A 115,343-nucleotide genomic window follows, 5' to 3' on the forward strand; every position below is an offset into this window, starting at 1 on the left:
GGCCATCGTGGCTTCTGTCGACGTGCGCCGCGACGGCGAAGGCTATGTCGTCTACACCGCGGGCGGAGCGGACGCCGCAGAACTCACGCTGGACGAATGGGTCGCACACGCCACCGCGCTCGGTGTGGGTGAGATCCTCGTGACGAACATCGATCAGGAGGGCACCCGCGACGGCATCGATCTCGATGCCGTGCGCATCGTTTCCGCGGCGGCCGAAGTTCCCGTGATCGCACACGGCGGTGCGGGAGCGCGTACCGACCTCGTGGCGCCCATCGAAAGCGCCGGCGCCTCCGCCGTCGCTGCGGGTTCCGCATTCGTGATGCAGTCCGGTCGGGAGAGCGTCCTGATCAACTACCCCACGCGCCCGCAGATCGACGACCTCTTCGGGCATCTGTTCGACGGACGCGGCGAGATCCGCACGGCTGTGACGGTCGAACGAGATGCCGACCTGCAGGCGGCAGAGGAGTTCCTGCGGTCAGGGCGTGTCTGCGCACGCTGTCTGATCACCGATGACGTCCCGGGCGCCGCCTTCGATCAGGATGGTGTCTGCTACTACTGCCATCTGCACGATTCGCTCGACAAGCAGTACCCGATCGGCCCCGAGAGCGAGGCTGCACTCGACCGTTTCGTGGCGGAGCTCAAGGAGGCGGGACGCGGCCGGAAGTACGACTGCATCATGGGCGTGAGCGGCGGCACCGACTCGTCGTACCTCGCCCATCTGCTCGTGTCGAAGGGCGTGCGGCCTCTCGCCGTGCACTTCGACAACACGTGGAACTCCCCCACGGCGACGTCCAACATCTTCGCCGTCCTCGACAAGCTCGGTGTCGACCTCGAGACCTACGTCGTCGACAACGCCGAGTACGACGACATCTATCACTCCTTCATGCTCGCGGGCGTGAAGGACATCGAGGCCCCGACCGACATCGGCTTCATGGGCGTGCTCTACCGCGCCGCCGAGAAGCACGGCATCCGACACATCGTCGAGGGACACTCGTTCCGCACCGAGGGCGTCTCTCCCATGGGCTGGCTCTACATGGACGGCGGGTACATCAAGGGCGTGCATGAGCGTTTCGGGCGCCTGCCGATGAAGACCTACCCGAACCTCGATTTCAAGAACTTCGTCAAGTGGTCGGCGTTCAGCCGGATTCAGCGCACACGCCCGCTGTACTGGATCGACTACAACAAGGAGGCTGCGAAGCGCTTCCTCGCGGACGAGTTCGGATGGCAGTGGTACGGCGGCCACCACCTGGAGAATCGCTTCACGGCGTTCTATCACACCTACTTCCTGCCGACACGGTTCGGCATCAACTTCCGCCAGATCGAACTGTCCGCTCTCGTGCGATCGGGGCAGATGGATCGCACCGTCGCCGCCGCGCAGTTCATCGAGCCGCGACATGGCGATCCCGAACTCATCGCGATGGTGAAGAAGCGCCTGGGCTTCGACGACGCCGGGTTCGAGCACGTCATGACGATGCCGAAGAAGGAATACACCGACTACCCGACCTACAAGCGCCGATTCGAGCTCCTCCGCCCCTTCTTCTGGCTGATGTGGAAACTCGACCGCGTGCCGAAGAGCTTCTACGTGAAGTTCTGCACTCCTCGGAAGAAGTAGATGAGCGACGCGTCGACGGTGGTCTTCCAGCGGCAGAAGCTCATTCTGCGCCTCTGCTTCTGGCTGTTCCGCCCCTTCGCCTGGCTGACTCCGCGGCTCGACTGGGTGGTCGGGCCTGAGGACATCGCGCTCATGACGACCCACATCGCCGGAGCGCTCCCGCGCAGCTATACGGCGCTGCACACCAGGAACGTGTTCTATCAGGTGCCCTACGATGCGGTCATCGAATCCGATTCAACGGCCCTCGGCGGCCGCTGGGCGGTGTGGCGACGGCTCTACGGCGGAGCGTTCCTCCTTGCCTGGCTGGCAGCGCGCTCGCGCGGATTCATCTACGTCGGCGGACTCGGATTCCTGCAGAGCCACCATGACGAGCGCGAGTTCGAGTTCGCCTTCCTCCGCGCGCACGGAAAGCGCGTCGTCTGCTACTTCACCGGCAATGACATCCGCTCACCGCGCCTTTCGCTGGAGCGCGCGGCGATGACGGGCAAGCCCAACATCGGATCGATCCTGACGACAATCGACCCGGTCTTCGCAACGCCCGAGTACGACGCAGCCCGCAGACGTCGCGCCGAAGTCGCTGAGCGTCATGCCGAGGCGATCTTCACCGCACGCGTCGACCAGATCGGCTACCTCGACGGGCCCACCCACCCTTTCCTGTACTTCTACCCCGATGAGCAGTTCGTCGATGAGACGACGAAGTTCGATGCTCCGGAGCGGATCGTCGTCGTGCATGCGCCGTCGAACCCGTTGCTGAAGGGGACGGACGCCGTCCGCGAAGCGATGGCGCGGATCACCGTCGAGCACCCGACGGTCGAGTACCGCGAGCTGATCGGCGTCCCTCACGAGCAGGTGCTCGCTGCTCTCGACAGCGCGCACATCGCCCTCAACGAGTTCTATGCCTCGGTTCCCGGAGTCTTCGGGGTCGAGGCCATGGCGCGCCAGTGCGTGCTCGTCACAAGCGCCGACGTCGCAGATGAGCCGGACCTCGGCGAGGACGCTCGAGGCGCGTGGGTCGTGGCCGGCGTCGATACCCTCTACACGGCGATCTCCGGGGTCCTCGCCGACCAGTCGGGCATGCGTGCCCAGGCGCAGCGCGGGGCGGAGTGGGCGCGACGACACGCCTCCGAGACAGCGAGCCGTCGCATCATCGCAGACGTCCTCGGGTGATTCAGTAGTTCTCCGCAGGACTGTGTTCGAACCACCAGATCGGATGCGTGAGCACATGCAGGAGGGGTTCGCGCCCCACCCAGACGCGGAAGTGCCCTTCCCGCCATGACCCGCTGCTGTCGCTGAGGTACTTCATCGACGGCGCCATGAACCGGTCTTGGTACGCGTGGTACTCGACATCCTCCCAGCGCGCGAGAAGCCGATCGGCAAAGGGGATTCCGCCCATGCGCGCCGGTTCATGGATGCTGAAACCGCTGATGCCCCGTCCCACAGCCGCCTCGAAGATCGCGCGCTGGCGATCGGTCCAGGAGTTCTCATCCCCGCCGAGCAGCCGACCGAATCCCCCTTCCAGGTGCAACTGCACCTCGTGCCCGAGATCCTCGATCTCGCGGATCATCATGAGCGAGGGAAGGCTGAGCAGGTTGTATCCGCGCGCATGCGCTCGAAGGAAGAAGGATGAGGTGCAGCCGGCGTCGGCATCGGCGCGCGCCACGCGCATCGCCTGCTCCAGAATCCGGACTTGCTGGGTTCGCTCACCGCGACCATTCGCATACTCCCGAGGTACGAGGACGACCCTCCCCCGGCCGTCTACTCCCCGCCAGGATATCGACACTCCGCAGATAGGCTGGGAGGATGCCGCTCTCGATCACGTGCACGGTTCGCACATGGTGAATCGCAACCGACTGCCGCGCTGGGTCAACGCGCTGATCGACGCGATCGCCGATGCCCCGATGAGCCCGATCGGCCGGCTCGCCGCGCGGCGGATGGGCACACCGGCTCCCGCGGGGACCATCCCGGCGATCACTTTCCCAGAGCGACCGATCCGCGTGCTCATCGCACCCGTCAACTACTCCGGACAGGCGCGGGCGTGGGCGCAGGCGCTCGAAGCCTCCTCCCCCGAGATCTCCGCACGCAACACCGCCATGGATGTGCCGGGCGGGTTCTCCTTCGATGCCGATCTGATCGTGCCCGTTGCGACGTTCCACAACGACGCCGACTGGCAGCGTCGGCAGTTCGATGCGGCCGCGCACGCCACCCATGTTCTGATCGAGGCGGCGGAGCCGCCGTTCGGCCGAATGCTCGGGCGATCGGTCGAGGCGCAGGTGGAAGCCCTGCGCGCGCGAGGGGTCGACATCGCCTATCTCGCGCATGGCACCGAGATCCGCATGCCCTCGCGCGATCTCCGGGACAATCCCTGGTCGCACTATGCCGATCCCGAGATCTACGCTCCCCGCGATGAGACGCTCGCCCGGCGCAACATCGCGCTGCTCCGTCGCAGCGGGCGTCCGCTCTTCGTCTCCACGCCCGACCTGCTGCTCGACCTCCCCGAAGCACACTGGTGCCCGGTCGTCGTCGATCTGTCGCGATGGGAACCCGCTGCGCCGCGGACGGAGCGCCCCGCCGGCGCTCCGCTTCGTGTCGCCCATGCTCCTTCCGTGTCGACCATCAAGGGCACCCATCTGATCCTGCCGACGCTCCGGGCACTGGAGGCGGAGGGGACGATCGAGCTTCAGCTCATCACCGGCGTCCCCTCGGCGCAGATGCCCGCCAAGTTCGCCGAAGCCGACGTCGTCATCGATCAGATGCGCATCGGCTCATACGGCGTCGCGGCTGCGGAGGCGATGGCCGCCGGATGTGTCGTCGTGGGTCACATCGCCCCTCGGGTTCGGGAGATCGTGGAGGATGCCACGGGCTCGCCCCCACCGATCGTGGAGGCGACTGTCGATACGATCGAACAGGTGCTGCGCGAGCTCGCCGCCGGCGATCTCCGCACGCTCCGCACCCGAAGCCGGGAGTTCGTGACGCAGGTGCACGACGGCACACGCTCGGCTGCGACGCTTCGCACACACTGGATCGACGCCGGCGCTCGGCCGGACACAGAAGGAACCTCCGATGCATCCCCTCGCTGAACGCGCCTGGCACCTCGTCCCGAAGCGCCTGCAGGACGCCATCGCCAGTGGCGTCGACAGGGCGAAGGGCGTCGTGCCCCCCGCCCCTCCCCTTCCCGACATGACGGCCCCCATCCGGCTCCTGATCGGGCCGGTGAACTATGCAGGCCAGGGCTACCGCTGGGCACGCGCCGCCGAATCCAGCGGCCGCGTCTCCGCGCGCAACTATGTGCACCTCGGCAACAACCCGTTCGGCTACGACGCCGATCACCTGGTCACCTGGCGCCAGTCCGAGCACTCCCGGGCCTGGCAGAACGCCATGCTCGCCAGCATTCGCGAGAACTACACCCACGTTCTCATCGAGGCATGCTTCCCGATCCTCGGTGGGATGTTCCGCGGCGACGTGCGCCGACAGGTCGCGCTGATTCAGGAGGCCGGCGTCAAGGTGGCTGTGGTGGGTCACGGCACGGACGTCCGTCTGCCATCGACGCATCTGCGTCTCACCGCGCACTCGCACTTCGGAGAGGGCGCCGAAGACTGGGCCCCCGTCGACATGATCGAGGCCACCGTCGCCGAGAACCTGGCGCTGATCCGCGACCTCGACGTGCCCGTGTTCGTGTCGACGGCCGGACTCCTGGCCGATCTTCCCGGCGCGCATCTGCTGGGCGTCGTGATCGACCCTGACGTCTGGCGTGCCTCCGCCCCCGCGCTGGAGCGCACCCGTCCCAAGATCGTGCACGCCCCGACCCAGATGCACGTCAAGGGCACCTACTTCCTGCGGCCCATCCTGCGCAGGCTGCACGACGAGGGACTCATCGAATACGTCGAGCTCGAGGGCGTCCAGCACGCCGATATGCCCGGGGTCTTCGCGGACGCCGATGTCATCGTCGATCAGTTCCGGATCGGCGACTACGGCGTGGGTGCGTGCGAGGCGATGGCCTCTTCGCGCCTGGTCCTCACGTACCTCCACGAGGATGTGCGCGCCGAGGTCGAGCGTCAGGCGGGCATGCCGATCCCGATCCCTGCGGTGACGCTCGACACCGTGGAGGACGTGCTGCGAGACATCGTCGCGCGCCGCGAGCACTATCGAGCGATGGCGGACCAGGGACCGGAATTCGTCCACCGTCTGCACGACGGGCGCTTCTCGCGCGACGTGCTGTTGAGAGAGTTCCTGGAAGGCTGACGTGCGCGTAACGATCGTCTCGCGGATCTACCGCCCCGAGCCCTCCGCGGCATCGCTGTATCTCGGCGCCGTGGCTGATGAGCTTCTCGCGGAGGGGCACGAGGTCGACGTGCTGACCGCGGCTCCGCCCAAGGGCTCACCGCCGGTGACCTCGGGTGAGCGAGTGCGCACCTTCCCTGTGCTGCGCGATGCCAAGGGCTACGTGCGTGGCTATCTGCCGTACATGAGCTTCGACATTCCCCTGGCGTTCCGCCTGCTGTTCAGCCGACGTCCCGATGTCGTGTTCATGGAGCCGCCCCCCACCACGGGTGTCGTGGTTCGCGTGGTGTGTGCGCTCCGGCGCATCCCCTACGTCTACGACGCGGCCGACATCTGGTCGGATGCCTCGCAGCTCGAGCCCGTCTCGCCCCTGGTCATCCGCGTCCTGAGGGCCTTCGAGAAGTTCGGACTGCGCGGAGCCGCCCACATCGTCACGGTGTCGCAGGGCGTCGTCGACCGCCTGCGCGCACTCGGCGTCACCAACCCGGTGACCGTCACGGGATTCGGCGCAGATACCTCGGAGTTCCCCTTCGCAGAGCCGGCCGACGAGAAGCTCTTCGTCTATGCCGGCAGCTACTCGTCCTTCCACGGTGCCGACGTCCTCGTCGACGCCTTCGCGCAGTTCCTTCGCACCCACCCGGGATACACGTTGCGATTCATCGGCAACGGCGCCGAGCAGCCTCGTGTTCAGGAGCGCGCAGCCGCGCTCGGAATCACAGATCGGATCGAGTATCTCGAGCCGATTCCGCCGACCGCGCTCGGTCCGCATCTCGGGGCGGCCGTGGCCAGTCTCGCGACCATCAAGCCGCACACGATCTACGAATACGCCTATGCGTCGAAGGTCTTCTCCTCGCTCTCGGCGGGGTGCCCGGTGCTCTTCGCCGGCCCCGGTCCCACCAACGACCTGCTGCACAGCGCGAACGAGAGCGTCCGTGCGGGTGAGGTCAGCGTCTACGGTCCCGCCGAGATCGCCGACGCGATGCGACGTCTGGCAGACGCCCCCGCGACCCGTGACGAACGTCTCGCATTGAGCACGTTCACCGCGCGCACTCATTCCATGGCCGCTGTCGCGCGTCGCGTCGCCGCCATCCTCCACGACACGGCTCGGCGAGGCTGACATGGGACGCCTTGCAGCCCGGACGACCGAGTGGCTCATGCGACGGCGCGCATCGCTGCCCGCATGGATGAACGACGCCATGGCGTCGGTCGCACGCAACCCCGATGGCGTCCTCGGGCGCCTGGCGGGGCGCCTGCTGCGTACCGCGGATCCGACGCCGACCACGGTCCCGGATGCGCAGATCCGGCTGTACATCGCCCCGACGAACTACTCCGGACAGGGCTATGCCTGGGCGCGAGCCGTCGAACGCGCCGATCCCGAGATCAGCGCCCGCAACGTCGAGGTCGTGCTCCCGGGGAGCTTCGGATTCGCCGCCGACACTCACGTGGCGATCGCCACAGTCAACTCGTCGACGGAGTGGGCCGCAGCGGAGTGGGCGGCAGCCTCGCAGTTCACGCACGTCCTGGTCGAGGCCGAGCGCTCGATGTTCGGACGGCAGTTCGGGCGCGACCTGCGACGAGAGATCGCCGCTCTGGAGGCATCCGGGGTGTCCGTCGCCTACATCAGCCACGGTACGGACATCCGCGACCCCGCAGCGCATGCCCAGCGCACCCCCTGGTCGCCGTATCCAGAGGATCCCCGCACCGACGTGCTGCACGCCGACGCCGTCGAGAACCTCGCGCTGATGAGCACGCTGCGGCGACCGACGTTCGTGTCGACGCCGGACCTCATCGACGATGTGCCCTGGGCTGTGTGGTGCCCGGTCGTGATCGCCCCCGAGGCCTTCCGTGCCGAGACGACGCCGTTCTCCGGCGGCCCCGTGCGCATCGTCCACGTGTCGAGCTCGCCCGTTCAGAAGGGCTCGCATCTGATCGAGCCGGCACTCGCGCCTCTGATCGAATCCGGGGCCGTGGAGTATCGGCTTGTCACGGGCGCCCCTGCCGCCGAGATGCCGGCGATCTTCGCCTCAGCCGACATCGTCATCGATCAGTTCCGCATCGGCTCATACGGTGTGGCGGCGTGCGAAGCCATGGCCGCCGGACGGGTGGTCATCGGACACGTGCTGCCCTCTGTCCGCGACCGCGTCGAAGACACGTATGGCATCCCGCTGCCGATCGTCGAGGCCACCCCCGACACACTGCGCAGCGTCATCTCGTCGATCGTCGATGACCCCACCTCGGCCCGAGCTTCGGCGGCTGCCGGTCCCGAGTTCGTTTCCCGCGTGCACGATGGAACCGCCAGCGGTCGCGCACTCATCGAGGAGTGGATCCGCGCGTCAGCCTGAGACGGAGGCTTCCTGTTTGACGGCGACCCGCGCGTGATCGCGACGGTCCTTCCAACGGCGCATGCGCTTCTCTGCCGGCCTCTCGACAAAGCTGTGCAGCGCCCACGCAGCGACCAGGTCGACGGCCAGGAGACCGGCGAACCAGAGCAGGTTCCACCACGAGGGCTCCTGGTAGCCGAAGATGCGCAGCGCGAGATAGATGAACGTCGCGTGCACCAGGTAGAACGCGAACGACCATTCACCGAGTTTGACCTGCGTTGCGGACTCGAAGCGCGATGGTCGCTTGCCGCGCAGTGAAGCACTCGCGAGTGCGATGATCGCGAGGCCGCAGGCGATCGTGAACAGCTCGTTCGAGAAAGCAGGGATGTAGGTGAACAGCGAACCGGCGGGTGCGCGCGTGCAGAGCAGCACGACCGCGATCACTGCGCCCATCGAACCGATTCCGACGAAGGGATGGATACGCGGCCGCCAGCCCGAGCGCATCGCCCAGGCCAGTCCCATGCCCAGGATGAACTCGGGCACGCGCATCACCGGGAGCGGCACGAGTGCCAGCGCCGACTCCGGCCAGACGATGACACCTGCACGGTAGGCGAATGCGGCTGCCACAGCACCGACCGCCAGGATGAGCGCCCCGCGCTTGGCGAGCGGAATGAGGACCTTGGAGATCCACGGGTGCAGTGCGTAGAAGAGCGCTTCGCAGGTCAGCGTCCATGCCGCGGGGTTGCCCGAGTAGAGAATCGCGGGATTCGCCCACCAGGCCTGGATCAGCACGACCGACAGCAGGATGATGCCGAGATCGAAAGGCTTGAGGAAGCTGCCTTCAGGGACCGCCGCGAGCGTGTAGAACACGGGAATCGCCAGCACCAGCGCCACCATGTGAGCAGGCCAGATGCGCGCGAACCGCCGCCAGTAGAAGGTCGAGGTCGGCACGTTGGGTCTGGCTGACCAGGTCAGCACGAATCCTGAGAGCACGAAGAAGAAGGTGACGCCGAAGTAGCCGTAGTCGAAGACCTGCGTGATCGGGCCCGGCAGCGGCGCGAAGACGCGCATGTGGAACAGAAAAACGACGAATGCCGCCCACCAGCGGAGGCCGGTCAGGGCGTCGAGACGCGGTGTCGCGCGCGCGAGGGTGGCAGAGGTGTGCAGTGTGGATTCCCAACGTGGATGGCGGTGGCGCCTGCCATTCTACGCGTTCGCTATAGTTCGCTACTGTGCGCGCATTCGATGCTGATGTGATCATCCCCATCCACACCGACTCGCGCCCGCTGGAGCGCACCGTCTCCTCGGTCCTGGACCACACGATCGCGCCGTCGTCGATGCCGTGCGGAGCTCAGCTCCCGCCCCCGACGCCATCCATGCCCTGCTCTCACGCCGCTGGCAGCCCTCGGCACGAACGCTGTTGCCGAGGAACCCGATGAGGGCGCTGCACTCCCAGGGCCCCCTGCGCACTCTGCTCGGAACAGCGGTGTGAACCCTGGGACAACCATCCCCACTCCGGGAGCGCACGGCTCACTCCGATAGGATCAGCGGGCTATGTCTGAGCCTCAAGTCGACGTCACGATCGCCGTACACTCCGCCACCCGTCCGATCGCCCGCGCGGTCGCATCGATCGTGGATCACACGCGTGCCGAGGTGCGTGTCAACGTCGTGGCACACAACATCGACCCAGACATCATCCGCACGAACCTCGGCGCGTACGCAGAACATCCGCAGGTCCGTCTGCTGCCGTTCGCCGATGGGATCCCCTCCCCCGCGGGCCCCATGAATCACGGCCTTTCGAAATCCACGGCACCTTTCGTCTGCGTGCTGGGTTCCGATGACGAGTTCGCCCCCGGAGCCCTGGACTCCTGGCTCGCTCTGCAGCGCGAGACAGGTGCCACGACCGTCATCGCGAAGATCCGGATCGGCGAAAGAGGCCACGATCCCTACCCGCCGGTACGTGCCGGTCGCCGTCAGCGTGACCTCGACGCCGTCCGCGACCGCCTGGCCTACCGCAGCGCTCCGCTGGGCCTGGTCGACCGCTCGCGTTTCGGCGATCTCCGCTTCACGGAAGGCTTGCCCTCCGGAGAGGATCTCGCCTACTCCAGTGCCCTCTGGTTCACCGGCAGCGCGATCGCCTATGACCTCTTCGGTCCTCCCTACATCGTGAACGAGGGCGCAGAAGACCGTGTCACGTCGGCTGCGCGCAGCGTGGATGCCGACTTCGCCTTTCTCGATGCGATCGAGTCGACCGAGTGGTTCCCCTCTCTGCGCGCCCGCGCGCGGACCGCGCTCGCGGTCAAGATCCTCCGCGTTCACTTCTTCGATGCCGCCTTGGCCCGATTGAAGAGCCCCGAAGGCCTCGCCGCACATCGTGACGCTCTCGAACGTGTGATCCAGCGGCTCTCCGGCTGGTCACCCCAGGCCGTGTCGCTGCTCTCTCGCGCTGACCGCGATGTCATCGACGAGGTGCTCGCCGATGCCCCCGATCCGGAACGCGTGCTCCACCTCCTCGACACCCGGTGGAACTATCGCAGTCCGGCCGCGTTGCTGACACGCAACCCGTTCCTGGCGCTACATCCGCAGGCTCCGTTCCGCACCCTGTATGCGGGCCTGCGCGCCATGAACGCGGGCTGAGCGAGCGCCTCGAGGACGCCCGCTCCACGCCGGATCGGCGTCAGATGCTCTTCGCGCCGGAAAGGCCTGCGAGCAGCACCTGCTCGGCGAACTCCGGAAGCGATGCCGCGACCTCGGAGAAGGTTCCGGATGCCTTGATCACGCCTTCATCCACGTAGCAGATCCGGTCGTAGTCCTTGATCGTCGACAGGCGGTGCGCGACCGAGATCAACGTGACCTCGCCCTGCAGCTGGCGAATCGACTTGGTGACCTCATCTTCGGTCTTCGTGTCGAGCGAGCTCGTCGCCTCATCCAGCACGAGAACCAGTGGATCGGCGTACAGCGCTCGCGCGATGCCGAGACGCTGCTGCTGACCGCCGGACAGAGACACGCCACGCTCGCCGATGCGCTCGTGGATACCGCCCGCACGGGTGTCGACGAGGGAGCTCAGCTGCGCGCGCTTCAGCGCGTGCATGACGCGCTCCTCGTCGACCTCGTCGGTCCAGGTGAGCGCGACGTTCTGCGCGATGGTCCCGTCGAACAGCGCCACGCGCTGCGGAACATAACCCACGCGTCCGCGCCACTGGCGCAGAACGGATTTGAGCGGGTTCCCATCGATCGTGATGGCCCCCTCCGACGCCTGGCTCAAACCGAGCAGCAGGTCGATGAGCGTCGACTTGCCTGCCCCGGACGGGCCGACGATGCCGAGGGAGCTCCCCAGCGGGATCTCCAGCGACATGCCACGAATGACGTCTTCCTCGGCCTTGGGATAGCGGAAGCGCACGTCCGTGAGTCGCAGTTCGCGCGGGTTCTCCGCAAGCTCTGCGGTGTCGGCGGGCGCCTGCGACACTCTCATGTCCTCTTCCGCCGCGGTGAGGTCGCCGATCACGTCACGTGCCGAGGGAATCGTCGCCACGGCCTGGACGATACCGCCCTGGATGCCGTTGATGGCGGGAATGAGTCGGAAGCCCGTCGCCGCGAACAACGCCACGGAGGAGAGCGCGCCGGCGAGGCCACCCTGCACGAAGGCGACACCGCCGATGAGGATGACACCACCGATGAGAGCGGATTCGAAGACGAAACCGGGAACGACACCCAGGAAGGAGCCGTTCGCACGCGCGCGCACCGACTTGTGCCGGTTCGTCGTCACGAGCTCGGAGACCTCACTGAGCCGGTTGCGCAGGCTGAGCTCCTTGAGAGCCTCGATCATCTCTGTCATCAGGATCGCCACGCGGTAGCTGTAGGTGAGATTCACCTGCGCAGCCTCGAGGGCACGCTTGGTGACGATGAAGTGCACGATGACGGCGATGAGGGTGAGGTAGACGAGCGCGATGATCGATGTCATCGGGTCGGCGACGAAGAGCACCACGATGATGAGCACGAACGTGAAGATCGAGCTCGGCACGCGCATGAGAGGCAGAATGAAGCCCGCCATGGTGTTGGCGATACCGCCGTCGGCGATACGGGTGATCTCGGCGACCGAGCGCTTCGAGCGCTCTTCCCAGCTCGAGTTGATGTACGCCTTGAACATGCGGTCACCGATCTCGAGCTCGTACTTGGCGAAGCGCCGGGTAGCGAACCAGTGGACGACGATGGTGAGCGCCGACTTGAGGATGATGAGCACACAGGCGCCGAGGGCGACGAGGGCGATGTCCTCCTGCTTGACCGTGCCGATGATCGGCAGGGTGAGCGAGCCGCCGGACAGTGCCGGAGCGATCAGCAGGGCGAGCAGCGACATCGCGATCACATCGAGTGCGGTGATCAGCGTCGTCACGATCATGTAGCCGACGAAGTACCGCTGCGCGCCCTTAGGCAGCAACGGCAAAAGGCCACGAAGAATAGGCCAGATGCCCTTCATATGGGTTTGTCCTCTATCTAGAACGCGATCGAGCGGCCGGTGCCAGCCGACTCCAGCGCGCCCTCGACGACGGTGAGGGTGCGCAGGCCCTGCTCCATCGTCACGACGTCGCTGGGCTTGCCGAGAACGGCGTCGCGGAAGGCCTCGTGCTCGACACGCAGCGGCTCACGCTTCGCGAAGGAATAGCGCGTGATGTCACCCTCGGAGACACCGCGGAACGTGGAGATCGACTCCCACTCCAGCGGAATGGTGCCATTGGCGTAGAAAGTCAGGTCTCCGGTGGAGGTGTCTGCGATGAAGGTGCCGCGGTCGCCCGTCACGACGGTGAGACGCTCCTTCATCGGAGAAAGCCAGTTCACGAGGTGGTTGACGATCACGCCGTTCGCAAGACGACCGGTCACGGTGATCATGTCTTCGTACTCGCGGCCGCTCTTGTGTGCGGTCTGTGCGAAGACGGTGGTGTACTCGCTCTGCGCGACCCAGCTCGTCAGGTCGATGTCATGAGACGCGAGGTCCTTCGCGACACCGACGTCGGCGATGCGTGCGGGGAATGTGCTCTGGCGGCGCGTGGCGATCTGATAGACCTCACCCAGCTCGCCCGCTTCGAGGCGGCGACGCATCTCCTGAAGGGCCGGGTTGAACCGCTCCACGTGCCCGACCGCGCCGACCAGCCCGGCAGACGCGAACGCATCCACCATCCGCTGCCCCGCCTCCAGGGTGTGCGCGATCGGCTTCTCCACCAGCGTGTGCACACCGGCCGCCGCCAGCTTCAGCGCCGCATCCTCATGGAACCGCGTCGGCACCGCGACAACAGCCATATCGATGCCCGCACCGATCAGCGACTCGATATCCGGAAGAACACCCAGATCCCCACCGACACCATGCGGGTCGCCACCGGGATCCGCGATCGCGACCAGCTCAACGCCCTCGACCTCACGGATCACGCGGGCATGATGACGACCCATCATGCCCACGCCCAGCAGACCGACCCGCAGTGACGTCATCAGGCGCCAGCCCCCGCGACCGCATTCACGGCAGCGACGATCCGCTCCAGGTCATCCTGGCTCAGGGACGGGTGAACGGGCAGCGAGACGACCTCGCTAGCCGCGCGCTCCGTCTCCGGCAGCTCGAGTCCCGGCGCGTAGGGCGCCAGCGAGGGCAGGCGGTGGTTCGGGATCGGGTAGTAGACGCCCGCGCCCACGTTGTGCTCCTGCTTGAGAGCCGCGACGAAGCCATCGCGGTCGTCCTGCACTCGCACCGTGTACTGGTGATACACGTGCACCGCACCGTCGAGCACCGGAGGCACGATGACCCCCTGCAGGTGTGCGTCGAGGAATGCCGCGTTCGCCTGGCGCTGCGCCGTCCACGCGTCGACCTTCGTCAGCTGCACCCGACCGATGGCCGCGTGGATGTCCGTCATGCGGGTGTTGAAGCCGATGACCTCATTCTCGTACTGACGCTCCATGCCCTGGTTGCGCAGCAGCTTGACGCGACGCGCCAGCTCTGCGGTCGCGGTGGTGACCATGCCGCCCTCGCCGCTGGTCATGTTCTTCGTCGGGTACAGGCTGAACATCGCGAACTCGCCGAAGGAGCCGACCGGACGACCGTCCAGCGACGCGCCGTGCGCCTGCGCGGCGTCTTCGTACAGTGCGACGCCGTGCTCGGCGGCGATCGCCTCGAGCTCACGCATGCGCGCCGGGTGCCCGTAGAGGTGCACAGGCATGATCGCCTTGGTCTTCGGCGTGATCGCCGCGGCAACGGCCGCCGGATCCAGCGTGAACGTCTCCGGCTCGATGTCGACGAACACCGGAGTGCCACCCGCGAGCGCGACGGAGTTGCCGGTCGCCGCGAAGGTGAACGACGGCACGATGACCTCGTCGCCCTCGCCGACGCCGGCGGCCAGAAGACCGAGGTGCAGACCGGAGGTGCCCGAGTTCACTGCCACCGAGGGACGACCCGGCACGAAGTGCGCCGAGAACTCCTCTTCGAAGGTGGCCACTTCCGGGCCCTGCGCGATCATGCCGCTGCGCATCACACGGTCAACCGCCGCGCGCTCTTCGTCACCAATGATCGGCTTCGCCGGGGGAATGAACTCGCTCACATCGACTCCTTACTCAAAAGACCATCAGATTCCGAGTACCGATCTCCGGTATTCGGGCACACCCAAGAACCCGCCTCGTCGCCCGCGACCAGCGGAACGCCGGCCTCGCCGACCCACGCGAGGCGTCGCGCGGGAACACCGGCGACGAGCGCGTACGGCGGAACATCCTTCACCACGACGGCTCCGGCCGCGACCGTCGCCCAGGCGCCGATCGTCACGGGAGCGACGCAGGTCGCGCGCGCACCGATGGCGGCGCCGCGCTCGATCGTGACTCCCACGGGCTCCCAGTCGTGGGCGCTCTTCTGCGAGCCATCAGCGTTGATCGCTCGGGGATACGTGTCATTGGTCAGGACGACCGCCGGACCGATGAAGACACCGTCGCCGAGGATGGCCGGCTCGTAGACGAGGGCGTAGTTCTGTACCTTGCAGTTATCGCCCATCACGACGCCGGTGCCGATGTAGGCACCACGGCCGACGATGCAGTTCTCGCCCAGCCGGGCCTGCTCACGCACCTGCGCCAGATGCCAGATGGAACTGCCCGACCCGATGACAGCATCAGGGGACACGTCGGCGGAATCAACGATTCGCACGCCAGACGATGAGGTCATGCGGGTCTCTCCTCGCACTGAGAAATGGGATTCGAGGATTCATCTTATCTGTTCGCTCCTGAATCCCTGCGAAGATAGGGGGGTGATTACCCCTGCTACCCCCGATACTCGCACGTGGGTCGTCGTCCCCCTGTACAACGAGGCATCCGTCATCACCGACGTGATCCACGGGTTGCTCCCGTCATTCCCCAACGTCGTGTGCATCGATGACGGCTCTACTGATGGCTCCGCTGCGGCAGCACGCGCCGCGGGAGCACATCTGGTCGAGCACCCCATCAACCTCGGTCAGGGCGCCGCACTGCAGACGGGGATCGAATACGCGCTCTCTGATCCTGCCTGTGAATTCATCGTGACTTTCGACGCCGACGGTCAGCACCGTGTCGTCGATGCCACCGGAATGGTCGCCACCGCCCGCGACGAGGATGTCGCGATCGTTTTCGGCTCGCGCTTTCTCGACGACCGTACGAAGCCGGGGTGGATCAAGCGAGTCATCCTCAAGACGGCCGTCTGGGTCACCAATCTCACGACCAGCGTCAAGCTCACCGATGCCCACAACGGTCTCCGCGTCATCCGTCGCGACGCCGCCGAGCGCATCCACCTCAAGCAGGACCGCATGGCGCACGCGACCGAGATCGTCCTTCAGCTCGGCGACACCGGCCTGCCCTGGACCGAGTACCCCGTCGAGCTGCTCTATACCGACTATTCCAAGGCGAAGGGGCAGTCTGTGCTCAACTCCGTGAACATCCTCGTCGACCTGATCGTCCGGTGACCGGCATGTGGATTCAGATCGTCCTGATCGTCGGCGTTGTCGCCATCGGCGCCGTGTTCATGCGCCGCACAGGCGCAGACAGCCACCTGGCGATTCGCCGCATGCTCTACGGCGTTTTCGTGCTCGTCGCGGTGCTGTCGATCCTCTTCCCGCAGTGGCTCACCTGGGTCGCGAACCTCGTGGGCGTCGGACGAGGCACCGATCTCCTGCTCTACGCGCTCGTGCTGATGTTCCTCGTGTTCGTCTACACGCAGTCGCGTCGCAACGCCGCCCAGCAGCGCAGCATCACGCTGCTGGCGCGCAAGCTCGCCCTGCTGCAGGCAGAGCAGGCGGGCACGCAGAGCGCGGATGCTGCCTCCGGCACCCCCTCGGATAAGGCCTAGCCCGCTCCGATCGAGGGACCGCCCGCGTCATTCGCAGGCGGTGATCTCCCAGAGACTCGCATCCCCGCGGCGTTCGACCAGTTCGAATCCCGGCTGTCGTTCGAAGTCGGTCATGCCTGGCATGACGTACTGCCCTGGCCCTGTGCTCCCGGGACCGAAGTCGAGTACATGGGTCGGGGAACCGTAGGCGGCCAGTGCCTCGCAGACGGCAGGGTCTGTGCCGGCGTCGCGCATGTTCAGCGCGAGCTCGTCCCACGCCTGCGACACAGGCGGGGACCACGTGCGCGGAATCACATCTCGTTGTCCGAGCACGTAGGCGAAGCCGATCCCCGTCGAGGGGTTGCCGATCAGCAGCGCATCCTCGGGCACGAGCTCCGGAAGCGCGCGCAGCAAGGTGTACTCGTCGGTGGACAGATAGGTGTCATCCGTCATTGCGTAGCGCGAGTAGCGGTCGGTCTCGGCAGCCACGCGGAGCAGGGAGACGGGAGCGATGGCGACCGTTGCCGCGCCCAGGAGCGCGACGAGTGCGAGAGCACCCCAGGAGAGCCGGTCCTCGGCCGTGGTGCCGCGCAGGCGCGCCGCAGCCGCACGCACCAGCACGGCCAGTCCGAGCGCGGCAAGAGGGATGACCACGAGCGGAACGATCGAGGCGAGCCGGAAGGAGTCTCCGTACCAGGGACCGGTCAGAACGCGCTTGAGAACACGGATGTCGGTCGCGACGCTGAACACGTAGAGGAACGAGACCACTCCCCAGGCCACCGCAAGCCACCGCCATGCCTGTTGCCGCGCCGCCGCGAAGAGCCCCACCACCATGAGGGCCGACAGCGCGAGGGCCGGGGGCACCTGGGAGTGGCTGTTCAGCAGGACGTCGAGTCCGGCACCGACGATGCTGCGGTAGGGCTTCCACAGCACAGGACCGGCCAGATAGGCCAGCACAGCCCAGACCCCCGCGAAGAGCGCCCAGCCTGCGCCAAGTACCCCCACGAGCAGACCGCGACGACGGTGTCCGCTGCGCCACACTGCGATCGCTTCACCACTGAGCCAGAGCAGGAGGAGGAGCCCCCAGACGAGAACCGACGAGGGCTGCGCGAGCAGGATACCCACGACGATCACAAGCGCCGTGATCGTCGCCGTCCACGCCCCGGCACGCGGCGAAGGCGTGTCATCCTCGACACGGAAGTACGGCAGGATTCCCTGGCGTACGGCACGGATCGCGAGCGCGAGAGCCGCAGGCACGAGTGCCAGCGACAGCGCGTAAGGATAGAGCACTCCCCACTCGATCATCAGCTGCGGGAACACGAGCAACCCGGCCGAGAGCGCAGCGGCAAGTGCCGTCACCAGCGCGTCGCCTCGGGACAGCTCGCGGGCGAGAAGCGCGATGCCCAACGGCCAGATCAGCGCCACGATCACGAGCGCGACGAGATTCGCGGCTACGGGGATGAGCGACTCCGAGACCGCGACCAGCGAGGCCACGGCGTGCCACGCGGCCGGATAGAACGAGGAGGCACCGAGCATCGAGGTGAGATCGAGCGAGGACGCGGACCCGGTCTCGGCGATCCAGCGCAGTGCGTTGAGGTGGAAGACGGCGTCGTTGGTCTGTGAGATCGCCGTCGGAAGGCCGACATAGGTCATGAGTCTCGCGGCGTTGAGCGCGGCTCCCACGACGAGACCAACGACGAGCAGGAGCAGCGAACGCCCGGGGGACGCGGTCGCGTCCGGTGCGATGCCGTCGCGGGGGCGCATCCTTCCGATCAGCACCCGCAGACCCAGCACAACAGCGGCGACGATCGCGACGCCGAGGCCCGCGCTCACCCCGTTCCAGGCAACGCCGATGAGCGGATACGCGATCGCCAGGACCGCGAGCAGCGCGACAGAGATGCCGGGCGCCGCTGCCGCGAGCACGAGCCCACGCAACCGCAGGCTGAGACCGACGAGCGCACCGGGGACGAACAGGACGGCAACGGCCAGCAGGAAGAGGGGCGCCTGCGCGAGCCAATCGCCGATCATGCGTCGACCAGTGCGATGGCTCCTTCGACGGGGCCGTTGTAGACGACTTCGCCCTTGTCGATCACCACGCCGCGCGTGCAGAGCTGACGCACCATCTCCATGTCGTGACTCACCACGAGCAGAGTCTTCTTCGCGGCGATGAGCTCTTCAAACTTGAGTCGGCACTTCTCACGGAACGGCGCATCGCCCACAGAGAGGATCTCGTCGACGAGCATGACGTCGAGCTCGACGTGGATCGCGACAGAGAACGCCAGGCGCATGAACATGCCCGACGAGTAGTGCTTGACCTCCTGGTCGATGAACTCCTCGATCTCGCTGAACGCGACGATCTCGTCGTAACGCGCCTCGATCTCTTTGCGCTTCATACCGAGAATCGCGGCGTTGAGGAAGACGTTCTCACGGCCCGAAAGCTCAGGGTGGAAGCCGGCGCCGACCTCGATGAGACCAGCGACACGTCCGCGGGTGAGCACTTCGCCGGCGTCGGGTTCCATGACGCCGGAGATGAGCTTGAGCAGTGTCGACTTGCCCGAGCCGTTGCGGCCCAGGATCGCGACGGACTCCCCCTCGTTGATGACGAGGTCGACGCCTTTGAGCGCGTCGAAGGTCGAACTCGTCTTCCGCCCGCGCACGAGCGAGACCATGGTGTCTTTCAGCGACAGGGCGTGGTTGAGCGTGAACGTCTTGCGGACGTCGTCGATGATGATGCTGGGGCGAAGGCCGCCGACGGGCGGCTCGATTGCGGTGCTCATAGGTCCTGGGCAAACCTTCCCTCAAGGCGGCGGAACACCATCTGGCCGATCAGCAGCGTGCCGACCGCGATCAGGAACGTCCACAGGGTGTTCCAGGCGAGTTCAGGCGGCAGATCCATCATCGCAAGGCCGTCGTACCCCGGTGCAGAGACGAGCCCCTCGGTCGCGGGACGCCACATCGCATAGTGGAAGAGCTCGACCCCCTGCGTGATGGGATTCAGCATGTAGAGATCCACGAGCCAACCGGGCCAATGCAGCTTGTCGACGATGGCCATCTGCACGGCCGTCCAGGAGTACAGCACCGGCGAAGCCCACGTCGCGAGCAGCAGCAGCAGCTCGACGATGTTCTCCGCGTCGCGGAAACGGACGTTGATCGCGCCGAAGAAGATGCCGGTTCCCAGTGAGAACAGCATCACGATCACGATGCCGGCGAGGAGCGCGAGGATGCCGAGGATCGTCATGTGCTGGAACCAGCCGAGCAGGATGCACACGATGAACAGCAGCGCGAGCTGAGGCAGGAAGTGCACGAAGGAGACGATGACCGCCGACACCGCGAAGAGCTGTCGCGGCAGGAAGACCTTGCGGACGAGCGGTGCGTTGTTGACGATCGAGATCGTGGCGTTCTTGAATCCCTCGGAGAAGAGGTTGATCACGACGATCCCCGAGAACAGATACACGGCGTAGTTCGGGATGCCGCGGTCGAGGTTCATGAAGATCCCGAGGACGACCCAGAACACCAGGAACTGGGCGGCCGGGCGCACATACGACCAGGTCCATCCCAGAACGGAGTTGCGGTAGCGGGTCGTGACGCCCGTGCGCACCAGCAGGTGCAGCAGGTAGCGCCACCGAATGACGTCGCTCAGACCACGGCTGCGGCCGGGGGTCTCGAAATCAGAACGGGGCACGTTCTCGAAGTAGTTCGTGGTGCTGCTCACTGGCTCTCTCACACGGTCAATCTGCGCGTCCCGGGATGGACGCGCAGATCATTGCCGTCATTCTATGGGTGCGGGCTGACCGTGGCCGTTCAGGTGAGCGGCCACGGCGCCGCATCATCCGAGGTCTACGAAGCCCTGCCAGCCCCAGCCGATGCGGTTGCTGGCGCCCCAGCTGCCCGCGCCGTTGCCCCGATAGAGGTACAGGTCACCGCCGGGAGTGCGTGCCAGGACATCGACTGTGCCGTTGCCGTCGAAGTCGCCGGGACCGATCAGACTGCTGAACATCCCCCAGCCGTTGCCGATCTGTCGCGCGTTCCCCCAACTCCCTGAACCGGTCGTCGGGAAGAGCCACAGTGCACCCGCGGGGGTACGAGCGAGCAGGTCCGAACGACCGTCGCCGTCGAAGTCGCCGACATTGAAGGCAGCGTCGAAGCCGCTCCAGCCGTATCCGATGACGACAGCGCCGCTCTTCCATCCGCCCTTGCCGTTGCCGGGGTACATCGTAAGCTCTCCCGAGCTGGTACGCGCGAGGACGTCAGGGATGCGATCGCCGTCGAAGTCGATACCCGAAATCAGCAGACCGAGCGTGTGCCAGCCGTTGCCGATCTTGACCGGTGCTCCCAGCTTCTTGTCCGCGGTTCCGGGATAGAGGTAGAAATCTCCCGACGGCGTCACGCGGCCGAGGTCCCGGAACCCGTCTCCGTTGAAGTCACCCATGGGCAGGAGATTGTCCGCCGCGCTCCAACCGGAGCCCAGCGGGAGAGTCCCCCGCCAGCTCCCCGCGCCGTCGCCGCGGTAGAGGGTGACCGAGCCGTCTCCGGCGAGAGCCGTGACGTCCACAGCGCCGTCCAGGTCCATGTCACCGGTGCCCGGCTGCAGCGGGCGGACCACGCCAGCGGCAGGCCCCGCTCCGCCGTTCGACCGCATCGAGGTCCATCCGGTCCCCACTCGCACGGGTCCGGTGAGACCGATCCAGCTCTGTCCGTAGTAGTGCAGGAGGTTGCCCGCCGTATCCGTGGCGAGCAGATCCGCCCAGCCATCGCCGTCGAAGTCGCCGGCGCTGAAGATCGAGGTGAAGTTCCCCCAGCCGGTGCCGATGAGCTTTGAACCCACCCATCCGCCACGACTGTTGCCGTAGTACACCCACAGGCGCCCGGCGCTGTCGCGGGCGACCAGGTCGAGGTTGCCATCTCCGGACATGTCGATGTTGCCGATGAGCGTCGTCATGCCGCCCCAGCCCCAGCCCACGACAATCGGAGGCAGGAAGCCGCCGCGGTTGTCTCCGCGCCAGAGGTGCAGCGTGCCGGCCTTGTCGGTCGTGAGCACGTCCGGAACGCCGTCGCCGGACATGTCTCCCGCTGCTGTCGCCAGGACGACATTGGACCAGTCGACCGCAAGGGGCTTCGCGTTCGTCAGGCCACCCGGGGAGCCGTACATGACCATCACCGACGCACCATTGCGCATGAGCGCGTCCCGGGTGCCGTCGCCGTCGAGATCCCCGACCATCATGACCGTCGCCCCGCCGACGCCCGTCGCGAGCTTGGATCGCGCCGCAGACGCACCTGGGCCGACCGGATAGGCCCAGACGTCGCCGGCGCTGTCCACGGTCGTGATGTAGCTGGAGGTGTTCGGGGAGCGCAGCGATCCCGAACCCGAGGTGTCCTGCGTGGAGCCGAACCAGTCCGTGAAGTAGTTGTAGAAGTTGCGGTTGCCGTAGCTCGAGCAGCTGTCGCCTTCGCCGTAGCCGGCGCGGAGAGCAGCGGCGTTGGGCTGATACGGCGTGTAGTAGTAGAGCGCCGAGGTGGCGGCGTTCTCCATGTAGACCGGGCCCGTGCCGCATCCGCGGTTGGGGTGGTACTGCACCTGCCAGGTGTAACCCGGCGCGAAGTAGGTGAACCAGTAGCCCTCGGTGTAGATGTTCATCTGCCGGGCGGCACCGTAGATCTGGTAGAAGAATCCGGCGAACTGGGGATCACAGGGCGCGTCGTCGGGGCATCCCTGTCCCAGCGCCATGTCGTATCGCCACTGGCTGGGCCACGTGTGGGTGATGAGTCCCTGCTCCTTCTGGAGCATGACGAGCAGAACCTGCGGGTTGATGCCGCAGGACTGGGACGCCTTGTAGATGATCCGCGCGGCGGACTCGTTCGCCGCGCCCGCGTAGCCGTCGCAGTAGCTGTCCGCGGGACGGGTCGGCGTGCTCATCCGGAAGTCCTTGAGACAGGTGTACCCGGACGTGCAGCTGGCCACCTTGCTCCGAATGAAGGCGTCGATCTCCGCCTCGGTCATCGAGCGGTTGTTGAAGAAGACGTCATCGGAGATGATGTTTCCCGGAGTGAACCCCTCCAGCCCCATCGGGCGCACCGCGCTGTCGACCGCACTCGCGACGGCCGCCGTCTTCACGGCGTCGACAGGCGAGGCAGGAGCGGCGGATGCGCTCTGAGGTACGAGGAAAGCCGCGACAACGGCAGCGACGGCCAGCAGCGACGCGAATCGTCGTCGGGGCGCGAAGGCTCGTCGTGGACGTGGGGAGGGTCCAGTCATACCCAACAGTCTGTCTGATGATCAGCGCTCGACCGGGCGGGACACGCGCCTATGACGCGCAAGTTCGGAGGCATTCTGCTGCCTCGCATTCCCCTCAGTCGCGATGCACGGCGCCGTCACCGGAGGGTGGCGACGCATATCCGTGCGGATTCTTCGACTGCCAGCGCCACGCATCGGCGGCCATCTCATCGATCGAGCGCGTCGCACGCCAGTCGAGTTCGCGCTCTGCGAGGGCCGTGCTCGCCCACACGCGCGCGAGATCGCCGGGACGTCGGCCGGTCATGCGGCGTGGGATCTGCCGACCGGTCGCGCGTTCGAACGCCGCGATGAGCTGCAGGACCGAGGTCGGTGTGCCCGTGCCGAGGTTCCAGGCGCGGATGCCGGGACTCTGCGTGATCGCGCGCAGGGCGGCGACATGGCCTTCGGCCAGATCCATCACGTGAACGTAGTCGCGCTCGCCGGTGCCGTCGGCGGTGTCATAGTCGTCGCCGAAGATGCTGACCTCAGGAAGCTGACCGATCGCGACGCGGGTGATGAAAGGAGCGATGTTGTTCGGAATCCCGCTCGGGTCTTCGCCGATCAGTCCGCTGGGGTGGGCGCCGATGGGGTTGAAGTAGCGCAGCAGCGCCACGCTCATGCTCGGGTCTGCGCGCGCGACGTCGACGAGAATGCGCTCCTGCATGACCTTCGACTGCCCGTAGGGATTCGTCGCCTCCAGCAGTCCCCCGCTCTCGGTGTAGGGCGACGGCTGGTTGTCGCCGTACACCGTTGCCGACGACGAGAACACGAGGCGTCCGACGCCGTGCCGCTGCATGACGCGCAGCACGGAGAAGATCGCATCGATGTTGTGGGAGTAGTACTCAAGAGGATTCGCGACGCTCTCGCCGACGGCCTTCAGCCCCGCGAAGTGGATGACCGCGTCGGGCACCGCTTCCGCGAACACCCGGTCGAGCTCGTCTTCATCCCGGACGTCGAACCCGTAGAACGCCGGACGAACACCCGTGATCGTGTGGATCCGCTCCACGACATCGGGCGCGCTGTTGACCAGGCTGTCGACGATCACGACCTCGTTGCCCTGCTCGATGAGACTGACCGCGGTGTGCGAGCCGATGAATCCGGCACCGCCGGTAATGAGCACCCGCATCGGGGCTCCTCTCCTTCAGAAATCGTGTTCAGGCTACCCGGGCAGCCGCTGTGCGTTCGGAATTGTCTACAGCTCGGCGTGAAGCGCCCACACGCGTTCGGCCGCTCCCTGCCAGGAGAACGCCCGGCCGCGATCGGCGGCGAGCACACGAGCGCGTTGCGCGCCGTCGCCGACCGCATCGATCAGTGCGTCTGCGAGTTCATCGACGCCCACGAGGGCGGCGCCGTCAGCGAGCACATCCGCGTGCACGTCAGACGCGACGGCGACAACCGGCACCCCGAGTGCCAGCGCCTCGATCGCCCGCCACGGCCACGCGAAACCATCTCCCGCGACGAGGAGCGCCTCGGCGCCTCCGATCACGGATGCGCGGTCGCGCACTTCTCCTCGTCCTCGTGCGTGCACAGCACGTTCGGAGAGCCCCGCGGCTGCACCGCGCGCGACGACTTCCGGCTCGGCTCCCTCGGCGACGTCGAGGACGACCGCCTCCAGTCCCGCTGCAGCCGCGGCGGCGAAGCCGTCGCCGAGCTGATCGCCCCGTCCGACGATCACGACATAGCGGTCCGGGATGAGCAGGTCTTCGCGGCGCTGCGTCGCGTCTGCGGGGACAGCGAACCCCGTCGGTGCGGCCCCGGCGATCACACGGACGCGGTCCCCGAATGCGGCGTGCTCCCCCAGTCGAGCGGCGATGGCGTGCGAAGGCACGACGACGGCGTCCGCGTGTCTGACTGCGCGACGCAGCATCGCCCGCTGCCAGGCAGCGGTCGACGTGGGCAGTCCCGCGGTGTTCTCCCACGCACAGAGGTCCCAGATCGTGACGACGGTCTGGTCGTGGTTGTGCACGCGGTCGTGGCGCACCAGCGGTGCGAGGAGAGAGGGAGCGTGAATCATGCCGGCGCCGACGCCGGCAGGCACGCCGAACTGCCAGGCTGCGGCGAGCTCGCGGCGTCCGAGCCGCATCCGATGCACCTCGGAGACGCCCGGGATCATGGTGTCCTCCGCACCGTTCGGGACGATCGCGGCGACATCACAACCCGCGGGCGCCGTCTCGACGAGACCACGCGCCAACGATCGCGCCACCCAGGCGTCGTCTCCCGCTGTGGGAGATCCGGTCTGATCGAGAACGACGCGGAGCTGAACCATGATTCGAGAGTAGCCGCGGCCAGCCGTGAGACCGCTGAGGCGTCCCGGCGTCGCCGATGCTTCCTGTTGCAGGTGCCGGGCACCGTGCTTGAATGCTCCCATGAGCGATGGCCGGCTTCCGCGAAAGCGACCGCACTGGGTGGTCACGACGCTCCTCCTGCTCGGGCTGCTCCTTGCGGTGGCGGTGGGCTGGGTCGTCGTGCGGGGTATCGGCGCCACTAACGATCTGCGCCAGGTCGCCGCCGAAGGCGCGGCGCTGAAGACCGCGATCACGGATGCGGAGCTCACTCGGGCCGGCAACATCGCGACGAGGATCGCAGACCATGCCGATTCCGCGCGTGCGCTGACCTCGGACCCGGTGTGGCGCGGCTTCGAGATCCTCCCCTGGCTCGGAGCGAACTTCACGGCCGTCCGCGAGGTCGCGGAAGTGGCGGACGATGTGGCATCCGACGCCCTGAAACCCGTTGTGGACGTGGCAGCCGACATCGATCTGTCCAGCGTCGGCCTCATCGACGGCGCGATCGATCTCGCCCCCTTCGCCGACATCGAGCCTCCGCTCCGCGCGGCGACCGCCTCACTCTCGAATGCGGCAGCACGCGCGGATCGCATCGACGCGGATGCCACGATCGAGCCACTCGCCGAGGCGATCCACGAGCTCCGTGAGGCCGTGACCGAAGCATCCACCGTCGTCGGCGCGCTGCACGGCGCGAGCGCACTGCTGCCGACGATGCTCGGGGGCGACGCACCGCGGACGTATGTCGTCGCTATGCAGAACAATGCCGAGCTGCGTTCCTCCGGCGGCATCGTCGGGGCCCTGGCGCTCATCCGTGCAGACCAAGGCGCGATCACCCTCGTGCGCAACGCGTCGACGCTGGGCTTTCCTGTGCGCGAATCATCGCTCGACCTCTCTGCGCCGGTGCGCGCTCTCTTCGACGAACAACCGGGACGCTTCATCCAGAACACGACGAGTGTGCCCGACTTCACCGAGGCCGCCCCGCTGATCGCCGAGATGTGGCAGAGCTCGTTCGGCGAGACGGTCGACGGTGTCCTCGCCGTCGACACCGTCGTCGCTGCGCATCTGCTTGAGGCCACGGGGCCGGTGACGGCCGGAGCGCTGAGCCTTGACAGTGAGAACGTCGTCGATGTGCTCCTCTCGGAGGTCTACCTCACGATCCCGGATCAGGCCACACAGGACGCGGTCTTCGCGAACGCGAGCGCTGCTCTGTTCGGAGCGGCGCTGACCGCTCCTCCCCGTGAGCTCATCGGCGCCCTCGCAGAGTCCGCTGATGAGAACCGGATCCGCATCTGGAGTGCGCACCCCGAGGAGCAGGAGCTCCTCGGGGCATCCAGCCTGGGCGGCGCCCTGCCGCAGGACCCTCCGGATGCCGCCACGGTCGGGGTGCTGATCAATGACATCACCGGCGGAAAGATGGACTACTACGCCGACGCGGACTTCACCCTCGCCGTCGGAGAGTGCCGTGGCGAGCCGATCACCCGGGTCACGGTCACCTGGAGCAATGGCGCCCCCGCGGACGCCGCCGCCCTGCCCCCTCTCGTGACGGGCAATGGCTGGTACGGGGTGCCAGCGGGCGAGACGCGCACGCTCATCGCCGTCTACGGTCCGAGCGGATCAGAACTCGCCGCCGACAGCAGAGACGGCTCAGAGGAGCCGGTGCAGAGCACGACGCTGGATGGGCGCCCGGTCGTCCAGCACACCGTCCAGTTGGCTCCCGGAGCCGACAGTACGATCACGGTCGATTTCCGCGGCTCGGGAGCCGGCCACGCCCTCACCGAGCTGCGTCACACGCCACTCATCGAGACCTTCGAGATCACTCCAGAAAAACTCGTCTGCGAGTAGTGACGCAGCGCGCGCCCGTGGGGTATGCTCGTTCCACATCTGGGGATACTGGATTCCGACCACCGTGGGGGTGCAAGGGGTCCGACGACTGAGCAACGCTGGGGAGTGACGCTCAGGCGGTTCCGCGTGAATCTCACTGGGGGAGAAACATGCTCAAGCAAGTTGCAGTAACTGGGGTTGCCGTAGGGCTGCTGCTTCTCGCAGCGCCTGCCGCCTCGTACGCGGCCGATCCGTATGTGACGGATCCACGCACAACGGTCGATGACCCTGTCATCGAGCCGTGCGAAGTGTCGACATTCCGCTTCGGCGCAGGATTCTTCCTCGCCGGCGAAGATGTCGCCGTCTCTGTCTCTGGGCTCAACGGAGAGAGTGCCCCGATCTCGGGCACTGTCGCAGCCGACGATGGCAGCCTCGTCGTGTCGATCGGCGTCCCTCCGGGCGGAGACGGTGACTATGCCGTCACGTTCACCGGGGCGCAGCGTTCGCACCTCGGCAGCTTCACCGTCGTCAATGGCGGGAACGCGCCGGGGAGCTGCAGCGACGCCGTCGCCGCTCCGGCGGGAACCGAGCTCCCGCTGAGTAGTGGCACAGGGATAGAACTCGCACTCACGGGAGGCTCCGTGTCTCCGTGGTTGATCGGCGCCGGCGCACTCGCCGTCGTAGCCGGTGGCGCGCTAGTGGCGACTGGGGTAGTTCGCCGCTCTCGCGTCTGACGGGCGGCTCGCTCAGCGACCGCCCGACGGGCGGCGGTGGTTCCCCCTCCCCTCAGGGCCACCGCCGTTCCGGCATGAGCATGGGTCTGCGTTTTCCGGCGCATCGACCCATGCTCGTGTCCTTTGTCACGCTCGCTACACCGAACCTGCGGGCGGCGTCCGTCAGCCTTCGGGGGTCGGCGTCGGTGTCGGTGGGTGCAACGTCTGCTGCACGAGCTGCTGAATGTAGGCGTAGTCCGGATTGAACTCGTCGATGCCACCGTCGGGCGTGAGCTCGATCGTCGTGACCTCCTGCTCCTTCGCCTTCAACATGAGATCGAAGAACTCGGGAAGCTTCGCCTGCGGGAGATCGGTCTCGATGATGGCTGTCCCGGCCTCCGCCACTTCGGTGAAGCGTGTGAGCACGTTCTGGGGGGTGAACTGAGCGAGGATGGCCCGCTGCAGCTCGCGCTGACGGAGCATGCGGTCGAAGTCACTCGTCGTGTATCGCGAGCGGGCGTACCACTGCGCGGTGTCGCCGTCCATTCCCTGCGTTCCGGGCTCGATCCATCCGATCGCCCACTCGTTGACGTCATCGCCGTCCCAACCCTCGGGCGGGCCGCCGATGGGCAGACGCTCGTTCACTGTCACGGTCACGCCGCCAAGAGCGTCGATGAGCGCCGCGAAGCCGTACATGTCGATGAAGACGTAGTAGGGGATCTCGATGCCGAGGATGCCCTCGACGGCGTCTTTCGTCGCCTCGACGCCCGGCTCCGAGCCGAGCGCGACCGCATCCGGGTAGAGATTCTCGCCGTTGTACTCGTTGCGACACACCTCAACCTCGGTGCGCAGCTGGTTGATACCGCTCCCCCAGCCGCACTCCTCGTCATCGTGGCTCTCGTGCCCGTCCGGGTACAGATCCTGCATCGGTCCGGGTGCGAACGGGAACCCGGGCATGTCACGAGGGATGCCCGTGATCGTCATCGCGCCGGTCTCCGCGTTGACAGACACCACCGAGATGCTGTCGAAGCGCATCGAGTCGCGCCCTTCGCCGCTGTCGGCACCCAGCAGGAGGATGTTGTAGTAGCCATCGCTGGGCGGCAGACTCGGACCGCTCTGACTGAACACCGTGCTGATCGTGCCGCGGGCGGCGCCGACGATCGTCGCACCGTAGGCGGCACCGGAGCTCAGAAGTCCGACGACCAGAACGGCGACCAGCGGAATCGCGACGCGCGCCGCAGGGGCGACCTTCACGAGCCGGACGAGGCGGATCGTGTCCAGAGTGAGCACGATCCAGAGCAGGGCATATCCGATGAGGCCGATCTGAGCGATCGTCTGCACCAGCCAGGACACCCAGCCTCCGCCGACCGTCAGCCACAGCACGCCTTGACGCCAGAACAGCGCCGCCGCCGCGGTGACGAGCACGACGGCCCAGAGCGTGAGCGTCGCGCCGAGGCCGAACCGGCCGAGCCGCCGGTTGCCCGCGAGCACCTGCGCGGAGCCCGGGAGAAGGATGTTGAGGGCGACCAACCACCATCCGCGCTTCGTCATCGTCGCCGGTGACGTCGTGTCGGGGTTGCGCAACGGTGCGGTCTCGACGAGACGCCTGCGGCCCGTGCGCGCAGACGTGGCCGGCTCACGAAGCAGCGTCATAGAGAGTCCTTCAGGCGCTGATTCTTCGCCTCGACCTGTCCCTCCAGTTCGCGCGCGTACGTCTCAACGCGATCCGCCAGTGCAGCGTCGGACGTGCCGAGGATGCGCGCGGCGAGGAGGCCTGCGTTCTTTGCGCCACCGATCGAGACGGTGGCGACAGGGATGCCGGCGGGCATCTGAACGATCGACAGGAGCGAGTCCATGCCGTCGAGGTAGGCGAGCGGGACCGGAACACCGATCACGGGCAGTGCCGTCGTCGAGGCGATCATTCCCGGCAGGTGAGCGGCTCCGCCTGCACCCGCGATGATCACGCGGATGCCTCGGGCCCGCGCCTCGCGGCCGTACCGCACCAGCTTGTCGACGGTGCGGTGCGCGGAGACCACTTCGACCTCGTGCGGAATTCCGAAGTCGCTCAGCGCCTGCGAGGCATCCGCCATCACACGCCAATCGGAATCGGAACCCATGATGACGCCGACGAGTGGCGCGGAGGAGGAATGCAGTGGCCCAGTCACCCGATAAGGCTATTGGTCAGGGCTGAGAGTTCGCCTCTGCGCACGCGGTGTGGCGAGGCGAATCCCACGCTCACTCGAAGCAGGCGGCTGCGGAACGCGCCTCGTAGACGGCGTCATCGAGGTCATCGCCGGTCACGTTGATGTGGCCGACCTTGCGCCCGGGCCGGGGGTCCTTGCCGTAGGTGTGCACCTTGGCGGACGGATGCTTCTGCATGACCGTGTCGAGACGCTCCCCCATCGTGGCGTTCTGCGGTCCGCCGAGGATGTTGACCATCACTGCCCATGGTGCGCGCAGCGAGGTGTCGCCGAGCGGGAGGTCGGCGACCGCGCGCAGGTGCTGTTCGAACTGTCCGGTGATCGCACCGTCCTGGCTCCAGTGCCCGCTGTTGTGCGGGCGCATGGCGAGCTCGTTCACGAGGATGCGCTCGTCGTCCGTCTCGAAGAGCTCGACCGCGAGCATGCCCGTGACGCCCAGCCCCTCGGCGATCTCCCGGCCGATGCGTGCGGCGACCTCGATGAGCTTCTCGCTTGCGCCGGGCGCCGGCGAGAGAACCTCAGCACAGACACCGCCGCGCTGCACGGTCTCGACGACCGGGTAGACGACGCTCTCACCGGAGGGGCGGCGGGCCACCTGCTGAGCGAGCTCGCGCACGAAGGGAACAAGCTCTTCGACGAGGAGGGCATCTCCGGACTCCAGGCGATCGAACCACTCCGCGGCATCCTGTGCGTTGTCGACGACACGCACACCCTTGCCGTCATATCCACCACGCGGGGTCTTCACGACGCCGCGCCCGCCGTGGGCGTCGAGAAAGCTCTGCAGCGCTTCGGGGCTCTCGACGCGCGCCCAGTCGGGCTGCGGAACCCCCAGGTCGGCGAGCCGGGCGCGCATCTCGAGCTTGTCCTGCGCGAATCGCAGCGCATCGGGTCCGGGATGCACGGCGATGCCGTCGGCGACGAGTGCGCGCAGCACCTCCTGCGGGACGTGCTCATGATCGAAGGTGACGACGTCGACCTCGGCGGCGAAGCGACGCACCGTCTCGACGTCGCGGTAATCGCCGACGGCGGTGGCGGCGAGCTGCGCCGACATCCCCTCGTCTTCGGCGAGGACACGGATGTCGAGCCCCAGCTCGACCGCAGGGGCAATCATCATGCGTGCAAGCTGCCCTGCACCAATCACGCCAATGCGCAACGCCATCAGGTCCTCCTCGGTAACGGTCTTCTCTATTGTTCCGCACCCGTGAGCGCGCTCGTACCGGATATCCGCGTGCGGTCAGAAGCCGGGCGTGGTCGTCGCGGACTGCGCGTTGCGGTGCGCGAGGATCTGGCCGACCTCGATCTGGTCGGCGAGAGTCTCGTGCACGAGCGACACGGTCGAGATGTCGACCAGGCGCAGCGGCGCATCCACGCCGTTGGTCAAGGTGACCGTGCCTGCACCCCACATCCGCTGGAACAACCCGCGGCGCACCGTGATCGTGTACCCCCGCGCGTGGGACATCTCCTGGCTGCGGCGAGCGCCGATGCCGTTGTGCGCGATGATCCGACGTGTCGTCACGGAATAGCTGTGCGAGAGCCAGATCAGAAAGGGCACGACGACGGCGATCAGGACGATGAGGCCGGCGGCCGCCAGCAGCATGCCGTTGGTGAACGGTGCAGGCAGATTGTCATAGAAGTAGGCCGTGGCGCCGCTGACGACGATGAGCACGAGCGCCGACCAGAACAGGTGGCGGGCGTTGCGGTGGAATCGGGCGATGAGCCGCTCTTCCGTGGGCGCGCCGGGTGGCGGCATGAGGGGCCGCCCTCCGAGTCCCACGGGCTGTGTCATGACTTCATTCTGTCGTGTCGGGATGACACGCAACGGCGCTCACCCTCGGTGTGTCGGGGATGCATCAGGAGGCGGGGCGCAGATGCACGATGTCCCCGGCGGCGACGGATGCCTCGCCGTCCTCCGTCTGCAGCACCAGCTGCCCATCCGCAGCGAGTCGCACGGCCTCTCCGCGAAGCTCTCCCCCGCCAGGCAGGTGCGCGGTGACCGGCTGTCCGATGGTGAGGCAGCGAGCGCTGACAGCACGACGCAGCCCGCTCGCGATCGCAGTTCCGTGCTCCGCAAGATCCGTGAGGTGTGCATCCAGGCGAGCGAGGTACCCCGCCAACAGGAGATCGACGTCGCAGGTCACCCCGCGCAGACGGAAGGAGGTGGCTGTCGGCACCGGCAGCTGCTCTGCGGTCATCTCCGTGTTCACCCCCGCGCCGATCACGATGACGCCAGTGCCCGCCGCCTCCGCGAGAATGCCACAGATCTTCTGTCCGTCGACGAGCACGTCATTGGGCCATTTGACCCCGACCCGCGCATCGGGGAGCTGCGCGGCGACCGCCTCGGCCATCGCCGCGCCGGCGGCCAGCGGAATCCATCCGCGCTGATCCGGCGCGATCTCCAGATCGCGCAGCAGCACCGACACGGCCACCGCACTACCGGCCGGCGCCGTCCACTCTCGATCCAGGCGTCCGCGACCGGCACGCTGGTCATCCGTCACACGAACGGAGAAGTGCGGGAACGCCGCAGCATCCGACGCGTCTGCCAGCAGGTCCGCGTTCGTCGATCCCGTCGCCTCGGCGATGTCGAGACGGGCGGCTGCGGCCGAGGTGTGCGGAAGGTTCATGGAGCCACACTATTGCGCGGTGGGGTGCGCACGCAGGGCAGAACCGCGAGAATCGACAGAGGATCAGCAAGGTCGTTGTGCGAAGCATCCAACGGCTGCGTGCGAGGCGACGCTAGTGTGGAATCCGTGACGGATCAGCCCGACCTCTTTACCACTGCCGGCAAGATCGCCGACCTCCGCGCTCGCTACAGCGAAGCCGTCGTCGACGCAGAAGCGAAGGCGAAGGAGAAGCAACACGCCAAGGGCAAGATGACTGCCCGCGAGCGCATCGAGCTCCTCGTCGACAACGGCAGCTTCGTCGAGTTCGACGAGTACGTGCGCCACCGCACGACCGCCTTCGGCATGGACAAGTCCCGCCCCTATGGCGACTCCGTCGTCACCGGCGTCGCGACGATCCACGGCCGTCCCGTCGCGGTGTACTCGCAGGACTTCTCGACGTTCGGCGGCTCGCTCGGCGAGGTCGCCGGCGAGAAGATCATCAAGGTCATGGAGTACGCCCTCGCAGGCGGCATGCCGTGCATCGGCATCCTGGACTCGGGCGGCGCTCGCATCCAGGAGGGCGTCGTCGCGCTCGGCAAGTACGGCGAGATCTTCCGACTGAACACGCGTGCATCGGGTGTCATCCCGCAGATCTCGATCATCATGGGCCCGGCTGCCGGAGGAGCGGTGTACTCCCCCGCGCTGACCGACTTCGTCATCATGGTCGACAAGACCAGCCAGATGTTCGTGACCGGCCCCGACGTCATCAAGACCGTGACCGGCGAGGACGTCGGCATGGAGGAGCTCGGCGGCGCCTACACGCACAACACCCGCTCGGGCGTCGCGCACTACCTCGCCGAAGACGAGGATGACGCGCTCGACTACGCGCGCACGCTGCTCAGCTTCCTGCCTGACAACAACATGGCAGAGATCCCCAGCTACGACGCCGCCTTCGAGTTCGAGACGACGGATGCCGACCGCGGCCTCAACACGATCATCCCGGACTCCCCGAACCAGCCGTACGACATGCACGAGGTCATCGCACGCGTCGTCGACGACGGCGACTTCCTCGAGGTGCAGCCGCTGTTCGCTCCGAACATCGTGATCGGCTTCGGTCGCGTCGAAGGACGCTCGGTCGGCATCATCGCCAACCAGCCCTCGCAGATGGCCGGGACGCTCAACATCGAGGCGGGCGAGAAGGCCAGCCGCTTCGTGCGCTTCTGCGATGCGTTCTCGATTCCGATCGTCACGCTCGTGGACGTGCCCGGCTACCTGCCCGGCACCGACCAGGAGTGGACCGGCGTCATCCGTCGTGGCGCGAAGCTGCTGTACGCCTACGCCGAGGCCACGGTGCCTCTGGTCACCGTCATCCTGCGCAAGGCCTACGGCGGCGCGTACATCGTGATGGGCTCCAAGCAGCTCGGCGCCGATGTGAACCTTGCCTGGCCGACCGCCGAGATCGCCGTCATGGGTGGTCAGGGCGCCGTGAACATCCTCTACCGCGGAGAGATCAAGCGGGCGGAGGAAGCCGGCGAGGATGTCGCGGCCGTGCGCACACGACTCGCGAACGAGTACACGTACAACGTCGCCTCCCCGTTCCTCGCCGCCGAACGCGGTGAGCTGGACGGCATCATCGAGCCCGCGAACACCCGCGTCGCGATCGCGAAGGCGTTGCGTTCACTGCGTGGGAAGCGTGCCGAGCTTCCGCCCAAGAAGCACGGGAACATCCCGCTGTGAGTCACGACGCCCCTCAGGAGACTCCGGGCGACGGCGACCTCGTCGCCCTGCAGATCGTGCGCGGTGACGCCACAGAGGAAGAGCTCGCCGCCCTCATCGCCGTGCTGTCCGACGCGCACGCCGCCGAAACGGCAGCCGCCGTCGCGGAACCCGCTCGGGTCTCGGCGTGGGCGCGCACGCAGCGTCCGCTGCGCACGCCCCTGCGACGCGACATCCCCTGGGGGCGTTTCTCAGGCTGAGGCTCAGTGCAGCCGGGGCGCGACGAATCGCAGAGTCACGAGCTGGAACGGCCGCAGCGACAGCTGCAGCAGTGTGCCCTCGCTGCCGGTGATCGCGATGGCGGGCGCGGTCGTCTCGTGCAGGTCGGTCTCGCGCACCTCGCTGAAGTCGAAGGCCGTGGAGAGCGTGGCATCCGCTCGCCCTCCCCACGCTTCGTAGAGTCGCACGATCACATCCCCGCTGCGGTCCTCTGCGAGCTTCACGGCCTCGACCACGACGGCAGGATGGTCGAGCGTGAGCAGCCTCGGCACCGGGGCTGCACCCTCGATGCGGCGTGCCGGGACGTTCAGTCGGTACCCCTCGACGACCGCGTCGGCGATCTGTGCTCCTGGTCGCACACTCACGCGGAAGACGTGCTCGCCCTGATCGGCCGCAGGATCCGGATACGTGGGCGCCCGCAGCAGCGACAATCGCACCGACGTCGCCCGCCCGCCGCCCGCACGCGGCACCGCCGAGATGTCGTGTCCGTAGGTCGCATCGTTCGCCACCGCGACGCCGTAGCCCGGCTCCGCCACATGCACCCACCGGTGCGCCACGGTCTCGAAGCGAGCAGCATCCCACGATGTGTTCGCATGGGTCGCGCGATGCACGTGACCGAACTGGATCTCCGATGTCGCCGCATCCGCGTGCACATCGAAGTCGAAACCGAGTTTGAGCAGCTTCTGCCGCTCACGCCAGTCGACCTTGGTCTCGATCTGCAGAGCATGGTCGCCCGGCTCCAGGCGCAGGGTCTGCGTGATGCGCGTGGCCCCCCACTCGCGCACCACGCAGACGTCAGATGCCGCCACGACCTCGACCGAGATCGCGTCCCTCAGTTCGTCGACCGAGCGCCGATAGTGCTCGTCAATATCCCAGGCATCCCACTGCGTCGGGGTGTCGCGATGCACCGACAGGAGGTTTCCCCGCCCCCCGGGTGCGATCGCGTCCCGTCCGCCGTCGCGGGTGACGAGCGAGGTGATGAGTCCCGCCTCATCGAGCTCGACTACGAGGTGATCGTTCTCGAGTCGGAACCCGTTCGCCGTCCGCGACGCGGTGGCGGATCCTCCGGTGCTGACGAGCGCCGCGGAGATCCCCAACCCCGCGGCACCGTACTGCGTATAAGGACCCGCATTCGCGACAAGCTTTGTCGTCCCCGTACCGGCGACGACCCCCAGTGCCTGCGCGATGATCCGCTCCAACGAGTCCCTCACTTCGTCGTAGCGGCGTTCTGCCTCCTGATGCACCCACGCGATCGAGGTGCCCGGAAGGATGTCGTGGAACTGCTGCAGGAGAACGGTCTCCCACGCAGCGTCGAGTTCGTCGTAGGGGTACGCCGCCCCCTGCAGCGTCGCGTGCACGGCCCAGAGCTCCGCCTCACGCAGCAGATGCTCGCTTCGACGATTGCCGCGCTTCATCCGCGCCTGGGACGTGTACGTTCCTCGGTGGAACTCCAGGTACATCTCGCCCTGCCACTGCGGCGGATCCGCGTACTCGGTCTCCGCCTGGGTGAAGAAGCGCGCGGGGCTTGAGAGAGTCACGGCAGGCGACCCCTCCAGCGAACGCTGCCGCAGCGCCGCTGCGAGCATCTCCCGCGTGGGCCCGCCACCACCGTCGCCGTACCCGAACGGGACGAGCGACGAGTTGGACTGCGCCTTCTCACTGTGCTGCCGCTCGGCGCGTGCCAGCTCGGCGGCGGACATCTCGGCACTGTAGGTGTCGACGGGCGGGAAGTGCGTGAAGATCCGTGAGCCGTCGTGTCCCTCCCACAGGAACGTGTGGTGGGGCATTCGATTCGTCTCGTTCCACGACATCTTCTGCGTGAGCATCCACCGCGCACCGGCCGCGCGAGCGATCTGCGGAAGACCCGCCGAGTACCCGAAGGAGTCCGGCAGCCATACCTCACGGGGCTGGACCCCGAACTCCTCCACGAAGAAGCGCGTGCCCCGCACGAACTGCCGGGCGAGCGCCTCTCCGCCCGGCATGTTCGTGTCGCTCTCGACCCACATGCCGCCGACGGGTGCGATGTTGCCGCTCGCGACGGCGTCACGGACGCGTTCGAACAGTTCGGGCTGGGCGTTCTTGAGCCACAGGAACTGCTGGGCGGAAGACGCGGCGAAGGTCAGATCGGGGTAGTCGTCGAGCAGCGCGAGGACGTTCGCGAACGTTCTCGCGACCTTGCGCTGAGTCTCACGCACGGGCCAGAGCCACGCCGAATCAATATGCGCGTTCCCCACCGCATGAATGCGATGTGCGGACGCCGCGACCGGGCGCGTGAGCACCTCATGCAGCGCCGCGCGTCCGGCACCGACTGTGCCGACGATGTCGTCGGGATCCATGAGGTCGACCATGCGGTCGAGGGCGTGGAGGATCTCAGCATGCCTCGAGCTCGAGGGATCGAGCTCCGTCGTGAGATCGAGCAGCACCCGAGCGTCCTGCAGCAGCTCCCAGACCGCGTCTTCTCGCACGGCGACGTCGGCCTGCCGAAACGTGTACTGAGGTGCGTCTCCTGCGGTCGCGCGATCGCCAAGAACCGTGGGACGAAAGCGGAACCCCTCAGCGACATCAGGGTTCGCGGCGGCCTCAAGGTAATACTCCAGCGCCTCCCCCGGCGCGGCGTGCACCGGCACCGCACGATTGCGGGGCTCGACGGCCTTCACGATCGTGCCGTCCGGCCGGTAGACGGTCCCCTCCGCCTGGAACCCCGGCTGTGCCTCGGTGAAGCCGAGATCGATGACGAGCTCCGCGCGCTGTCCCTCCCTCAGATCTGGCGCGGTGCCCGTCATCCGTACCCACATGGTGCTCCACGGCGCGCCCCACGGCGTGCCCGTTGCAAACGGCGTGAACTCGTGCCTCGTCGCTTCCGCGAACGGCAGTGGCTCCCCCGCCAGTACCGTCGCCGTGAGCGTGAGCGCGCGAGCATCTGAGTAGACCGCTGCGTTCAGGCGCTCTTCGATGAAGCGCTGAACTCGCGCTGCAGTGAGAGTGGCTGAGCCGTGCATGTATCGTGCTCCGATGCGGGACAATTCTGAATACTACATCGCTTGTAGTTATTCAGACAAGAGTCATCCTGAACCTCGAAATCGCGCGCGACGGCAGCGTCAGGCTTCGGGGCTGCTCAGATACAGACTCGACGTGTGCGGCGAATGCACGGCGTCCAGAACGGCACATGCGGCGCCGATCGCCGCGACATCGTCGCCCGCCACCGTCCCCGCCACAGGAAGGCGACGGATCGCGCGCGTCGCGCTCTGCTCCTGCAGCCGCTGCGGCACGACACGCAGGTAGGTGTCGGCAAGACGGGACCAGTACGGCCCGCCGAAGACGACCCGGTCGATGTCGAGCATGTTGGTGAGCGCAGAGATGGCCACACTGAGCTGCTCAGCGTTGCGGTCCAGCAGCCGCTGCGCAGCGGAATCCCCCGCTGCTGCGCGACGACAGAGCTCGTCGAAGCGCGCATCCACGCTCTCCGGGTCGCTGCCCAGTCGGGTGTCCTCGAGAACACCCGCATGCTCCGCCCGTTCGACAAGCGCCTGCGGAGTGCACACGACTCCGAGGCATCCGCGAAGGCCACAGCCGCAGAGCGGACCATCCGGATCGACGATGATGTGCCCCACTTCACCCGCGTTGCCCGAAGAGCCCCGCACGATCTCGTGCCGACGCACAAGGCCCACGCCGATTCCGGTGCCGAGATACACGAACAGGAAGGACGGCACATCCTGATCGCTGCCGCGCCAGAGCTCAGCCACGGCCGCTGCGGTTGTGTCCTTCTCCAGCAGCAGCGGCAGGCCGGTCGCTGCGCTGATGGCCTCACGCAGCGGCACACGATGCCAGCCGGCGAGTTTCGGCGGATCGATCACGGTGCCACCCGTGACATCGAGCGGCCCGGGGGATGCGACGCCGACGCCGACGATGAGCGTCCGATCCACCCCGGAGCGGACGATGAGCTCCTCGATCGCGCGCACGATCGCGTCGATGATGCGACGCGGTGTTCCCGTCGGAGTGCGCTCGGTCGCCTGGGCGATGACCTCGCCGGCGAGGTCCAAGAGCACGAACGTCATGACGGCGGGATCCAGGTGCACGCCGATCGCGAGCTGCCGCGTGGGGTCGAGGCGCAGCATGGTTCGCGGCTTGCCCGGGCCGCGAATCGTGCGCCCCGCCTCGACGACGAGGCCCTGCTCCAGCAGACGGCGCGTGATGTTCGTGACCGCCTGCGCTGACAGGCCCGTGCCTTCGGCGAGCTCCACACGGCTCAGCCCCTGCGGTGCACGCCGAATGGCCTCCAGCACGACCGACTGATTGAAGTCGCCCATACGCGGCTGATTCGTGCCGCGCCGCAGCGCGGCATCATCCGTCATCATCACTCCATCATCCCAAAAGGCGAGTTCTGACGTGTCCCCCAAAATACCTACAGACACAAGGGTTCCGCCCGCGCACAATTGATCTTGCAACGCTTCGCGTTCGGCCGGTTCTCTGTCCAGGGTAGACAGACGAATCCCGGCCATAAGCGGACGATTTTCGGGTAATCGTTCCGCACTGGTGAGGGGCGAGCGGTTCCGCCGCCCCTCACCCATCTTCTACTCTCGTGCGGCCGCTGTCACGGATGGCACCGCTTCGCTGCTGCGAGTTCAGCTGTCGATCGGCACGTCACGGCGGATCTCATGCCAGAGCTCCACCGAATCCTCGTCCGCCAGCGCCGAGCGTCCTACGACCGTCACTGCGAGCTGCGCATCGCGCGGCGCGCGGATGATGATGCGCGCGGATGACGCCGCCTGCATCACCTGAGCGAGTTCGGTGCGCACACGCTCGCGCTGCACCTCGTCCAGGTCTTCCAGACCGCCCTCATCGAAGACCGTGACCGTGGCGCCGTGCCTGCGCAACCGCTCGATCGCCGCTCGCGCCTGCTCGTTGAGCAGGTTCGAACCGCGGATCTCATCCCGCAGACGCCCCTCCGCCACGCGCGCCTCGACCCGCTCCTCGGGAAGCAGATCACCCCGTGTCTCGATGACGCGGGCCAAGCTGGGTCCGGCGACGGCGAGCGCATACTGCACTCGGAGGCGGCGCTCACGCTGACGGACCTGCTGCGTCGCGTGCCAGGCGGACGAGGCCTGTTGGATGCCCGCGAGGCGCTCGGTGTCCTGCACCGCGCGCGCCCAGAAGGTGACGAGCAGGTGCGCGATCACCATCCAGACGATCGAGCCGACGAGTCCGAGCGACAGGGCGTCAGCGAAACCGAGCCACAGCCCCGCAGACAGAGTCAAGAGCCCCAGCGCCACCCATGCCGCGATGAGACGCTGGCGCACCGCGATGACGACGCAGAGAATGCCCACCCCGCCGATGTACCAGGTCGCGAAAGGCGCACGAAGGGCCTCGGCCGGCAGAGCCAGATTCACCATGTTCGGAATCAGCGCGGAGGCGGCCACGACCACCAGGGTCGCGGGAAGCGGAAGGCGACGGCTGCGTCGCACGTCGATGGCCACCGCGAACACCACCACGGCAAGGAAGAGCAGGATCGCCGCAATCAGCAGCACGGGCTCGGTCGGTGGGATCGTCCACCAGAGTGCACGCGAGGCGAAGTACACCGCGAAGCCCAGCGCGAGCAGCGTGACGACAGTGCGAACCGTGAGTCTCATCGTGCCGACCACCCCAGCGTCACCGTCGTGCCGTCCGCCCCGGACTCGATCGCTGCGGTGCCGCCCACAGCAGCCATACGCGCCAGGATCGATCCGCGGATGCCCAGGCGGTCGGCCGGCACCTCATCCGGATCGAAGCCGTCTCCGCGGTCACTCACCTTCACCGTCAGCCCGGTGTCCCCATGGCCTTCGACGATGACCTCGAGACCGCGCGCCTGCGCATGCTCCGCGGCGTTGCCGATCGCCTGACGCGCGGCGAGAGCGATCGCTCGCGCCACACGATCGGGCACGATCCCGGTTCCGAACTGCTCCACCACCGGCGCGACGCCCTGCTCCGCCAGGGCGCTGCAGAGGTCATCAACGATGCGTTCGATCTGGACGGGCGTGTCGTTGCCCTCGTGCAGAGTGGATGCTTCGGCGTTCGCCAGGCGCGTCAGCGCCTCCCTGGCCATGCCGACAGCGAGATCTCGCTCACGGTCGCTGTGTGCACGCTCGGCGGAGATCAGCGCCGCGAGCACACTGTCGTGCATGAGCGCCGCCACCGCGACGCGCTCTTCTTCGAGCGCCGCGGCGGAGGCCGCATCTGCATAGGAGGCGACCGCACGTCCGCGCGCATCGTCAACACCGGCGGCCACCGAGCGGAACATCCATCCGAGGGCGACGAGGACCCCACCCAGGATCAGCGTGAACGACACATCGAACGCGGTCGTGATCCAGAACTCCGGCTGAAAACCACCCTGGATCAGCCGAACCGCTCCGTACAGCAGAGGTCCGACGAACACCCACGCGACCTGGAGCGCGAGCGGGAAGGCGACCACGGTGGCCGTTCCGGCGACGTTCACGAGGTAGAAGATCCACGGCTGATCCGCCGGGTCGGCTCCTGCGCGGATCGCCACGAAAGGCCAGAGGAGCAGGACGATCAGGTACGTCGAAGCGAAGACTCCCGCAGCCACGCGCATGCCTCGACCGATCACGCAGGTGATGAGCATCAGAGCCCACGGCACGAAGACCAACATGATCACGAGGTACTGCGAGAACGTGGCGTTCTGCATCCCGCCGAGCGCCGCCAGCAGCGCCTGCACGCCGAGAGCGAGCGACCCCACCCCGACGACGATCGCGATGATGCGATCCATGCGCCGCCCGGCGAAGCGCTCGAGTTCACTGCCCACCTCTCCTGGCGAGGGAATCTGCCCCCAGGCCAGGCGAATGGACGCGTCCGCGGACACGCGGTCAGTTCCCCGCGGAGGGCGCAGCGTCAGCGGCATCCGCCACGACGTCGAGCGGCACGGTGTCGAGCGACACAGAGTCCTTGGGTGCGGTGAGGATGCCGTCTTCCATCGCTCGCCGGAGCAGGTCGACCTTGGTCGGCGCCGGACGCCCCACATCGACATACTTCACCCGAATGCGGGTGATGTTCTCTTTCGCCGTCGAGTAGGCCACGCCGAGACGCTCCGCGACGACCTTGAGAGGAAGACCCGTGGCGTACAGGCGCAGCACCTCACGCTCACGCCCCGACAGCTGCGCATCCGCGAACGCGCGGTCACCCTCGACGGCACTCGCCCACTCGACGTTGTTCAGAGCCTCGCCGCGAGCCACGGTCTTCACCGCGGCGAGGACGTCATCCAGCGGCGACGACTTGCTGATCACACCGGCAGCACCCGCGGCCAGCGCCTCGCGCACGGCCGCTGGGCGGTCCGCGACGCTGTGGATCACGACGCTCGAACCGTCGACGACAAGACGGGTCACGTTCTCCGTCACGGTCGTGCCGTCACCGAGCGTCAGGTCGAGCAGCACGACATCGGCGGGCGTCGGCACCGTGCGCCGACGCGCAGCCAGATACTCACCCACACCGGCGCCCGAGAAGACCACGGTGAAGCCTGCACTCTCCAGCGCCGCGGCGAGGCCGAGGCGCACGGATTCGTGATCGTCGATCAGGGCGATGCAGCTCATGGAGTCAGCCTAGTGGCGCGGACTCGTTTCGCCCGGAAGCGTCTCCACAACCCGCGAACTCAGCGCGAGAGCACCGCGACGGCTTCGACGTGGTGCGAATGCGGGAACAGGTCGTACGCCGTCACCTGACGGAGACGGTACCCCGCCTCGCCGAAGGTCGCGACATCACGCGCCAGCGCGACGGGGTCGCAGGCGACATAGACGATGCCGTCCGGCTGCAGCCGGGCGAGAGACCGCACGACCTCGGCGCCGGCGCCGGAGCGCGGCGGGTCGAGAACGACCGTGCCGCGGCGCAGGCGTGCGCGCTCCAGAGGGCTCGCATCCGCGAGCAGTCGTGCGAGGTAGCGGTCGACACGGGAGGTCTCGGCGCGGGCGCCGATCCACTCGGCGAGGTTCTCGCCGGCGTGCTCGGTCGCGCGCGCATCCGCCTCGACGCTCGTGACGCGCGTGCCAGATCCGCCGATGTCACCCAGTGCCGCGGCGAGAAGCCCCACGCCCCCATAGAGGTCGAGATTGGCGGCTTCCGGGTCGAAGTCGAGCGTCGCCACCGCATCGGTGACGGCCCGCGTGAGCGTGGCCGGTGCGAGCCGGTGCACCTGCCAGAACCCGCCGGCATCGAGCGAGAACTCGCGGTCACCTACGCGCTCGATGATCGTCGAGAACAGCTGCGGATCGACCGGACGCGGGGCGGGACGCTCGGAGCGTGCCGCTGCGCCGCGTCCGCGACGGCGACGGTCGCCGCGCGCGGCGTCTTTCGCGCGGCTCTGCCCGGCGGGACCACGGCGGCCTGCGGGCTCAGGACGCGAGAGGACGCGCACCATGCCGTCGGAGGCCTGGACGAGATCGACGCGTCCAGGCTCCAGGCCGTCCAGCGTGAGGGCGACGGACTCGATTCCCGACGCCGCGAGAGGGTGAGATCCGACCTCGATCACGGAGTGGCTGCGCGCAGCGTAGGGGCCGACCCGGCCCGCTTCGTCGACGTGCAGGCTCAGGCGGGTGCGCCACCCTGTCCCATCCGCGCTCTCTTCGCCCTCGCCGCCCGCGGCGACGATCGTCGGGTTCGTCTCGACCTTGCCCATGCGCTGCAGTGACTCCCGCAGCACGGTCTGCTTCAGCGTGCGCTGGTGGGCCAGGGCGATGTGACCGAACTCGGCTCCCCCCGGTCGCTGCTCGGGCGCGACCGCAACGTCTGCCTCAGGCCAGATGTGCGCGACACGGTGCGCGGAGGCATCCAGCACTTCCACCGTCTCTGCACGCCAGAACGACGCCTTCGAGTCGTCGCTGACGCGCGCGTGCACGCGCTCGCCAGGAATCGCGTCTGAGACGAAGACGACGCGTCCGTCGTGGCGGGCGACGCCGACGCCGCCATGGGCGATGCCGGTCACCTCAAGCTCGATCACGGGCGCGGATGCGGCAGAAGAAGTCATCCCTCCAGAATCCCACACTTCCCGCACCTGAACCTGTGCGCGCTCACGCAGTAGCGTGGGTGCATGCGCGTCTGCCTGGCCTCGACCTCCCCCGCCCGACTCGCCCTGCTCCGGCAGAGCGGCATCGAGCCGATCACGATGGCTCCCGAAGTGGATGAGGATGCCGTCGCGGATGCCGCGGAAGCCGAACGCGGCGCGCCCCTGTCCCCGGAGGAGGTCGTCCTCCTCCTCGGTCGCGCCAAGGCCGCCGACGTCGTCGGGCGACTGCGGACGGACCAGCCGGATTTCGACGGCATCGTGATCGGCGGCGACTCGATGTTCGCGCTCGGCGGCCGCGTCTACGGAAAGCCGCACACGGCAGCGGAGGCGACCCGGCGGTGGACCGAGATGCGCGGGCGCACCGGAGTGCTGCACTCCGGGCACAGCGTCTACCGAGTGCGCCCCGGAGAGCCGGCCGTCGAAGCGCACGCGATTGCGGAGGCATCCGTGTCGTTCTCGCCTGACGTCAGCGACGCGGAGATCGCCGCGTACGTCGCCAGCGGCGAACCGCTGTTCGTCGCCGGGGCCTTCACGATCGACAGTCTGGGCGGCGCTTTCATCGACCGAGTCGACGGCGATCCGTCCACGGTCGTCGGGATGTCGCTGTCGACGCTGCGGCGGCTCACGGGCGAACTCGGTGTGACCTGGACTGATCTGTGGAACCGCTCGCAGGGCTGACCACATCGCGCGTCTGCCAGCGCTCGTAGGGTTTAGAACACGACTTCGCTCATTTCTTGTGGGGAGTCGTCAAAACGATCGCCCCGCACGTCGCTAGGCTGACATTCATGCCTGAAATCGCCAAGGTGCTCATCGCCAACCGCGGCGAAATCGCCGTCCGCATCATCCGTGCCGCCCGCGACTCCGGACTCGCGTCCGTCGCCGTCTACGCCGACCAGGACCGCGACGCCATGCACGCGCGTCTGGCCGACGAGGCCTATGCCCTCGGCGGCGCGACGAGCGCCGACACCTACCTGCAGATCGACAAGATCCTCTCGGTCGCCCGCCGCTCCGGTGCGGACGCCGTGCACCCCGGTTACGGATTCCTCGCTGAGAACGCCGACTTCGCCCGCGCCGTGATCGGTGCTGGCATGATCTGGATCGGCCCCTCGCCAGAGGCGATCGAGGCGCTCGGCGACAAGGTCACCGCACGCCACGTCGCCGAGAAGGTGGGCGCGCCCCTCGCTCCCGGAACCCCCGGCCCCGTCTCGGGCGCCGACGAGGTCATCGCCTTCGCGCAGGAGGTCGGCCTGCCCATCGCCATCAAGGCGGCCTACGGCGGGGGCGGCCGCGGCCTCAAGGTCGCCCGCGAACTCGAGGAGGTCGCCGAGCTCTTCGAGTCCGCCACCCGCGAGGCGATCAGCGCCTTCGGCCGTGGCGAGTGCTTCGTCGAGAAGTACCTCGACAAGCCGCGCCACGTCGAGACCCAGTGCCTCGCGGACTCCGCGGGCAACGTCGTCGTCATCTCGACGCGCGACTGCTCGCTGCAGCGCCGTCACCAGAAGCTCGTCGAAGAGGCGCCCGCGCCGTTCCTGAGCGACGAGCAGAACCGCGTCCTCTACGAGGCCTCCAAGGCGATTCTGCGAGAGGTCGGCTACGTCGGTGCGGGCACCTGCGAGTTCCTCATCGGCGCCGACGGCACGATCTCCTTCCTCGAGGTCAACACCCGTCTGCAGGTCGAGCACCCCGTCTCGGAGGAGATCACGGGCATCGACCTCGTGCGCGAGCAGTTCCGCATCGCCGCAGGCGGCCTCATCGACTACGAGGACCCGACACCGCAGGGCCATTCCTTCGAGTTCCGCATTAACGGCGAAGACCCCGGCCGCGGATTCCTTCCCCAGCCGGGCCCGATCCACGTCTTCAAGACCTTCGGCGGCCCCGGCATCCGTCTGGACTCCGGCGTCACCGCCGGCGACGCCGTCTCCGGCGCCTTCGACTCGCTGCTGGCGAAGATCATCGTCACGGGCAAGGACCGCGACGAGGCACTGGAGCGCGCGCGCCGCGCCCTCGACGAGTTCGAGGTCGCCGGCCTTCCGACCGTGATCCCCTTCCACCGCAAGGTCGTCCGCGACCCCGCCTTCGTGGGCGACGGCGAGAAGTTCGACGTCTTCACGCGCTGGATCGAGACCGAGTTCGTCAACGACATCCCTGCGTGGGACGGCGAGCTGGAAGACCCTGCCGTCGCCTCCGGGCGTCACACGGTCGTCGTCGAGGTCAGCGGAAAGCGCCTTGAGGTCTCGCTCCCCGATCGCGTCGCCGTGGCCGCGGGGACCGCGGGTCGTCCCGCAGCCGTGCCGCCCTCGCGTCGCAGCCACGCCACCACCGCATCCGCCGGCGCCTCGGGTGACGCCGTCAAGTCGCCCATGCAGGCGACGGTCGTCAAGCTCGCCGTCGAAGAGGGCCAGCAGGTCGTCAAGGGCGACCTCGTCGTGGTACTCGAGGCCATGAAGATGGAGCAGCCGCTGCAGGCGCACAAGGACGGCGTCATCGGCAACGTGAACGCCACCGCCGGCGAGACCGTATCCGCCGGGCACCAGCTTCTGACGATCTCCTGATCGACGCAGAAAGGCGCTTCCGCGGATGCGGAAGCGCCTTTCTCGTGCCCGCTGGGCTCAGGAGATGTTGAACAGATGCATCGCCCGCGTCGCATCCGTGATGCTGCCCGACAGCGACGGGTAGGCCGCGAAGACACGGGAGACCTGATCGACCGTCAGACGTCGCTCGACGGCGACGGCGATCGGGTAGATGAGCTCGGATGCCTTGGGCGCGACGATCACACCGCCGATGACCGTCCCGGAGCCCTTGCGCGCGACGATCTTCACGAAGCCGTCCTTGATGCCCATCATCTTCGCTCGCGGGTTGGCCGAGAGGGGCAGCTTGTAGACGATGCCGTCGGCGACGCCCGCCTCGACATCCGCCTCGCCCCAGCCGACCGTCGCGATCTCGGGTGCGGTGAAGATGTTCGAGGTGATCTTGCGCTGCTCCAGCGGGATCACGATGTCGCCGAGCGCGTGGAACACGGCGGTGCGTCCCTGCATCGAGGCGACGGATGCGAGCGGGAAGAAGTTCGTGCAGTCGCCGACCGCGTAGATGTTCGGCACCGACGTGCGAGCGACCTTGTTGACGCGCACGTGGCCGGACTCGGTGAGCTCGACGCCCGCCTCCTCGAGGCCGATTCCGCGGGTGTTCGGGATCGATCCGACCGCCATGAGGCAGTGGCTGCCCTCGACGGTCCGTCCGTCGGAGAGCGTCACGACGACGCCCTCGCCCTGGCGCTCGACCTTGTCGGCGCGGGACTTCGCGAGCACCTGCATCCCGCCGCGCTTGAAGACCTTCTCGAGCACGTGCGCAGCGTCCTCGTCCTCGCCGGGGAGAACCTGGTCCCGACTGGAGATCAGCGTGACCTTCGCGCCGAGGTTCATGTATGCGGAGGCGAACTCGGCACCGGTGACACCCGATCCGACGACGATGAGGTGCTCGGGAAGCGCCTTCATGTCGTAGAGCTGGGTCCAGGTGAGGATGCGCTCGCCATCGGGCTTGGCGGAGTCGAGCTCACGCGGCGACGCACCCACCGACACGACGAGCGTGTCGGCCTCGATCCGATCGAAATCGGTTCCTCCAGGGCCGGTCGAGACGACGACCGCGTTGGGGCCCTCGACGCGACCGTGACCGGAGATGAGGCGCACTCCCGCTTCGATCAGCGTGGCGCGCATGTCATCCGACTGCTGACGGGCGAGGGCCAGCAGACGCTTGTTGACGGCGGCGAGGTTGATGGCGACCTGAGGCTTGAGCGGCTTGCCGTCGCCGCCCTTTGCATAGAACTGCACGCCGAGATCGGATGCCTCGGAGATCGCGACCGCCGCATCTGCCGTCGCGATCAGGCTCTTCGACGGAACGACATCGGTCAGCACCGCGGAGCCGCCGACCCCCACACGTTCGACGAGCGTGACCTCTGCACCGAGCTGGGCTGCGGCGAGCGCCGCCTCATATCCACCGGGACCGCCGCCGAGCACGGCAACACGCTGAGTACGCTCGAAAGGAGAAGACGCCATGGGTCCATTGTCCCACCCCGCACTCGGACACGCCGACCGCGCGCGGGCACGAGGCAGCGGAGACGCTCATGCGCGCGCGACCTGCCGGAAATGCGCTCGGGCGTCTTAGGGTGTATCTCATGACTGAATGGCACAACCCTCTCGATGACCCCGCCGCACTCCCCCAGGAGATCGCCGCGCAGGCAGCAGCGGACATCGCGCGCCTGACCGGCGTCGAGAGCCACGACATCGCCGTCACGCTCGGAAGCGGCTGGGGCAAGGCCGCCGATCTCCTCGGCGAGACGGTCGCGACGATCCCCGCGACGGAGGTCGCCGGATTCACCGCGGCCGCGGTCGTCGGACACTCGGGCACGCTGCGCTCGATCCTCACCCCCTCCGGGAAGCGCGTCCTCGTGATCGGCGCACGCACGCACTACTACGAGCAGCACGGTGTCCGCCGCGTCGTGCACAGTGTGCGCACGGCCGCCGCGACCGGCGCCCGCACGATGGTGCTGACCAACGGCGCCGGCGGCATCAAGGAGACGTGGAAGCCGGGCACTCCCGTACTCATCAGCGACCACATCAACCTCACGGCCGACTCGCCGCTCGAGGGTGCCAACTTCGTGGACCTCACCGACCTGTACTCGTCCCGACTGCGCGACATCGCGCGCAGCATCGATCCTTCTCTCGATGAGGGCGTGTACTGCCAGTTCCGCGGCCCGCACTACGAGACGCCCGCCGAGGTGCAGATGGCGAAGATCATCGGCGGACACATCGTGGGCATGTCCACGGCGCTCGAGGCCATCGCCGCGCGCGAGGCGGGCATGGAAGTGCTCGGGATGTCGCTCATCACGAATCTGGCCGCAGGCATCCAGACCACGCCCCTCAGCCACGAAGAGGTGATCGCCGCGGGCCGCGAGGCCGAGCCCGTCATCTCGTCGCTGCTCGCGCAGATCATCGAGGCGCTGTGAGCGCCGCCGGTCACGAACGCATCGCGCAGGCACGGGCCTGGATGCGCCAGGACCCCGACCCGGAGACGCGCGACGAACTCGCGGGCATCATCACGCGCGCGGCGAGTGGTGATGCGACAGCACTCGCTGACCTCGACGACCGCTTCGGTGCACGACTGGAGTTCGGCACCGCGGGTCTGCGTGGCGCGCTCGCGGCGGGCAGCAACCGTATGAACCGTGTGCTCGTCGCCCAGGCCGCCGCCGGTTTCGCAGCGTTCCTCGTGGAGCGCGCCGGTGCCGGGCGCCGCCCGACGGTCGTGATCGGCTACGACGGCCGCAAGAACTCCCGCACCTTCGCCACGGACTCGGCGGAGCTCTTCGCCGGCGCCGGGCTGCGCACGATCCTCCTGCCGCGACTGCTGCCCACACCGGTGCTCGCCTTCGCTGTGCGTCACCTCGGTGCGGATGCCGGAGTCATGGTCACTGCGAGTCACAACCCGCCGAACGACAACGGCTACAAGGTCTATCTCGGCGGAGCCGACGAGGGCGCGCAGATCGTCTCGCCCTCGGATGCCGAGATCGCGGCGCACATCGAACGCGTGGCCGCGCTCGGTGACATCACCGCGCTCCCGCGCTCCGCAGAGTTCGAGACGGCGGACGAGTCCGTCGTCGACGCGTACATCCGCGCGACGGCGGCTGTTGCGCCTGCCCCCGAGGCTGCGGCGGGCCTGCGCTGGGTCTACACCGCCATGCACGGTGTCGGCTGGGAGACGTTCTCGCGTGTCGTCGCGCACGCCGGCTACCCGGCACCGCGCACGGTGGACGCCCAGCTCCTGCCCGACCCGTCCTTCCGCACCGTCGCGTTCCCCAACCCGGAGGAGCCCGGAGCGATGGAGCTCTCCTTCGCCCGCGCGCGTGCCGTCGGCGCGCAGCTCATCATCGCCAATGACCCGGATGCGGATCGCCTGGCCGTCGCGATTCCCGACCAGATGGCCACCGGCGGCTGGCGTCGCCTGACCGGAAACGAGATCGGACTGCTGCTCGGCTGGCGCGCCGCCCGCGCCGCGCAGGGCACACCCGGAGCATCCCTCGCCTGCTCGCTCGTCTCCTCCCCCGGGCTCGGCGCGATCGCCGAGGCCTACGGGCTCGACTTCCATGAGACGCTCACCGGCTTCAAATGGATCTCCCGCGCCCCCGGCATCGTCTACGGCTACGAAGAGGCGCTCGGCTACCTCGTGAACCCGGAGACCGTGCGCGACAAGGACGGCATCTCGTCGGCCGTGGCGCTGCTCGGAATGGCGGCGGATGCCCGCTCCCGCGGAGTGACGATCGCCGATCTGCTCGACGAGCTGACTGCCGAGATCGGTGCGTTCGCGAGCGGTCAGGTCTCGATCCGGGTCGAGGATGTCTCCCTCATCGGTCGCATCATGGCGGCGCTGCGCCAGTCTCCTCCGGCCGCAGTCGGGGACACGCCGATCGATTCGGCGGAGGACCTGCTCCAGGCGGCTCCGGGAAGCCCGAGGGGTGATGTCCTGCGTTACCGACTTTCGGACGGCTCCCGCGTGATCGTTCGCCCCAGCGGCACCGAGCCCAAGCTCAAGGTCTACATCGATGCACGCGCGGTCACGACGGCGGATGCTCAGCGTCAGGTCGCCGCGCTCGAGACGGGCGTGCGCGCCCTGCTCGACGCGCTTTCCTGAGCACCGGTGACCCTCGCCCTCGTCGGCGTCGCGGCACTGATCGCGGCGCTGATCCAGCGCATCACCGGGCTCGCCTTCGTGCTCGTCCTGATCGGCCCGATCGTCCTCGCGTACGGGCCGATCGAGGGCGTCACGCTCGCCGTCTTCCTCGCCGTGATCGCCTCGATCATCGCCGTGCCCTCCGCATGGCGCGACGTCGACTGGCGGCGCACGCTGTGGTTGCTCGGCGCCGGCGTGCTCGCGGCTCCCTTCGGCGCGCTCGTGACCCGGTTGCTCCCGGAGCCTGCCCTGCTCTTCCTCATCGGAGCGATGGCGGTCCTGGCGCTGACTGCGAGCCGCCTCTCGTCCGTGTCACAGGTCTTGCGGGGCCGCAACGGCGCTGCCGTCTCCGGCGCGGTCGCGGGCTTCATGCACGCCGCGAGCGGGCTCTCCGGTCCCGCGCTCGCCGCCTTCGCGATCGGCGATCGCTGGGACCAGCGCCGATTCGCCGCGAGCGCGCAGGTGATCTTCCTCGGCTTCGGAATCGCCTCGGTCCTCCTCCGCGGAATGCCCGTGTCGCCTCCCCTCGATGTGGCGGTGCTGGCTGCTGCCACCGCGCTCGGGATCATCGGCGGCGCGTTCCTGGTGCGCGTCGTTCCCCCGCACATCGCCCGCCATGCCATGCTGTTCTTCGCCTGGGCGGGAGCGATCGTCGTCCTCGTACGGGCGAGCATCGCGCTCTTCGGTTAATTACCGCTAACATCAGAGACACTTCCCGCGGGAAGCATCCCGGCACCCGAACCGGGAGCACGACGACGTGCAGGAGACGTATGAGCACCTACGCCATCATCGGCGCCGGCCCCTCGGGCCTGGCAGCCGCCCGCGCGCTGCAGAAGGCCGGCGTCGCCTTCGACGGATTCGAGGCCTCGCACGACGTCGGCGGCCTCTGGGACATCACGAATCCGCGCAGCACGATGTATGAATCGGCGCACCTCATCTCCTCACGCACGACGACCGAGTTCGCTGAGTTCCCGATGCGCAGCCGCGTCGACTACCCCGGACACCGGGTCCTGCAGGGCTACTTCGGCGACTACGCCGACCACTTCCGACTGCGCGAGCGATTCCGCTTCGACACGCGCGTCACGCACCTCGAGCCCCGCGACGGGGGCTGGGATCTCACGGCAGAGGACGCCTCCGGCTCGAGCACGCAGTGGTACGACGGCGTCATCCTCGCCAACGGCACGCTCGCGGAGCCGAATGTGCCGACCTTCCGCGGCGCCTTCGACGGAGAGATCCTGCATACGAGCGCCTACAAGGACGCATCCCTGCTCACCGGAAAGCGTGTGCTGCTGATCGGCGCCGGCAACTCCGGATGCGACATCGCCGTGGACGCCGTGCACCATGCGGCATCGATCGACATGAGTGTGCGGCGCGGCTACTACTTCGTCCCCCGCTACCTGTTCGGTCGTCCGAGCGACACACTCAACCAGGGCAAGCCCCTGCCCGCGAAGATCAAGCAGTTCATCGACACGCGCATTCTGCGCGCCTTCACGGGCGACCCCGTGCGCTTCGGGTTCCCGAAGCCGGACTACAAGATCTACGAGTCACATCCGATCGTCAACACGCTGATCCTGAACCATCTCGGTCAGGGCGACCTGCGCATCCGTCCCGACATCGACCGGTTCGAGGGACACACGGTGCATTTCCGCGACGGATCCAGCGATGAGTACGACCTCGTCCTCCTCGCCACCGGCTACACGCTCGACTACCCCTTCGTCGCGAAAGAGCATCTCGCCTGGCGCGGAGCCTCGCCACGACTGTTCCTGAACATGTTCCCGGCGTCGTTCAACGGGCTGTTCGTCGTCGGGATGATCGAAGCATCCGGCATCGGCTGGCAGGGCAGATACGAGCAGGCCGAGCTCCTCGCCGCCTATCTCCGCGCAGTCGCCACCGCTCCGGATGCCGCCTCGCGGTTCCGCGCCCGCGTCGCGAATGAGGCCTGGCCGGATGTGACCGGCGGCTACAACTACCTGGGCCTTGACCGCATGTCGTACTACGTGAACAAAGACGCCTACCGTGGCGCGATGCGCGCCGAGAAGAAGAAGCTGGAGGACGCATGAACGTCGATGACGTGGTGCTGAACTTCACTCCCGGCACCCTGATGATCCTCAACGTCGTGCTCGGGCTGATCATGCTCGGCATCGCCCTGGACACGGCGCCGCGCGACTTCCGGGTCGTCGCGAAGCATCCGAAGCCCTTCGCGATCGCGATCGGCGCCCAGCTGGTCCTGCTGCCGGCGGTGACGTTCCTGCTCACCCTTGTGCTGCCGGTGACGCCGTCGATGGCCCTCGGGATGATCCTGGTGGCGTGCTGTCCTCCCGGCAACATCTCGCAGGTGCTGACGCATCGCTCGGGGGGCAACGTGGCCCTGTCGGTGTCGATGACCGCCGTCGGCAATCTGCTGTACATCGTGGCGATGCCTCTCAGCATCGCGTTCTGGGGATCGCTGCATCCGACGGCGCGCCTCCTGCTGCACGAGGTCGCCCTCAACCCCTGGACGATGCTGCTCGAGATCTTCCTGATCATCGGCCTGCCGTTCGCCGTCGGGCTGTTGCTGCGCGCGAAGTTCCCGCGCTTCGCCGCGCGCGTGCAGCCGTTCGTGAAGTGGTTCAGCCTCATCGCCCTGGTCGGATTCATCGTGGGCGCGCTCGTGGGCAACTGGGCGGTGTTCCTCAGCGTGATCGGCGTCGTGCTCGCGGTCGTCGCTCTGCACGACGCCGTCGCCCTCGCTCTGGGATATGGGACGGCCGTGCTCGGCGGACTCGGCACCCGCGAGCGCAAGGCGATCACCTTCGAGGTCGGCATCCGCAACGCAGGTCTCGGCCTCGGTCTCGTCTTCGCCTTCTTCGGCGGTCTGGGTGGCATGGCCGTCGTCGCCGGATGGTGGGGAATCTGGGACATCGTCGCCGGTCTCATCCTCGCGGGGCTCTGGGCCCGGCACACGAAGCGCCGCACCGGCAGCGTCACGGGCGACGCGACCCCGCACGCGCACAGGACCACAGGCACGACCGCGTCCGAGGCGCGCCCGTGACGCGGATCCTCATCACCGGCGGAGGCGGGTTCCTCGGTTCGCATGTGGCCCGGCAGCTGGCTGCGCGCGACGACGTGGACCTCGTGGTCTCGGGTGACGTCCGCATCGGCGCGGACGCGCGTCCCGGAGTCATCGACGTCGTCGCAGACGTCACAGACGCGACGGCGCTCGCTCCGCTCCTGCGCCGCTACGACATCGACACCGTCGTGCATCTCGCCGCGATCGTGAATCCCGGAAGAGACGTCGATCTCGAATACCGGGTGGACGTCGAGGGTTCAGCGCACGTTCTCGCCGCCTGCGCGGAAGCGGGCGTGCGTCGCATCGTCGTTTCGAGCTCAGGTGCGGCCTACGGGTATCACGCCGACAACCCCACCTGGATCACGGAGGACGCGCCGATCCGCGGCAATGACGAGTTCCCGTACTCACGTCACAAGCGGCTCGTCGAGGAGATGCTGGCCGGCTACCGTGTCTCGCATCCGGAGCTCTCACAGGTGATCTTCCGCATCGGCACGATTCTCGGTCCCTCCGTGCAGAACCAGATCACGGCGCTCTGGGACGGGCCACGCATCCTTCGCATCGCGGGTTCCGACTCCCCCTTTGTCTTCGTCTGGGTGGACGATGTGGCGGCGGCGATGGTGCACGCGGCGACGGACGGTCCCGCGGGGATCTTCAACGTCGCGGGCGACGGCGCCCTGAGCGTGACCGAGATCGCTGCGCGCCTCCGCAAACCGCTCCTCACGGTTCCGGCGGGCGCGCTGTCGCTCGCGCTGCGGGTCGGTCGGATGCTGCGCCTGACCGTGCACGGCCCGGAGAAGGTGCGCTTCCTGCGCTATCGTCCGGTGCTGGACAACACGCGCCTGAAGCGCGACTTCGGCTTCACTCCTGCACGGACGTCGAGCGAGGCGTTCGACGAGTATCTCGCCACGCACCCGGGCGTCGCCCGCCGATAGCGTGCGCGGGCGGATGCCGGGCACGCGCTCCCCTCGCGCGCTCCCGGCATCCGCCCGGTCGCTCTACCCCTTCACCGAGCCCGACATGAGCCCGCCGACGAAGTACTTCCCCAGCAGGATGTACACGAGTAGCGGCGGCAGTGATGCGAGCAGAGCACCGGCCATCGAGATGCCGTAGTCCTGCAGCAGCGCGCCGTTGGCGAGGTTGTTCAGCGCCAGCGTCACGGGGCCGTTCTGACTGGAGGAGAAGAACACGGCGAACAGGAAGTCGTTCCACGCGTTCGTGAACTGCCAGATCAGCACGACGACGAAGCTCGGGATCGAGATCGGCAGCACGACCGACCAGTAGGTGCGCAGCATCCCGGCGCCATCCACACGCCCGGCTTCGATGAGCTCCTTCGGCACCGTCTGGTAGTAGTTGCGGAAGATGAGCGTCGTGATCGGGATGCCGTAGATGACGTGCAGCAGGATGAGTGCCGGCACACCGCTGGGCACCCCCGCCCCCAGCATGAGCTGCAGGAGGGGGATCATCACAGCCTGGTACGGGATGAACATGCCGAACAAGATCAGGGTGAACACGAGGTTCGCACCTCGGAACGTCCAGAGCGACAGCACGTAGCCGTTCATCGAGCCGAGCATCGCCGAGATGAGCGCTGCCGGGATCACGATGAGGAACGAGCGCCCGATCGAGGGAGCGAGCGCGTTCCATGCCCCGACCCAGTTGTCGAGCGTCCAGATCTCCGGCAGGTTCCAGGCCCGAACCGGGGAGGCGTCGCCCGCCCCCTTGAAACTCGTCACAAGCAGCACGTAGACCGGCGTCAGCACGATCAGGACGAACAGGATCATGACCGCGTACTTGATCGTGCGCGAGAGCGTGAACCGCTCACGGGGCTTCCGGACCTTCTTGTCCCGGACGATGAGCGCTTCTGTCGCCGTCGCGGCGGGTGCGGTGGTCATCGCTTCTCCTGACGGTTGGTGGCGATCAGATAGGGGACGATGATGACCGCGACGATCACCAACAGGATGGTGCCGACGGCTGCGGCGTTCGCGTAGTCGAAGCTCGACTTGAAGACGTACATGTCGACCGCGGGAACCTTGGTCTGGTAGTTCGCCGGCTTCGAGATCGACATGATGAGGTCGAACGACTTCAGCGACATGTGCCCGATGATGATGAGCGCCGAAAGCGCGACCGGCGACAGCTGCGGGAAGAGCACGTAGCGGTACAGCTTCCATTCGCTCGCGCCATCCATGCGGGCGGCTTCGCGCAGCTCATCCGGGATGCCCCGGAAGCCCGCGAGGAACAGCGCCATCACGTAACCGGCGAGCTGCCAGATCGCAGGAAGGGCGATCGCGATGATCCCGAAAGTGACGTCGTTCCACCACGGGTTCTGCAGAAAGTCGAGGCCGAGGTTCTGGAACAGACGGTTGAGTCCGCTCGCGTTCTCGCCCTGATTGGAGTTCAGCAGCCAGCGCCAGACGACACCGGATGCCACGAACGAGACGGCCATCGGGAAGAGATAGATCGCGCGGAAGAACCCCTCCCCCTTGCTGGGCTTGTCCATGAGCCAGGCCCAGCAGAAGCCGATGACCATCGTGCCGACGAGGAACACGACGGTGAACAGCAGAAGGTTCATGAGCGAGTGCTGGAAGGCACTGCTCTGCAGGAGCTCGACGTAGTTGTCGAACCACACGAGCACGGTGGGCTTGCGGCCTGTCGCCTGTGCTGCCGTGTGGTTGTCGGTGATCGAGGTCTGGAAGTTCGCGTACAGCAGGCCGTACACGAACACGGCCAGCAGGATCAGTGAGGGGGCGAGCAGCAGCAGCGGCGGCCCCGCCTTCTTCAGGCGTTTCAGCATGGTGTTCCTTCCGGAGAGCTGCCGCCCGGCGAGGCGCCGGGCGGCAGCGGGTGCATCAGCCGACGGCGGCTGCGAGCTCGGACTGGAAGGTCGCGAGGTCGGATGCTCCGGTGGTGAACTTGCTCGTGGCGTCGGAGACCTTGTTCAAGGTCGCCACGGGCGCTGCCGCACCGTGCGCCAGCGACGAGACGATCGTGTCTGCGGCGAACGACTCGATCGCGGTCTTCTGGTACGGGCTGAAGTCGCTCGTGTCGGCGTCGGTGCGGGCCGGGATGGATCCCTTGGCCTTGTTGAACGCGGCCTGGCCTTCGGCCGATCCGACGGTCTCCAGCCATGCCTTCGCACCGTCCGGGTGCGGGGCGCCCACAGGAAGCGTGAACGAGTCGGCGAGGAAGTCGAACACACCGTCCGTCCCGGGAACCGGGAAGTAGATGTAGTCCGCCGGAGAGGAGAGACCAGCCTCAGCGAACGCGGCTTCCGCCCAGTCGCCCATCACGTTGAACGCCGCCGTGCCGTCGATGACCTGCTGGGTGGCGTCGGGCCAGTCCAGACCGTCACGGTCGGTGTTGGTGTAGCTCATGAGCTTCTCGAAGTCCTTGAGCGCGTCGGTGACTTCGGCGCCCTTCCAGTCGGTCGATCCGTCCCAGAGGCCCGTGTAGCCGTCGGCGCCGAGGCTCGACAGAAGCACGGTCTCGAGCAGGTGCACCTGGGTCCAGGTCGTCGCGACCGAGAGCGGAGTCTTGCCGGCGGCCTTGACGGCGTCGAGCGCGGTGAACCACGAGTCGAGGTCGGCGTACTCGGCGGCCGGGTCGAGGCCTGCCTCGGTCAGCACCGCCGGGTTCGCCCAGACGACGTTCGCGCGGTGGATGTTGGAGGGGATCGAGTAGATCGCGCCGTCCACGGTGAGCCGATCGACGAGGTCCTTCGGGAAGGCGTCGCGCAGACCGAACTCGTCATAGAGGCTGGAGACGTCTTCGACCTGACCTGCGTCGATGTAGTCCTGCAGCTCCGCGCCCGCGTGCGCCTGGAAGGTGTCGGGCGGGTCGCCCGCCTGCAGACGGGACTGCAGCAGGTCCTTGGCCGCAGATCCCGCACCGCCGGCGACGGCGCCGTTGATGAACTCCACATCGGGGTGCTGCTCGTTGAAGACGCCGACGAGGGCGTCGAGTCCTGCCTTCTCACTGCCCGCGGCCCACCAGGTGAAGACCTCGACCTCGGATGCGGCGCCGTCTCCTCCGGAGTCTCCCCCCGTGTCACCGGATCCACCGCTCGTGCAGCCTGCCAGGCCGAGGGCGAGAGCCGCCGCTCCGGCCGTGGCCATGATCACTTTCTGCCTACGCATTTTCATCGCCTTCTCTGCCGATTCGATCGCACATCAGTGTGCGGAGAGCGTCGGGCGCTCTCGCTGTCGCCATTCAACGACTCCCCACGCCTTGATGTCAAGAAGTAAATTCAAGACAGCGCAGAAAGTGACACTTGCGTTATCTTCTGAACTCAGCGGGATTGCCGGTATCGTGCAGAGTGTGCGCCAGACACAAGCGATGCCGGGGTCGCAGACGTCGTTGCGTGAGGCCAACAGGGCCCGCATCGTTCGTGCTGTGCAGCAGCATGGCGCCCTGACGCAGGTCGAGCTCGCCGGCATCACCGGCCTCTCCCCCGCCAGCGTCTCGAACATCGTCACCGAGCTCTCCGACGCCGGCGTTCTCGACACGAGTCCCTCCATCCGGTCCGGTCGTCGCGCACGCCTGGTCACCCTCGCACGCGCGTCCGGACTCGTCGTCGGGATCGATGTCGGCGCCCGCACGATGCGCGTCGCCCTCGCCGATGTCTCGCTGCAGATCCTGGCGACCGAGACACTCCCGCTCGCCCCGGATCACCGCGCCGACATGAGCCTGCAGCGGGCCGGGATGCTGGTCGCGGAGATGATCGAGGCCGTGGACGCCTCCCCGGATGAGCTGCTCGCGATCGGCGTGGGTGTCCCCGCTCCCGTCGACGTCCGCACCGGCACCGTGATCTCGACCGCTCTCCTGCGCGGCTGGGACGGCGCGGTCGTCGAACAGCTTCTCGGAGGCGTGCTCGGCGTCCCGGTCGCCGTGGACAACGATGCCAACCTCGGTGCACTCGCCGAGGCGCGCTATGGCAGCGGTGTCGGCCGGGAATCGGTCTTCTACGTACACGCTTCACACACGATCGGCGCCGGCATCGTCCTGAACGGACACCTCCTGCACGGTCGTCAGGGTGGCGCCGGCGAACTCGGCCACACGATCGTCGACCCCGACGGCGCCGTCTGCCGCTGCGGCAGTCGTGGCTGTCTCGAGACGATCGCCGGATCCGCGGCGATCCTCGCGATGCTGCGCACAAGTCACGGCCCGCTCACCCTCGACGACGTGATCACGCGCGCCCGCGACGGGGACCTCGGATGCCGCCGCGCGCTCGCTGACACCGGTCGCGCGCTCGGAGCCGCCGTCGCCAACGCGTGCACACTGCTCGACCCGGACGCTGTCATCATCGGCGGCACGCTCGCGGACGCGGGCGCGGTGTTCCTGGATGCGGTCCGCAGTACCGTCGACGCACTGGTGCTGCCCTCCGCGGGTGGTCCGCCCGACGTGGTCGCCTCGGAGTTCGGCGAGGAGTCCGAGCTGCGCGGCGCGCTCACCGCGGCGCTCGATCTCGCCCGGGAGCGGGGATCGCTGGGGGTGCTCACGTGATCCGTCGTACCGCGATCGCCGCGCTGCTCGCCGCCGCGCTCGTTCTCTCGGCGTGCGCATCCACCCCGGACGCCACAGGCGACGAACCCCGCGGAGGCACGATCGCGCTGCTCCTTCCCGACACCGACACCGCACGGTACGAGAGCACGGACCGTCCGATGTTCGAGCGCGTCGCCGCGCAGCGCTGCCCGGAGTGCCGCCTGTTGTACGCGAATGCCGGATCGGATGCTGCACGCCAGCAGGAGCAGGCCGAGACCATGCTCGCCCGCGGTGCGAAAGTGCTCGTTCTCGACGCCGTCGACACGGTCGCTGCGGCCAGCATCGTCGCCGCGGCCACCCGCAACGACGCCCTGGTGATCGCGTACGACCGCTTCATCGATGCGCCGGGGGTCACCGCATACGTGTCGTTCGATTCCACGCTGATCGGCCGCCAGCAGGCCACCGCCGTCCGCGAGGCGATCGAGGGCACGGGGACCGCGGATCCTGGAGTTCTCCTCCTCAACGGCTCCGCGACCGACCCGAACGCCGCGGCGCTGCGCACCGGCGCGCTGCAGGCACTGAAGGGCAGCGGCATCGAGGTGCTCGCCGAGCTGGACACGCCGGGCTGGAGCTCCGCACGGGCGCAGGAGTGGACGACGGCGCAGATCGCCCGCTTCCCCGGACGCATCGACGGCGTCATCGCGGCGAATGATGCACTCGCAGGCGGTGCCATCGCGGCACTCAACGCCGCAGGCATCCATCCGCTTCCTCCCGTGTCCGGGCAGGACGCCGAACTGTCAGCGGTGCAGCGGATCGTGGCCGGCGAGCAGCTCATGACGGTCGCGAAAGCCGCAGATGATCAGGCTCGGACGGCCGCAGAAGTGGCCGTCCGACTGGTCCGCGGCGAGCATCCGCTGGCCCCCACCCGCATTCGCGGTGTGGCCAGCTTCGTCCTGGCCCCCACCGTCGCGTTCCGTGACGACCTCGCCCGCGTGGTCGTACAGGGGCGCATGCACGATGTGCACGACATCTGCACGGCGTCGTATGCCGCTGCATGTATCGATCTCGGCCTCATCGAGGAGGACTCCGAATGACCGCCCCCATTGCTCTGCACGGTGTCAGCGTCAGCTTCGGCGCGCTGCACGCCCTCGTGCACGTCGATCTGGAGGTGCGTGCCGGTGAGGTCCTCGCACTGATGGGAGACAACGGCGCAGGAAAATCCACGCTGATCGGTGTGATGTCGGGGGCGATCGCGCCGGCCGCCGGTCGCGTCCTGATCGACGGAAGCGCTGTCGCGCTGCGATCCCCCGCCGAGGCACGACGGTTCGGCATCGCCGCGTGTCCGCAATCGCTCGCGCTCTGCGGCAACCTCGACGTGGTCGAGAACCTGTATCTCGGCCATGAGGTGACCCGCGGCGGATTCCTCGACGAAGTCGAGATGGAGCACGAGGCGCGCATTCGACTGGAGAGCCTCGGTGCGCGGATCCCCGATGTCCGCGTCCCCGTCGACGCGCTCTCCGGAGGGCAGCAGCGCAGCGTGGCCATCGCCCGCACCCTGCTCAGCGATCCGCGAGTGATTCTGCTCGACGAGCCGACGACGGGCCTGGGCGTGCGCCAGACCGCCCAGATCCTCACCCTCATCGGGCGACTTCGCGCCCAGGGCCACGCGGTCGTCATCGCCAGCCACGCGATCACCGACGTTCTCGCCGTCGCCGACCGGATCGCCGTGCTGCGGCTGGGGCACCTCGTCGATGTCTTCGACTCCGCACAAACGAGCAGCGAAGAGCTGCTCGGAGCGATCACCGGTGCCACAGCCCCTGCCGACTCCCGCCTCGGAAGGAACCTCCGATGACGCTCAGCGCGCTGTGGCAGCAGTTCCGCGACGGGGAACGCCCGATCGCTCCCGTGCTCGTCGCCCTCGCCGTCGTCTGGCTCGCGCTGGGCGCTGCCGCCCCGACGTTCTGGAGTCCCGAGAACCTCGTCAACCTCGCTCTGCAGTCGGTGTCGACCGGCATCATCGCCCTCGGCATCGTGGTCGTGCTGCTCGTCGGGCAGATCGATCTCTCGGTGGGATCCGTCAGCGGGCTCGCCGCTGCAACGGTGGCGGTGGGCGTCATGCAGTGGGAGTGGCCGCTCACCCTCGCCGTTCTCGTCGCCCTCGCCGCCGGCGCACTGACGGGGCTCATCTACGGCGTTCTCGTCGCCTACGTCGGACTGCCCGGATTCGTCCTGACACTCTCGGGGCTGCTGGTGATCGCCGGGATCCAGTGGCAGCTGCTGGGCCGCGCCGGATCCGTGAACCTGCCGCTGGACTCATGGCTTGTGCGCTTCAGTCAGACGGCATTCGTTCCCGCCTGGCTCGTGTGGACGGCGATCGGTCTCGTCGTCGTCGCCACGGCCACCGCCCGCCTCATCGCTCGCCGCCGCCGCATCGCCCGCGACCTTCCCGTCGCCCCGCTCGGCATGGACGTGCTCCGTGTGGTGCTGCTCGCCGCCGTCTTCGCCGTGCCGGCCCTCTACCTGCAGCAGGACCGCGGCATCGGCTGGAGCGTCGCCCTCTTCATCGCTCTCGTCGCCGCCGTCGGGCTCCTGCTGCGCCGCACACGCTGGGGACGCAGCATCCGCGCCGTCGGCGGCGACACCCAAGCCGCACGCCTCGCGGGCGTGCCGATCCGTCCCGTCGTGCTCAGCGCCTTCGTCGTGTGCTCGACCCTGGCCGCGCTCGGCGGTGTGCTCGCCGCCGGGCGACTCGCCGCCGCGAATCAGGACACGGGCGGCGGCGAGCTCTTCCTCATGGCGATCGCCGCCGCGGTCGTCGGCGGCACGAGCCTGTACGGCGGGCGAGGCAGTGCGTGGTCAGCGCTCGCGGGCGTCCTGGTGATCCAGTCCATCGCGAACGGCTTGACCCTGCTCGATCTGGACGCCTCCGCCCGCAACATCGCCACGGGTGTGGTCCTCGTCGTCGCTATCAGCGTCGACACATTGCTCAGGCGTCGAAGCCCTCAGCGATGATCTCGACGAGCTCCTCGCGCTCCTCCACCGGCAGGAACGCACCGGCGGCCGCGTTGAACTGGAACGCCTCGAGGTCGTCCAGGTCGTAGCCGAAGGCGTCGACGAGGAGCGAGAGCTCGCTCGTGAGCGATGTCGCGCTCATCGTGCGGTTGTCGACGTTCACCGTGACCGAGAATCCGAGCTGGTAGAGCAGATCGAAGGGATGATCGACCATCTCGGTGCCCCACGCGGCGATCGCGCCGGTCTGCAGGTTTGACGACGGCGAGAGCTCGAGCGGGATCTCCCGATCGCGCACCCAGCGCGCCAGGTCGCCGAACTGCACCTGCACCTCGTCACCCTCGCGGTTCACGAGTTCGAGGTCCTCGGCGATGCGCACACCGTGGCCGAGACGCAGCGCACGCCCGTCGATCAGAGCGGAGCGGATGGAGGCCACGCCGTCTGCCTCACCGGCGTGCACGGTCACCGGGAACATCTTCTCGGCGAGGAAGTCGAAGGCCGCACGGTGGTTCGATGCGGGGAAGCCCGCCTCGGGACCGGCGATGTCGAAGCCCACTGCACCGCGACCACGGAAGTCGACAGCGAGCTTCGCGATCTCCAGCGAGCGATCGGTGTGCCGCATCGCGGTGATGAGCTGGCCGACACGGATGCTGCGCCCTGCGCGGTCCGCCGCGTCCTCTCCCTCTTCGATGCCCCGCTGCACGGCCTCGACGGTCTCTTCGAGCGTCAGGCCGCGCGCCAGGTGCTGCTCAGGCGCCCAGCGCACCTCACCGTAGATGACTCCGTCATCGGCCAGGTCTTCGACGAATTCACGGGCCACACGAGTGAGGCCCTCCTTCGTCTGCATGACCGCCGTGGTCAGGTCGAAAGTCTTCAGGTACTCGACGAGCGAACCGGAGTTGCTCTGCGTCGCGAACCATTCACCGAGCGCGGCCGGATTCGTCTCCGGGACATCCAATCCGATCTCATCCGCGAGCTCGACGATCGTCGCGGGGCGCAACGCACCGTCGAGGTGGTCGTGCAGCGAGACCTTGGGCAGGTCGCGGAGTGACTTTCCCTGTACGGCGCGGTCGCCGGTGGGATCGATCGACATGGTGTGTCCTCTCGGGTGGGGTCTCGTCGGGCACGAGCGACCGCTGAAGCGCCGGTCGCCCTTCAGCCTATGCGGTGATTCTCTCGCGGACGAGAGGTGTTGCGGCGGGAGCGGTGTCACCGATCGTCCAGGCACCCTCCAGCGCCTCGATCGCCCTCGGGAAGCGCGCTGCGTCATCCGCGGACAGGGTGAACAGCGCCTGTCCTGCACGCACCGCGTCACCGGGCTTCACATGCAGGTCGACACCCGCGGCATGCACGACCGCGTCCTCCGCGCGGGCACGGCCCGCACCCAGACGCCACGCCGCGACACCGAAGGGCAGCGCGTCCATCGCGGTCACGAAGCCGTCAGCTGTCGCCGTGATCGTGTGCGTCTCACGGGGCGTCGGCAGCGCCGCATCCGGATCCCCGTCCTGCGCACGGATCATCGCGTTCCAGACGTCCATGGCACGGCCGTTGTCGAGGGCGCCCTCGACGTCCGCGTCCGGCATGCCGCTCAGCGCGAGCATCTCGCGGGCGAGGGCCACCGTCAGCTCGCGCACATCGGAGGGACCGCCACCGGCGAGGATCTCGACCGATTCGCGCACCTCGTTCGCGTTGCCGATCGCGAGTCCCAGCGGAACCGACATGTCCGTGAGCAGTGCGGTCGTCGCAACACCGGAGTCCGTGCCGAGCGCGACCATCGTGCGAGCCAGCTCACGTGCGCGGTCGATGTCCTTCATGAACGCACCGGACCCGAACTTCACGTCGAGCACAAGCGCATCCGTGCCCTCGGCGATCTTCTTCGACATGATGCTCGACGCGATCAGCGGAATCGCCTCGACCGTGCCTGTGACGTCGCGCAGGGCGTAGAGCTTCTTGTCTGCGGGCGCAAGGCCCGAGCCCGCGGCGCAGATCACTGCGCCGACATCGCCCCGCATCTGCGCGAACATCTCCTCGTTGCTGAGTGCCGCACGCCATCCGGGAATCGCCTCGAGTTTGTCGAGCGTGCCGCCCGTGTGACCGAGACCCCGGCCGGAGAGCTGCGGCACCGCGACGCCGAAAGACGCCACGAGCGGCGCGAGGGGCAGGGTGATCTTGTCACCCACACCCCCGGTCGAGTGCTTGTCGACGGTCTTCTTGCCGAGGTCGGCGAAGCTCATCCGCTCCCCCGACGCGATCATCGCGTCCGTCAGCACCCGGATCTCGTCGCGCTCCATGCCGCGCTGGAAGATCGCCATCGCGAACGAGGCCATCTGCGCATCCGACACATATCCGCGCGTGTACGCGTCGACCATCCAGCGCAGTGCCGGCTCCGGCACAACGCCGCCATCGCGCTTGGCGTGAATGACGTCTACGGCGTCAAACGGTTCGATACTCATCGTGCGTCCTCCAGGTCGCGTGGGCCGAATGCATCCGGCAGCACCTCATCGATCGTGCGGATCCCCGACACGGTCTCCAGCAGCATCCCCGGCATGGCGTGCTCGAAGAGCAGCTGACGGCAGCGGCCGCACGGCATGATCGTCTCGCCGTCGTTGTTGACGCACACGAAGGCGACCAGCTGGCCGCCGCCCGACATGTGCAGGTCGCCGACGAGCGCGCACTCCGCGCACAGCGTCACCCCATACGAGGCGTTCTCGACGTTGCATCCGGCGACGATCCTGCCGTCGCCCACGAGCGCGGCGGCTCCCACCTTGTAGCGGGAGTACGGCGCGTACGCCCGTTTCATGGCGTCCGTCGCCACCTGGCGAAGCTCATCCCAATCGATATCGGTCACTGCGTCTCCTACGACTTGATGTACGGAATGCCGGATGCTGCAGGCGGACGAGACCGGCCCACGAGACCGGCGACCGCGAAGATCGTGACGATGTACGGCAGCATCAGCATGAACTGGCTCGGCACGGGAGAGCCGATGACCGAGAGCACACCCTGCAGGTTCGTCGCGAAGCCGAACAGCAGAGCGGCGAGTGTGGCCTTGATCGGATCCCACTTGCCGAAGATCACCGCGGCCAGGGCGATGAAGCCCGCGCCCGCCGTCATCTCGGGGTTGAAGCGCGGCACCGACACGAGCGTGTAGAACGCACCACCCATACCGGCGATCGCGCCCGCGATCAGCACGTTCATGTACCGCGTGCGTGCGACCTTGATGCCGACGGTGTCCGCCGCCTGCGGGTGCTCGCCGACCGCGCGCATGCGCAGACCCCACCGGGTGCGGTACATCCCGAACCACACCACGAAGACCACGATGTACATGAGGTACACGACGATCGTCTGGCGGAACAGGATCGGCCCGAGGATCGGGATCTCGCTCAGCAGCGGGATCGGAATCGCCTTGAACGGGGTGACGGTGTTCAGCGTCTCCTGGTTCGGTGCGAGAACCTGCCGGAAGAGGAAGGTCGTGAGGCCGATCACCAGCACGTTCAGCACGACACCGACGATGACCTGGTTCACGTAGTACGTGATCGCGAAGACCGCCAGCACGAGGGACACGAGAACGCCCGCCGCCATCGCGGCGATGAGTCCGGCCCACGGCGAGTTCGTGAGTGAGCCCACGAGCGCCGCGGTGAAGGCGCCCGCCAGAAGCTGGGCTTCGATCGCGATGTTGACGACGCCGGCACGTTCGCCGATGACACCGCCCAGAGCACCGAAGATCAGCGGCGTCGCCAGGGCGAGTGCACCACCGAGCAGACCGACGACCGGCAGTGTGCCGGAGCTGCCGGCGGCCGCCCAGGCGAGGAAGCCGAACACGAGAGCGATGATGTACACCGCGGTCAGCCACATCGGAACACGGATGCGACGCGCCGAGAGCACGAAGGCGACGGCCGTGAGCGCCGCGGCGATCGCGACGGCGATCCACGCGGTCGCCGTGCCGGGAACCACCAGGTTCGGCAGTGCGAAGAGCTCGCCGCCGCCGGAGAGACGGAAGGTCGCATCCCCGGGGCGAGGCACCAGCAGCGGAAGCAGCGCGAACAGCACCGTCATGACGGCGAGAATGATGGGCGTCTTCCACGAGACCACCGCGACCGTGCGCGGCTGAGCGTCGAGAGTCAGGGTGCTGCTCATGCCGCCACCTCCTTCTTCGCGGCGCGACGCTGTCGGCGCGAGGGCTTACCCGGCTGAGGCAGACCGAACATCGCCCGCACCAGCGGCGGTGCGGCGATGAACAGCACGATCAGCGACTGCACGACGAGCACGATCTCGATCGGAACTCCCTGCGACGCCTGCATCGTGAAGCCACCGGTCTTGAACGCACCGAACAGGAGTCCGGCGCCGAGGATGCCCAGCGGGCTGGAGCGTCCGAGAAGCGCGACCGTGATCGCGTCGAATCCGATTCCGGCGTCGATGCCTCCACTGAAGCCCTTGGGCTCCGTGCCGAGCACCTGGCTGACGCCTGCGAGACCGACGAGAGCACCGGCGATGACCATCACCAGGAAGTACATCCAGCCGACCGAGATGCCGGCGGTGCGGGCCGCCGCAGGGTTCAGTCCCACAGCGCGGAAGCGGAATCCGAGGCTGGAGCGCTCCAGAAGCCACCACGTGATCGCGACGGCGATGAGCGCGAAGATGAACCCGAGGTGCAGCTTGTACATCGGGCCGAGGATCTGCGGCATGACCGCGGTCTCTGCCATCGGCGCCGTCTTCGGGTTGCTGGATCCCGGTGCCTGCAGCACGCCCTGTGTCGCCAGCATCCACGCGAGGAGATACACGGCGATGTGGTTGAGCATGATCGTGACGATCACCTCATGCGCGCCGGTTCGGGCTTTCAGGAGGCCCGCGATACCGGCCCAGATGGCACCGGCGAGGATACCCGCGATGATCGCGGCGGCCATGTGCAGCGGGAAGGGCAGATCCCAGGATGTCGCGACGTAGCCTGCAGCGGCGGCCGCCATGAGCATCTGCCCCTGGCCGCCGATGTTGAACAGACCCGCACGGAAGGCGAGACCCACGCCGAGACCTGCCGCGATCAGCGGGGTCGCGAACTTGAGCGTCTCGGTCAGCGGGCGGATGCCTACGGCGAAGCTGTCGGCGTTGAAGTTGTAGATCGCGCCACGGAACAGCGCCGCATACGCGCCGCCCACTGCGCTGCCGATCGCGGCGAAGGTGTCACCAGGACGCTGGAAGAAGTATCCCGCTGCCTTCTGCACGGACTCATCGGTCGCGGCGATCATGATCGATCCGACCAGCACGGCGGCGACGACGGCCAGCACCGAGATGATGGCATTGCCCGAGACGACGCGGTGCATGGCCTCGCGCCAACGGGACACCTCCGGGGCGTCGGTCATCGGCGTCGGTGACGGCGGGGGCGACTGCGTGTCTGCCACGGTCATGCCTGTGCTCCTTCGTTCACGGCGCCGGCCATCATGAGGCCGAGCTGCTCGCGGGGGGTGTCTCCGGGGACGATGCCCACGATCTTGCCGCGGTACATCACGAGGATGCGGTCGGCGAGGGCGGTGACCTCATCGAGCTCCGTCGAGATCACGATCACGGGCACGCCCGCGTCGCGGGTCTCGACGATGCGCTTGTGGATGAACTCGATCGAGCCGACGTCGACACCGCGGGTCGGCTGCGCCGCGATGAAGAGCGAGAGGTCGCGGCTGAGCTCACGCGCCAGCACGACCTTCTGCTGATTGCCACCGGACAGCTTGCCGGCGGGCTGAGAGGCACCCTGCGTGCGGATGTCGAACTCCGTGATCTTCTCGCGCGCGAAAGTGTCGAGCGCGCGCAGCTGGAGCGCACCGGCCTTGACGAAGGGGGCACCGCTGGAGCGGTCGAGCATGAGGTTCTCGGCGATGGAGAACTCCTTGACGAGTCCGTCGACGCCGCGGTCTTCCGGGACGAAGCCGACGCCGGCGTCGAGCACCTCGCGCACGGAGCATCCGCGCAGCTCATCGCCGTTGAGGCGGATGCTGCCGCGCACACGCTCCTGCAGACCGACGAGCGCCTCGGTGAGCTCCGTCTGCCCGTTGCCTTGCACACCGGCGATGGCGAGGATCTCTCCCCCGCGCACCTCGAAGGAAGCGTCGTCGACGAGGACGGTGCCCGCGACATCCGTGACCGTGAGATTCTCGACCACGAGGGCATTCTCGGTCAGCACCGGGGCGTTCTTGTGAACGGTGAGCTCGACGGCGCGTCCGACCATCAGCGCGGCGAGCTCGGCGTTGGAGGCGGTCGGCGATGCTTCGCCGACGACCTTGCCGAGACGGATCACCGTGATGCGGTCGGCCACCTCGCGGACCTCACGAAGCTTGTGCGTGATGAAGACGATCGCCGTGCCCTGCTCCTTGAGCAGGCGCATCGTGGCCATGAGCTCGTCGGTCTCCTGCGGCGTGAGGACGGCCGTCGGCTCGTCGAAGACGAGGATGTTCGCCTCGCGCGAGAGTGCCTTGATGATCTCCACACGCTGCTGCACACCCACGGGAAGGTCGCCGACGAGCGCATCCGGATCGACGTCGAAGCCGAATCGGTCGGAGATCTCCTTCACGCGCCGTCGCGCAGCGGCGAGGTCGAGACGCCCGCCGAACGTGGTCTCCTCGTGGCCGAGCATGACGTTCTCTGCCACCGTGAAGACCGGGATCAGCATGAAGTGCTGATGCACCATGCCGATGCCCGCGGCCATCGCGTCACCGGGGCCTGCGAAGTGCTGCACGACGTCATTGATGAGAATCTGCCCCTCGTCGGCCTGGTACAGGCCGTAGAGCACGTTCATCAGCGTCGATTTGCCGGCGCCGTTCTCACCGAGGAGGCAGTGGATTTCGCCCGGCTCGACGGTGAGATCGATGTGATCGTTCGCCGTCAGCGGGCCAAACCTCTTCGTTATGCCACGCAGTTCAAGCTTCATGTGTTGATCCTATTCATGACATGTCGCTCCGCCCAGGGATCACCTGAGCAGACGACAACGGGGAGGCCGCGCGTGCGGCCTCCCCACTGTGGTTCCTCTTACTTGCTGAGGTAGGACGTGACGGTGATCTTGCCGCCGATGATGTCCTGCTTGATCTGCTCGACCTTCTCCATGAGCGCGGGGTCGACCTTGCCCTCGAAGTTGTGCAGCGGCGCGATGCCGACGCCCTCGTTCTCGAGCGTTCCGACGTACGGCTCGCCCGAGAAGGTGCCGTCAGCGCTGGAGAGCACGGCTTCCTTGACCGAGACGTCCATGGCCTTCAGGACCGAGGTGAGCACGACGTCCTGCGTGGTCGGGTCGGTGTTGAAGAGGTCAGCGTCGACGCCGACGAGCGCAACCTCTGCACCCGACTCCGTGATCGCCTGCAGCGCCGACTGGTAGATCGGACCGCCGACGGGCATGATCACGTCGACACCCTGGTCGAGGATGTTCTTGGCGACCGTCTTGGCCTCCTGGTTGGCCTCGAAGCCACCGGTGAACGAGCCGGTCGTGCCGTCCCAGCCGATGACCTGAACCGAAGCGCTGTTCTCCTTGTTGTAGAAGTCAACGCCCTGCTTGAAGCCGTCCATGAAGATCGTCACGGTCGGGAACTCCATGCCGCCGTAGGTGCCGACCTTGCCGGACTTGGAGTAGCCCGCCGACAGGTAGCCCGCCATGAAGGCAGCCTCAGCCGTGTTGTAGAGCAGCGGCTTAACGTTCTCGGCGTCCTGCTTGCCGTCGAAGTCGTTGTCGGCTGCGTCGTCAACGAGGATGAAGTTCGTGTCGGGGTTTGCGTTCGCAGCGTCGACGGTCGCCTGCGACAGCGCGAAGCCCACGGAGACGATGGCGTTGCAGCCCTCGGAGACCATGTTGTCGATGTTCGGGCCGTACTCGGTCTCGGCGTTCGACTCCGCCTTCTTGACCTCGACGCCGAGCTCATCAGCGGCGGCGACGACGCCCTCGTAGGAGAGCTGGTTGAACGACTTGTCGTCGAAACCGCCCGCGTCGGAGACGATGCACGGAAGGAAGCTCGAGGCCTCGCCGCCGTCGGAGCCGGCGCCGCCTTCGGTGGGTGCCTGGCCACAGCCGGTCAGAGCGAGGATGACGCCGGCGGCGAGCGTAATGCCGGCCAGCTTCTTGGTGGTAGAGATGGTCACTCTTGCCTCCCCTAAGAATCGCCCGCGGCCATCGCGGGTCGATCTAAGTTACTCACTGTTTCGCTCCGCGTGCATATCGGAGAAAGACCCGCTAGCGAAAGGTTACAAACCTGCAATGATCAGGGCGGTTTCCCAATGTCGGATGCCTCCTAGAGCACGTCTCCGCGGCCGGTGAGCTTGAGCGACTCCACGACGCCCTTGACGCGCTGCGCGTGCTCGGTCGTCGTGACCAGCAGCGCATCCGGAGTGTCGACGACGACGATGTCCTTCACGCCGACGAGACTGATCACCCGCTCGGTCTGACTCACCAGGATTCCGCTCGCGGCATCCGACAGCACGCGGGCCTTGGGCCCCAGCACCGCAAGATCGTTCTTGCGACCGTTGGAGATGAGCTTGGTGAGCGAGGCGAAGTCGCCCACGTCGTCCCAGTCGAAATGACCGGGCACGACCGCGAGGCGCCCACGCTCGGCGGCGGGCTCCGCGACGGCGTAGTCGATAGCGATCTTAGGAAGCCGCGGCCAGATGCGGTCGACGGCAGGTCCGCGCAGCTCGCGATCATCCCAGGCCTCGGCGAGCTCCAGGAGGCCTTCGTGCAGGACCGGCTGATGCAGGGCCAGCTCTTCGAGCAGCACGCTCGCCTTCGCGATGAACATGCCGGCGTTCCACAGGTAGGAGCGGTCGGCGATGTAGCTGCGCGCCGTCTCGAGGTCAGGCTTTTCCACGAAGCGCTCGACGAGCGCGGCCTCACGAGCGCCGTCGATGACGAGCTCCGTGCCCTGTTTGATGTACCCGAATCCGACGGCGGGCTCGGTCGGCGAGATCCCGATGGTGCAGATGTATCCCTGACGTGCGACCTCGACGGCGTCGCGCACGGCGAACTCGAAGACGCGCGTGCCGCGGATCACATGGTCGGCGCTGAACGAGCCGATGATCACGTCAGGGTCGCGACGATGCAGGATCGCCGCCGCCAGCCCGATCGCCGCCGCCGACTCGCGGGGCTCGGACTCGAGGATCACGTTGCGATCGTGGATGCCAGGCAGCTGCTCCTCCACGGCGGCGCGGTGCGCCCGCCCGGTGACGACGGCGATGCTGTCGGCCCCGGTCAGCGGAACGAGGCGATCCCAGGTGTCGCGCAGCAGCGACTGACCCGATCCGGTGAGGTCATGCAGGAACTTCGGCGCGTCGGCGCGAGACAGCGGCCACAGGCGACTGCCGATGCCCCCCGCGGGGATGACGCCGTAGAAGTTCGGGATGGGCTGGCTCATGCTCCCCAGGCTAGTGCGAGCCTCTTGCTAACAATATGAACGCAAGCCGAGCTAAGGTCGCCCTTCGTCGCTCCCAGCGTTTGAACAGGAATAGGATGGGTGAGATCGGATGCGCCCTCGCGCGCTCTCCAGACCTCGCAACGATCAGGGAGGATGACCGTGTCCGCAAGCACTCGCTTGACACCGTCGATTTCGGAAACCACATCCAAGACGCCTCGCGGAACCCTCTATCGGGGTCGAGAAGGCATGTGGTCATGGGTGCTTCACCGCATCACGGGAGTCGCGATCTTCTTCTTCCTCCTGGTGCACGTGCTCGACACCGCGCTGATTCGCGTCAGCCCGGAGGCGTACAACGCCGTGCTCAGCACCTACCAGACGCCGCTCATGGGGCTTGGTGAGGTCGTCCTCGTCGGAGGCATCGCCTTCCACGCCTTCAACGGCCTGCGCATCATCCTCGTCGACTTCTGGTCCAAGGGCGCGCAGTTGCAGCGTCAGCTGTTCTGGATCGTCCTCGGGTTGTGGGCGGTGACGATGATCGGGTTCACCGCGCGTCACCTTCCGAACGTCTTCGCCAGCACGGGAGGGTCCCACTGATGTCCGCAACGACCACTGTCGCCCCCGCTCGTCGCAGCCGTGGCTTCAACCTGGAGAAGTGGGGCTGGATCTTCATGCGCGCCTCGGGCGTGCTGCTGATCGTCCTGATCTTCGGCCACCTCTTCGTCAACCTCATGGTCGGCGAAGGCATCCACGCCCTGAACTTCGCGTTCGTCGCGGGCAAGTTCGCCTCGCCGTTCTGGCAGTGGTGGGATGTCCTGATGCTCTGGCTCGCCCTCATCCACGGCACCAACGGCATGCGCACGATCGTCAACGACTACGTGAACAACGACAAGGTGCGCACGGTGCTCAACTGGGCGCTCGGCCTCTCGGCTGCGCTCCTCATCGTTCTCGGCACCCTCGTGGTGTTCACGTTCGACCCGTGCGCGGGCGTCTTCGAAGACGGCGCGATGTGGGAAACCTGCCAGGCACTGGGCAAGTAGACAAAGAAGGCATACGAGAGTGACTACGCAGACTCAGGATTCCGTCGTTCGTGACGGCGTGCACTACCACCAGTTCGACATCGTCATCGTGGGCGCCGGCGGCGCCGGCATGCGTGCGGCGATCGAAGCCGGCCCCGGCGCGAAGACAGCCGTGATCTCCAAGCTGTACCCGACCCGCTCGCACACCGGTGCGGCGCAGGGCGGTATGGCTGCGGCCCTCGCGAACGTCGAGGAAGACAGCTGGGAGTGGCACACCTTCGACACCGTCAAGGGCGGCGACTACCTCGTCGACCAGGACGCTGCCGAGATCCTCGCGAAAGAGGCGATCGACGCGGTCATCGACCTCGAGAACATGGGTCTGCCGTTCAACCGCACGCCCGAGGGCAAGATCGACCAGCGCCGCTTCGGCGGCCACACGGCCGAGCATGGCAAGACGCCGGTGCGTCGCGCCTGCTACGCTGCCGACCGCACGGGTCACATGATTCTGCAGACGCTGTTCCAGAACTGCGTCAAGCTGGGCATCAACTTCTTCAACGAGTTCTACGTGCTCGACCTGCTGACCGCGAAGGATGACTCGGGCAAGACCGTCATCTCGGGCGTCGTGGCCTACGACCTGTCCACGGGCGAGCTGCACGTCTTCCAGGCCAAGGCCGTGATCTTCGCGACCGGCGGCTTCGGCAAGATCTTCAAGACGACCTCGAACGCACACACCCTCACGGGTGACGGCGTCGGCATCATCTGGCGCAAGGGTCTTCCCCTGGAAGACCTCGAGTTCTTCCAGTTCCACCCGACAGGCCTCGCCGGCCTCGGCATTCTCCTCACCGAAGGTGCGCGAGGAGAGGGAGCGATCCTGCGCAACGCCTCGGGTGAGCGGTTCATGGAGCGCTACGCCCCCACGATCAAGGACCTCGCCCCGCGTGACATCGTCGCGCGCTGCATGGTGCAGGAGGTCGCCGAGGGTCGCGGAGCGGGCCCGCACAAGGACTACGTGCTGCTGGACTGCACGCACCTGGGCGCGGAGGTGCTCGAGACCAAGCTCCCCGACATCACCGAGTTCGCGCGCACGTACCTGGGCGTCGACCCGGTCGTCGAGCCCGTTCCCGTCATGCCGACCGCGCACTACGCCATGGGCGGCATCCCGACCAACAACGACGGTGAGGTCCTCGCAGACAACACGACCGTCGTCCCCGGACTGTACGCCGCCGGCGAGTGTGCCTGCGTCTCGGTGCACGGCGCCAACCGCCTCGGCACCAACTCGCTGCTCGACATCAACGTCTTCGGCAAGCGCGCCGGCCGCAACGCGGTCGAGTACGTCAAGACCGCCGAGTTCGTGCCGCTGCCCGAGAACCCGGTCGGCTTCGTTCAGGACATGATCGAGGGCCTGCGCAACAACCAGGGCACCGAGCGCATCGCGGTTCTGCGCAAGACGCTGCAGGACGAGATGGACAAGGGCGCACAGGTGTTCCGCACCGAGGAGTCGCTGACGCACGTCCTCGGCGTCATCGCCGAACTGCGCGAGCGCTACAAGAACGTGCACGTCGACGACAAGGGCAAGCGCTTCAACACCGACCTGCTCGAGGCCGTCGAGCTGGGCTTCCTGCTCGACATCGCCGAGGTCGTCGTCTACGCGGCCCGCAACCGCCGGGAGAGCCGCGGCGGTCACATGCGCGACGACTTCCCGAAGCGCGACGACGAGACCTACATGAAGCACACGATGGCGTATCTCACCGGAGACGCGCACTCGGCTGACGCATCCGACCACATCACGCTCGACTGGAAGCCGGTCGTCGTGACCAACTACCAGCCGATGGAGAGGAAGTACTGAGCATGTCGAACGGCGTTATGGAGGCCGTTGAGGCCGACACCACGAACGACAGCGGAGTTCAGTCGTTCCTGGTGACGTTCAACATCCGTCGCTTCGACCCTGAGGTCGACGCGGAGCCGCGCTGGGTGGACTACGACGTCGAGCTCTATGCGACCGACCGCGTGCTCGATGCTCTGCACAAGATCAAGTGGGAGGTCGACGGTTCGCTGAGCTTCCGCCGCTCCTGCGCGCACGGCATCTGCGGCTCGGATGCGATGCGCATCAACGGCCGCAACCGCCTGGCCTGCAAGACGCTGATCAAGGACCTCGACATCTCGAAGCCGATCTATGTCGAGGCCATCAAGGGTCTGCCGCTCGAGAAGGACCTCATCGTCGACATGGAGCCGTTCTTCGCCTCCTACCGCGAGGTCCAGCCGTTCCTGGTCGCCAGCTCCACCCCTGAGAAGGGCAAGGAGCGCGTGCAGTCGATCACCGACCGCGCGATCTTCGACGACACCACCAAGTGCATCCTGTGTGCCGCGTGCACCTCGTCGTGCCCCGTGTTCTGGACGGACGGACAGTACTTCGGCCCGGCCGCGATCGTCAACGCGCACCGCTTCATCTTCGACTCGCGCGACGACAACGCCGACGTGCGCCTCGACATCCTCAACGACAAAGAGGGCGTGTGGCGCTGCCGCACGACCTTCAACTGCTCGGAGGCGTGCCCCCGTGGCATCGAGGTGACCAAGGCGATCGCCGAGGTCAAGCAGGCCATCCTGCGTGGCGGCCGCTGAGTCGTCCGCTCTGCAGTGAGCCCGCGTCCTTCTGGACGCGGGCTCACTGCTTTTCACGGATCGCGCATGCGTCTCGCGGATGCTGCGGACCTCACCGCCCGCACGGATGGGCGCACGCGGGCTAGGGTGGTGGCGTGTCCGCGTCTCCCCCACCCGTCGACGACGCCCCGCAGCGTTCGCTGAGTGCAGCTGTCGCGCGCGCCAGCGAACTGACCGAGCGCACTCTTGCCGCGTTCCCCGTACGCGTCTGGCGGCATTTCCTGCAGAACAACGGCTTCCTGCTGGCCGCCGGGGTGAGCTACCAGGCGCTGTTCGCGATCTTCGCGGCGATCTACCTGGTCTTCGCGATCGTGGGGCTGTGGCTCGGCGGAAACTCCGATGCGGTCGACGCGCTCATCGCGGTGGTCAACGGTTACATTCCCGGGCTCATCGCCGAGGAGAGCGGCATCGCCACCCCAGAACAAGTGAAGGCGATCGCGGAGAGCACGACGGGCGTGCTGAGCGTCACGGGCGCCATCGCACTGGGCGCGGTGGTCTGGACGGCCATCGGCTGGGTCACGTTCTCGCGTCGTGCGGTCCGAGATATCTTCGGGCTGCCTCCGGATCGCCGCAGCTACATCCTGCTCAAGGCGCGGGACCTGCTGGCGGCTCTGATCTTCGGCATCGCGCTCCTCGCCGGATCCATGCTCAGCTCGACCAGCGCCGCACTGATGTCATGGGCCCTGGAGATGCTCGGATGGGACGGCGGATCGAGCGGGGTCAATCTCAGCATCCGCATCGGATCGGTCGTCGTGTCCTTCGCGCTGCTCACCGGTGCGCTGGCCGCTCTCGTCCGTTTCCTCACCGGCACGACGCTGACCGCCCGGATCATCTGGCCGGGTGCCCTTCTGGGTGGCGCAGCGATGACCGTACTGCAGTTCGGCGCGGGCTTCCTGCTCAGCTACACCCCGTCCAACCCCCTGCTGGCGACGTTCGCGATCTTCGTGGGACTTCTGCTCTGGTTCCGCGTGAACGGGGTGGTGATGCTCGTCGCCGCAGCGTGGATCGCCGTCGCGGCAGCAGACCGAGATCAGCCCCTGCAGCAGTTGACCGAAGCAGAACGCCGGGCGGCCGAGCATCGCGCCCTCGTCGTCGCCGCCCGGGTGCGGCTACGTGAGGCCCGCGCTGCTCGTGAGGACGCGACCTGGTGGGAACGCTGGCCGAGGGAGCGCGCCGTGCGCGCCGCGGAGGCGGAACTCGACGCTCTGGAACGCATCGCGGTCGAGGACGCTCCCCCGACACCGTCGCTGTTCCGGCCACGTGCGGCCGCGCTGCCGCCGGCGGATCTCGATGTCGGAGGCACTCGTTAGGCTGGGGTGATGCCTCACCTTCGCGTCGCCACGGTCAATGTCAACGGCATCCGCGCCTCTGTGCGCAACGGAATGCACACCTGGCTCGATGCCGCCGACGTCGACGTTCTGACGCTGCAGGAAGTGCGGGGCCAGGACGAGCACCTCGCCGAAGCCTTCCCCGGGTGGTCGATCGTGCACGATCCGGCCACCGCGAAGGGCCGTGCCGGTGTCGCCATCGTCAGCCGGGTTCCGGCACTCGCCACGCGCACGGCGTTCGGCGATGACGACTTCGACTCTGCGGGACGCTGGCTTGAAGGCGACTTCCTGCTGGGCGATGTTCCGCTCACGGTCGTCAGCGCCTACGTGCACTCGGGGGAAGCGGAGACGCCGAAGCAGGACGAGAAGTGGAAGTTCCTCGAAGCCATGGGCCCGCGCCTGAGCGCCCTCGCGATGGACGATGCTCTCGCCGTCGTCACGGGCGACCTCAACGTCGGGCACCGTGAGCTCGACATCAAGAACTGGCGCGGCAATCGCAAGAAGGCCGGCTTCCTTCCGCGCGAGCGCGGATACTTCGACCGCTTCCTCGGCGCGCACGGGCAAGAGATCAGTGCAGTCGACGGCACCGCGGGCACCGGACTCGGGTGGGTCGATGTCGGGCGTCACGTCCACGGCGAGGTCGAGGGACCGTATACCTGGTGGTCCAACCGCGGCCAGGCCTTCGACAACGACACCGGTTGGCGCATCGACTACCACCTCGCCTCCCCCGCGCTCGCTCCGCGCATCGGCGCGTACCACGTGGCCCGCGCCGCGACGTACGCCGAACGCTGGAGCGACCACGCTCCCGTCGTCGTCGACTACACGTACTGACTCATCCACACCGGATGCTGCGCGAACGCGGCAGCATCCGCCTCCGCTTTAGGATTGACCCGTGACCGCACCTCGCCTTTACTCCGGAATGCAGCCCTCCGCCGACTCCCTCCAGGCCGGCAACTACATCGGGGCGCTCCTGCAGTGGCGCGAGCTGCAGAGCTCCTACGACGCGTTCTTCTCTGTCGTCGATCTGCATGCCATCACCGTGGCGCAGAACCCCGCCGAGCTGCGTGAGAAGACGCGCCGCACGGCCGCGCAGTACATCGCTGCAGGCATCGAGCCTTCGCAGTCGACGCTGTACGTGCAGTCGCATGTCCGCGCTCATGCCGAGCTCGCCTGGATCCTCAGCACGATCACGGGGTTCGGCGAAGCCGGGCGCATGACCCAGTTCAAAGACAAGTCCGCTCGTCACGGCGCGGATGCCACCTCGGTCGGGCTCTTCACGTACCCGGTGCTCATGGCAGCAGACATTCTGCTGTACCAGACCGATGTCGTGCCCGTCGGCGATGACCAGAAGCAGCACGTCGAGCTGACGCGCGATCTGGCAGAGCGGTTCAACAGCCGCTTCGGCACCGCCTTCGTGGTCCCGAAGCCCGTGATCCAGCAGGAATCCGCGCGCATCTACGACCTCCAGAACCCCACGTCGAAGATGTCCAAGTCCGCCGAGACCGACGCCGGCGTGCTGTGGCTGCTCGATGACCCGGCGAAGTCGGCGAAGAAGATCATGCGCGCGGTGACCGACAACGAGGGCAGCGTCCGCTTCGACCGCGAGAACAAGCCCGGCGTCTCCAATCTGCTCACGATCTACTCGGCGCTGACGAAGCGACCGGTCGCTGAGATCGAAGACGAGTACGCGGGTCGCGGCTACGGCGACTTCAAGAAGGGGCTCGCAGAGGTCGTGGTCGAGGAGTTCGGCCCGGTGCGCGCACGCGTGCTGGAACTGCTCGATGACCCGGCCGAACTCGATCGGATCCTCGCCGCCAACGCCGCGCGGGCCGATGAGGTCGCCGATGCGACACTCGACGATGTCTACGACAAGGTCGGCCTGCTGCGCCGCCAGCGCTGACCAGCGTCCGAACAGAAGAGGGGGTTCCGCCGATCCGGCGGAACCCCCTCTTCGTTCGATGCCTCAGGCGTCCGGGGCTCAGGCGTCCGGCAGGATCATCCGGATGTCCGCCATCGTCCGGTCGTAGTCCGCGGCCATGGCCCGCAGTACCTGCTGCTCGTCGGTCGTGTCGACGACGGCCGGAGCATCGGCCCACTCATCCATGAGCACCGCAGCCACCGCGCCCGAGACGACGACGTGCATGATCGCCTCACGAGCCAGCGAGAGGTGCGGCATCTTGCGCAGCTCAGGGTGCGCGGCGAGCCAGCGTCCCGCGAGTTCCATCTCCTGGTGACGCAGACGCGTGAAGGTGGCCTCCCAGTGCACCGCCGTATGGGGCTGCTCCTGGATGAGGCGACGACGACCGGCCATGACGACCGGATCGACCTCGTCGTCACCGACGGAGACGAGGGCAACCTGGTGGATGGCTCGCCCCAGGTTGTGCGGGTCCGCTTCGAGAATTGCCCAGGCCCGTGCATCGTCGATGATCTCGAGCGGGTGCCCGAAGATAGCCGCATCGAGGGTCGTCATGTAGTTGAAGAATGTGCTGCGCGAGACATCCGCCTCTTCACAGACCTCTGCGACCGTGACGTTCTCGTAGCCGAGCTCACAGGCAAGACGGACCGCGGCTCGTTCGATCGCCATCTGCGTCTGACGGCGCTTGCGTTCGCGTCGTCCGCGAGGAGCAGGTGCGACATGTTCGCTAGAATGGGACATGCTCCAATTATGGACGCGATCCAGCAATATGTCACACCCCGGTGATAACCCCTACCCCGCAAAGGAGCGCCATGTCTGAAGTGACCACCTCGACAACCCCCGCATCCGCCCCCGCTCGCGAAGACGACGGCTACTTCGGACCGGATTCGGTCTCGTGGAAGATCTTCTCCGATCCTGCCACGAAGCTCGGCGGCCTGGCCGCGCTCCTGCTGCAGTCACTCAACCCCAACATGATGCGGTTGTTCGACCAGGCGACAGAGTCCTACGCCGACCCGAAGGGGCGCGAAGAGCGCACTGGCCGCTTCCTCGAGACGACGATCTTCGGCGACAAGGCACACGCGGATGCTGCGGCGCAGTCCGTGCGCCGCATGCACGCGCACGCCGTGTGGACCGACCCGCAGACCGGCCAGACGCTGCACGCCGATGAGCCGGCATGGCTCAACTGGACGCACAACACCCTCGTGTTCGGCCTGCTCCGGGCCGCGGAAGAGTTCGGACTCCCACTGACCCGCGAAGAGCAGGACGCGTTCGTCAAGGAGCAGCACATCGCCGCGGCGATGGTGGGCTGCGACCCCGAGAGCCTGCCGAGCACGCGCGACGAGCTCTACGCCTACATCGACGAGCAGCGGCACTGGATGGCGCTCTGCCTGCCCGCCGCGGAAGCCACACGCACGCTGCGCAAGCCGCCGCTCAGCGGCAATCCGATCGCGGCGTGGACGGCGATCATCGTCGCCGACGGCGTGCTCTACCTTCTGCCGGAATGGGCGCGCCTGCTCATCGGCATCGAAGGTCGTCCGATGAATCTGCGTCGCGCATCGCGCACGACGAAGCGCCTCATGGGCCTGGCGCGCCGCAACCGTCCGTACGAGAAGATCGTCATCGAGATCACGGACCGCATCGACACGCACCCCTATCGCAAGGTGCGCGCGAAGAAGGCCTGAGGCAGGTGACCATCCCGGCAGCGCATAGGCTGTCGGGATGGAAATCACCGTTCTCACCACGGATCGCCTGACACTTCGTCCGCCAACAGCGGCCGACGTCGATGCGATCACCACCGCCTGCCAGGACCCCGAGATTCCTCGCTGGACGACAGTGCCGAGCCCGTACTCGCGTACCGACGCCGAGGCGTTCGTCCGTATCGTCGACGCCTCGTGGGCAGATGGCTCGGAGGCGATCTGGTCGATCTTCCACGATGGCGTGCTCGTCGGCACGGTCGGGCTCCACAACATCGCCTCCCACCCCGCAGGCGGACAGGCTGAACTCGGCTACTGGATGACCGCCGAATCACGTGGTCAGGGCTTCCTGGTGGAAGCAGCGCGGGCTGTGCTCGACTGGGCATTCGCAGAGTTGGACCTTGCCCGTGTGCACTGGCAGGCCGTCGAGGGGAACATCCCCTCTGCTCGTGCCGCACGCGCGCTCGGCTTCCATTTCGAGGGAACGCGACGGCAGGCGCTGACGAGTCACCGCGGCCGCGATGACGGGTGGACTGCCTCTCTCCTGCCGACGGACGATCGCACGCCTGTCTCGTGGCCGGTGCTCGAAGGCTGATCGTCGATCCGCTCGGGCGAATGTCAGACGCGGATGCCAGGATGTGCGCATGCCGGAGATGCCAGAAGTTCAAGGCCTGACCGACTTTCTCAGCGAGCGCACGACAGGCCTGTCGATCGCGCGAGTGACGGTGACGGCGATCGCCGCACTCAAGACGTACGATCCCCCGATCAGCGCCGCCGAAGGGTGTGTGGTGACGGGTGCGCAGCGGCGAGGCAAGTTCGTGGTGCTCAGTCTGCGGGCGGAAGAGGGGATGCTGCATCTCGTCTTCCACCTGGCGAAGGCGGGGTGGCTGCGCTGGTACGACGAACTGCCCACGACGCCGCTCAAACCGGGCCGCTCCCCCATCGCGCTGCGCGTGCGGTTCGACGACGGCAGCGGATTCGACCTCACCGAGGCGGGCACCAAGAAGTCGCTTGCGGTGTACCTCGTACGTGATCCCGCTGAGGTGCCAGGCATCGCGAGGCTCGGCCCCGAGCCGCTGGACGCGACCTTCACGCGAGACACCCTGGCAGGTCTCCTGTCCGGACGTCGCACCCAGATCAAGGGCCTGCTGCGTGATCAGTCGATCATCGCCGGCATCGGCAACGCCTACTCCGACGAGATCCTGCACGCCGCGCGCATGTCGCCGTACGCGCCGGCGTCGGGGCTCGACGACGAGGCGATCGACCGGCTCTTCACCGCGATCGTCGGCACGCTGAACGAGGCGATCGCCGAGGCATCCGGCAAGCCACCCGCCGATCTGAAAGACGCCAAGCGGCGAGGAATGCATGTACACGGGCGACGGGGCGAGAGCTGCCTCGTCTGCGGCGACACCGTACGCAGCGTGTTCTTCGCCGATCGCTCCCTCGAGTACTGCGCGACCTGCCAGACCGGCGGTAAGCCTCTCGCCGACCGTCGCCTCTCCCGACTTCTGAAATGACGCCATGTGGCGGGAATGAATCCCTCTCGGGCGCGTTGACTAAGCTAGGTGCAATACAACGTGCTCCGGGGTCGGTGTGAATCCGAACCGGCGGTGACAGTCCGCGAACCGAGTCATGGCGCAGCCACGACGAAGTTGATCCGGTGAAATTCCGGAACCGACGGTGATGCGAGAGCAATCTCGCTAGTCCGGATGGGAGGCAGCACGGGCGCATGGCGTGCGTCCTGAGATCTCCCGTACCCACTGAGGATCGATCGAACAAAGGACGACGCCCATGGCGGCAAGCAGTGCAGAGCGACAGGCCATGTCGCGCGCGCTCGCACTCGCGCTGCGGGGCCCACGCGGCGTGAACCCGCAGGTCGGAGCGATCCTGCTCGATGCCGACGGCACGGTACTGGCGGAGGGGTGGCACCGCGGCGCGGGCACGGCGCACGCCGAAGTCGACGCGCTCTCGAAGCTCGATGCGGGTGCGGCGCGCGGCGCCACCGCGATCGTGACCCTGGAACCCTGCAACCACACCGGTCGCACCGGCCCGTGCGCGCAGGCTCTGATCGACGCCGGCGTCGCGCGCGTCGTGTACGCCCTGGACGACCCCGGTGCGCTGTCCGGCGGCGGAGCCGAGCGTCTGCGCGGCGCGGGCGTCGAGGTCGAGGCGGGTGTCGAGACGGAGGCGGCGCAGGCCCTGCTGGAGTCGTGGTTCACCGTGCAGCGCCTCGGCCGTCCGGAGATCACCGTCAAGTGGGCGCAGAGCCTGGATGGCCGCGCTGCAGCGGATGACGGTTCCAGCCAGTGGATCACCGGGCCGGCGTCGCGAGCCGACGTGCACCGTCGCCGGGCGTCCGCCGACGCGATCATCGTCGGAACCGGCACAGCGATCGCCGATGACCCTGCACTCACCGCGCGCGATGGTGACACGCTCTTCCCCACACAGCCCGTGCCTGTCGTGATCGGTGCTCGTGAGGTCCCTGCGGATGCAGCGCTGCGACGCCACCCACGTGAGCCGCTCTTCTACTCCGGGCCCGACCTGCACGACATCGTCGCTGATCTCCGAGACCGCGGCATGCACTCTCTCTTCATCGAGGGCGGCCCGACCCTCGCGAGCGCCTTCCTGGCGGCAGGTCTCGCGGATCGGGTGCTCGCCTACGTCGCGCCCGTGCTGCTCGGCGGCTCCCGCGTGGCACTGAACGACATCGGCGTCGCATCCATCACCGAGGCTCGACGCCTCGTCGTCGACGAGTGGGTTCCCCTCGGCGATGATCTGCTCGCCGTCGCCCGGCTGGCAGACGCTCCACAGGCTCAGACGAAGGGATCCTGATGTTCACGGGAATCATCGAAGAGATCGGCGAGATCACGGCCATCACACCGGCCGGAGACGGCTGGCGCCTCACGGTCCGCGCGCCGCAGGCGGTGGCAGACGCGGTGCACGGCGAATCCATCGCCGTGAGCGGAGTGTGCCTGACCGTCGTCGGTTCGACCGCCGAGACGTTCGACGCGGACGTCATGAAGCAGACCCTGGACGTCGCGGCGATCGCGGATGCCACCGTCGGCAGCCGCGTCAACATCGAGAAGGCCATGCCCGTCGGCGCCCGACTCGGAGGACACATCGTTCAGGGCCACGTCGACGGTGTGGGCCGCGTGCTCGAGGTGCGCCCCGGTGCACAGTGGCAGGTGCTTCGCATCTCCCTCCCCGACGACCTGGCCCCCCTCGTCGTCGACAAGGGCTCGATCTCCGTCGACGGCACCTCCCTGACGGTGAGCGCCGTGAGCGCTCCCGACGCCGCTGAGGCGTGGTTCGAGGTCTCCCTCATCCCCGAGACTCTGACCGCGACCACCCTGGGCGCCCGTGCCGTCGGCGATCGCGTCAACCTCGAAACCGACATCCTTGCCCGTCACGTCGAGCGTCTGCTCGCGTTCCGCGTCACCCCGGAAGGAGGCTCACGATGAGCCTTTCCACGATTGCCGAAGCTCTCGAATCCCTGCGCGCCGGCCGGCCCGTCATCGTGGCGGACGACGAGAACCGCGAGAACGAAGGCGATGCCATCCTCTCGGCAGAGCTCGCAACCCCCGAGTGGCTCGCCTGGACCGTCCGCTGGTCCTCCGGCTTCGTGTGCGCGCCGATGACAGCCGACATCGCCGACCACCTCAACCTGCCGCCCATGGTGGAGGTCAACGAAGACGCCCGCTCCACGGCGTACACGATCAGCGTCGACGCCGCAGAGGGGGTCACAACCGGCATCAGCGCCGCCGACCGCGCGCGCACCCTCAACGTGCTCGCCGCGGCCGATGCGCAGCCGACCGACATCATCCGCCCGGGCCACATCCTGCCTCTGCGCGCCGTCGATGGTGGCGTCCGCGAGCGCAGCGGCCACACGGAGGCTGCCGTCGAGCTCATGCGTCTCGCCGGCCTTCGCCCGGTCGGGGCGATCGCCGAGATCGTGGACGAAGACGGATCCATGATGCGCCTGCCCCGTCTCCTGGAGCTCGGCGAGCGCGAGAGCATCCCGGTCATCACCATCGAACAGCTCATCGCGTACCTCAACGAGCACGAGCCGATCGATGCCGCGCCGCCGAAGCGTCGCCGCGTCAGCCTGCGCGCCGACTCGACCGTGCCCACGACGCACGGCACGTTCCGCTTCCTCGCCTACAAAGACCGCGTCACCGGCACCGACCACATCGCGGTCGTGTCGGGCGAGCCGACAGAGACCGCACTGGTGCGCGTGCACTCGGAATGCCTGACCGGCGAGGCCTTCGGATCCCTCAAGTGCGAGTGCGGCCCGCAGTTGGATGCGGCGCTCGACGCGATCGCGGTGGAGGGCGGCATCGTCATCTACATGCGCGGACACGAAGGACGCGGCATCGGCCTGATCAACAAGCTGCGCGCCTACTCGCTGCAGGAGGGCGGCCTCGACACCGTCGACGCGAACCTCGCCCTCGGTCTGCCTGCCGATGCCCGTGAATACGCCGCGGCAGCGGGCATCCTGACCGACCTCGGGGTCTCCAAGGTGCGTCTGCTGACGAACAACACCGACAAGGTCGCGCAGCTGCGCGAGCTCGGACTCGACGTCGTCGAGCAGGTGCCGCTGATCGTCGGCGTCGGCCCCAACAACCACCAGTATCTGGAAACCAAGCGCGACCGCATGGGACACATCATCGGCGAAGAAGAACTCGCCGATGCCCTCGCGCAGAACAGCACCACAACGACCGAGGAGAACGCATGAGCGGCGCAGGAGCACCCCAGACCGGCGGCATCGACGCGAGCGGCGTGAACGTCGTCGTCATCGCCGGCACCTGGCACGACGCGATCACCGACGGCCTGATCGCGGGCGCACAGCGTGTCCTCGACGAGACCGGTGCCACGCACCGCGTCGTCCGCGTGCCCGGATCGTTCGAGCTCGCCCTCGCCGCCCAGGCCGCCTTCGCGGGTGGCGCGGATGCGGTCGTCGCGCTCGGCGTGATCATCCGCGGCGGCACCCCGCACTTCGAGTACGTCTCGGCGGCCACCACCGACGGTCTGACCCGCGTCTCCCTCGACGCCGGAAAGCCAGTGGGCTTCGGTGTGCTGACGCTCGACGACGAACAGCAGGGTCTGGATCGGGCGGGGCTCGAGGGCTCCAAGGAGGACAAGGGCGCAGAAGCGGCGGATGCTGCGCTGCGCATGGCGCTGCTTGTCCGCGATCTGCGCGGCTGATCGCCGGCCCTCGCTGAGGTCTGCCTACCTAGCGGCGCCTGGCTTTCCGGAATACCTTTAGGGGTATGGAAACCCTGCGCCACATTGTGCTCTTCGTTCACCTCATCGGCTTTGCGGTGTTGTTCGGATCCTGGGCGGTGCAGGCATTCGGCGGCAAGCGCGAGGTGACGCGTCTGATGAACATCGGACTCGCCATCGCGGCCGTCGCAGGACTCGCGCTTGCTGCGCCGTGGGGTCTGCCCGCGGATGTGACGATGAACTACGCGAAGATCGGCACGAAGCTCGTGATCCTTCTCGTCATCGGTGCGCTCATCGGCATCGGCTCGGCCCGTCAGAAGCGCGGCGAGGGCGTCGCACCGGCACTCTTCTGGGGTATCGGCGTGCTCACCGCCGCCAACGCGGCGCTCGCTGTGATCTGGTAATCCACCTGGTTTCACGGAATGCCCTGGGTGCGACGCACCGGGGCACTTCTGTTTTCCGGGGATGCTGCGCCCGAGGCGTAGACTCCCCCATGCTCCGGACGGAGCCAACGATCGGAGGAACTCGTGGCCACAGCCGTCGCGCCCGCAAACCCACGCTCACGCGTGATCACCGCCAGCCTCGTCGGCACGACGATCGAGTTCTACGACTTCTACGTCTACGCGACGGCCGCTGTCCTGGTGTTCCCGATCCTGTTCTTCCCGACGGGAAACGACACCACCTCGCTCCTCGCATCCTTCGGTGTGTTCGGCGCGGCGATGGTTGCACGACCCATCGGCGCGATGGTGTTCGGCCACTTCGGTGACAGGTTCGGACGCAAGGCGACACTCGTCGCATCCCTGCTCACCATGGGAATCGCGACGTTCCTCATCGGTGTCCTGCCCACGTTCCAGCAGATCAACTGGTGGGCCGCTCTGCTGCTGCTCTTCCTACGCCTCGCCCAGGGCTTCGCCCTCGGCGGCGAGTGGTCGGGAGCGGCGCTCGTCGCGACCGAGAATGCCCCGGAGGGCAAGCGCGCCTGGTACGGCACTTTCCCCCAGCTCGGAGCTCCGATCGGCTTCATCATCGCGAACGGCATCTTCCTCGCGATCAACGCGCTGCTGCCGCATGAGAGCGACCCCTCGCTGAAGTCCGAGGCGTTCCTCTCCTGGGGCTGGCGCGTGCCGTTCCTCTTCTCGGCCGTGATGGTCATCGTCGGCCTGTGGGTGCGCCTGCGCCTCGTCGAGTCCGAAGCGTTCACGCGTGCGGAGTCCAAGGGCACGATCCGCAAGTACCCACTGGCGACGGTGTTCCGTCACCACTGGAAGCAGCTGATTCTCGGCACGTTCATCATGCTGGCGACCTACGTGCTGTTCTACCTGATGACGAACTTCACGCTCACCTACGGCACGAAGGCGGCGAGCCTGGAGGCCGCCTCCGCCGCCGCACAGGCCGCGGCCGAATCCACGGGCGCCGCGTTCGATCCATCCGCCTTCGCGGCTCAGTTCTATCCCGGCCTCGGATTCGGGTACACCAACTTCGTGATCATGCAGATCGTCGGCGTCGTGTTCTTCGGTGTCTTCACGCTCGTCAGCGGCCCGCTCGCAGACCGCATCGGCCGCAGGAAGCTGCTGATCTGGGTGACCGCGGCCATCCTCCTGTTCGGCTTCACCTTCAACTTCTTCCTGCTGCCGCAGGCGACGCCCGAGCTGACCTTCGCCTTCACGCAGGCCTTCCTGATCCTCGGCTTCCTGCTGATGGGACTCACGTTCGGCCCCATGGGCGCGCTCCTGCCCGAGCTCTTCCCGACCAACGTGCGCTACTCGGGCTCGGCGATCGCGTACAACGTGTCGTCGATCCTCGGCGCCGCGGTCGCACCGCTGATCGCGGTCGCACTGTGGTCATCGGCGGGCGGCGCACCCTGGCTCGTCGGCATCTACCTCTCCGCGATGGCGGCGCTGACGCTCATTGCGCTGATCCTGTCGCCGGAGACGAAGGATCTCGACCTGAACGCCGAGCTCGGAGTCCCCGCGCAGCCCTAGGCGCGGTGCTTCGGAGGAGAACTCCCGGATCGGAGGAGGATCTGCCGCTGGCGGTCCTCCGATCCGGGAGTTCTCCTCCGTGCCGTACGCGCTCGGGGTCACGAAACAGGCAGCGCATAGGAAGTTCGGCAGACAATGAGAGGCATCCATGAGCCGACCCACAGATAAGGCCACTATGTCTCGCACGGCGATGTCCCGCCGACGCGGCCGCACCAGCGCCCCCGAAGGGCCCCGCGCCACGTTCCGCCAGCTTCTCCCCTTCCTGTTCGAGCACAAGACCGTGCTCGTGTGGGTGACGATCCTCAGCGTCATCGGCGCGGTCGCCTCCCTGGTGCAGCCGCTGATCGTCGGCCAGGTCATCGACCGCGTGCAGAACGATCTCTCGCTCGGTCCGCTCATCTGGGCGCTCGTCGCCTTCGTCGTGATCTCGTCGATCATCTCGGGCTATCAGCACTACCTCCTGCAGCGCACGGGCACGGCGGTCGTCTACTCGAGTCGCCGCAAGCTCATCGCTCGCATCTTGCACCTGCCGATCAGCGAGTTCGACGCCCGTCGGACCGGCGATCTCGTGTCGCGCGTCGGCACCGACACCACGCTTCTCTACGCGGTACTGACACAGGGGCTCGCGGATGCCGTGGGCAGCATCCTCATCTTCGTCGGCGCCCTTGTCGCGATGCTCCTGATCGACCCTGTCCTTCTGCTGCTGATCGTCGTCGTGATTGGCGTCTCTGTCGTGGTCGTCGTGCTGCTGAGTTCGCGCATCCGGACGGCGTCGACCGCTCAGCAGGAGAAGGTGGGCGAGCTCGCCTCCGGCGTCGAGCGGGCCGTCAGCTCGATCCGCACCGTCCGGGCTTCGGGCGCGACCGATCGCGAGACCGAGACGGTGAGCGCGCTCGCGAAGGACGCCTACGGGCTGGGTGTGCGGATCGCGAAGATCTCCTCGATGGTGGTGCCGGTGGCCGGCATCGCTCTGCAGGTGTCGCTGCTCGTCGTGCTGGGTGTCGGCGGCTTCCGCGTCGCCGACGGCTCGATCACGATTGCGAGCCTGGTGACGTTCATCATGTTCCTGTTCATGCTGATCATGCCGCTGGGTTCCGCCTTCGGCGCGATCACCTCGGTCAATCAGGCGCTTGGTGCGCTCGGGCGCATCCAAGAGGTGCTCGATCTTCCGACCGAGACGGAGGCGGATGCCACCGCTGCCGCCGAGATCGGACGCGAGGCGGACGACCCGGATGCCCCCGCGCTGGAGTTCCGCGATGTGCGCTTCCAGTACCCCGAGAACGTCATCGCCGCGCGCGCGGCTGCCGCGAAGGAGGCGCAGTCACTGCTCGTCGACGCGCACCTCGAACGTGCCGACGACGTGGTCGAAGACGGCCTCAGCGAAGCATCCGCCCCCGTCGCGCACGAAGTGCTGCGGGGTGTCAGCTTCGCCGTCCCCCGGGGCGCACGCGTCGCACTCGTGGGTCCGAGCGGTGCAGGTAAGAGCACCATCCTCTCCCTCATCGAGCGCTTCTACGACCCGACCGGCGGCTCCATCCGCCTGCACGGCCACGACGCGCGCACCTACCCGCGCGACGAGCTGCGCGCGCACTTCGGCTACGTGGAGCAGGATGCGCCGACGCTCGCCGGCACTCTCGCCGACAACCTGCGCCTCGCCTCGCCCGACGCGACCGATGCCGACTGCGAGCGGGTCCTCCGCGCCGTGAACCTCGGCGATGTGCTCGAACGCAATCCGCTCGGCCTCGAAGCACCCGTGGGCGAAGACGGCGTCATGCTGTCGGGCGGAGAGCGTCAGCGCCTCGCGATCGCGCGTGCACTGCTGACGGAGGCGCCGATCCTGCTGCTCGACGAGTCGACCTCGTCGCTCGACGGTGTCAACGAGCAGCGGATGCGCGAGGCGATCGACGCGGTCGCCACGGATCGCACCCTCATCGTGATCGCACACCGCCTGTCGACCGTCGTCGACAGCGACCTCATCGTGGTCCTGCAGGACGGCGTCGTCGTCGGGCAGGGCACCCACACGGAGCTCGTCGAAGAGGTGCCGCTCTACCGCGATCTGGCACGCCACCAGCTGCTGGCCTGAGCCCCGTACCATAACGCGACGGCGAGATGCCGAAGCCACTCAGCCATGGGTGTGCTTCTGACATCCCGCCGTCGCGGGTCTTGTGGTGCCGACTACGCCTTCTGGAGGCGGTAGCGCAGCGAGGCCAGTTCGGCGTTGAGCGCCGGCGGGAGCTTGGCACCGAACGTGGCGAAGAACTCCTCCGTGGAGTCGGCCTCGCGCTGCCATGCCTGCGGATCGACGTCGAAGAGCTCTTCGAGGTCGGCCTGCGTCACATCGGCGCCCTCGAGGTTGAGGTCCTCGATGCGCGGCAGACGGCCGATCGGGCTCTCGATCGCGGTGACCTTGCCCTCGATACGGCGGATGATCCAGTCGATCACACGGGAGTTGTCTCCGAAGCCCGGCCACAGGAAACGCCCGTCAGCGCCGCGACGGAACCAGTTCACCTGGAACACGCGGGGTGCGCGGTCGAAGCGCAGCGAGCGCCCCACCTTGAGCCAGTGCGCGAAGTAGTCGCCCATGTTGTAGCCGCAGAACGGCAGCATCGCGAAGGGATCGCGGCGCAGCTCGCCCAGCGTGCCCTCGGCCGCGGCCGTGCGTTCCGACGAGATGGTCGCGCCGAGGAAGACGCCGTGCGTCCAGTCGGTGGCCTCGACGACGAGCGGGACGTTCGTCGCACGACGCCCACCGAAGAGGATCACGTCAAGCGGAACACCGTCCGGCGACTCCCAGTCGTCCGCGATCTGCGGGCACTGCGCGGCCGGAACCGTGAAGCGCGAGTTCGGGTGGGCGGCCGGGCGTCCGGAATCCGGCGTCCACGCGTTGCCCTCCCAGTCGATGAGCTCGGCGGGGGCCTCGTCCGTCAGGCCCTCCCACCACACGTCGCCGTCGGGGCGCAGCGCGACGTTCGTGAAGATCGTGTTGCCCCAGAGCGTCTCGACCGCCGTGACGTTGGTCGACTCACCCGTACCGGGTGCGACGCCGAAGAATCCGGCTTCGGGGTTGATCGCCCGGAGGCGACCGTCCTCGCCCGGGCGGATCCAGGCGATGTCGTCGCCGAGGGTCTCGACCGACCATCCCGGGATCGTCGGGCGCAGCATCGCGAGGTTCGTCTTTCCGCAGGCCGACGGGAACGCGCCCGCCACGTGGTACGCCTTGCCCTCCGGGCTCACGACGCGGATCAGCAGCATGTGCTCGGCGAGCCATCCCTCGTCGCGAGCGATGACCGAGGCGATGCGCAGCGCGAAGCACTTCTTCGCGAGGATCGCGTTGCCGCCGTACCCGGAGCCGAAGGAGTAGACCTCGAGCGTCTCGGGGAAGTGGACGATGTACTTGTTGTCGTTGCACGGCCATTCGACATCCGTCTGACCCGGCGCCAGCGGTGCGCCGACCGAGTGCACGGTGCGCACCCACGGCGCGCCCTCTGCGATCTGGCGGGTGACAGCGTCGCCGACGCGGGTCATGATGCCGATGGATGCCACGGCGTAGGCGCTGTCCGTCACCTGCACCCCGATGTGCGAGAGCGCGCCACCGACGGGGCCCATCGAGAAGGGGACGACGTACATCGTGCGACCGCGCATCGAGCCCTCGAAGAGCTCGCCGATCTGCGCGCGCGCCTCGGCGGGGTCCTCCCAGTTGTTCGTGGGGCCGGCATCCTCCTCCTTTTCGGAGGCGATGAAGGTGCGGCTCTCGGTGCGCGCGACATCACTCGGGTGCGAACGGGCGAGGTACGAACCGGGGCGCCACTCGGGGTTGAGCTTGATGAGCTTGCCCTCGTCGACCAACGTGCGCAGGAGTGCGTCGTTCTCGGCGCGCGACCCGCCGACCCAGTGGATGGCAGCGGGCTGCGTGAGCGCGGCGATCTCGTCGACCCAGGCGACGAGATCGGCCATGGCAGGCGTGTCATACGCCGGAGCCGTGCCAAAGCTGCGCAACGGCATCGCGGCCGGGGTGTGCGGGGCGAAGGTCTCGGCGATTGCCATGTCTGCTCCTTTGGAAGGGACGGGGTGTTGTGACCATTCTGCGGCGCATTTTTACGTCTTTTCCGGTGAAATCGACTGTAAGAATCACAGTTCTTTCGATATGATCAAGGAATGAGCACCTCCGGACTCGAACTCAGCACGCTGGGACACCGCATCCGTCATCACCGTCTTGCGCGTGGACTGACACTCGACGAGCTCGGCGCCACTGTCGGCGTCGCCGGCAGCCAGCTGAGCCTGATCGAGAACGGGAAACGCGAGCCGAAGCTCTCCCTGCTCCAGGCGATCGCCCTCGCCACCGACACCGAGGTGACCGATCTCATCTCCGGTGAGCCGCCGAATCGGCGCGCGGCGCTGGAGATCGAGCTGGAGCGCGCGCAGGCCGGATCCGTGTTCCGCCAGCTCGGCATCGCGCCGGTGCGCGTGTCCAAGGGGATGAGTGACGAGACGATCGAATCGATCCTCGGACTGCACCGCGAGCTCCTCCGGCGTGAGCGCGAGGCCATCGCGACCCCGGAGGAGGCGCGCCGCGCGAACACCGAACTGCGCATCCGGATGCGCGAGCGGGGCAACTACCTGCCCGAGATCGAGCGCCTGGCCGAGAAGCAGCTGAAGGCGGCCGGACACACGTCCGGTGCGCTCTCACACCGCACCGTGAGCATCATGGCCGAGCAGTTGGGCTTCGAGCTGCTCTACGTCAACGACCTCCCGCACTCGACGCGTTCGGTCACCGACCTCGAGAACGGCCGCATCTATCTGCCGCCCGCGTCGATCCCCGGCGGGCATGGTCTGCGCTCGATGGCACTGCAGGCGATGGCACACCGCCTTCTCGGCCACACGCCGCCGACCGACTACGCCGACTTCCTGCAGCAGCGTCTCGAGATCAACTACTACGCCGCATGCTGCCTCATGCCCGAGACCGCCGCGGTGTCGTTCCTGCAGCAGGCGAAGAAGGATCGCAACCTTGCGGTGGAAGACTTCCGCGACGCGTTTGGCGTGACGCACGAGGGCGCCGGCATGCGCATGACCAACCTCATGACCGAGCACCTGGGGATGCAGCTGCACTTCCTGCGCGTGGATGCGACGGGCGCGATCACCCGCGTGTACGAGAACGACGGCATCCCGCTGCCCATGGATGTCACGGGATCGATCGAAGGACAGCGCGTCTGCCGTCACTTCTCCGCCCGCCAGGCGTTCACGCAGCAGAACCGCACGACCGAGCACCACCAGTACGTGGACACCCCGGGCGGCACGTATTGGAGCTCCACGCAGACCGGGTCCTCCGGCGAGGGCGAGTTCTCCGTGACCGTCGGAGTGGCCTTCGACGACAGCCGGTGGTGGCGCGGACGCGAGACCTCCGAGCGCGCCGTGTCGCACTGCCCGGACGAGTCGTGCTGCCGTCGCCCTCCCGCGGATGCCACCGACCGTTGGAAGGGGCGGGCCTGGCCGAGCGCCCGAGTGCACACGCACATGTTCTCACCGCTCCCCCGCGGAGCCTTCCCCGGGGTCGATGACAACGAGGTCTACACCTTCCTCGACCGCCATGCGGGTGAGTGATCCACCTCAGCCGGTGACGAAGCGCGCGTAGCGCAAGAGGGCCGCGTCGACCTCCTCGGCCGTCGCGGCCTTCGTGTCGAAGAGGTCCGGCTGTGGAGCATCCGCGTGCCGCCCGAGGGCTGTCGAGTGCTTCCACACGCCGATGACCTGCCCGTCGGCGACGATCACGGGTCTCACCATGCCATTCGCGCCGGGGCCGACGGCGGCGCGAGCGTCGGCATCGGCGACGACGCTGCGGTCCACGTACGAGATGTAGTACTCGTCGAACGGCGGCAGCGCCAGCACGCGGGGTGCGCCGGCGGCTCGGCGGGGGTGCTCGGCCGAGGAGAAGCGTCCCTCCGACACCTCGATGAGATCGGATGCCGCGCGCGCTGCGGCCTCTCTCGCCTGCGATAGCGTGAGCCCCGCCCACCAGGCGAAGTCCTCTGCCGTGGCCGGCTCGTGTCCCTTGATGTAGCGACGGAAGAGCTCTGCGAGCGGATCGTCCGGCGGCGCAGAGTCGGGGATCCACCTGTCCACGAGCACATGGATCTGCTCCCGCGCAACCCCGTCGGAACGGGGCACGACCGGCCCCTGACAGAGCACGCCATTGACGGTGAGGGCACCGAGGATATGGACTCCGCGCTGCGCGCGCGGATCGATGCCGATGCGCTCCAGCACCGCGAAGGCCTCGTCGCGGGTGAGTCCGGGCCCATGCATCCCGTCATCGATCGCGTGGCGCAACGCCTTCTCAGCGCGCGCGAGCACGTCTGCGTCGATGCCGAGCTGCCGCTCGCGTCCTGCGGCCTGCTGTCGCTGACGCGGTCCGGTGATCTGGAGCACCCACGCGAGGTCCTGCGCGGGGATGATGTGCAGCGTCCCGCGCATCGTCCAGGCACGCACGAGTTCGCCCCGCGCGAACTCCGCATCGATGCCGCGGAGCGTCGGCGCTCCGCGGGTGCGGGCGGCAAGCGCCCAACGCCCGCCCCAGAACTCCTGACTCTGCACCGCGAGCATGTGCGATGCCGCCTCGACCGGGGTGCGCGCGGGAGCGGTGAGCCGGTGGGATCGGAGACGCTCGGCGCGGATGCTCATGCGTCCTATCTTCTGCGACGACCGGCCCGCAGAGAAGAAGGAGCGCTGTGGTGGTTCCGGCCGTTACAGAACCAGCACAGCGCCCCGATTCGCCGAGACAGGAGGGACCCGGCGAGCTGTGGGACCCGAAGGTCAGTCGTGCAGTGTCACCTCGCGGCGGGTGGGGAGCACGACCGGATGCGACCCAGCCATGACCTCGAGCACGCGGACGACCTGGCACGAGTAGCCGTATTCGTTGTCGTACCAGACGTAGAGCACGACGTCGTTGTCGGTCGCGATCGTGGCGAGACCGTCGACGATCCCGGCACGGTGGGAGCCGACGAAGTCCGTGGAGACGACCTCAGGAGATTCGACGTAGTCGATCTGCTGGCGCAGCTTGGAGTGCAGCGAGACCCGGCGCAGGTAGTCGTTGAGCTGCTCCTTCTCGGCGGGGCGCTCCAGGGTGAGGTGCAGCACGGCGAGGGACACGTCCGGGGTGGGCACGCGGATCGCAGACCCGGTGAGCTTGCCGGCCAGCTCGGGCAGCGCACGTGCCACGGCCTTCGCCGCTCCGGTCTCGGCGATGACCATGTTGAGCACGGCCGAGCGTCCGCGGCGGTCTCCCTTGTGGAAGTTGTCGATGAGGTTCTGATCGTTCGTGAACGAGTGCACCGTCTCGACGTGCCCGCGCACGATCCCGTAGGCCTCATCGACGGCCTTGAGAACGGGGGTGATGGCGTTGGTCGTGCACGATGCGGCGGAGAGGATGCGATCCTCGGGAGTGATGGTCGCGTCGTTGATGCCGTGCACGATGTTCTTCAGCGCGCCCTTGCCGGGTGCGGTCAGCAGAACCCGCGCGACACCCGTCGAGGCGAGGTGCTGACTCAGGCCCTCTTCGTCACGCCAGCGACCCGTGTTGTCGACGACGATCGCATCGCGGATGCCGTAGGCGGTGTAGTCGATCGTGGCGGGGTCGTCCGAGTAGATGACCTGGATACGGGTGCCGTTCGCGATGATCTGCGACGCGTCTTCGTCGACCTCGACGTTGCCCTCGAAACGGCCGTGCACCGAGTCCCGCAGCAGCAGCGAGGCGCGCTTGACGAGATCGTTGTCGGATCCGCGGCGCACGACGATCGCCCGCAGGCGCAGGCCGTTGCCGCCCCCGGTGTGTGCGATGAGGATGCGGGCGAGCAGCCGCCCGATCCGCCCGAACCCGTAGAGCACGACGTCGGTGGGTTCCCCCGGCTGAGACTCCATGGCGGGGGCGAGTTCGCGCCGCAGGTAGGCGTCGAGGTCCTCACCACTGGCGGCGTGGCCTTCGACGAGGCGGGCGATGTCGATCGAGGAGGCGCCGGGGCCGATCGCGCGCACGGCTTCGAGCACGGCGAGAGTGTCGGCGAGGTCCACCTCACGATGCCCGAGCGCCTCGACACGCTCGTGGACCTCGAGGATGCCGGTCGTGGAGAGCCCGAGCAGCCGGTGCCCGTGCAGGGATGTGACGACGTCTCGTTCGCGGGTGAGGCTTCCGACGAGCGGGATCATCCGCTCGGCGAGCTCTTCCCTGGCCATCCAGTCATCGCGGTGTGCCGCGAAATCGTTCATGTGCGTCCTTGCATGATGGTGGTGCTCCGCGTTCAGCGCGGGGAGGCGGTTCGCCCGCATAAAGGCTATGTGGCAACGGTCGATCTTTTGCCGAAAATATCGCCACTCAACGCCTAAAGATTCACCAGCCCTCACAGAGAAGGAAAAAGTTCGGTTTCTTCACCGCCGCACGCTGACCGCAGCATCCGCCGTAGGCTCGGATGCATGACGCAGCTTCATGATCTGACGGCCCTCGATCAGCAGGCGGCGCTGCGGGCTGGCGAGATCAGCCCGGTCGAGCTGGCCAGCCACTATCTGACGCGAATCGAACGCCTGGATGACGGTCTCGGCGCGTTCGTCGAAGTCACCGCGGAGACGGCACGACAGCGCGCCTCGGTTCTGGCACAGTCAGCACCAGAAGGAACCCTCTGGGGGCTCCCCTTCGCCGACAAGGATCTCGTCCCCCGCGCCGGGGTGCCGACGCGGTTCGGTTCGCGTCTACACGAAAGGTTCGTGCCGGATGTCACGGGCGACCAGGCCGCGGTGCTCGATGAAGCCGGAGGGATCAGCCTCGGCAAGACGAACACACCGGAGTTCGGACTCACCGGCTACACCGAGACCCGCATTGCCCCTCCCGCCCGTGACCCCTGGAATACGGCGAACGGTGCGGGTGGTTCCAGTGGCGGCGCGGCGACCGCGGTGGCCGCAGGACTGCTTCCGTTCGCTCCCGCCTCGGACGGCGGCGGGTCGATCCGCATTCCGGCAGCGACCGTCGGTCTCGTTGGCATCAAGCCCTCGCGTGGTCGGGTGCCTTTCGCATCCGCGCTCGACAGCCCCGGCGGGCTCCCCGTGGCAGGGCCGATCGCACGGACCGTGGCGGATGCTGCACTGCTGCTTGACGTGCAGGTGGGCGGCCGCGACTACGCCTACGCGACCCGCGCACCGGGTGCAGAGTCTTTTCTTGACGCGATCGGACGGGGCGCAGCATCCGCCCGCATCGGGGTGACCTGCGTTTCCCCCTGGGATGAGGACGACAACATCGTGCTGGATGCGGATGCCGCGCGTGCGGTCGATGTCGCCGCTGCCCTTCTCACCGAGAGCGGACACGATGTCGACGCGCTGGACTGGCGGCCGCGCGGATACGCCCGCATGTTCACGACGCTGTGGCGCACGAGCGCCGCCCGCATGGCGCTGACCGACGAACAGCTCACTCGCGTCGAGCCGATCACGGCGTGGCTTGCTCGGGAGGGGCGCGCCCTCACCGGCGCTCAGGTGCTGGACGCACTCGCAGCTGCGACCGTCTTCGAACGCGAGACGATCACTGCGTTCGCTCCGGTGGATGCGGTGCTGACACCTGCGCTTGCCCTCCCCGCACGCCCGATCGGATGGTTTCACCCGACGGATCCGGCCGAGAACTTCTCACAGCAGGTGCGTTACGCGCCGTACAGCAGCTTTGTGAATGTCGCGGGCCTTCCGGCAATCGTCGTGCCCGTCACGCTCGACGCCTCCGGGCATCCCGTCTGCGTGCAGCTCATTGGCCGCCCCGGCGGCGAGGCGACGATCATCGCCCTCGCGGCGGCGTTGGAAGAGCGGGTGGGTCGGATGCCGCGTCCTGCCGTGTGGGATCAGTAAGCGGTGCCCCCACTGCCCCTGCCGTGCGCAGGAACACGATGATCCAGGAGAAGATCAGCACGGCGGCGATCAGCTCGACCGCGGTGAGGTTGTAGTAGCCGACGGCGAAGAACACCCCCAGCATCACGATCACGAGCACGTAGATCCACCCCAGCGCCACGAAGACGCGGGCGATCGTGGGGAGGAACCAGGGCAGTCCGACCACCACGACCGCGAACACGACAGCCATGCCCGTGGCAACCGTATTATGCAGGGCGAAGAACTCGTCAACGGGAAAGATCCCGACACACGCGAGGAAAACCCCCATCAGGATCAGCCCCCCGCGCACGATCCGTCGACCGCGTCGCTGCTCACGCGTGTCTACCGGCAGTCCCGCGGTCGCGTAGCGCGAGATCGTCGTGACCATGATCCCGGCAATCACCAGCGTGCCGTTGAAGGCAACCGCTGACACGTTGGTGCTCATGCCGAGCGCGGAGAGATTGTCCTGCCACCAGTGCGGATCGCTCGCAGCGAGCATGCTCGCGAAAGCGCCCACGACGAGGAAGATGGCGAGCACGAGCGAGAGCGACATCGGCGTCAGGGCAACAGCACTGAGAAAACAGACGTAGGCGGTCAGCGCGAAGGAGACCGCCACGAGGATCGCGCCCGGAAGAGCGAAGACGGGCGCGTCTGTGAAACTCTGCTCGAGAAGCTGTGCGATGCCCAACCACCCGAGATAGGCGACCGCCGCATGGGCGAAGGCGATGGCTGCGAGGTCATACCAACGGAGACGATCGTCCGTATCGGCGAAGCGATCACGTCGAGGCGTCGCATCCGCAGCCTCGTAGTGCGAGCGCATTGCGAATCGGCCGACCACGAACGCGAGCGCCGCGACCGCGGCACCGCCGATGGCGACGAAGGCGCCGAGCGAAGCGGAACCGGTGATTGCCAGTTCACGTCCCCAGAACACCGGCAGGCTCACGACGAAGCCGACGAGGAAGCACACCGCCCCGACGAGGAGCGCTGCTGCCTCGTACATCGCCTCTGCGGTATCGGTGCCAGCGATTCTCTGCACCACGCGCCGCACTCTGAGTTCCATCGTGGCCTCCCGAGCCACAGCATAGAGCTGTGCGACGCGCTCAGGGCGCATCGGCGCGGATACCCTGAGGGAATGACTCAGATCATCTCCGCCCGCGCCGTTCTCCTCGACATGGACGGCACGCTCGTCGATTCGACCGCCGCTGTCGAACGGATCTGGCTGGCCTGGGCCGCCGCGCATGATCTCGACCCCACGCATGTGCTGAGCGTGATCCACGGACGACAGGGCCACGAGAGCATGGCGATCCTGCTCCCGGAGCGCGACCACGCCATCAACTTGACGGAGAATCAGTCGATGCTCGCGAACGAGAGCAACGACGTCGAGGGCGTCGTTGCGATCGCCGGCGCGCAGGCCCTGCTCGCGGCGCTCACACCTCTCCCGCACGCGATCGTCACCTCCGCCGACGTCACGCTCATGAATGCCCGGATGAACCAGGCTCAGCTGGCCGTCCCTGCGCTGGCAATCACCGCAGAGCACGTGACTGCGTCGAAGCCAGACCCAGAAGGTTTCCTACACGCCGCCGCACTGCTCGGATTCGACCCCGCAGACTGCGTCGTGTTTGAGGACTCGGGCGCGGGGATCCGTGCGGGCAAGGCTGCTGGGATGCGTGTGATCGGGGTCGGCCCACACGCCGCAGCGCACGACCCCGACTATGTCGTCGCCGACCTGACCGGAGTCGAAGTGACAGCGAACGAGGAGGGCTTCACGCTCACGCTGCAGTGATGCGCATGCGTCGCACGCCCACGATCTCCGCGATCAGCACCATCAGTACGAAGACGGCCTGCGCGATCGTCCAGCCGAGACCGATCGGCGTCAGCCAGTTTGCGAAGACGGCGGTGGCGATCGATCCGATGACCCAGATCGTGTTGATCGCCATCAACGTGCCGACGAGAGGGAGCGAGAGCGGTCGACCCCGCTGGGTGATGATCAGCAGCACGGTGACGGCCAACAGGATCGTGCCGAGGACGAGAAGCAGCGGCACGGAGGACCCTAAGAGCGTCGACAGCGGCACAGCGGCCGCCACATAGACGAGGCCGTTCACGCCGGTCGCGACGATGTCGGCGCGCAGCACAGTGCGCAGGAAGGAATCGGACGTGCGGGGCTCGGATGCGGTGATCGTGAGGTTCATGCGCCCAGCCTCACCTGCGCGGGTGCGCACGCCGATTACCTGAGAGGTAGTGGATCAGAAGTGCGCAGGAACGCCACAATGAACGCGTGACCCTTGCCGCTCCCGCCGCCGATCTCCCCGCCGGTGAACTGATCCGCTACTGGCGCGGCACGCGACGCCTGAGCCAGATGGCGCTCGCTCACGAGGCCGAGATCTCGCCGCGACACCTGAGTTTCATTGAGACGGGCCGCGCGAATGCGAGCCCCGCGACGATCGATCGCCTCTCGACGGTGCTGGCGCTCACCCTGCGGCAGCGCAACGCGCTCATGCTCGCGGCGGGCTTCGCACCGCAGCATCCCCGCCGCCACTGGAGCGACCCGGAACTGCAGGCGATCCAGCGCTCCCTCTCCGAGATCGTGCACGCGCATCTGCCGTTTCCGGCGCTGATCATGGATGCCCGCGGCGATGTGCTGCTCGCCAACCGCACGCTGCTCGCCCTCGTCGGCGACGGCGCACCCACCGACGGCACGCCCCCGAACGTCTACCGCCTTGCGCTGTTGCCCGGTCCGTTCGCCGATCGCATCGAGAACCGCGACGAGTGGCACGCGACGCTCACCGCCGAGCTCGTCGAGCAGGCCGCCCGCACCGGTGATCCTCAATTGGCCGAACTCGCGCACCAGGCGGTGGCCCGCCAGCCGCGCGCGGCGATCGCACACGACGACACACTGCCGGTCGTTCCGCTCGTGCTGCGCCACGGCGACCGGATGCTGCGCTTCACGAGCATCCGCACGCATCTCAGCGCCCCGCGCGAGGTGCTCAGCTCAGAACTGGCGCTCGAGACCTTCATGCCCCTCGACGACGAGACGCGCGAGGTCCTGGCCGCGCTGAACACAGCGTGAGCCGCACCTCGGTCGCAGAACTGCGCTTCGCTCGCACGAATTCTGCGAGTTCCTGCGAAGCAAGCGCTGTTCTGCGCAGCACGTGCGGGAGTCAGCGTTCGGGCGTGCGGTCGCGAAGCCGCCAGAGCAGCCACATGCTGCACGCGGGGACGATCAGGATCCCCAGAATCAGCGTCGAGAACCACAGATCGTACGACGCGGGCAACAGCGGGTTGACGACAACGCCTTCGAGCTCCGTCGGCCGCTGCGCCACACCCAGAATCCACGAGACAGCGCCGATCACGGCTGTGACACCGAACGGGAGCAGTATCGCCAGCAGCTTCTCCCACGGTCGCCACAGCCGACTCATGGCGACCAGAACGATTCCGACGAGATATCCGACGATCGGCAGGAGGAATCCGCCGAAGGCGAGCACCAGGGCCGCCATGATCGCGAATCCCTTCGAGTTCTCCGTGCCCCGCGGCTCAGCTGGCACATCCAGCCGGAGGGCGTCCCGCTCGACATCGGTCATGCGGTCGCCTCGTCATTTCGGTCCGCGGCGTCTGACGGCTGACGCGTGCGCAGGCCATCGAGGGCGACCGTCAGCACGTCGCGCGCGAGGGCCTCGGCGTCTTCTGGGCCTCCCGGGCGATACCACTCGACGAGCGAGTTGACCATGCCGAAGAGCAGTCGCGTTGCGACGGAGGCATCGACGTCGGCGCGCACGGCGCCATCCGCCTGTGCGGCACGGACGATCTCGGTCACCGCCTGGTCGAACGCGCGTCGACGCTCCAGCGCGCGCCGCTCGACCTCGCTGTTTCCACGGACGCGCAGCAGCAGCGTGACGGCGGGGAGCTGCGCGACCAGCACGCCGACGGCGCCCCGCAGAACCTCGGCCAGGCGATCACCAGCACTGGTCTCCGTGGCATCCGCGAGCACGCCCTCGAGTCCGTCAAGTGCCGCGCCGACCGCAACTTCGAGTACCTCCTCCTTCGAGGAGAAGTGGTGGTAGAGCGCGGCTTTCGACAGCCCCAGGCGCGCGGCGAGCGCGGCCACGGATGTCGCGTCGTATCCCTGCTCGTTGAACAGCGCGACGGCGGCGTGCAGCATCTGCTCGCGGTCATAGCCCGGGCGGCCTCGACGGGCCGGCGCCTCGGTCACCGCATCCGCTTCACTCACGCCCCCAGTGTGTCAGACCGTGGCACGCGGCTCAGGAAAGCCGCGCGGCGGCACGCTCCACGACACCCGCGCGCCGCTCGTGCATGAGCGCCGTCATCATCTCGACCAGCTGCGGATCCGCATCCCGTCGCCGCGGTGACCCCGCATCGAACGGCGGCTGCGGGTCGTACTCGATCTGCAGCTGCACCCGCTTCGCCTCTTGTTCGCCGAAGAGCTCAGCGAGCAGTGTCAACGCGAAGTCGATCCCGCTCGAGACACCGGCGCCCGTGATCACCCGCCCTTCACGGACGACCCGCTCGCTCGTCGGGATCGCGCCGAGTGACGCAAGCAGCGGCAGCGACGCCCAATGTGTCGTCGCCCGCAGCCCCTGCAGCAGTCCCGCGGCTCCGAGCAGGAACGACCCGGTGCAGACGCTCGTCACCCAGCGTGCTCCCTCGGCCTGACGCCGCACGAACTGCAGGACCTCGTCATCGTCCAGCAGGGCGAACGTTCCCTGCCCACCCGGAATGAACAGGATGTCCGCAGGTGGCGCATCGGCGAGGGTGACGGTCGGCACGATCGAGAACCCGGCATCCGTGGGCACGGGATCGAGCGTGCGCCATGCCAGGTGCAGTTCCAGCTGCCCCGACACGGCCAGCACCTGCAGCGGACCGGTGAGGTCGAGCTGCGTGACTCCGGGGAACAGCAGGGCGACGACGCGAAGTGAGGACATGCGCCCATTGTGGTCGAGTGCCCGCCGTTCCGGCGCGACCTCGCGCGGTCACGACACGGCGGCCCGCAGAAGACCGAGCCCGACCGCCCGCGCGATCGGCGCTGTCGACAGCGCCTCACGCACACGCATCGTGCTGATAGTCACCGCGCCCTCGCTCCACCGCACGGTCGCGGTGCTCGTCGCGGCTCCGCGGAGCCAGCCAGAGAAGATCGCCGAGTGCACGATCGCCGGGCGCAGAGGCCCGGGGATGCCGGTGATGACGAGACTGCCCAGCAGGTCTTCGAACGCGATGCCGAGGACAGTGTCACCTGGCACATCCGTGAAGGCTCCGCGACGGTCGAGCCACTCGATGCGGGGCACCCAGTCGCCGTCGCCCGCGCGCGAGGTGAGGCGCGCCGACGGCAGGTAGTCGAAGGCCGCACCGAGCGCACCGGACTCCTCAGCGAGCAGCAGCACGCGTCCACCCGCGGCGGCGTGCGCCCGCGCGTCGTCAGTGAAGGTGCGCACGACAAGGAGGTCGGCGTCAGCACCGACGGGAACGCCCAGAGCATCGAGCCACTGCGCGACAGACTCGTCGCCCGCGCGCACGGCACCGCCGTCCCACTGTGCACCACTCACCACGAGCACGTCGGCAGCATCCCGCGCGATCAGCGTCCCGGCATCGTGCAGTTCGGCGCTCACGAGGTATTGTCCGGATTCAGCGGGCAGGGTGAGGCGCAGCATCCGCTCCTCGCGAAGCGAACCGGCGGGGAACTCTGCGGCGCTCACACCGTCGATACACACGCGCAGCAGCGCACCGTCCGGCATCCCCTGCGGCGCGGGCAGTGTCGTCACCGTCATGCCGAGCTCCTGACCGGTCGCCACACTGTACGCGTCGGGGCGCAGCGCCACGGCGTGCTCACCGTTTGCGAGAGCAAACTCGGCCGTGTACGCCTTAGGGGTGCGGTTCATGTCAAAGAGGCCGTTCGCCTCCCATTGCACATCGCTCAACTGGGTGAGCACATAGCCGCGGATCTCGTCGTGCAGGCGGATGCTGGTGGTCTGGTAGCGGTTCGCCACCAGCTGCGCTCGCTGCAGCTGGCGCACCAGCTCGGGCCACGAACCGAAGACATCCTCGAGGCCCATCGAGCGGAATCGATCCATCAGGCCGGTGCCCTCGGCCGCACCGAACGCCCAGTCGGCACCGAGCGCGAACCACCACGGCTCCGACCCATCGGCTTCGTACTGGTCGAGCGCGTACGGCAGCGCCCAATTGCCGAACTCACTCAGCACAAGGGGCTCCGCGCCCGTGCGCGCAGCGTCACCGTGCGGCGAGAACGTCCAATCGGGACGTCCGGCGAACTCAGCGATCTTGGCATCCCAGACGCGCCTGCTCTCGGGGATGCCTCGGTACACATGGAAGTCGTCGATGTGGGTGCGCAGGTGGAAGTTCGGTTCGCACGCAGAGTTGTCGACGACCAGAGAGCCCGCGGCATGCTGTTCAATATCGTCGAAGACCTCACGCAGCCAGTCACGCTGCGCAGGGCTCGACAGATCAATGCCCCACGACTCGTTCATGATCGTCCAGATCACGATGCTCGGGTGATGCCCGTCGCGCGCGATCAATGAGCGCAGCAGTTCGTGCCCCATGGCCGCCACCTGCGGGGTCCACGTCATCCAGCTCGGAAGCTCAGTCCAGACGAGCATGCCGAGTCGGTCGGCGATCTCGTAGTAGCGAGGATCCGGACGCTTGATGTGCACGCGAAGCATGTTGAAGCCGAGCTCCTTCGTGTGACGCAGCATCCCCTCCCACGCGTCGAAGTCCTCGGACCTCGCACTCGCGCCCGGGTGGTAGTCCTGGTCGAGCACGGCACGCATGTAGATCTCGCGCTCGTTCAGGTAGAAACGTCCGGCCTCAGCACGGAATGTGCGGAACCCGGTCTCACGGTGCACAGCGTCGACGGTCTCGCCCGCCACCTGCACGGCGATCTCGACCGTGTACAGGTGCGGGGCCTCAAGTTCCCAGCGCCGCACAGCGGGCACCGGAACCACGCCCACGAGCGCGCCGTCCTGCACGTCGAGCGTGGCCGTCGCGACGGCGACACCATCGCTCAGCACAGTCGCGGTCGCGCCTTCCGCCGCGGTCACCGTGCCGTCGACGAGGATCGTCGACGTGTCAGCATCAGCTCGCAGAGAGACAGAGCGCACGTGCGCCTCATGCCGCTCCTCAAGCGCCACCGACTGCCAGATGCCGGCGGTCGTGCCGTACCACGACTGCTTTCCGAGCGGATGCTCAAGGAAGCCCGCCTCGGCTTCCGAGCCATACCGAGGCGGGTACGAGACCGTCACCTCCAGAGTGTTCTGGCCATCGACGACGACGTCAGTGACGTCGAACTCGAAGGGCTCCCACGCCCCCACATGCTCCCCGACCACGATGCCGTTCACCCGCACCACGGCGGTGTGATTGACGGCCTCGAAGCGCATGATCAGGCGTCGATCAGACCGCACCGTCACATCGAAAGACCGCTCGAAGCGGACGGTCTCATGCGACTCGCCGAACCCGGCGACCTGCGTGGTCCACGTGCCGGGAACGGAGACGGTGCGGATCCCCGCGTCTCCGGGGAGGTGCAACTTCCAGTCGCCGTCGAGACTGATCATGGCGCGGAGCGCGGTGGACATAAGGCCTTCTTCCAAAACGGATGAGGGGCGGGCCGGGCCGGACCCGCCCCTCGAACAACAGAGCTACGAGGTAGCGGCAGGTATTACTTGAGTTCCTGCGTGACGCGGGCCTGCGCCTCGCTCAGCGCATCGGCGATCGCCTTGTCGCTGAACCAGACCTCATCGAGCTGCGCGTGGATGAGCGACTTGATCGCGGTCCAGTTCTCGATCTGCGGCACGAAGCTGATGCCGGTGAGAGCCGTCTGCGTGTAGTTCGCACGCTCCGGAGCCGCCAGGTAGGCGTCCGACTCGACAACCGAGACACGCGGCGCAATGTGACCGGTCGCGATCGACCAGGCGTCGGTGTTGTCGTACAGGAACTTCGCGAACTCGAGTGCGGCACGGTACTTGACCGGGTCGTCACCCTTCTGACGCGGCATGACCCACATGTGCGACGATGCCCAGGCAGCCGGTGCGTCGAAGACCGTCGGAAGGTCGGTCACTGTGTAGCCGAAGTCGGTCGTCGCGGCGTACTCGTTGATCGCCCAGACACCGTTGAGCAGAATCGCCGACTGCTGGTTCTTCCACTCGTCGATCGAGCCCGCGTAGTCCGCGTTCGTGTGCATGTAGCCGGCGTCAAGCAGCGCGTCGATGAGCTCAAGAGCCTTCGCTGCCGCCTCAGTGTCGACCTCTGCGCTGCCATCGGCCGAGATGACGTCGCTTCCCTGCTGGCGCACCAGCGAGTAGAAGAAGCGCCACGCCATGTCATCGTTGGCGAAGCCCGACGAGAACAGCATGAGGCCGGTCTTGTCCTTGACGTCCTTGCCCATCTGGAGAAGCTCCTCCGGGCTGGTCGGCAGCACGGGGCGACCGTCGGTGCCGATGTAGCCGGCCTTTGCGAGCACATCGGTGTTGACGTGCATCACGAGCGCGTGCGCGTCGAACGGCACAGCGTAGGTCGAGCCGTCCCACATGACGGACTTCTGCGCCTGCTCGGTCGCGTCGGTCATGTCGACCCCGAGCGCCTCGGGGTCGAACGAGAGCAGCTGGTCGCGCTTTGCGTAGTCCGACATCGAGTAGTCGTGCAGGTTGGCGATGTTCGCGGGCTCGCCACCGGCGATCGATGCGTTGAACGCGTCGTAGTACGAGTTCCAGTCGGTGCCGCCAAGGCGCTCGACCGTGATGCCGTACTCGTTCTCAGCGTTGAACTTGTTGGTGAGGATCTGAATCGCCTCACACTCTGTCGTCGCAAGGGCCGGGTCAACGACGCCCTGCGTGCTCTCTTCGCAGTCACCGAACATGCGCGACATCGTGATCGTCGTGCCCTTAAGCTGCTCAGCGGTGACAGCGGTGATCTGGTCTTCGAGCGCCCCGGCGTCTTCGCCGGCGCCGGGACCGGTTCCGGCGCCGCACGCGGTCAGCAGCAGCGCTGCCGCGGTGAGCGAAGCGGCCGCGACTGCGGTTTTGGTCTTTCGCATCTCATTTCCTCTCTGAATGTGGACGAAGCTGTCCGTGGCCGCTGGGTGGCGGCCCAAATCGGCCGAAGCGGCCGAGGGTCTGTGGGTTACTTGCTCCCGGAAGCCATCGAGATGCCTCGGATGAGGTGTTTCTGGAAGAAGATGAAGACGAGCAGCAGGGGCAGCGAGCCGATCAGGCCTCGGGCCATGAGGCTGCCGAGTTCCGTGGCCTGCGCGAAGTTGCCCTGCAGCGACGCGAGTCCGGTCGTGATCGTGAACATCTCGGATTTCGTCGCCGAGACGAGCGGCCAGAGGTAGTCATTCCAGGTCTGCACGAAGGTGAAGATCGCGAGGGCGATCATCGACGGGCGCGCAAGCGGGAGCATGACCGAGAAGAACGTGCGCCATGGCCCTGCGCCGTCGATGCGCGCGGCTTCCTCGACCTCGGCAGGAACCTGCGAGAAGAACTGCGTCATCAGGAACACCCCGAGCGGCGCCGCGATGCGTGGCAAGATCAGCGCCGCGTACGTGTTGTGCATCGAGACATCGCCGATCATCGTGAACAGCGGGATGAACATCGCCTCTTTGGGGATCATGAGGCCCGCGAGGACGCTCGCATAGACGATCGTCTTGCCGCGGAAGGTGAACTTCGCGAACGCGTAGCCCGCCATCGCGCAGAGCAGCACAGTGAGCACGGTGGTCAGGATGCTGACGATGGCGCTGTTCAGGAACCAGCGACTCGTAAGGCCGACGCTGAAGACGCCGAGAAGGTTCTCGAGGGTGAACCCCTGCGGGATCAACGTCTGCGTCTCTTTCGTCAACGCCTTGTTGTCGCTGAGCGACAGCGACAGCATCCACAGCATCGGAATGAGCCACACGAGCGAGGCGATCACCATCGCCAGGTGATACCAGGCGGTCGTGGCGGTGCTGCGGCGAACCCGCGGACGCGTCTTCGCTCCTGGCGTGGTCATGACCATCGTCTGCGTGCTCACTTGCTGTCGTCCTTACCGAGGGTGCGCATCTGGATCACGGAGACGACGAGCATCACCGCGAAGAGGAACAGCGAGACCGCCGAGCCGTACCCGAGTTCGAAGTCGCGGAAGCCTGCTTCGTAGACGTGCTGGATCAGCACGAGCGTCGACGTGCCCGGTCCGCCGCCGGTCATGATGTTGACCTGACCGAAGACCTGGAACGAGGCGATCACCTGCATCACCATGACCAGCAGCACAACGTGCTTGATGCCGGGGAGCGTGATGTTGACGAACTTGCGCCAGGGGCCTGCCCCATCCAGCGATGCCGCCTCGTAGAGCGCGGGATCGACATCCTGCAGGCCCGCTGAGAAGAGCACCAGGTTGAAGCCGACGGTCCACCAGACGGTCGTGACGATGACTGCCGTCATGGCTGTGTTGGGGTTTGCCAGCCACGGGATCGGGTCGATGCCCAGGGGCTCGAGGAGCGCAGCAAGCAGGCCCTGGTTGGGTGACAGGAAGTAGGTCCAGACGAGCGTGACGACCGACACCGGAAGGATGTAGGGCACGAAGAACACCATCTGGTAGATGCGTGCTCCCCGACGGTTTCCCTGCAGGGCGAGCGCCATGACGAGACCGAGAGCAGCGATCAGCGGAGTCGAGATCGCCGTGAACAGGAGAGTGTTCTGCAGCGCGATCCAGAACTCGGGGTCGAACCAGAATCCGCCTTGGGCCGGGTGGAAGCCCAGCGCCACGACAATCGCCAGGATGCCCGCGACGCCCAGGCTGACGCCGAGAGTGAGGCGTCGGCGCAGCAGCGGACGGATGAGCAGAGCGATCGCGCCGGCGAGCAGAATCAGTCGCGGTACAGCGAGGTGCGTCATCGACCACGTGATGTCGTGACCCCAGAGCATCCGCTCGAAGTTGTCGATGCCGATGAAGTCGCGCGTGGCCCCGAGCAGATCCCAGTCGTGCAGGCTCATCCATGTCGCCTGCAGCACCGGGTAGAAGACGAAGATCACGTAGAGAACCATGAACGGCGCGGTGAACGCGATGCCGTACTTGAGCCCGCTGCCCGTGCGTCGCGATGTACGACGCACGCTGCTGCGCTCGATTGAGGGGCTCGCCATGCATTCTCCTTTGCCACGTTGCAAACAACATGACCATTTTTGCCACGTTGCATACTTTCTGTCAAACCATCTGACAGGATGGGATCGAAACGTGACCAGAGGGGGCTGAAATTGGGAGCGAGTATCGTCGACGTGGCGAAGCTGGCAGGCGTCTCTCCACGCACAGTCTCCAACGTCGTCAACGACTTCGTGCACGTGCGAGAAAGCACTCGACAGAAGGTTCTCGCCGCGATCGAAGAGCTCGGCTACCGCCCCAACATCTCGGCACGACGGCTCCGCCAGGGGCGCACCCGCATTCTCGGCTTTGCAGTGCCCGAGCTCTCGCAGCCGTACTTCGCAGAACTGAGCGAGCTCATCGAGATCGCCGCCCAGAAGCGCGGCTACACCGTCATCGCAACCCAGACCGGCGGCATCCGCGAGAACGAGGTGCGCGTGCTGCGCGACCTCAGCTCTCACATCGTCGATGCCCTCGTGTTCTCACCGATGTCCATGGAGAAGGACGAGCTCTACGTCACTCCCCCCAGCGTGCCGACGGTACTGATCGGTGAGCAGATCTCCAGCTCGAAGTACACGAGCATCGCGATCGACAACGAGCGTGCGACGGCCGACATCACCCGACATCTGCTCGACCGCGGACACACGCGTATCGCCACCCTCGGCGCGTACCACTCCGACCTGTACCGCAGCTCGCGACTACGCCTGAGCGGCTACCGCCAGGCGCTCGACGAGGCCGGGGTTGCGTTCGATCCGGAGCTCGTGCTCTACACCGATCGCTTCGGACGCCAGGCTGGCCGCGACGGCATCACCCAGGCGTGGACCTCCGGCATGCGTTTCGATGCCCTCGTCTGTTTCACCGACATGCTCGCTCTGGGCGCGATTCGGGCCTTCGCCGACCTGGGCGTGCGCGTCCCCGAAGACGTCGCAATCACCTCCATCGACGACGTGCTCGAGGCGGAGTTCTCCGTGCCGTCACTGACAACGGTCGCTCCCGACAAGCAGGCGATCGCTGAACAGGCGGTCGAATCGCTGCTCGCCCTGCTCGACGACGACACGCTAGAGCCGGCCAACATCGAGATCGGATACCGGCTCGTGACGCGGGAGAGCTCTGGCGGCTGAGACCGCCGCACCTACGGGCGGGTGAAGTCCTCGAAGATGATCGTCGTGCGGGTCGAGCGCACCGAGGGAATCGCCTGAACGTCTTCGAGCACGATGCGCCGCAGGTCACGCGCATCGCCCGCACGCACCAGCAGAATGACGTCGAAATCGCCGCCCACGAGCGCCATGTGCTCGACCTCGGGAATCTGCTGCAGCCGGTCGCGCACGCTCTGCCAGCTCGCCTGCTCCAGCTGCAGCATCACGTAGGCGGATGCATGGTGCCCCAGCAGCACCGGATCCGTACGCACCGTGTAGCCGGTGATGACGCCGGCGTCGCTGAGCTTCTTGATGCGAGCGTGCGCCCCCGCGCGCGAGATGTGCACCGCGTCGGCGATCGCGGTCATGGAAGAGCGCGCGTCGCGGCGCAGTTCGGCCAGGATGGCCCGGTCGATGTCGTCGATCTCGCTCATGATGCGACCGCCGTTGCAACGCCACGCGCACGACGCGACGCCCAGATCGACAACGCCGCGATCACCGCGAGCAGGGCGGCGATGCCGACGACGTACATCGCCACGCTGCCGTACCCGGCACCGTGCGGATTGAGGAAGCCGTAGGGATACCACCACGGGTTGCCGGTGACCGGGTCTGTGATGAACTCGCCGCGAGCCAGGGTGTAGATGGCCCAGCCGACAGGGAAGATCAGCGCCAGCGTGGCATCCGCCCACCGCAGCGGACGGCGCGCGACATGCAGCACGAGATCCGCCGCGAACACGATCGGCGCGACGACGTGCTTGATCTCGCTCGCCCACACCAGCGTGTCCGGGTCGGGCACGCCGTCATTGCGCAGGAGCAGGTTGTAGACGAGCCCCGTGATGACGACAGCCGATCCGATGCAGAGGAACAGCAGTGACAGCCAGCGCGGTTCGTCGACCCCCGAACGTCCACGCGTCGCGAGCCAGATTCCGCCGATGGCGAGCACCACCGCGCCGGCGACCGTCGAGAGCACCGTGAAGTAGCTGAGATGGTTCGCGAGCGCAGTGACGAGATGGTGGCCCTGCCCTCGCGAGTACTCCACCGTCGCGATGATCTGGGCGACGATCGCGAGCAGCAGGGCCGCAGCGGTCGCGAGGCGCACGATCGCCCAGGCGAGACGCCTGGAGCCGATGTTCGACGAGGTGGGGGGCGGAGTCATCATTGCCTCTCTGAGTGTCAGCGAAATCTGACGCTTCGATACATTCATAGGCCATTTCTGATCATTCATCCACAAAGTGACGAATCTGATTGGACGAATGCGCATTCGCCTCCATGCTTTCCTCAAGACGTTCGGCAAGGAAGGCGGACCCGATGACGCAGCACGCCCTGCACCCCGCAGATGACCTGCTCCCCCGTGACATCCCGGTGCAGCTCATCGACCCGACGGGTGCACCCGTCACGGACGAGCACTTCACGCGTCCCGACAACGACGCTCTCCTGCGCGCCTACCGCGGCCTGGTCGAGGGCCGACGGATCAACGATCAAGCGAACGCGCTCGTGCGCCAGGGGCGGCTGGCCGTCTATCCCTCCTCCCACGGGCAGGAGGCCTGTCAGGTCGCCGCATCGCAGGTGCTCGGAGACCGCGATTGGCTGTTCCCGACGTACCGCGACTCGGTCGCCGTCATCGCGCGCGGTGTGAGTCCGGCCGACACCATGACGCTCCTCAAAGGCGACTGGCACTCGGGGTACGACTCCCACGAGCACCGCGTCGCTCCGCAGGCCACACCCCTCGCGACCCAGCTGCTGCACGCCGTCGGATTCGCGCAGGCGGCCAAGCACCGCGGTGAAGACACCGTCGTGCTCGCACTCTGCGGCGACGGCGCGACCAGCGAGGGCGACTTCCATGAGGCGATGAACTTCGCCGCCGTCTTCCATGTGCCGGTCGTCTTCTTCGTGCAGAACAACGAGTTCGCCATCTCGGTGCCGCTCTCACGGCAGACCGCGGCTCCCTCACTCGCGCACAAGGCCATCGGCTACGGCATGCCCGGACAGCGCGTCGACGGCAACGATGTCGCCGCGGTCCTCGCCGTCCTTGGAGAAGCCGTCGACCGTGCCCGCGCAGGCGGCGGCCCCTCGCTCGTCGAGGCGCACACCTACCGGATGCAGGCGCACACGAACGCCGACGACGACACCCGCTACCGCGAGCGCGAGGAGGTGCAGGCGTGGATCGCCCGCGATCCGCTCACCCGACTGCGCACCTACCTCACGGCAGAGGGCGCCCTCGACGAAGAGACCGAGGCAGCATTGGCGGCCGGCGCCGAAGAGATCGCCGCAGCTCTGCGCGACGCGCTCAACGCCGACAGCGAGCTCGACCCCGAAGACCTGTTCCGCTACGTCAGCACCACCCGCTCCCCGCAGCTCACCGAGCAGTGGGAGCAGCTGCGCGGCGAGATCGACCGCAGCATCCAGCCCACCGGAGGTCACTGATGACTCTCATGCATGACGAACCACGCGTCGAGGTCGACGCCCCCGTCGTCCAGACCATGACCATGGCCGCAGCACTCAACCGCGCACTCGCCGATGCGATCACCGAAGACCCGAACGTCGTGATCTTCGGTGAGGATGTCGGCGCGCTCGGCGGCGTGTTCCGCATCACAGACGGCCTCACCGAGCGCTTCGGCGAGGAGCGCTGCTTCGACACCCCGCTGGCTGAGTCCGGCATCATGGGCACGGCGGTCGGCATGGCTATGAACGGCATGCGCCCGGTCGTCGAGATGCAGTTCGACGCCTTCGCGCTCCCCGCCTTCGAGCAGGTCGTCAGCCACGTCGCGAAGCTCGGCAACCGTACGAAGGGCGCGCTGCGGATGCCCCTGGTCATCCGCATTCCGTTCGGCGGCGGCATCGGCGGTGTCGAGCACCACTGCGACTCGTCGGAGGCATACTACGCCCACACCCCGGGCCTCACCGTCGTCTCCCCATCGACCCCGCAGGACGCCTACTCGCTCCTGCGCGCGGCGATCGCGTCCCCCGACCCCGTCGTCTTCCTGGAGCCGAAGAAGCTCTACTGGTCCAAGGGCGAGGTCGACACCTCGCTGACCGCCGAGCTCGGCACGGCCAGGATCGCCCGGGAGGGCACGGATGTGACGGTGCTCACCTACGGAGCATCCGTCGGCACAGCCCTTGAGGCTGCCGAGATCGCTGCAGAGGAGGGGCGCAGCGTGCAGGTCATCGACGTGCGTTCGCTCTCGCCGTTCGACGACGCCACCGTGACCGAAGCGGTTCGCGGCACAGGGCGTGCGATCGTCGTCGCCGAGGCCCCCGGCTACGTCAGCGTGGCGAGCGAGATCCAGGCACGCGTGTTCGAGCGCTGCTTCGAGTTCCTGGAGGCGCCCGTGCGTCGCGTCACCGGCTTCGACACGCCCTACGCACCCCCGAAGCTCGAGCACTGGTACCTCCCCGACGCCGACCGCATCCTCGATGCGATCGATTCTCTGCACTGGGACGATGAAGAAGCGGATGCCTCATGACCACGATCGCCACACGTGTCTTCCGCCTTCCCGACCTCGGTGAAGGCCTGACCGAAGCCGGCCTCGTGCAGTGGCTCGTCGCTGTCGGCGACACGATCACGACCGACCAGGCAATTGCCGAGGTCGAGACCGCCAAGAGCGTCGTCGAGCTGCCCTCGCCATTCGCCGGAGTCGTGATCGCCCTGCACGGAGAGCCGGGAGAGACGATCGATGTCGGCGCTCCTGTGCTGGAGGTCGGCGATCCGGATGCCCCGCGCGCGACCGATCCCGCGGGTGCTCCTGCTGCCGCCGGCGCGGCCCCTGTCGACAAGACCGAGCAGGAGGCGTACCGCGCCGAGGAACGAGCCGGGTCCGGAAACGTGCTGATCGGTTACGGGACGACCGAGCGCGCAGGTCGCGGGCGTCGTCGCGCCCGCGTGTCTGCGTCCCCGCGGCGGGCCGCGGTGGCCTCTGCGGCAGCAGCCGAGGTGGCGGCCTCTACTGCAGTGCCTGCCCCCGCACAGCCGGACGCACCCGCGCCGGTATCCGCTCCCGCCCGCCGCACCGTCGCCGTGCGTTCGCCGCTCGTGCGACGTCTCGCTCGGGATCTCGGACTCGACGTGCACGCGATCACCGCGACCGGTGCCGACGGGGCGATCACCCGCGCCGATGTGCTCCGCGCCGCGGTGGATCACGCAGTCGACGGTGTCACCGCGCACACCGTCGGCGCCGCGTCGGCTCCCTCCCGCACGGGCGATCAGGTCGATGGGCTCGCCGTCCAGGCCCGCGAGAAGTTCTCTCCGCTGCGCAAGGCCGTGAGCGCGACGCTGACTCGCAGCCGCTCCGAGATCCCCGAAGCGACCGTCTGGGTCGATGTGGATGCCACGCGCCTGTGGGAGCTGCGCTCGGAGATGGCCGCGCCCGGCGAGAAGGCGCCGTCGATCACGGCGCTGATCGCGCGCTTCACGCTGCTCGCGCTCGTAGAGTATCCCCTGCTCGCCTCCCGACTGAACGAGGCGGGAGACGAGATCACGACCTTCGACGGCGTGAACCTCGGGATCGCCGCAGACACGCCCCGCGGACTCATGGTTCCGGTGATCCCGCAGGCACACACGCTCCCCGTCGCGCAGCTCGACGCGCAGCTGCGCGAGCTCGCCGAGACCGCGCGCGCGGGCCAGATGCCCCCGGAGCGGCTGCGCGGTTCGACCTTCACGCTCAACAACTACGGCGGCTTCGGCGTCGATGGCTCCGCGGCGATCATCAACCACCCGAACGTGGCGATCCTCGGCATCGGGCGCATCCTGGAGCGGCCGTGGGTCGTCGACGGACAGATCGTGCCCCGTCGGATCGCCCAGCTGTCGCTGGTCTTCGACCACCGGGTCTGCGACGGCGGCTACGCTGCGGGCTTCCTACGCCGTGTCGTCGACCTGATCGAGCAGCCCCTTCGCGCATTCGGGCAGGTGTGACGATGACAGAGGTCTTTCTGGTCGATGGCGTCCGCACTCCGGTCGGGCGCTACGGTGGTGCGCTGTCGAGCGTGCGCCCGGATGACCTGGCCGCCCTCGTCGTGCGCTCGGTCATCGATCGGGCCAGCCTGCCCGACGACGCGGTCGACGAGGTCATCCTGGGAGCTGCGAACCAGGCCGGCGAAGACAACCGCAACGTCGCCCGTATGGCGGTGCTGCTCGCGGGACTGCCCGACAGCATCCCCGGCATCACGGTGAATCGTCTGTGCGCCTCCGGGATGTCGGCGATCGCGATGGCCGCGCAGGCGATTCGCGCCGGCGACGCCGAGCTCATGGTTGCGGGCGGTGTCGAGTCGATGAGCCGCGCCCCCTGGGTGCAGGCGAAGCCCGAGCGCGCGTGGGCGAAGCCCGGCGACGCGTTCGATACCTCGATCGGGTGGCGCTTCGTGAACCCGAAGCTCGCCGCTCGTGAGAAGGCGACGTTCTCGATGCCCGAGACCGCAGAAGAGGTCGCGCGCCGAGAGGGCATCACCCGAGAGGACGCGGATGCCTTCGCCCTGCGCTCCCAGCAGCGCGCTGCCGCCGCAATCGACGCCGGGCGCTTCGATGCCGAGATCGTCGGCGTCGAGACTCGCGCAGGACGCGTGACTGTCGACGAAGGGCCGCGCCGAGACACGACCCTCGACGCGCTCGCAGGGCTTCGCCCCGTCGTCGCCGGCGGCAGCGTCGTCACGGCGGGCAATTCGAGTTCGCTCAACGACGGCGCATCCGCCATCATCGTCGCGAGCGGCGACGCCGTACGAAAGTACGGACTGACCCCTCGTGCCCGTATCGTGTCGGCCGCGTCCGCGGGGCTCGCTCCCGAGATCATGGGCCTCGGGCCGGTTCCCGCGACCGAGAAGGCGCTGCAGCGTGCGGGACTCTCGGTCGCCGATCTCGGCGCCGTCGAACTCAACGAAGCATTTGCGACGCAGTCGCTCGGATCGATGCGCGTTCTCGGGCTCGATCCCGAGCTCGTCAACCGCGACGGCGGCGCGATCGCGCTGGGTCATCCCCTTGGGTCGAGCGGATGCCGCATCGTCGTCACCCTGCTCGGACGCATGGAGCGCGAAGACGCCGCACGCGGACTCGCGACGATGTGCATCGGCGTCGGCCAGGGCTCGGCGATGATCGTGGAGCGTGTGTGATGGCATCCCCTCTGCTCATCGAAGAATCCGACGATCGCGTCGTCGCGACGCTCAATCGTCCGGAGCGCCGCAACGCGATCGATCAGGAGACGATCGACGCACTGCACGCTCTGTGCGCCGATCTGGAGACGACACCGCGCACGCTCATCCTCACGGGAGCCGACGGTGTCTTCGCCTCGGGGGCAGACATCGCCCAGCTGCGCGAGCGTCGCGCCGA

Annotated in this window: 102 protein-coding genes and 1 riboswitch (2 of these 103 cut by a window edge); of the genes, 52 read left to right on the forward strand and 50 right to left on the reverse strand. The window is 67.5% G+C overall.

The annotated features are described in order from the left end of the window. On the forward strand, positions 1-1,612 hold the 3' portion of the coding sequence (locus JOD62_RS02525) for an N-acetyl sugar amidotransferase (RefSeq protein ID WP_204937756.1). It extends 371 nt beyond the left edge of the window; 1,612 of the gene's 1,983 nt are visible here — the last part of the coding sequence; its start codon lies beyond the left edge, outside the window; it ends in the stop codon at positions 1,610-1,612. Beyond that, on the forward strand, positions 1,613-2,779 hold the full coding sequence (locus JOD62_RS02530) for a glycosyltransferase family protein (protein ID WP_204937757.1): 1,167 nt from the start codon (positions 1,613-1,615) through the stop codon (positions 2,777-2,779). 1 nt (position 2,780) lies between these two features. Here the strand turns inward: JOD62_RS02530 and JOD62_RS02535 are convergent, their stop codons facing one another. Then, the gene (locus JOD62_RS02535; protein WP_204937758.1) at positions 2,781-3,272 is read right to left on the reverse strand and encodes a GCN5 family acetyltransferase; all 492 of its coding nucleotides are present in this window, start codon (positions 3,270-3,272) and stop codon (positions 2,781-2,783) included. Positions 3,273-3,444: 172 nt separating this feature from the next. Between JOD62_RS02535 and JOD62_RS02540 the strand changes: the two genes are divergently transcribed. The 4 genes from JOD62_RS02540 to JOD62_RS02555 are packed head-to-tail and all read left to right on the forward strand — an operon-like array spanning position 3,445 to position 8,232. Continuing rightward, the gene (locus JOD62_RS02540; protein ID WP_204937759.1) at positions 3,445-4,689 is read left to right on the forward strand and encodes a hypothetical protein; all 1,245 of its coding nucleotides are present in this window, start codon (positions 3,445-3,447) and stop codon (positions 4,687-4,689) included. Beyond that, complete coding sequence (locus JOD62_RS02545; RefSeq protein WP_204937760.1) at positions 4,673-5,851, forward strand: glycosyltransferase; 1,179 nt, start codon at positions 4,673-4,675, stop codon at positions 5,849-5,851. The genes JOD62_RS02540 and JOD62_RS02545 overlap by 17 nt, the downstream gene beginning before the upstream one ends. Before the next feature lies 1 nt (position 5,852). Next, a complete protein-coding gene (locus JOD62_RS02550) occupies positions 5,853-7,007 on the forward strand; it encodes a glycosyltransferase family 4 protein (protein WP_204937761.1) in 1,155 nt (384 codons plus the stop codon). 1 nt (position 7,008) lies between these two features. Further along, complete coding sequence (locus JOD62_RS02555) at positions 7,009-8,232, forward strand: glycosyltransferase (RefSeq protein WP_204937762.1); 1,224 nt, start codon at positions 7,009-7,011, stop codon at positions 8,230-8,232. Here JOD62_RS02555 and JOD62_RS02560 read toward each other — a convergent pair. Beyond that, positions 8,224-9,282: an acyltransferase family protein gene (locus JOD62_RS02560; protein ID WP_239526521.1), complete on the reverse strand. Its 1,059-nt coding sequence runs from the start codon at positions 9,280-9,282 to the stop codon at positions 8,224-8,226. The two genes, JOD62_RS02555 and JOD62_RS02560, sit on opposite strands and share 9 nt — an antisense overlap. A 483-nt stretch (positions 9,283-9,765) precedes the next feature. Here JOD62_RS02560 and JOD62_RS02565 point away from each other — a divergent pair, with 483 nt between their 5' ends. Continuing rightward, positions 9,766-10,848, forward strand: coding sequence for a glycosyltransferase (locus JOD62_RS02565; RefSeq protein ID WP_204937763.1), 1,083 nt, complete (start codon positions 9,766-9,768; stop codon positions 10,846-10,848). A 40-nt stretch (positions 10,849-10,888) separates the two neighbouring features. Here JOD62_RS02565 and JOD62_RS02570 read toward each other — a convergent pair whose 3' ends face one another. From JOD62_RS02570 to JOD62_RS02585, 4 genes are read right to left on the reverse strand one after another with little or no spacing between them, the layout of a single operon-like run. After that, complete coding sequence (locus JOD62_RS02570; protein ID WP_204937764.1) at positions 10,889-12,685, reverse strand: ABC transporter ATP-binding protein; 1,797 nt, start codon at positions 12,683-12,685, stop codon at positions 10,889-10,891. A gap of 17 nt (positions 12,686-12,702) precedes the next feature. Further along, entirely contained in the window at positions 12,703-13,689 is a 987-nt protein-coding gene (locus tag JOD62_RS02575) for a Gfo/Idh/MocA family protein (protein WP_204937765.1), read from the reverse strand. Continuing rightward, positions 13,689-14,786, reverse strand: coding sequence for a DegT/DnrJ/EryC1/StrS family aminotransferase (locus JOD62_RS02580; protein ID WP_204937766.1), 1,098 nt, complete (start codon positions 14,784-14,786; stop codon positions 13,689-13,691). The genes JOD62_RS02575 and JOD62_RS02580 overlap by 1 nt, the downstream gene beginning before the upstream one ends. Then, a complete protein-coding gene (locus JOD62_RS02585; RefSeq protein WP_204937767.1) occupies positions 14,783-15,394 on the reverse strand; it encodes an acyltransferase in 612 nt (203 codons plus the stop codon). The genes JOD62_RS02580 and JOD62_RS02585 overlap by 4 nt, the downstream gene beginning before the upstream one ends. Before the next feature lie 82 nt (positions 15,395-15,476). Here JOD62_RS02585 and JOD62_RS02590 point away from each other — a divergent pair, with 82 nt between their 5' ends. Together JOD62_RS02590 and JOD62_RS02595 are read left to right on the forward strand one after the other, a co-directional pair. Beyond that, positions 15,477-16,163 (forward strand): glycosyltransferase family 2 protein, encoded by a 687-nt coding sequence (locus tag JOD62_RS02590; RefSeq protein WP_271171595.1) that lies wholly within the window; start codon positions 15,477-15,479, stop codon positions 16,161-16,163. A 5-nt stretch (positions 16,164-16,168) separates the two neighbouring features. Next, on the forward strand, positions 16,169-16,546 hold the full coding sequence (locus tag JOD62_RS02595; RefSeq protein WP_204937769.1) for a DUF2304 domain-containing protein: 378 nt from the start codon (positions 16,169-16,171) through the stop codon (positions 16,544-16,546). A 27-nt stretch (positions 16,547-16,573) separates the two neighbouring features. On the opposite strand, the gene JOD62_RS02600 is transcribed toward JOD62_RS02595, so the two are convergent. The 6 genes from JOD62_RS02600 to JOD62_RS02625 form a co-directional block, all read right to left on the reverse strand. Continuing rightward, positions 16,574-18,553 (reverse strand): DUF6541 family protein, encoded by a 1,980-nt coding sequence (locus tag JOD62_RS02600; protein ID WP_204937770.1) that lies wholly within the window; start codon positions 18,551-18,553, stop codon positions 16,574-16,576. Beyond that, the gene (locus JOD62_RS02605) at positions 18,550-19,302 is read right to left on the reverse strand and encodes an ABC transporter ATP-binding protein (protein ID WP_204937771.1); all 753 of its coding nucleotides are present in this window, start codon (positions 19,300-19,302) and stop codon (positions 18,550-18,552) included. The genes JOD62_RS02600 and JOD62_RS02605 overlap by 4 nt, the downstream gene beginning before the upstream one ends. Next, positions 19,299-20,237 (reverse strand): ABC transporter permease, encoded by a 939-nt coding sequence (locus tag JOD62_RS02610; RefSeq protein ID WP_271171596.1) that lies wholly within the window; start codon positions 20,235-20,237, stop codon positions 19,299-19,301. Before JOD62_RS02610 ends, JOD62_RS02605 begins: the two co-directional genes overlap by 4 nt. A gap of 114 nt (positions 20,238-20,351) precedes the next feature. Continuing rightward, positions 20,352-22,778 carry an FG-GAP repeat domain-containing protein gene (locus JOD62_RS02615; protein ID WP_204937772.1) on the reverse strand — a complete coding sequence of 809 codons (2,427 nt, stop codon included), beginning with the start codon at positions 22,776-22,778 and terminating at the stop codon, positions 20,352-20,354. A gap of 94 nt (positions 22,779-22,872) precedes the next feature. Next, the gene (gene galE / locus JOD62_RS02620; RefSeq protein WP_204937773.1) at positions 22,873-23,922 is read right to left on the reverse strand and encodes a UDP-glucose 4-epimerase GalE; all 1,050 of its coding nucleotides are present in this window, start codon (positions 23,920-23,922) and stop codon (positions 22,873-22,875) included. 66 nt (positions 23,923-23,988) lie between these two features. Next, positions 23,989-25,062 (reverse strand): glycosyltransferase family protein, encoded by a 1,074-nt coding sequence (locus JOD62_RS02625; protein ID WP_239526523.1) that lies wholly within the window; start codon positions 25,060-25,062, stop codon positions 23,989-23,991. A gap of 100 nt (positions 25,063-25,162) precedes the next feature. On the opposite strand from JOD62_RS02625, the gene JOD62_RS02630 reads away from it, so the two are divergent. Both JOD62_RS02630 and JOD62_RS02635 read left to right on the forward strand, forming a co-directional pair. Further along, positions 25,163-26,920, forward strand: a complete 1,758-nt coding sequence (locus JOD62_RS02630) for a DUF4012 domain-containing protein (RefSeq protein WP_204937774.1) — start codon at positions 25,163-25,165, stop codon at positions 26,918-26,920. Positions 26,921-27,069: 149 nt separating this feature from the next. After that, positions 27,070-27,633, forward strand: coding sequence for a hypothetical protein (locus JOD62_RS02635; RefSeq protein WP_204937775.1), 564 nt, complete (start codon positions 27,070-27,072; stop codon positions 27,631-27,633). Between the two features lie 162 nt (positions 27,634-27,795). Here JOD62_RS02635 and JOD62_RS02640 read toward each other — a convergent pair whose 3' ends face one another. The 5 genes from JOD62_RS02640 to JOD62_RS02660 all read right to left on the reverse strand — a co-directional run bounded on the left by JOD62_RS02640 (position 27,796) and on the right by JOD62_RS02660 (position 32,434). Then, positions 27,796-29,265, reverse strand: coding sequence for an LCP family protein (locus JOD62_RS02640; protein WP_204937776.1), 1,470 nt, complete (start codon positions 29,263-29,265; stop codon positions 27,796-27,798). Then, positions 29,262-29,729, reverse strand: a complete 468-nt coding sequence (gene purE, locus JOD62_RS02645; protein WP_204940029.1) for a 5-(carboxyamino)imidazole ribonucleotide mutase — start codon at positions 29,727-29,729, stop codon at positions 29,262-29,264. The genes JOD62_RS02640 and purE overlap by 4 nt, the downstream gene beginning before the upstream one ends. Before the next feature lie 118 nt (positions 29,730-29,847). Next, positions 29,848-30,972 (reverse strand): 5-(carboxyamino)imidazole ribonucleotide synthase, encoded by a 1,125-nt coding sequence (locus JOD62_RS02650; RefSeq protein ID WP_204937777.1) that lies wholly within the window; start codon positions 30,970-30,972, stop codon positions 29,848-29,850. Between the two features lie 75 nt (positions 30,973-31,047). Continuing rightward, positions 31,048-31,599, reverse strand: a complete 552-nt coding sequence (locus JOD62_RS02655; protein ID WP_204937778.1) for a PH domain-containing protein — start codon at positions 31,597-31,599, stop codon at positions 31,048-31,050. 64 nt (positions 31,600-31,663) lie between these two features. Continuing rightward, positions 31,664-32,434, reverse strand: coding sequence for a biotin--[acetyl-CoA-carboxylase] ligase (locus tag JOD62_RS02660; protein WP_204937779.1), 771 nt, complete (start codon positions 32,432-32,434; stop codon positions 31,664-31,666). 126 nt (positions 32,435-32,560) lie between these two features. On the opposite strand from JOD62_RS02660, the gene JOD62_RS02665 reads away from it, so the two are divergent. Together JOD62_RS02665 and JOD62_RS02670 are read left to right on the forward strand one after the other, a co-directional pair. Then, complete coding sequence (locus JOD62_RS02665; RefSeq protein ID WP_378788838.1) at positions 32,561-34,150, forward strand: acyl-CoA carboxylase subunit beta; 1,590 nt, start codon at positions 32,561-32,563, stop codon at positions 34,148-34,150. Then, the gene (locus JOD62_RS02670) at positions 34,147-34,389 is read left to right on the forward strand and encodes an acyl-CoA carboxylase subunit epsilon (RefSeq protein WP_204937781.1); all 243 of its coding nucleotides are present in this window, start codon (positions 34,147-34,149) and stop codon (positions 34,387-34,389) included. The genes JOD62_RS02665 and JOD62_RS02670 overlap by 4 nt, the downstream gene beginning before the upstream one ends. A 3-nt stretch (positions 34,390-34,392) precedes the next feature. Here the strand turns inward: JOD62_RS02670 and JOD62_RS02675 are convergent, their stop codons facing one another. From JOD62_RS02675 to JOD62_RS02700, 6 genes are all read right to left on the reverse strand, one after another. Beyond that, the gene (locus tag JOD62_RS02675) at positions 34,393-37,407 is read right to left on the reverse strand and encodes an alpha-mannosidase (RefSeq protein WP_204940030.1); all 3,015 of its coding nucleotides are present in this window, start codon (positions 37,405-37,407) and stop codon (positions 34,393-34,395) included. 99 nt (positions 37,408-37,506) lie between these two features. Then, positions 37,507-38,763 (reverse strand): ROK family transcriptional regulator, encoded by a 1,257-nt coding sequence (locus JOD62_RS02680; protein WP_407666021.1) that lies wholly within the window; start codon positions 38,761-38,763, stop codon positions 37,507-37,509. 267 nt (positions 38,764-39,030) lie between these two features. Next, positions 39,031-40,035, reverse strand: a complete 1,005-nt coding sequence (locus JOD62_RS02685) for a hypothetical protein (protein WP_204937782.1) — start codon at positions 40,033-40,035, stop codon at positions 39,031-39,033. Continuing rightward, positions 40,032-41,204 carry a sensor histidine kinase gene (locus tag JOD62_RS02690; RefSeq protein ID WP_271171597.1) on the reverse strand — a complete coding sequence of 391 codons (1,173 nt, stop codon included), beginning with the start codon at positions 41,202-41,204 and terminating at the stop codon, positions 40,032-40,034. Before JOD62_RS02690 ends, JOD62_RS02685 begins: the two co-directional genes overlap by 4 nt. Positions 41,205-41,265: 61 nt before the next feature. Further along, positions 41,266-41,985 carry a response regulator transcription factor gene (locus JOD62_RS02695; protein WP_204937784.1) on the reverse strand — a complete coding sequence of 240 codons (720 nt, stop codon included), beginning with the start codon at positions 41,983-41,985 and terminating at the stop codon, positions 41,266-41,268. A gap of 59 nt (positions 41,986-42,044) precedes the next feature. Then, positions 42,045-43,412, reverse strand: coding sequence for a class I SAM-dependent RNA methyltransferase (locus JOD62_RS02700; RefSeq protein WP_204937785.1), 1,368 nt, complete (start codon positions 43,410-43,412; stop codon positions 42,045-42,047). Between the two features lie 63 nt (positions 43,413-43,475). Here JOD62_RS02700 and JOD62_RS02705 point away from each other — a divergent pair, with 63 nt between their 5' ends. Continuing rightward, on the forward strand, positions 43,476-44,129 hold the full coding sequence (locus JOD62_RS02705) for a Maf family protein (RefSeq protein WP_204937786.1): 654 nt from the start codon (positions 43,476-43,478) through the stop codon (positions 44,127-44,129). A 107-nt stretch (positions 44,130-44,236) separates the two neighbouring features. After that, complete coding sequence (locus JOD62_RS02710) at positions 44,237-46,003, forward strand: acetyl/propionyl/methylcrotonyl-CoA carboxylase subunit alpha (RefSeq protein WP_204937787.1); 1,767 nt, start codon at positions 44,237-44,239, stop codon at positions 46,001-46,003. 57 nt (positions 46,004-46,060) lie between these two features. Here the strand turns inward: JOD62_RS02710 and JOD62_RS02715 are convergent, their stop codons facing one another. Continuing rightward, positions 46,061-47,500 carry an NAD(P)H-quinone dehydrogenase gene (locus JOD62_RS02715; RefSeq protein WP_204937788.1) on the reverse strand — a complete coding sequence of 480 codons (1,440 nt, stop codon included), beginning with the start codon at positions 47,498-47,500 and terminating at the stop codon, positions 46,061-46,063. Positions 47,501-47,619: 119 nt separating this feature from the next. On the opposite strand from JOD62_RS02715, the gene JOD62_RS02720 reads away from it, so the two are divergent. From JOD62_RS02720 to JOD62_RS02745, 6 genes are all read left to right on the forward strand, one after another. After that, positions 47,620-48,450, forward strand: coding sequence for a purine-nucleoside phosphorylase (locus tag JOD62_RS02720; RefSeq protein ID WP_204937789.1), 831 nt, complete (start codon positions 47,620-47,622; stop codon positions 48,448-48,450). Between the two features lie 41 nt (positions 48,451-48,491). After that, on the forward strand, positions 48,492-50,129 hold the full coding sequence (locus JOD62_RS02725) for a phospho-sugar mutase (RefSeq protein ID WP_204940032.1): 1,638 nt from the start codon (positions 48,492-48,494) through the stop codon (positions 50,127-50,129). Positions 50,130-50,135: 6 nt separating this feature from the next. After that, complete coding sequence (locus tag JOD62_RS02730; protein ID WP_204937790.1) at positions 50,136-50,858, forward strand: sulfite exporter TauE/SafE family protein; 723 nt, start codon at positions 50,136-50,138, stop codon at positions 50,856-50,858. 80 nt (positions 50,859-50,938) lie between these two features. After that, positions 50,939-52,228, forward strand: coding sequence for a flavin-containing monooxygenase (locus JOD62_RS02735; RefSeq protein ID WP_204937791.1), 1,290 nt, complete (start codon positions 50,939-50,941; stop codon positions 52,226-52,228). After that, positions 52,225-53,199 (forward strand): bile acid:sodium symporter family protein, encoded by a 975-nt coding sequence (locus JOD62_RS02740; protein WP_204937792.1) that lies wholly within the window; start codon positions 52,225-52,227, stop codon positions 53,197-53,199. Before JOD62_RS02735 ends, JOD62_RS02740 begins: the two co-directional genes overlap by 4 nt. Continuing rightward, positions 53,196-54,149, forward strand: coding sequence for an SDR family oxidoreductase (locus JOD62_RS02745; protein ID WP_204937793.1), 954 nt, complete (start codon positions 53,196-53,198; stop codon positions 54,147-54,149). Before JOD62_RS02740 ends, JOD62_RS02745 begins: the two co-directional genes overlap by 4 nt. 63 nt (positions 54,150-54,212) lie before the next feature. On the opposite strand, the gene JOD62_RS02750 is transcribed toward JOD62_RS02745, so the two are convergent. The 3 genes from JOD62_RS02750 to JOD62_RS02760 are packed head-to-tail and all read right to left on the reverse strand — an operon-like array spanning position 54,213 to position 57,347. Beyond that, positions 54,213-55,106 (reverse strand): carbohydrate ABC transporter permease, encoded by an 894-nt coding sequence (locus JOD62_RS02750; protein ID WP_204937794.1) that lies wholly within the window; start codon positions 55,104-55,106, stop codon positions 54,213-54,215. Continuing rightward, complete coding sequence (locus JOD62_RS02755; RefSeq protein ID WP_204937795.1) at positions 55,103-56,005, reverse strand: carbohydrate ABC transporter permease; 903 nt, start codon at positions 56,003-56,005, stop codon at positions 55,103-55,105. Before JOD62_RS02755 ends, JOD62_RS02750 begins: the two co-directional genes overlap by 4 nt. A 55-nt stretch (positions 56,006-56,060) precedes the next feature. Further along, positions 56,061-57,347 carry an ABC transporter substrate-binding protein gene (locus JOD62_RS02760; RefSeq protein WP_204937796.1) on the reverse strand — a complete coding sequence of 429 codons (1,287 nt, stop codon included), beginning with the start codon at positions 57,345-57,347 and terminating at the stop codon, positions 56,061-56,063. 181 nt (positions 57,348-57,528) lie between these two features. On the opposite strand from JOD62_RS02760, the gene JOD62_RS02765 reads away from it, so the two are divergent. Genes JOD62_RS02765 through JOD62_RS02780 form a run of 4 tightly spaced genes read left to right on the forward strand, consistent with a single transcriptional unit; the run spans position 57,529 to position 61,704 of the window. Next, positions 57,529-58,713, forward strand: a complete 1,185-nt coding sequence (locus tag JOD62_RS02765) for an ROK family transcriptional regulator (RefSeq protein ID WP_271171598.1) — start codon at positions 57,529-57,531, stop codon at positions 58,711-58,713. Continuing rightward, positions 58,710-59,786: a substrate-binding domain-containing protein gene (locus tag JOD62_RS02770; RefSeq protein WP_271171599.1), complete on the forward strand. Its 1,077-nt coding sequence runs from the start codon at positions 58,710-58,712 to the stop codon at positions 59,784-59,786. Before JOD62_RS02765 ends, JOD62_RS02770 begins: the two co-directional genes overlap by 4 nt. Further along, positions 59,783-60,544, forward strand: coding sequence for an ATP-binding cassette domain-containing protein (locus JOD62_RS02775; RefSeq protein WP_204937797.1), 762 nt, complete (start codon positions 59,783-59,785; stop codon positions 60,542-60,544). The genes JOD62_RS02770 and JOD62_RS02775 overlap by 4 nt, the downstream gene beginning before the upstream one ends. Beyond that, on the forward strand, positions 60,541-61,704 hold the full coding sequence (locus tag JOD62_RS02780) for a sugar ABC transporter permease (RefSeq protein WP_204937798.1): 1,164 nt from the start codon (positions 60,541-60,543) through the stop codon (positions 61,702-61,704). Before JOD62_RS02775 ends, JOD62_RS02780 begins: the two co-directional genes overlap by 4 nt. On the opposite strand, the gene JOD62_RS02785 is transcribed toward JOD62_RS02780, so the two are convergent. From JOD62_RS02785 to JOD62_RS02820, 8 genes are all read right to left on the reverse strand, one after another. Beyond that, positions 61,679-62,794 carry an adenosine deaminase gene (locus tag JOD62_RS02785; RefSeq protein ID WP_204937799.1) on the reverse strand — a complete coding sequence of 372 codons (1,116 nt, stop codon included), beginning with the start codon at positions 62,792-62,794 and terminating at the stop codon, positions 61,679-61,681. The genes JOD62_RS02780 and JOD62_RS02785 overlap by 26 nt on opposite strands. A gap of 67 nt (positions 62,795-62,861) precedes the next feature. Further along, positions 62,862-64,154 (reverse strand): thymidine phosphorylase, encoded by a 1,293-nt coding sequence (locus tag JOD62_RS02790; protein WP_204937800.1) that lies wholly within the window; start codon positions 64,152-64,154, stop codon positions 62,862-62,864. Beyond that, positions 64,151-64,549, reverse strand: a complete 399-nt coding sequence (locus JOD62_RS02795; protein ID WP_204937801.1) for a cytidine deaminase — start codon at positions 64,547-64,549, stop codon at positions 64,151-64,153. Before JOD62_RS02795 ends, JOD62_RS02790 begins: the two co-directional genes overlap by 4 nt. 8 nt (positions 64,550-64,557) lie before the next feature. Further along, positions 64,558-65,835: an ABC transporter permease gene (locus JOD62_RS02800; RefSeq protein ID WP_204937802.1), complete on the reverse strand. Its 1,278-nt coding sequence runs from the start codon at positions 65,833-65,835 to the stop codon at positions 64,558-64,560. Continuing rightward, positions 65,832-67,100 (reverse strand): ABC transporter permease, encoded by a 1,269-nt coding sequence (locus JOD62_RS02805; RefSeq protein WP_204937803.1) that lies wholly within the window; start codon positions 67,098-67,100, stop codon positions 65,832-65,834. Before JOD62_RS02805 ends, JOD62_RS02800 begins: the two co-directional genes overlap by 4 nt. Next, complete coding sequence (locus JOD62_RS02810) at positions 67,097-68,611, reverse strand: ABC transporter ATP-binding protein (RefSeq protein ID WP_204937804.1); 1,515 nt, start codon at positions 68,609-68,611, stop codon at positions 67,097-67,099. The genes JOD62_RS02805 and JOD62_RS02810 overlap by 4 nt, the downstream gene beginning before the upstream one ends. Before the next feature lie 98 nt (positions 68,612-68,709). Then, the gene (locus tag JOD62_RS02815; protein ID WP_204937805.1) at positions 68,710-69,807 is read right to left on the reverse strand and encodes a BMP family lipoprotein; all 1,098 of its coding nucleotides are present in this window, start codon (positions 69,805-69,807) and stop codon (positions 68,710-68,712) included. Between the two features lie 149 nt (positions 69,808-69,956). Continuing rightward, positions 69,957-71,072 (reverse strand): mannose-1-phosphate guanylyltransferase, encoded by a 1,116-nt coding sequence (locus JOD62_RS02820; protein WP_204937806.1) that lies wholly within the window; start codon positions 71,070-71,072, stop codon positions 69,957-69,959. 153 nt (positions 71,073-71,225) lie between these two features. On the opposite strand from JOD62_RS02820, the gene sdhC reads away from it, so the two are divergent. From sdhC to trpS, 7 genes are all read left to right on the forward strand, one after another. Next, the gene (gene sdhC, locus JOD62_RS02825) at positions 71,226-71,666 is read left to right on the forward strand and encodes a succinate dehydrogenase, cytochrome b556 subunit (protein ID WP_204937807.1); all 441 of its coding nucleotides are present in this window, start codon (positions 71,226-71,228) and stop codon (positions 71,664-71,666) included. Next, entirely contained in the window at positions 71,666-72,109 is a 444-nt protein-coding gene (gene sdhD, locus JOD62_RS02830) for a succinate dehydrogenase, hydrophobic membrane anchor protein (protein WP_204937808.1), read from the forward strand. The genes sdhC and sdhD overlap by 1 nt, the downstream gene beginning before the upstream one ends. Positions 72,110-72,128: 19 nt before the next feature. After that, positions 72,129-73,934, forward strand: coding sequence for a succinate dehydrogenase flavoprotein subunit (gene sdhA / locus JOD62_RS02835; RefSeq protein WP_204937809.1), 1,806 nt, complete (start codon positions 72,129-72,131; stop codon positions 73,932-73,934). 2 nt (positions 73,935-73,936) lie between these two features. Beyond that, positions 73,937-74,707 carry a succinate dehydrogenase iron-sulfur subunit gene (locus JOD62_RS02840; RefSeq protein WP_204937810.1) on the forward strand — a complete coding sequence of 257 codons (771 nt, stop codon included), beginning with the start codon at positions 73,937-73,939 and terminating at the stop codon, positions 74,705-74,707. 134 nt (positions 74,708-74,841) lie between these two features. After that, on the forward strand, positions 74,842-76,056 hold the full coding sequence (locus JOD62_RS02845) for a YihY/virulence factor BrkB family protein (protein WP_204937811.1): 1,215 nt from the start codon (positions 74,842-74,844) through the stop codon (positions 76,054-76,056). A gap of 9 nt (positions 76,057-76,065) precedes the next feature. Continuing rightward, positions 76,066-76,905, forward strand: coding sequence for an exodeoxyribonuclease III (locus JOD62_RS02850; protein ID WP_204937812.1), 840 nt, complete (start codon positions 76,066-76,068; stop codon positions 76,903-76,905). Between the two features lie 61 nt (positions 76,906-76,966). Continuing rightward, positions 76,967-77,974, forward strand: a complete 1,008-nt coding sequence (gene trpS / locus JOD62_RS02855) for a tryptophan--tRNA ligase (protein WP_204937813.1) — start codon at positions 76,967-76,969, stop codon at positions 77,972-77,974. Between the two features lie 78 nt (positions 77,975-78,052). On the opposite strand, the gene JOD62_RS02860 is transcribed toward trpS, so the two are convergent. After that, a complete protein-coding gene (locus JOD62_RS02860; RefSeq protein ID WP_204937814.1) occupies positions 78,053-78,730 on the reverse strand; it encodes a TetR/AcrR family transcriptional regulator in 678 nt (225 codons plus the stop codon). Positions 78,731-78,801: 71 nt separating this feature from the next. On the opposite strand from JOD62_RS02860, the gene JOD62_RS02865 reads away from it, so the two are divergent. The 10 genes from JOD62_RS02865 to JOD62_RS02910 all read left to right on the forward strand — a co-directional run bounded on the left by JOD62_RS02865 (position 78,802) and on the right by JOD62_RS02910 (position 88,971). Beyond that, positions 78,802-79,671 carry an oxygenase MpaB family protein gene (locus JOD62_RS02865; protein ID WP_204937815.1) on the forward strand — a complete coding sequence of 290 codons (870 nt, stop codon included), beginning with the start codon at positions 78,802-78,804 and terminating at the stop codon, positions 79,669-79,671. Positions 79,672-79,708: 37 nt separating this feature from the next. After that, positions 79,709-80,278: a GNAT family N-acetyltransferase gene (locus JOD62_RS02870; protein WP_204937816.1), complete on the forward strand. Its 570-nt coding sequence runs from the start codon at positions 79,709-79,711 to the stop codon at positions 80,276-80,278. 49 nt (positions 80,279-80,327) lie between these two features. Beyond that, a complete protein-coding gene (locus JOD62_RS02875; protein WP_204937817.1) occupies positions 80,328-81,200 on the forward strand; it encodes an Fpg/Nei family DNA glycosylase in 873 nt (290 codons plus the stop codon). A gap of 57 nt (positions 81,201-81,257) precedes the next feature. Next, positions 81,258-81,409: riboswitch (FMN riboswitch) on the forward strand. Between the two features lie 65 nt (positions 81,410-81,474). Next, positions 81,475-82,515: a bifunctional diaminohydroxyphosphoribosylaminopyrimidine deaminase/5-amino-6-(5-phosphoribosylamino)uracil reductase RibD gene (gene ribD / locus JOD62_RS02880; protein WP_204937818.1), complete on the forward strand. Its 1,041-nt coding sequence runs from the start codon at positions 81,475-81,477 to the stop codon at positions 82,513-82,515. Continuing rightward, complete coding sequence (locus tag JOD62_RS02885; protein ID WP_204937819.1) at positions 82,515-83,144, forward strand: riboflavin synthase; 630 nt, start codon at positions 82,515-82,517, stop codon at positions 83,142-83,144. The genes ribD and JOD62_RS02885 overlap by 1 nt, the downstream gene beginning before the upstream one ends. Then, positions 83,141-84,418, forward strand: a complete 1,278-nt coding sequence (gene ribA / locus JOD62_RS02890; protein WP_204937820.1) for a GTP cyclohydrolase II — start codon at positions 83,141-83,143, stop codon at positions 84,416-84,418. Before JOD62_RS02885 ends, ribA begins: the two co-directional genes overlap by 4 nt. Beyond that, positions 84,415-84,888, forward strand: coding sequence for a 6,7-dimethyl-8-ribityllumazine synthase (gene ribH / locus JOD62_RS02895; protein WP_204937821.1), 474 nt, complete (start codon positions 84,415-84,417; stop codon positions 84,886-84,888). Before ribA ends, ribH begins: the two co-directional genes overlap by 4 nt. 65 nt (positions 84,889-84,953) lie before the next feature. Next, positions 84,954-85,310, forward strand: a complete 357-nt coding sequence (locus tag JOD62_RS02900) for a Fe-S protein (RefSeq protein ID WP_204937822.1) — start codon at positions 84,954-84,956, stop codon at positions 85,308-85,310. A gap of 123 nt (positions 85,311-85,433) precedes the next feature. Next, the gene (locus tag JOD62_RS02905) at positions 85,434-86,888 is read left to right on the forward strand and encodes an MFS transporter (RefSeq protein ID WP_204937823.1); all 1,455 of its coding nucleotides are present in this window, start codon (positions 85,434-85,436) and stop codon (positions 86,886-86,888) included. Positions 86,889-87,063: 175 nt separating this feature from the next. Then, a complete protein-coding gene (locus JOD62_RS02910; protein WP_204937824.1) occupies positions 87,064-88,971 on the forward strand; it encodes an ABC transporter ATP-binding protein in 1,908 nt (635 codons plus the stop codon). Positions 88,972-89,063: 92 nt separating this feature from the next. Here the strand turns inward: JOD62_RS02910 and JOD62_RS02915 are convergent, their stop codons facing one another. Next, positions 89,064-90,932: a phosphoenolpyruvate carboxykinase (GTP) gene (locus tag JOD62_RS02915; RefSeq protein WP_204937825.1), complete on the reverse strand. Its 1,869-nt coding sequence runs from the start codon at positions 90,930-90,932 to the stop codon at positions 89,064-89,066. Between the two features lie 111 nt (positions 90,933-91,043). Between JOD62_RS02915 and JOD62_RS02920 the strand changes: the two genes are divergently transcribed. Next, on the forward strand, positions 91,044-92,486 hold the full coding sequence (locus JOD62_RS02920) for an XRE family transcriptional regulator (RefSeq protein WP_204937826.1): 1,443 nt from the start codon (positions 91,044-91,046) through the stop codon (positions 92,484-92,486). A gap of 6 nt (positions 92,487-92,492) precedes the next feature. Here the strand turns inward: JOD62_RS02920 and JOD62_RS02925 are convergent, their stop codons facing one another. Beyond that, complete coding sequence (locus JOD62_RS02925) at positions 92,493-93,560, reverse strand: winged helix DNA-binding domain-containing protein (protein WP_239526526.1); 1,068 nt, start codon at positions 93,558-93,560, stop codon at positions 92,493-92,495. 132 nt (positions 93,561-93,692) lie between these two features. Beyond that, positions 93,693-95,141, reverse strand: coding sequence for a glyceraldehyde-3-phosphate dehydrogenase (locus JOD62_RS02930; protein WP_204937827.1), 1,449 nt, complete (start codon positions 95,139-95,141; stop codon positions 93,693-93,695). Between the two features lie 204 nt (positions 95,142-95,345). Between JOD62_RS02930 and JOD62_RS02935 the strand changes: the two genes are divergently transcribed. Beyond that, positions 95,346-96,752, forward strand: a complete 1,407-nt coding sequence (locus tag JOD62_RS02935) for an amidase (RefSeq protein WP_204937828.1) — start codon at positions 95,346-95,348, stop codon at positions 96,750-96,752. On the opposite strand, the gene JOD62_RS02940 is transcribed toward JOD62_RS02935, so the two are convergent. Further along, a complete protein-coding gene (locus tag JOD62_RS02940; protein WP_271171601.1) occupies positions 96,682-97,809 on the reverse strand; it encodes a DUF998 domain-containing protein in 1,128 nt (375 codons plus the stop codon). The genes JOD62_RS02935 and JOD62_RS02940 overlap by 71 nt on opposite strands. Before the next feature lie 93 nt (positions 97,810-97,902). Between JOD62_RS02940 and JOD62_RS02945 the strand changes: the two genes are divergently transcribed. After that, entirely contained in the window at positions 97,903-98,553 is a 651-nt protein-coding gene (locus JOD62_RS02945) for an HAD-IA family hydrolase (protein ID WP_204937830.1), read from the forward strand. On the opposite strand, the gene JOD62_RS02950 is transcribed toward JOD62_RS02945, so the two are convergent. Beyond that, positions 98,540-98,959, reverse strand: a complete 420-nt coding sequence (locus JOD62_RS02950) for a hypothetical protein (RefSeq protein WP_204937831.1) — start codon at positions 98,957-98,959, stop codon at positions 98,540-98,542. The two genes, JOD62_RS02945 and JOD62_RS02950, sit on opposite strands and share 14 nt — an antisense overlap. Positions 98,960-99,045: 86 nt before the next feature. On the opposite strand from JOD62_RS02950, the gene JOD62_RS02955 reads away from it, so the two are divergent. After that, on the forward strand, positions 99,046-99,837 hold the full coding sequence (locus tag JOD62_RS02955) for a helix-turn-helix domain-containing protein (protein WP_204937832.1): 792 nt from the start codon (positions 99,046-99,048) through the stop codon (positions 99,835-99,837). A 91-nt stretch (positions 99,838-99,928) separates the two neighbouring features. On the opposite strand, the gene JOD62_RS02960 is transcribed toward JOD62_RS02955, so the two are convergent. From JOD62_RS02960 to JOD62_RS02990, 7 genes are all read right to left on the reverse strand, one after another. Beyond that, positions 99,929-100,348, reverse strand: coding sequence for a hypothetical protein (locus JOD62_RS02960; RefSeq protein ID WP_204937833.1), 420 nt, complete (start codon positions 100,346-100,348; stop codon positions 99,929-99,931). Continuing rightward, on the reverse strand, positions 100,345-100,926 hold the full coding sequence (locus JOD62_RS02965; protein WP_204940036.1) for a TetR/AcrR family transcriptional regulator: 582 nt from the start codon (positions 100,924-100,926) through the stop codon (positions 100,345-100,347). Before JOD62_RS02965 ends, JOD62_RS02960 begins: the two co-directional genes overlap by 4 nt. A gap of 100 nt (positions 100,927-101,026) precedes the next feature. Continuing rightward, positions 101,027-101,707, reverse strand: a complete 681-nt coding sequence (locus JOD62_RS02970) for a DJ-1/PfpI family protein (RefSeq protein ID WP_204937834.1) — start codon at positions 101,705-101,707, stop codon at positions 101,027-101,029. 48 nt (positions 101,708-101,755) lie between these two features. Further along, entirely contained in the window at positions 101,756-104,365 is a 2,610-nt protein-coding gene (locus JOD62_RS02975; protein ID WP_204937835.1) for a glycoside hydrolase family 2 protein, read from the reverse strand. A gap of 83 nt (positions 104,366-104,448) precedes the next feature. Then, positions 104,449-105,822, reverse strand: a complete 1,374-nt coding sequence (locus JOD62_RS02980) for an extracellular solute-binding protein (protein ID WP_204937836.1) — start codon at positions 105,820-105,822, stop codon at positions 104,449-104,451. 86 nt (positions 105,823-105,908) lie between these two features. Next, positions 105,909-106,793, reverse strand: coding sequence for a carbohydrate ABC transporter permease (locus JOD62_RS15060; RefSeq protein ID WP_204937837.1), 885 nt, complete (start codon positions 106,791-106,793; stop codon positions 105,909-105,911). Next, positions 106,790-107,899 carry a carbohydrate ABC transporter permease gene (locus tag JOD62_RS02990; RefSeq protein WP_204937838.1) on the reverse strand — a complete coding sequence of 370 codons (1,110 nt, stop codon included), beginning with the start codon at positions 107,897-107,899 and terminating at the stop codon, positions 106,790-106,792. The genes JOD62_RS15060 and JOD62_RS02990 overlap by 4 nt, the downstream gene beginning before the upstream one ends. Before the next feature lie 132 nt (positions 107,900-108,031). Here JOD62_RS02990 and JOD62_RS02995 point away from each other — a divergent pair, with 132 nt between their 5' ends. Further along, complete coding sequence (locus tag JOD62_RS02995) at positions 108,032-109,015, forward strand: LacI family DNA-binding transcriptional regulator (RefSeq protein WP_204937839.1); 984 nt, start codon at positions 108,032-108,034, stop codon at positions 109,013-109,015. 11 nt (positions 109,016-109,026) lie between these two features. Here the strand turns inward: JOD62_RS02995 and JOD62_RS03000 are convergent, their stop codons facing one another. Further along, positions 109,027-109,464 (reverse strand): Lrp/AsnC family transcriptional regulator, encoded by a 438-nt coding sequence (locus JOD62_RS03000; RefSeq protein WP_204937840.1) that lies wholly within the window; start codon positions 109,462-109,464, stop codon positions 109,027-109,029. Then, entirely contained in the window at positions 109,461-110,186 is a 726-nt protein-coding gene (locus tag JOD62_RS03005; RefSeq protein WP_204937841.1) for a Pr6Pr family membrane protein, read from the reverse strand. Before JOD62_RS03005 ends, JOD62_RS03000 begins: the two co-directional genes overlap by 4 nt. A gap of 152 nt (positions 110,187-110,338) precedes the next feature. Here JOD62_RS03005 and pdhA point away from each other — a divergent pair, with 152 nt between their 5' ends. The 5 genes in view from pdhA to JOD62_RS03030 are tightly spaced (at most 2 nt apart) and all read left to right on the forward strand, a layout consistent with a single transcriptional unit that may run on beyond the window. Beyond that, on the forward strand, positions 110,339-111,454 hold the full coding sequence (gene pdhA / locus JOD62_RS03010; protein ID WP_204937842.1) for a pyruvate dehydrogenase (acetyl-transferring) E1 component subunit alpha: 1,116 nt from the start codon (positions 110,339-110,341) through the stop codon (positions 111,452-111,454). Next, positions 111,454-112,494, forward strand: coding sequence for an alpha-ketoacid dehydrogenase subunit beta (locus tag JOD62_RS03015; protein ID WP_204937843.1), 1,041 nt, complete (start codon positions 111,454-111,456; stop codon positions 112,492-112,494). Before pdhA ends, JOD62_RS03015 begins: the two co-directional genes overlap by 1 nt. Continuing rightward, the gene (locus JOD62_RS03020) at positions 112,491-113,939 is read left to right on the forward strand and encodes a dihydrolipoamide acetyltransferase family protein (protein ID WP_204937844.1); all 1,449 of its coding nucleotides are present in this window, start codon (positions 112,491-112,493) and stop codon (positions 113,937-113,939) included. The genes JOD62_RS03015 and JOD62_RS03020 overlap by 4 nt, the downstream gene beginning before the upstream one ends. 2 nt (positions 113,940-113,941) lie before the next feature. Next, positions 113,942-115,126, forward strand: a complete 1,185-nt coding sequence (locus JOD62_RS03025; RefSeq protein WP_204937845.1) for a thiolase family protein — start codon at positions 113,942-113,944, stop codon at positions 115,124-115,126. Further along, a protein-coding gene (locus JOD62_RS03030; protein WP_204937846.1) for an enoyl-CoA hydratase/isomerase family protein crosses the window boundary here: on the forward strand, positions 115,126-115,343 show its 5' end (the start). Its footprint extends 523 nt past the window's final position; the window shows 218 of its 741 coding nt (coding positions 1-218); the start codon lies at positions 115,126-115,128; the stop codon falls past the right edge of the window. The genes JOD62_RS03025 and JOD62_RS03030 overlap by 1 nt, the downstream gene beginning before the upstream one ends.

Origin of the sequence: Microbacterium keratanolyticum (assembly GCF_016907255.1) — a bacterium.
GTDB classification, from domain to species: Bacteria; Actinomycetota; Actinomycetes; order Actinomycetales; family Microbacteriaceae; genus Microbacterium; species Microbacterium keratanolyticum.

Bases quoted from the DNA above. Each gene is read 5' to 3' on its own strand.
- JOD62_RS02530 (WP_204937757.1), top strand. From the start codon at position 1,613: ATGAGCGACGCGTCGACGGTGGTCTTCCAGCGGCAGAAGCTCATTCTG.
- JOD62_RS02540 (WP_204937759.1), top strand. From the start codon at position 3,445: ATGGTGAATCGCAACCGACTGCCGCGCTGGGTCAACGCGCTGATCGAC.
- JOD62_RS02545 (WP_204937760.1), top strand. From the start codon at position 4,673: ATGCATCCCCTCGCTGAACGCGCCTGGCACCTCGTCCCGAAGCGCCTG.
- JOD62_RS02555 (WP_204937762.1), top strand. From the start codon at position 7,009: ATGGGACGCCTTGCAGCCCGGACGACCGAGTGGCTCATGCGACGGCGC.
- JOD62_RS02560 (WP_239526521.1), bottom strand. From the start codon at position 9,282: ATGCGCGTCTTCGCGCCGCTGCCGGGCCCGATCACGCAGGTCTTCGAC.
- JOD62_RS02565 (WP_204937763.1), top strand. From the start codon at position 9,766: ATGTCTGAGCCTCAAGTCGACGTCACGATCGCCGTACACTCCGCCACC.
- JOD62_RS02570 (WP_204937764.1), bottom strand. From the start codon at position 12,685: ATGAAGGGCATCTGGCCTATTCTTCGTGGCCTTTTGCCGTTGCTGCCT.
- JOD62_RS02575 (WP_204937765.1), bottom strand. From the start codon at position 13,689: ATGACGTCACTGCGGGTCGGTCTGCTGGGCGTGGGCATGATGGGTCGT.
- JOD62_RS02585 (WP_204937767.1), bottom strand. From the start codon at position 15,394: ATGACCTCATCGTCTGGCGTGCGAATCGTTGATTCCGCCGACGTGTCC.
- JOD62_RS02595 (WP_204937769.1), top strand. From the start codon at position 16,169: ATGTGGATTCAGATCGTCCTGATCGTCGGCGTTGTCGCCATCGGCGCC.
- JOD62_RS02600 (WP_204937770.1), bottom strand. From the start codon at position 18,553: ATGATCGGCGATTGGCTCGCGCAGGCGCCCCTCTTCCTGCTGGCCGTT.
- JOD62_RS02605 (WP_204937771.1), bottom strand. From the start codon at position 19,302: ATGAGCACCGCAATCGAGCCGCCCGTCGGCGGCCTTCGCCCCAGCATC.
- JOD62_RS02615 (WP_204937772.1), bottom strand. From the start codon at position 22,778: ATGACTGGACCCTCCCCACGTCCACGACGAGCCTTCGCGCCCCGACGA.
- galE (WP_204937773.1), bottom strand. From the start codon at position 23,922: ATGCGGGTGCTCATTACCGGCGGTGCCGGATTCATCGGCTCGCACACC.
- JOD62_RS02625 (WP_239526523.1), bottom strand. From the start codon at position 25,062: ATGGTTCAGCTCCGCGTCGTTCTCGATCAGACCGGATCTCCCACAGCG.
- JOD62_RS02630 (WP_204937774.1), top strand. From the start codon at position 25,163: ATGAGCGATGGCCGGCTTCCGCGAAAGCGACCGCACTGGGTGGTCACG.
- JOD62_RS02635 (WP_204937775.1), top strand. From the start codon at position 27,070: ATGCTCAAGCAAGTTGCAGTAACTGGGGTTGCCGTAGGGCTGCTGCTT.
- JOD62_RS02640 (WP_204937776.1), bottom strand. From the start codon at position 29,265: ATGACGCTGCTTCGTGAGCCGGCCACGTCTGCGCGCACGGGCCGCAGG.
- purE (WP_204940029.1), bottom strand. From the start codon at position 29,729: ATGGGTTCCGATTCCGATTGGCGTGTGATGGCGGATGCCTCGCAGGCG.
- JOD62_RS02650 (WP_204937777.1), bottom strand. From the start codon at position 30,972: ATGGCGTTGCGCATTGGCGTGATTGGTGCAGGGCAGCTTGCACGCATG.
- JOD62_RS02655 (WP_204937778.1), bottom strand. From the start codon at position 31,599: ATGACACAGCCCGTGGGACTCGGAGGGCGGCCCCTCATGCCGCCACCC.
- JOD62_RS02660 (WP_204937779.1), bottom strand. From the start codon at position 32,434: ATGAACCTTCCGCACACCTCGGCCGCAGCCGCCCGTCTCGACATCGCC.
- JOD62_RS02675 (WP_204940030.1), bottom strand. From the start codon at position 37,407: ATGCACGGCTCAGCCACTCTCACTGCAGCGCGAGTTCAGCGCTTCATC.
- JOD62_RS02680 (WP_407666021.1), bottom strand. From the start codon at position 38,763: ATGATGACGGATGATGCCGCGCTGCGGCGCGGCACGAATCAGCCGCGT.
- JOD62_RS02685 (WP_204937782.1), bottom strand. From the start codon at position 40,035: ATGAGACTCACGGTTCGCACTGTCGTCACGCTGCTCGCGCTGGGCTTC.
- JOD62_RS02695 (WP_204937784.1), bottom strand. From the start codon at position 41,985: ATGAGCTGCATCGCCCTGATCGACGATCACGAATCCGTGCGCCTCGGC.
- JOD62_RS02700 (WP_204937785.1), bottom strand. From the start codon at position 43,412: ATGACTTCTTCTGCCGCATCCGCGCCCGTGATCGAGCTTGAGGTGACC.
- JOD62_RS02705 (WP_204937786.1), top strand. From the start codon at position 43,476: ATGCGCGTCTGCCTGGCCTCGACCTCCCCCGCCCGACTCGCCCTGCTC.
- JOD62_RS02710 (WP_204937787.1), top strand. From the start codon at position 44,237: ATGCCTGAAATCGCCAAGGTGCTCATCGCCAACCGCGGCGAAATCGCC.
- JOD62_RS02715 (WP_204937788.1), bottom strand. From the start codon at position 47,500: ATGGCGTCTTCTCCTTTCGAGCGTACTCAGCGTGTTGCCGTGCTCGGC.
- JOD62_RS02720 (WP_204937789.1), top strand. From the start codon at position 47,620: ATGACTGAATGGCACAACCCTCTCGATGACCCCGCCGCACTCCCCCAG.
- JOD62_RS02725 (WP_204940032.1), top strand. From the start codon at position 48,492: ATGCGCCAGGACCCCGACCCGGAGACGCGCGACGAACTCGCGGGCATC.
- JOD62_RS02735 (WP_204937791.1), top strand. From the start codon at position 50,939: ATGAGCACCTACGCCATCATCGGCGCCGGCCCCTCGGGCCTGGCAGCC.
- JOD62_RS02740 (WP_204937792.1), top strand. From the start codon at position 52,225: ATGAACGTCGATGACGTGGTGCTGAACTTCACTCCCGGCACCCTGATG.
- JOD62_RS02750 (WP_204937794.1), bottom strand. From the start codon at position 55,106: ATGACCACCGCACCCGCCGCGACGGCGACAGAAGCGCTCATCGTCCGG.
- JOD62_RS02755 (WP_204937795.1), bottom strand. From the start codon at position 56,005: ATGCTGAAACGCCTGAAGAAGGCGGGGCCGCCGCTGCTGCTGCTCGCC.
- JOD62_RS02760 (WP_204937796.1), bottom strand. From the start codon at position 57,347: ATGCGTAGGCAGAAAGTGATCATGGCCACGGCCGGAGCGGCGGCTCTC.
- JOD62_RS02775 (WP_204937797.1), top strand. From the start codon at position 59,783: ATGACCGCCCCCATTGCTCTGCACGGTGTCAGCGTCAGCTTCGGCGCG.
- JOD62_RS02780 (WP_204937798.1), top strand. From the start codon at position 60,541: ATGACGCTCAGCGCGCTGTGGCAGCAGTTCCGCGACGGGGAACGCCCG.
- JOD62_RS02785 (WP_204937799.1), bottom strand. From the start codon at position 62,794: ATGTCGATCGATCCCACCGGCGACCGCGCCGTACAGGGAAAGTCACTC.
- JOD62_RS02790 (WP_204937800.1), bottom strand. From the start codon at position 64,154: ATGAGTATCGAACCGTTTGACGCCGTAGACGTCATTCACGCCAAGCGC.
- JOD62_RS02800 (WP_204937802.1), bottom strand. From the start codon at position 65,835: ATGAGCAGCACCCTGACTCTCGACGCTCAGCCGCGCACGGTCGCGGTG.
- JOD62_RS02805 (WP_204937803.1), bottom strand. From the start codon at position 67,100: ATGACCGTGGCAGACACGCAGTCGCCCCCGCCGTCACCGACGCCGATG.
- JOD62_RS02810 (WP_204937804.1), bottom strand. From the start codon at position 68,611: ATGAAGCTTGAACTGCGTGGCATAACGAAGAGGTTTGGCCCGCTGACG.
- JOD62_RS02820 (WP_204937806.1), bottom strand. From the start codon at position 71,072: ATGAGCCAGCCCATCCCGAACTTCTACGGCGTCATCCCCGCGGGGGGC.
- sdhC (WP_204937807.1), top strand. From the start codon at position 71,226: ATGACCGTGTCCGCAAGCACTCGCTTGACACCGTCGATTTCGGAAACC.
- sdhD (WP_204937808.1), top strand. From the start codon at position 71,666: ATGTCCGCAACGACCACTGTCGCCCCCGCTCGTCGCAGCCGTGGCTTC.
- JOD62_RS02840 (WP_204937810.1), top strand. From the start codon at position 73,937: ATGTCGAACGGCGTTATGGAGGCCGTTGAGGCCGACACCACGAACGAC.
- JOD62_RS02850 (WP_204937812.1), top strand. From the start codon at position 76,066: ATGCCTCACCTTCGCGTCGCCACGGTCAATGTCAACGGCATCCGCGCC.
- JOD62_RS02860 (WP_204937814.1), bottom strand. From the start codon at position 78,730: ATGTCCCATTCTAGCGAACATGTCGCACCTGCTCCTCGCGGACGACGC.
- JOD62_RS02865 (WP_204937815.1), top strand. From the start codon at position 78,802: ATGTCTGAAGTGACCACCTCGACAACCCCCGCATCCGCCCCCGCTCGC.
- JOD62_RS02870 (WP_204937816.1), top strand. From the start codon at position 79,709: ATGGAAATCACCGTTCTCACCACGGATCGCCTGACACTTCGTCCGCCA.
- JOD62_RS02875 (WP_204937817.1), top strand. From the start codon at position 80,328: ATGCCGGAGATGCCAGAAGTTCAAGGCCTGACCGACTTTCTCAGCGAG.
- ribD (WP_204937818.1), top strand. From the start codon at position 81,475: ATGGCGGCAAGCAGTGCAGAGCGACAGGCCATGTCGCGCGCGCTCGCA.
- JOD62_RS02885 (WP_204937819.1), top strand. From the start codon at position 82,515: ATGTTCACGGGAATCATCGAAGAGATCGGCGAGATCACGGCCATCACA.
- ribA (WP_204937820.1), top strand. From the start codon at position 83,141: ATGAGCCTTTCCACGATTGCCGAAGCTCTCGAATCCCTGCGCGCCGGC.
- ribH (WP_204937821.1), top strand. From the start codon at position 84,415: ATGAGCGGCGCAGGAGCACCCCAGACCGGCGGCATCGACGCGAGCGGC.
- JOD62_RS02900 (WP_204937822.1), top strand. From the start codon at position 84,954: ATGGAAACCCTGCGCCACATTGTGCTCTTCGTTCACCTCATCGGCTTT.
- JOD62_RS02910 (WP_204937824.1), top strand. From the start codon at position 87,064: ATGTCTCGCACGGCGATGTCCCGCCGACGCGGCCGCACCAGCGCCCCC.
- JOD62_RS02915 (WP_204937825.1), bottom strand. From the start codon at position 90,932: ATGGCAATCGCCGAGACCTTCGCCCCGCACACCCCGGCCGCGATGCCG.
- JOD62_RS02920 (WP_204937826.1), top strand. From the start codon at position 91,044: ATGAGCACCTCCGGACTCGAACTCAGCACGCTGGGACACCGCATCCGT.
- JOD62_RS02925 (WP_239526526.1), bottom strand. From the start codon at position 93,560: ATGAGCATCCGCGCCGAGCGTCTCCGATCCCACCGGCTCACCGCTCCC.
- JOD62_RS02930 (WP_204937827.1), bottom strand. From the start codon at position 95,141: ATGAACGATTTCGCGGCACACCGCGATGACTGGATGGCCAGGGAAGAG.
- JOD62_RS02935 (WP_204937828.1), top strand. From the start codon at position 95,346: ATGACGCAGCTTCATGATCTGACGGCCCTCGATCAGCAGGCGGCGCTG.
- JOD62_RS02945 (WP_204937830.1), top strand. From the start codon at position 97,903: ATGACTCAGATCATCTCCGCCCGCGCCGTTCTCCTCGACATGGACGGC.
- JOD62_RS02950 (WP_204937831.1), bottom strand. From the start codon at position 98,959: ATGAACCTCACGATCACCGCATCCGAGCCCCGCACGTCCGATTCCTTC.
- JOD62_RS02960 (WP_204937833.1), bottom strand. From the start codon at position 100,348: ATGACCGATGTCGAGCGGGACGCCCTCCGGCTGGATGTGCCAGCTGAG.
- JOD62_RS02965 (WP_204940036.1), bottom strand. From the start codon at position 100,926: ATGCTGCACGCCGCCGTCGCGCTGTTCAACGAGCAGGGATACGACGCG.
- JOD62_RS02970 (WP_204937834.1), bottom strand. From the start codon at position 101,707: ATGTCCTCACTTCGCGTCGTCGCCCTGCTGTTCCCCGGAGTCACGCAG.
- JOD62_RS02975 (WP_204937835.1), bottom strand. From the start codon at position 104,365: ATGTCCACCGCGCTCCGCGCCATGATCAGTCTCGACGGCGACTGGAAG.
- JOD62_RS02980 (WP_204937836.1), bottom strand. From the start codon at position 105,822: ATGCGAAAGACCAAAACCGCAGTCGCGGCCGCTTCGCTCACCGCGGCA.
- JOD62_RS02990 (WP_204937838.1), bottom strand. From the start codon at position 107,899: ATGGCGAGCCCCTCAATCGAGCGCAGCAGCGTGCGTCGTACATCGCGA.
- JOD62_RS03000 (WP_204937840.1), bottom strand. From the start codon at position 109,464: ATGAGCGAGATCGACGACATCGACCGGGCCATCCTGGCCGAACTGCGC.
- JOD62_RS03005 (WP_204937841.1), bottom strand. From the start codon at position 110,186: ATGACTCCGCCCCCCACCTCGTCGAACATCGGCTCCAGGCGTCTCGCC.
- pdhA (WP_204937842.1), top strand. From the start codon at position 110,339: ATGACGCAGCACGCCCTGCACCCCGCAGATGACCTGCTCCCCCGTGAC.
- JOD62_RS03015 (WP_204937843.1), top strand. From the start codon at position 111,454: ATGACTCTCATGCATGACGAACCACGCGTCGAGGTCGACGCCCCCGTC.
- JOD62_RS03020 (WP_204937844.1), top strand. From the start codon at position 112,491: ATGACCACGATCGCCACACGTGTCTTCCGCCTTCCCGACCTCGGTGAA.
- JOD62_RS03025 (WP_204937845.1), top strand. From the start codon at position 113,942: ATGACAGAGGTCTTTCTGGTCGATGGCGTCCGCACTCCGGTCGGGCGC.